The following is a 112,986-nucleotide window of genomic DNA, read 5'->3' on the forward strand; positions in this document are numbered from 1 at the left end:
AGACCGCAGTAGTGCCGCGCTCGAAGGTGAATGCCGAGGAAGAAGCCAAGCCGATGTTCAAGTTCGGCCCTGGCACCACCCTCGACGAAATCGTGCGTGCAGTTAACCAGGTGGGCGCGGCGCCGTCCGACCTGATGGCCATCCTGGAAGCGCTGAAGCAGGCCGGTGCCCTGCAGGCCGACCTGATCGTGATTTAAGGGAAAGGCGATGAACTCGAAATTCTCCGCAGGCCTCGCTTCCGGCTCCAGGTTGGATAGCGGCGCCTATACCGACCTGAACCGGCTCAGCCAATTCAAGGCCGGCAAGGATCGCGACAGCGAGGGCAACATCCGCAAGGTGGCCCAGGAGTTCGAGTCGCTGTTCCTCAACGAAATGATGAAGTCCATGCGTCAGGCGGGTGAAGCCTTCGCCGAAGGCAACTACCTGAACAGCAACGAAACCAAGACTTACCAGGAAATGCACGACCAGCAGTTGGCCGTGACCTTGTCGAAGCAGGGCGGCGTCGGCCTGGCCGATGTGCTGACCCGACAGCTGTCCAAGACCAACAAGTCGACGGGGCCCAACCCCTTCGCGCAAGTGCAGTCCGGCGTCCAGGCCAACTGGCCTGCGCAGGGCAGCAAGCAGGTGGCGAAGGCGGAAGCCTCGGGCTTCGCCGAGCGCGACGATTCCAGGCTGCTCAATCAGCGTCGCCTGGCATTGCCCGGCAAGCTGAGCGATCGCCAGGCAGCGGGTATCGTGCCGTCGCCCGAGCAGCTTGCCGGTACTTCGCTGGCCGGCAGTGACTGGACCCCTGCCAAGACCTATGCCGCGCCCGAGCGCGAAGTAGTCGGCGCCGAAGAAGTTGAAAGCGCCAAAGGAACGGGCAAGCGCGTGTTCGCGTCGCGCAACGAGTTCATCGAAACCCTGCTGCCAATGGCCGAGAAGGCCGCCGAGCGAATCGGCGTCGACCCCCGTTACCTGGTAGCCCAGGCCGCCCTGGAAACCGGCTGGGGCAAGTCGATCATCCGCGAGGGCGATGGCACCAGCAGTCACAACCTGTTCGGCATCAAGGCGCACAAGAGCTGGGACGGCGATTCGGCGCGGGTGATGACCACCGAGTACAAGGGCGGCAAAGCGGTCAAGGAAGCGGCATCGTTCCGTTCCTACAACTCCTTCGAGCAGAGCTTCCACGACTACGTGAGCTTCCTGCAGAACAACGATCGCTACCAGGACGCGCTGGATTCCGCCGAGAAGCCGGAGCAGTTCGTCCGCGAACTGCAGAAGGCCGGCTACGCCACTGATCCGCAGTACGCCCGCAAGATTTCCCAGATTGCCCGCGGTATGCAGGTTTACCAGGCCGTTGCTGCAGTCGACAGCACGACCACCAGGATATGAGGCTTGAGTCATGGCTGACTTACTGAACATTGGCCTGTCGGGGCTTCGCGTGAGCCAGACGCAGCTCACCGTCACCGGCCACAACATCTCCAACGTCAACACCCCCGGATTCACCCGGCAGAGCGCGACCCAGTCGACGACCCTGCCGCAGTTCTCCGGCTCGGGTTACATCGGCAGCGGCGTCACCCTGACGGATATCCGTCGCAGCTATAGCGAGTTCCTCACTGCCCAGCTGCGCAACACCACGTCGCTGAGCAGCGATGTGGATGCCTACAAGAGCCAGATCGACCAGCTCGATTCGCTGTTGTCCGGCACCACCACCGGCATTACACCGTCGTTGAAGAGCTTCTTCGCGGCCATGCAGACCGCCGCCGAAGACCCCGCCAATATGCCGGCGCGGCAACTGGTGCTGTCCGAGGCCGAAGGGTTGGCTCGACGTTTCAATACCGTCTACGACCGGCTGAGCGCGCAGAACGACTCGCTGAACAAGCAGATGTCGTCGGTGGCGGACCAGGTGAACCGCCTGGCCGGCTCCATCGCCAGTCTCAACGATGCCATCGCGGTCGCGTCATCCAACGGCCAGGTACCCAATGACCTGCTGGACTCCCGTGAGGAGGCGATCCGTCAGCTTTCCACCTACGTGGGCGTCAGCGTGGTACCGCAGAGTGACGGCACCCAGAGCATTTTCGTCGGCACCGGACAGCCGCTGGTGGTGGGTAGCAGCGCCAACCGCCTGGAAGCGGTGCCCGGCAAGGGCGACCCCAGCCGTTTCGAGCTGGAGTTCGTCAGCGGCGATTCCCGTCAGGGCGTCACCACGCTGCTCAGCGGCGGCGAACTGGGTGGCCTGATCCGCTACCGCAACGAGACCCTGGACTCCAGCCTGAACACACTGGGGCGCCTGGCCATGTCGATCAGCGACCAGGTCAACACCCAGCTCGGCCAGGGCCTGGACCTGAAGGGGAAGGTGGGGGCTGCGCTGTTCGGCAACTACAACGACCCGGCCCTGGCGGCGCTGCGGGTCAAGGCCTTCGCCGGCAACAGTAATGCCCAGCCAGCCCTGAACATCACCAATACCAGCCTGCTCAGCACCAGCGACTACCAGATGGAGTACGACGCCACGGCGACGCCGCCCTATACGGTGCGCCGCCTGAGCGACAACCAGGAGATGGTGGTCAGTGACAGCACGCCGTCCGGCACGCTGACGATCAAAGACGCCGCAGGTCGCGACCAGGGCTTCCAGATCGCCCTGGGTGTGCCGACGCCCACCACCGGCGACAAGTTCCTGCTGCAGCCGACGCGCACCGCCGCCAAGGACATCAACACCGTGCTGGACCAGGCGGACCAGTTGGCATTCGCCGCACCGCTGCACTCCGAAGCGAACGTACAGAACAAGGGCACCGGCGCTATCGGCCAGCCCAGCATCACCAATACGCTCAACCCCATGAGCCAGGCGCACCTGGCAGCGATCTCGTCCATCACCATGAATTACACGGCGGGCACTCCGGGAAGCTTGAGTTTCTCTGGCCTGCCGACTGGCGTGACCATCACCCAGCCGCCGTCCGGAACCCTGAACGTGACGCCGGGGCAGACCAACCAACTGAGCTATACCGTTTCGGTCACCACCGGCACGCCGGCCACCACGCAGGAATACCAGATCACCCAGAGTTTCAGCGGACGTGCGGAAACCGGCGACACCTTCAGCCTCGCCATGAGCACCAATGGCGTCTCCGATAACCGTAACGCGCTCAAGCTGGTGGACCTGCAGAACAAGGCCGCAGTCGGTGTCGACGCCCTGGTTGGCGGCACCGGTTCCAGCTTCTCCGACAGCTATGGTGACCTGGTGGAGCGCGTAGGCACCCTGACCGCTCAGGCACGGGTGGACAGCGAAGCCAGTACGGCGATCCTCAAGCAGGCCACGGATAACCGTGACTCGCTCTCGGCGGTGAGCCTCGACGAAGAGGCAGCCAACCTGATCAAGTTCGAGCAGTACTACAACGCCTCGTCGCAAGTGATTCAAGTTGCCCGAAGCCTGTTCGATACCTTGATGAGCACCTTCCGCTAACGGAGCCTGCGATGCGCATTTCCACCATTCAGCAATACAACAATGGGGTGTCGGGCCTGCAGCGGAATTACGCGAACGTCACCCGTACCCAGGAACAGATCAGCACCGGCAACCGCATCCTCACGCCGGCGGACGATCCCGTGGCTTCGGTGCGCCTGCTGCAACTGGACCAGCAGCAGGGCGTTCTGGATCAATACGCTTCCAACCTGACGGCGGCCAAGAACAGCCTGACCCAGGAAGAGGTGACGCTGAACTCGGTCAATACCGTGCTCCAGCGCGTGCGCGACCTGGCGGGCGAGGCCGGCAACGGCGCCCTCAGCACCGAGGACCGCAAGGCTATCGCTGCCGAACTCAAGGAGCGCGAGGATGAGCTGTTTAGCCTGATGAACACCCGCAACGCGCGGGGTGAATACCTGTTCTCCGGCTTCCAGGGCAAGACCCAGCCCTTCGTACGCAATGCTGACGGCAGCTACAGCTACGAAGGCGACGAAGGCCAGCGCAAGCTGCAGGTGGCGAGCTCCTTGCAGATAGCCATCAGCGATAACGGAAAGCGCGTCTTCGAGAACGTAATCAACGCCGGGCGGTTGGACAGCGCCGTGACCAACAGCCCCGCAGGCTCCACGCTGAGCCCTTCGGCGCCGTTGGTGCAAGACGAGGTAGCCTTCTCCGGCAACCCGCCTTTCCCGGATACCGGCGTGCAGATCGTCTTCGGCAACCCCGACGCCAACAGCTACGAAATCTTCGCTGTGGGCACGACTACGCCAGTGCTTGGCAGCGGCGCCATCGACACGGATGACGCAACCGACGACCAGGTGGTGTTCCGTGGCGTCAGCATCAAGTTCGATGGCGTCCCCGTAGGGGGCGAGACCATCGAAGTGACCGCACAGCCGAACCAGCAGAAGCAGGGCATCCTCGACACCATCGCCAACCTGCGTATGGCGCTTGAGAACGCGCCCAATACGCCAGCCGGCAACAACCTCGTCCGCGATTCCGTCGCTGAGGCCCTGACCAACCTGGACAACGGCATCACCGTGGTCGACTCCGTGCGCGGCGACATCGGCGCACGCCTGAACGTGGTGGAATCCACCGTCACCGACAACGAAGACGTGACTTTGGTGAACCAGTCGATACAGGCCGACCTGCGAGAGCTGGACTACGCCGAGGCGCTGTCGCGGCTGTCCTTCCAGTCGATCATTCTCGAAGCCTCGCAGCAGAGCTACGTGAAGATCGCGGGACTCAGTCTGTTCAACAAGCTGGGCTGATTGGCGCGGGCCAGGAGCCTTGGGGAGAGGGAATGAATATTGGTGTGTTCGGAGCGGGATATGTAGGCCTGGTCCAGGCGGCGGTACTGGCCAACGTGGGCCATAATGTGCTTTGCATCGAAAACGATGCGGTCAAACGGGCGATGCTCGAGCGCGGCGAGTTGCCGATCTTTGAGCCGGGCCTAACGGGCATGGTGCTGACCAATGTCCAGGACGGTCGCCTGCGATTCTCCGGCTCCCTTGAGGAAGCGGTGCGCCATGCCCGGGTTCAGTTCATCGCCGTCGGCACACCCTCCGATGCCCATGGACATGCCGACCTCAGTCAGGTTTTCGAGGTGGCGAGCGGTATCGCCGGCGTCACCGGGACCGACCAGGTGGTGATCAACAAGTCCACTGTGCCGGTAGGGACGGCCGACGAACTCCAGGCCCTGATGGATCAGGTGCTCGCCGAGCGTGGCCGATCCGACCTGCGGCTCGACGTTGTATCCAACCCCGAGTTCCTCAAGCAGGGCGCCGCAGTAAGCGACTGCCAGCGACCCGACCGGATCATCATCGGTGCCCGCGAACCATCCAGCATCGAACTGCTCCAGGAGATCTACAGCCCGTTCAACCGCAATCGCGAAAAGATCATGGTCATGGATCGGCGCAGCGCCGAGCTGACCAAATATGCTGCCAACTGCTTCCTGGCCACCAAAATCTCCTTCATGAACGAGATGGCGGGGCTATCCGAACTTTTCGGTGCCGATATCGAAGCAGTACGTCGAGGCATCGGTGCCGATCCAAGAATCGGCTATGACTTCATCTACCCTGGCTGCGGCTATGGTGGTGCCTGCTTCCCGAAGGATGTCAGCGCGCTGAAGGCGTCCGCGACGCTGGCCGGTCACGAGCCGGCGATCCTGCAGGCGGTGGCGACCGTAAACGAGCGGCAGAAGCGCAAGATTGGCGAGAGCATCCACCGCTACTATGGCGGCGACCTGCGCGGTCGGGTCATTGCCCTGTGGGGGCTCGCCTTCAAGGCCAACACTGGGGACATGCGCGAAGCGCCCAGCCGAACGCTGCTGGAGCAGCTCTGGAAGGCGGGCGCGCGGGTTCGCGCCTACGATCCGGAGGCTATGCCGGAATGCCGTCGGCTCTATGGTGAGCGACGTGACCTCGAACTGGTGGACAGCAAGGAGGAGGCCCTGGAAGGGGCTGATGCGCTGGCCATCGTGACTGACTGGCAGAGCTTCAAGGCGCCGGATTTCGACCTGATCCGCGACACTCTCAAGGACGCTCTGATCTTCGATGGGCGCAACCTCTACGATCCCCGCGTGATGCAACGCTACGGCCTGCGTTACCACTCTATCGGCCGTCTCCCGGCCTGATTGCTCCCCGCTGGATACCCACCCGGTCGATTGCCGTCGACCGGGTATGGCCTGCTTATTGCAGCGCCAGGGCATCAAACAACAGCCTGCCGACTAATTGACGGGTCGGTGTAGCAGGGGAAGCAGCGATGAAAGCGGTGATTCTTGCCGGTGGCCTGGGCACTCGCATCAGTGAAGAGTCCCACCTGAAACCCAAACCGATGATCGAAATCGGTGGCAAGCCAATCCTCTGGCACATCATGAAGATCTACTCCCACCATGGCATCCAGGATTTCGTCATCTGCCTGGGCTACAAGGGCTATGCCATCAAGGATTTCTTCGCCAACTACTTCCTGCACACCTCCGACGTCACGTTCGACATGCGCAACAACCAGATGGAAGTTCACCAGAACTACAGCGAACCGTGGCGAGTGACGCTGGTGGATACGGGCGAAGACAGCATGACCGGCGGCCGCCTGCGCCGCGTGGGACGCTTCGTCGAAGGCGAGGAGGCATTCTGCTTTACCTACGGCGATGGTGTGGCCGACCTGGACATTGGCGCGCTGGTCGCCTTCCACCGCAGGCACGGCAAGCAAGCCACTGTTACCGCCGTTCAACCGCCGGGGCGCTATGGCGCGTTGGACCTGAATGGGAATCGCGTCAACGGATTCGTTGAAAAGCCGCGCGGTGACGGTGGCTGGATCAATGGCGGTTTCTTTGTCCTGTCCCCTGAGGTACTGCCATACATCGCTGAAGATTCGACAGCCTGGGAGGCTGAGCCGCTGGAGCGGCTGGCAGCCGAAGGCCAGTTGCAGGCCTATCAGCACCAGGGTTTCTGGCACGCGATGGACACGCTGCGAGACAAGAACCATCTGGAGCAGCTTTGGCAGACCGGGGAGGCGCCGTGGAAACTGTGGCACTGAACCCTGAGTTCTGGCGGGGCAGGCGCGTCCTGCTGACCGGTCATACCGGGTTCAAGGGGGGGTGGCTGGCTCTCTGGCTGAAGCAGTGGGGGGCCGAGGTAACCGGGTTCGCACTGCCGGCCGTAGCGGGCCACAGTCTCTTTGAACTGGCGCGGGTTGTGGAAGGGCTCGACAGCCGAATTGGCGATCTGCGTGACTTGCCGGCGCTGCAGCGGGTGGTCGAGGAGTGCAGGCCCGAGGTCGTGTTGCATCTCGCCGCACAACCTCTGGTGCGTGAAGGCTATCGGGACCCCCTCGGCACCTACGGCAGCAACGTCATGGGAACTCTGCACCTGCTGGAAGCGATCCGCCGTGTCGGAGGCGTGCGTGCGTGCGTGGTGGTGACCACCGACAAGGTCTACGCCAACAACGAATGGCCCTGGCCGTATCGCGAGAACGAGCCCCTGGGCGGCCATGATCCCTACAGCAGCAGCAAGGCGTGCTGCGAGCTGCTGGTGCAATCCTTCGCCGCATCATACTTCCCGTCGTCGCAATACGCCGTCCATGGGCTTGCGGTGGCCACCGCACGGGCCGGCAATGTGCTCGGCGGCGGTGATTTTGCGCCCGACCGGCTGGTGCCGGATGTCCTCGCTGCCTGGTCACGTGGCGAGCAGGTCACCCTGCGCTACCCGCAGGCAGTGCGCCCCTGGCAACACGCGCTCGAGCCCTTGGCCGGCTACCTGCAATTGGCACAGGGCCTCCATGAGCAGGGATTCGCGCTGTCGGGCGCCTGGAATTTCGGGCCCGGTGAGGGCGACTGCTGCACGGTGGGCGAGCTGGTCGAGCGGCTGGCAACGCTGTGGCCGGAGGCGCCTGGAGTGGTGGTCGAAGCGGCCCAGTTGCACGAAGCCGGATTGCTTCGGCTGGATAGCAGCCGAGCGCGACAGCAGCTTGGCTGGCGGCCCCGATGGTCGCTGCAGCAATGCCTGGAGCAGACCCTCGACTGGCATCGCCACTGGCGCGACCGTGCCGATATGCGCGCGGTGTGCCTCGCGCAATTGGACGACTATTGGAGGTGCGCGTGAGTGAGCTTCAGTTGTGCGCCTTGCCCCTCGACGGCCTGCAATTGCTCAGGCATCGCACCCACCAGGATGCGCGTGGCCGGTTTTCGCGTCTGTTTTGCGAGGGCAGCCTGGAGCTGGCTGCCCTCCCGTTCCATATCCGCCAGATCAACCTCTCCGTTACCCGGGAATCAGGGTCAGTACGCGGGTTGCATTTCCAATACCCGCCCCACGCGGAGCACAAGCTGATCACCTGCCTGCGTGGCCGCATCTGGGATGTGGCGGTGGATTTGCGGCGCGGCTCGCCGACCTTTCTGCGCTGGCATGCCGAGTGGCTGGAGGAAGGCGATGGCCAGAGCCTGCTGATTCCTCCGGGATTCGCCCATGGCTTCCAGGCGGCCAGCGATTGCGCCGAACTCCTGTACCTGCACAGTGCCGACTACAACCCTGCCCATGAGGGCGGCCTGTCGGTCAACGATCCGCGGCTGGCCATTGACTGGCCGATGCCGGTGCGTAACCTTTCTGCCCGCGACGCGGGCCATCCCTGGCTTGAGGACAGTTTCCAAGGAGTCGAGACATGAAGTGTCGTGGCTGTAGCGCCCCTGTGCACCTGCCGCTGATCGACCTTGGCACTGCGCCGCCATCGAACGCCTATCTGCGAAGCGAACAACTCGACCAGGCCGAACAGTGGGTGCCCCTGAGGGTCTGGGTCTGCGAGTCCTGCTGGCTGGTCCAGACCGAGGACTATCGCGCCGCTGACAGTCTCTTCGATGCCGACTACGCCTACTTCAGTTCCTTCAGCAGCAGTTGGCTCGAGCATGCCCGCCGCTATGTGCAGGAAATGATCGAACGCTTTTCCCTGGGCCGGGACAGCCGGGTGGTGGAAGTAGCTGCCAACGACGGCTACCTGCTCCAGTATGTGGCCGGGGCCGGTATTTCCTGCCTGGGTATCGAACCTACCACCAGTACGGCTCGGGCGGCCCGTGACAAGGGCCTGGACATCCGCGAGGTCTTCTTCGGCGAGGCGCAGGCGCAGGCCCTCGTGGCGGAGGGCTGGAGTGCTGACCTCATGGTGGCCAACAATGTCCTGGCTCATGTGCCGGACATCAACGACTTCCTCCGGGGCTTTGCCGTTCTGCTCAATGCTGACGGTGTGGCGACGTTCGAGTTTCCCCACCTGGCGAGCCTGTTGTCCGGATGCCAGTTCGACACGCTCTACCACGAACACTATTCCTACCTCTCGCTGACCGCAGTCGAGGCCATGTGCGAGCGCAACGGCCTAAAGGTTTTCGATGTGCAGCAGTTGCCCACCCACGGCGGCTCGCTGCGGCTCTTCGTCCAGCGTGCAAGCGGCGGCCGGGCTCGCACGGGCGCGGTCGAGGCGCTGCTGGCCTGCGAAAGCGAAGCGGGTGTGCGGAGCGCCGCTTACTACTCCGGCCTGGCGCCGGCCGCGCTTCGCATCAAGTACGAGCTGCTGCGCTTCCTGCTCGAGGCACGGGCGCAGGGTAAGCGGGTCGCAGCCTACGGTGCCGCGGCCAAGGGCAATACGCTGCTGAATTACGCCGGCGTGCGGGAAGACCTGCTGGAGTGGGTCGCCGACCTCAATCCTCACAAACAGGGCAAGTTTCTGCCGGGCAGTCGAATTCCGATTGTCTCGCCCGCCCGTATAGACGAAGAGCGTCCGGACTATCTGCTGGTGCTGCCGTGGAACCTGCTGACGGAAGTGCGGCAGCAATATGCCCGGATCGCGGAGTGGGGCGGGCGATTCGTTGTGGCCATACCGGAGTTGCAGGTGCTATGAGCAAGGTCCATTACACCAAGCCCAGTATTGGCGAGTTGGAGCTCGAGTACGTCACCGATGCCGTACGCAATGGCTGGGGTGAGCATTGCTACGACTACATCCATCGCTTCCAGGGCGAGTTCGCCCGTTACCTCGGCGTGTCCCATGCGGTTGCCACGTCCAGTTGCACCGGCGCCCTCCATCTGGGGCTGAGAGCGCTGGATATCGGTCCGGGAGACGAGGTGATCCTGGCCGACATCAACTGGATCGCGTCGGCTGCCCCGGTGTTCTACGTCGGAGCCCAACCGGTGCTGGTGGACGTGCTGGAGGACAGCTGGTGCCTGGACCCCGAGCAGGTTCGCCACGCCATCACACCGAGGACCCGCGCAATCATCGCGGTCCATTTGTACGGCAACCTGGCGGCGATGCGGGAACTGCAGGAAATAGCAGACGAGCACGGCCTGGCGCTGATCGAGGACGCCGCCGAGGCGCTCGGGTCTGAGATAGACGGCCGCAAGGCTGGCAGCCTGTCGACCTTCTCGGTGTTCTCTTTCCATGGCACCAAGGTCATGACCACCGGAGAGGGAGGCATGCTTGCCAGCAGCGATGCCGAACTGGTTCGCCGTGTAGAGCAGCTCAACAATCATGGCCGGGCTGCTGGCGACATGCGCCAGTTCTGGCCATCGGAGCTCGGGCATAAGTACAAGATGTCCAACCTGCAGGCTGCGCTCGGTTGCGCTCAACTCGAGCGGATCGACGACCTGGTAGCACGTAAGCGCGAGATCTTCGCGTACTACGCGCAGCGCCTGCTCGCGGCATTGCCAGGTGCACGGATGAATCCCGAACCGACAGGCTGCCTGAACAGCTACTGGATGCCGACGCTGGTGTTGCCGGTCGAGTTTTCCACGCGAAGAGCCGACGTACTCGAATCGCTGCGCCTGTCAGGCATCGATGCGCGAATTTTTTTCCAACCGCTGGGCGATACGCCGGTTTTCAACGGGGTTGCCTGTGGGCCGACCCCGATTGCTCATGATCTGGCACAGCGCGCCTTCAATCTGCCGAGCTACCACGATATGAGCCATTCGGATCAGGATCGGGTAGTGGATGCGATTCTCTTCGGCCTGGATAGGCGGGCCTCCGCCCCGGCGGGAGAACCGTCGTGAACAGCCCACTGCTAAGCCCTGCGCAGTGCGAAGCCTTCCAGCGGGACGGTCTGCTGATCGTGCCCGGTTTCTACGACCTGGAGCGGGACATCCTGCCGATCCAGCGCGGCATCTACGACATCATCGGCCTGGTTATCGACAAGTACCGCCTGCCGATTTCGCGTCTGCCTTTCAGCGCTGAAACCTTCGATAGCGGCTACCAGGCGCTGATCGCTGCCAATCGTGCCTATGGCGGCGAAGTCTATGACGCGGTCAAGCAGATCCCGGCGTTCGTACGCCTGGTGGCTCATCCGCTGCATGATTGTCTGTTCCGCGAGCTGCGGGGGGAGCAGGCGTTGCCAGGCGTCGCCGCCGGTGGCTACGGCATCCGTATCGACAATCCCGGCGAAGAGCGCTTCCGGGCCAACTGGCATCAGGAGTATCCCGCGCAACTGCGCAGCCTGGATGGCCTGGTGTACTGGAGTCCGCTGTTGGAGGTTAGCGAGGCGTTGGGCCCCGTTCAGTTCTGCCTCGCCTCGCACCGCGATGGTCTCGTTCCGGTCCACGCCAGCGGCTCGGGTGGCAAGACGCAGGCCTACGCGCTGACTCTTCAGGATGAGCAGGCGCGCATTGCGCGCTACGCACAGGTGGCGCCCCTGACCGAGCCGGGTGACCTGGTGATAGTGGACTTTCTCTTGCTGCACGCCTCCGGCTTCAACCGTGCGCAGCGTTCGCGCTGGTCGATGCAGCTCCGTTACTTCAATTTCAACGAACCCACTGGCCGCGCTCATGGCTGGAAGGGTTCCTTTGCGGCCGGCGTGGATTTTCGCAGTATCCACCCCGAGCTATGCGCTGATAGGGAGGCCGAATGACCCGGACCTTGTGTCAGGTATGCGCTGGCGCTGACCTGAAGATGCTCTACGAAATGCGCTCCGGACTGGCGCTGACCTCATTGGGCAAGATGTATCCGGCTGCCACCCGCGTATGGGCCTGCCAGGCTTGTGCTCACTTGCAGACCGACGAAATGGACCAGGTCGATCACTACTACGCCGAGCAATACAACATTCTTTCCGATAGCGAGGAAGAGGATCAGATCTACGAAGTGCGCGAGGGACGGCCGCTGTATCGCACAGAGCACCAGCTCGCGGTATTGCTGGAAAAGGTCCCGCTGAAGTCCGACGCGCGGCTGCTCGACTACGGCTGCGCCAAGAGTTCGAGCATGCAGGCGCTGCTCAAACGGCGTGCCGACCTGCAGGTGCACCTGTTCGATGTCAGCGACGCGTATCAGCGATTCTGGGCCCGATTTCTTCCGGAGCAGCGCTGGGCGACGTTCGAGCCGAAGGCGGAATGGAAGGACAGTTTCGACCTTGTGACCTCGTTCTTCGCCCTGGAGCACATCGTCCAGCCGCTTCAGGCCCTGCAGCGTATTCGCGCCCTGGTTCGGCCGGGTGGTTACTTCTACTGCGTAGTCCCCAATGTGGCGACCAACATCGCCGACTTCATCGTGGTCGACCATGTCAACCATTTCACTGAAAGCTCGCTGGCGTGCCTGCTGCAGCGTGCCGGCTTCGAGGTCGACTCCATCGATGCCGGCGTGCACCGTGGCGCATTCGTGGTGCTTGCACGCCGGCCTCTGGGCGCCCTGGCCGAACCGGTAGCGGATACGCTCGAAGTAGCGCGCCAGCTGGTGTCGCTGGAAAGTATGGCCGCGTTCTGGCAGGAGGCGGCCGACAAGGTCGTGTCCTACATGGACGATTTGCCGGAAGACGCCCGTTGTGCCGTGTACGGCGCTGGTTTCTACGGTTCCTTCATCACGGCCTGCCTCGGCGGGGCCGGACGCATCCGTTGCTTCGTCGACCAGAACCCCTTCCTACAGGGGCGACGGTTGTTCGACAGGCCAATCGTGGCCCCGGCGGAGCTGGACGAAGACGTCGACACCCTGCTGGTGGGCCTCAATCCGGCCCATGCCCGGCAGATCATTGCCGACATCCCTGCGTTGCAGGGACGGTCGTTGCGCCAGTTCTACCTCTGAGGTCCGGCCATGCTTGAAGGACAGACAATCGAGTTGCGGGCCTGGCGGGATGACGATCTGCCAACCCTGGTCGCACTGCGCAATGACTTGGCACTGCAGAACCTGCTGATGGCCCAGGCGCGCCCGAACTCGGTAGAGAAGGTGCGTCGCTGGCTGGTCGACAAAAGTGGCAGCGAAGATGTGCTGTTCTTCGTGATCGGCGACCGGGACAGCGGAAGTTGCCTGGGCTATCTGCAGCTGTACAACCAGCGCCCGCTCCACGGGACGGCCGAGCTTGGCATCTGCCTGGCCCCGGCTGCACAGCGGCGGGGTGTGGGGCGGGAAGCCCTGGCTCTGCTCGAGGACTACGCCCAGCGGGTGTTCGCTATCCGCAAGATCCTGCTCCATGTGCTGGCGGACAACCCGGCGGCCGGCTTTTACCCGCGCGTGGGCTACCGTGAGGTGGGTTGCCTGCAGGCCCATGCTCGCATCGATGGGAGTTACCGCGACGTGCTCGTCATGGAGAGGCTGCTCGTGCCATGAGAGTGGTCATCTCCCAGCCCATGTTTTTCCCCTGGCCCGGCTTCCTCGAGCAGGTAAGCCTGGCCGACGTTTTCGTGCGATACGACGACGTGCAGTTTTCCAAGGGCAGCTTCACCAACCGGGTGCAGGTCAAGACGGCCAGGGGCAGCCATTGGCTCAGCGTACCTCTCGCCGGTTTGTCGCTTGGCCAGACCATTTCCGAAGTGAGTCCGGATCACCGTATCGACTGGCGCTCACGGCACCGTGCCCTGATGGCTCAGGCTTATGCCGCCGCGCCGTTCCGTGACGATATGCTGGCGCTGCTCGATCAGGTCTATGCAGCTGACTGCGGCAACATCGCCGCGCTTGGCGACCTGTCGCTCAAGGTGCTCTGCGAGTACTTCGGCCTGGCATCCGCCACACGCTTCGTTTCGATCGACGAACTGGGTATTGGAGGGGCGGGTAGCCAACGGGTCCTGGAAATCGTCAAGGCGCTGGGCGGCAGCCACTACGTGACCGGCCTCGGTGCGCGGAATTACCTGGATCACCATGCATTCGAACGCGCCGGTATCCAGGTGGACTACATGAACTACAGCAAATCGCCGTATCCGCAACAGCACGGCGACTTCACCCCTTACGTATCTAGCCTCGACCTGGTCGCCAACTGCGGGCGGCAAGGCTCGGCGCTGATTCAACCCAATACATTGCCCTGGCGGGAGTTCGTGAAAGATGAATGAGATAGAGCGGTTCGCGGCCGAGGTCGAGACGAACATCGATAGCCTTCACGGAGACCAGGATGTGCAGGCACTGTCCCGCATCTGGCTGCGGGAGATCACCCGTCACAAGTACGCGTACAACTTCCGCTGGATGGGCCGGCCAATCATCCAGTTCCCGCAGGACATGATCGCGATGCAGGAGCTGATCTGGAACATCCAGCCCGACCTGATCATCGAGACCGGCGTGGCGCACGGCGGCTCGGCGCTTTACTACGCTTCGCTGCTGGAATTACTGGGCGGCGATGGCTATGTGCTGGGTGTGGACATCGATATTCGTACTCACAACCGTGTGGAAATCGAGCGCCATCCAATGAGCAAGCGCCTGCGCCTGATCCAGGGGTCATCCATCGCCCCGGAAACGGTGCAACAGGTTGCCGAGCACGTCCGTGGAAAGGAGCGAGTGCTGGTGGTACTGGATTCCAACCACACCCACGAGCACGTGCTAGCCGAGTTGCAGGCCTATTCGCCGTTCGTGACACGGGACAGCTACCTGGTGGTGTTCGACACGCTGCTGGAAGACATGCCCGATGACCTGCAGGCGGCCGATCGTCCCTGGGGGCGCGGCAACAATCCGAAAACGGCGGTGCACCAATTCCTGGGCGAGAACGATCGTTTCGAGATCGACCGGCGGATCGTCAGCAAATTGCTCATCACTGTCGCACCTGATGGATACCTGCGTTGCATCCGCTGAGGCGAACGCGCTCCGGCCGATGCCTGTCCTTGAGTGAAAACGCCTTTGAATTTCCTGGTTACGGGGAGCCCCATGCAAAAGCTGGAACATAAAGTCATCGTCACGGTTCCCGTCTACAACGAAGGACCCTATGTGCTGGAGACTCTGAAGTCTCTGGCCGCCCAGACCTATCCGGACTTCAGGGCGCTGGTGGCCGACAACGCTTCGACCGACGAAACCGAGCGAGTCTGCCGGGAGTTTTGCGAGACGGATCCGCGCTTCACCTATGTTCGCCACGAAAGCAATCTGGGGGCCACCGCCAACTTCCAGTATTGCTTCGAGAACACCTCTTCCGAGCTGTTCATGTGGCTCGGCGGGCACGACATGTTGCATCCCGAGTTCCTCCAGGAAGCCTGCGGGCGGATGGATGCCGATCGCAGCCTGAGCCTGGTGTACAGCCACACCCAGTGGATCGATGAGAACAACCGGGTACTGGCGCACACGAATGGCGGCAACTATGTGTTCGATGAGCCGCTTTTGCCCCATGAGCGCCACCAGCGACTGCTGAATTCGCTCGACCGGTGCGAGGCGATCAACCAGCTGCTGCGGCGAGAATTCGTCGACCTGCCGTTCAGGCCCATTGTCAGTGCGGACCTGGTGTTCCTCTGTCACCTGGCAGCCCATGGCCCCTTCGCTCGCATCGAGCGGCCGCTCTACATACGCCGGGAAATCAGCAAGCGCACCTCGACCATGATGGAGCGCATCACCGGCAAGCGCGTGGAACCGAAATACCAGGAGTTGGCAGCATTCTTCACCGAAAGCATCTGTTTGCATCGGGGCGTCCCGGCGGGCGACAAGCCAAAGCTGATCGCCGACACCCTGGCCTGGCTCAACAAGCGTTTCTCGATCTTCACGCCGCCCGAAGCCTCCGAACCGGTATTTGTGCCGGCGCCGACCGCTCAGACGCCGATACCTTTCTTCAGCGTCGTCATGCCGGTCTACAACCGCGAACGCTACGTGCGAGAGGCCATCGAGTCGGTGCTCGCCCAGGACGATGCCGACTTCGAACTGGTGGTGGTGGACGATGGGTCTACCGACCGTTCAGTGGCGATCATCCGCTCCATCCAGGACCCGCGCATCCGCCTGCTCCACAACGACCATGGTGGCGGCGCTTCGGCGCGTAACAAGGGCCTGTCCGCTGCGCGCGGGGAATTCGTGGTATGGATCGACAGTGACGACCGTCAAGCCAAGGGTGCTTTGGCGGCGCTGCGTCGGAGCATCGTCGAGAACCCCGGATCGGACGTGTTCTATGGCGACCTGGAGATATTCGACGATAACTTCCCCGGCCAGGTGCACCGCACTCGCTATGCCGACTACCAGGGCAAGTCGCTGTTGCCGATGCTGGTCCAGGCCAACTGCCTGCCCAACCCCGGCACCGCGGTGCGTCGTTCGCTGTACCAGCAGCATGGTGGCTACGACACGACATTCACTCGCTGCCACGATTACCAGATCTGGACCCGCCTGGCCGACACGGCTGATTTCAAGAAAGTCGATGAGATCCTCTGCCATTGGAGGCAGCACGGCGAAAGCCTCTCCAGTGCGAAGAGCCGAGCATTCGAAGGCAAGGTCGTGCTGGACGCCTTCGCCCGTTACCCCGTCGATCGGTTGTTCCCCGACCTCGCCGATGACCAGGCAGGGAAGGCGGCCGCTTGTTGGCGCGTGTCGGGCATTCTGCGTCAGCTCGGCGAACACGATTCTGCCCTGCGCATGGCCCACAAGGCACGAGCTCTTGGCCAGGACGACGCCGTGGCCCGGGCCGAGCTGGATAAGCTGGCCGGCACGCAATACGAGCCGCTGTTCTCCATCATCCTGACCACCTACAACCGCCCCGGTCTCCTGCGGGACGCCCTGGTCAGCCTGGGTGATCAGACCCTGCGCGACTTCGAAGTGATCCTGGTGAACGACCACGGCGATCCGGTCGAGCCATTGCTGGTGGAGTTCGACTTCCCCATCACCTACCTCTATCAGGGGCGCAACCAGGGGCTGTCCGCTGCCCGAAACGCCGGTCTGAAGCTGGCCCGTGGACGTTACGTCAGCTATCTGGATGACGACGACATCTACCTGCCCGAGCACCTAGCAGTGCTGGCGAGCGCTTTCGAGCAGCAGCCGCAGGCCGTGGTCTACACCGGCGTGGAATACATCAATGAGCAGCTGGAAGGCGGCGAGCGTATCGAGTTGAGCCGAACTGCGCCGTTCGCCCATGCGGCGTATGACAAGGAGCGCCTGTTCGTCCAGAACTACATCCCTGTGAATACCTGGGCGCACCCTCGCGACATGCTGGCCGAGGTCGGCGAGTTCGATACCGGCCTGACTGCGTTCGAGGACTGGGACATGCTGCTGCGGCTGGCTGCCCGGTATCCCCTGGTCCACGTACCCCAGGTGACCGCCGAGGTGCACTTGCGGGACGCCCCGAATACCGGTTCGGACCACATGCTCGGTCGCGAGCAGAAGAACTTCGGCGCCCTCTACCAGGAGATGTATCGCCGACATTCCGACCTGGGCAGCGACGCTGTGCGCCAGGCGCGCCAGGAAATGCTCAAGCGCTTCGGCATCCAGGACTCGGTCGGAGGGCGCGTGCGCAGCGCCAGTTTGCAGGAATGGCTGCACAAGCGTGCGCTCTCGCCGACCCAGCATCGCCTGGTGAACGAGCGCCTGCAACAGGAAGGTGGGCCGAGCGTCGGCGTCGTGATTCTGGACATGAAAGGGGATAGCGCCGCCGTGGCGCTGACGCTGGAGTCGCTGAGCCCATCCCGCAATGCCTACCACAACGTCCAGCCGCTGCTCCTCACGATTGGACAATCGGCCGTGGACGGCTTCCCCGGTCGGGTCATCGAGGCATCCCCGGATGCGTGGGTAGTGCCGCTCAACCAGGCGCTGCAGACAGCTGATTTTGACTGGGTCGTGCTGGTCAATGCCGGCGAGGAGCTCACACCCAACGGCCTGCTGATGGCTTGCCTGGAATTGCTCACGGCGCCTGACTGCAGGGCTGTGTATTGCGACCAGATGTACCGTCAGTCGAATGGTGATCTGGGCGCTGCATTCCGACCGGCGTTCAATCTCGACTATCTGCTCAGCTTCCCGGCCGGCATGGCCCATCACTGGCTGTTCCGCCGGGATGTGCTGCTTGAGGCTGGCGGGTTCGATGCGGGCCTTCCGCGTGCCGTGGAACTGGAAATGATCCTGCGATTGATCGGCTCTGGCGGGCTTGCCGGGCTCGGGCATATCGCCGAGCCGCTGTTGATCACCGATGCGCCGGCCGTGCTCGACGTCGAGGACGAGCGAGCGGCGATCCTGCGCCACCTGCAAGAGCGGGGTTACGAGCAACCCAGGATCGAATCGAGTCAGCCGGGCCATTACTGCGTCCACTACGGGCACTCGCAGCAGCCGATGGTTTCGTTGCTGGTCCTGGCCGGCAGCCATCTGGCGCGATTGCAGCGCTGTGTGGAGAGCCTGCTCGAAACGACACGCTATCCCCACTACGAACTGCTGCTGATCGAGAGCGATCCGTCGGCAGGTGAGGTCAGGGATTGGCTCACGGCTCTTGAGCAGATGGGCGAGGCTCGCCTGCGGACCGTGTGGCCCGCAGCGGCGCAGCTCGGCGTTGCAGCTGCGCTGAATCTGGCGGCTGGCCAGGCTAAGGGTGATTACCTGCTGATGCTCTCGCCGGATGCGGCAGTAATCGATGAGCAATGGCTGGACGAGTTGGTCAACCATGCTCAACGTCCGGAAGTCGGTGTTGTCGGGGGCAAGCTCCTGGCCGCGGATGGCACGATCCGCCATGCGGGCCTGATCCTCGGCCTGGAAGGGCCGGTTGGTCGCCCGTTCGTGGGGGAATCCCTGAATGCACCCGGCTACCTGCAGCGCCTGCAAGTCGACCAGGACTACAGCGCGGTGAGCCGCGAATGCCTGATGATCGGTCGTGAGCTCTACGACGCCCTGGGTGGCGTGGCAGACGATCTACCGGAGCGCTACGTTGACGCGGACATCTGTCTGCGCGCCCGGCAAGCCGGCTACCTGACTGTCTGGGCGGCCAACGCGAAATTGCTGTTCGAAGCGGACGAGGCCCCCATCGCTTCCCAGGACGAGCAGGATGCGCTCTATGCCAGGTGGCTGCCATTGCTGGCTCGCGACCCGGCGTATAACCCCAACCTTTCGCTGGCCATGCCCGGCGGCTTCAAGCTGGCCGACACCGCGTTGTCCTGGCGCCCGCTGTCGTCGTGGAAGCCTTTGCCGACGGTGTTGGCTCATCCGGCGGACCAGTTCGGCTGTGGTCACTATCGCGTGATGCAGCCGTTTGCCGCATTGCAGCAATCCGGGAAAGTGGATGGCGCGCTCTCGATGGGGCTCATGCATGTGACTGACCTGGAACGTTATGCTCCGGACAGCATCATCCTGCAGCGGCAGATCGGTGACGAACGACTGGAAGCAATGCGCCGGATGAAAGCGTTCTCCAGTGCCTTCAAGGTCTATGAGCTGGACGACTACCTGCTCAACCTGCCATTGAAAAGCGCACACCGGCAGCACATGCCCAAGGACATCCTCAAGTCCCTGAAACGAGGCCTCGGCTTCGTCGATCGCTTCGTGGTTTCCACCGAGTGCCTCGCCGAGGCCTTCGCAGGTATGCACGAAGACATCCGCGTAGTGCATAACCGTTTGCCCACCGGCTGGTGGCAGGGTCTGCAGGGGCAACGTCGCGCTTCTTCCAGGCCTCGCGTGGGCTGGGCGGGCGGCTCGAGTCACACGGGCGACCTGGAACTGATCGAGGACGTCGTCAAGGAACTGGCGAACGAAGTGGAATGGGTCTTCTTCGGCATGTGTCCGGAATCGATACGTCCCTACGTCCACGAGTTCCATCCGGGGGTGGCCATCGACCAGTATCCAGCGGCGCTTGCCCGCCTCAATCTTGACCTGGCGCTGGCTCCGGTAGAGCTGAACCTGTTCAACGAGTGCAAGAGCAACCTGCGTCTGCTGGAGTATGGCGCCTGTGGGTTCCCGGTGATTTGCAGCGATATCCGCTGCTACCAGGGCGACCTGCCGGTGACTCGGGTGAAGAACCGCTTCAAGGACTGGGTGGATGCGATCCGCATGCATCTTTCCGATCTCGACGCCACAGCCCGGATGGGTGACGAGCTGCAGGCACTGGTGCGCCGGGACTGGATGCTGGAGGGGGGCAATCTCGAACTCTGGCTCAAGGCGTGGACGCCGGACTGAGTCGAGAGCCGGCTGTGTTGGACTCGACAGGGCCCCGCATTGGCGGGGCCCTGTCATTTGGGGACGGGCATCGTCGCATCCTGACGTGTCGGTCGACATTCACGCCTCAAGTTTCCCCCGGCAGGGCCGACAAAGAGCACGGATGGTGGGATGTTGGTGCTGCAAGCCCCCGGGTCACAAAATTTTTTGAACGCCCCCCTAAAGCTTCCTCCGACACCGCCGATACGAAGTACGAATGCGAACTTTATGGGTGCCTGGGCGATGCCCGCCCAAGGTCGCAAGCTCAGGCAAACACGTAGTCCTCGGAGGACAACATCATGGCTTTGACCGTCAACACGAACATCGCTTCCCTCAACACCCAGCGCAACCTGAATACCTCCTCCCGTGCGCTGGATACTTCCCTGCAACGTCTGTCCACCGGTTCCCGTATCAACAGCGCCAAGGACGACGCCGCCGGTCTGCAGATCGCCAACCGTCTGAGCAGCCAGATCAACGGCCTGGGCGTTGCGGTGAAGAACTCCAACGACGGCATCTCCATGGCGCAGACCGCTGAAGGCGCCCTGCAGCAGTCCACCAGCATCCTGCAGCGTATGCGTGACCTGGCCCTGCAATCGTCCAACGGTTCGAACAGCACCGAGGAACGCAAGGCTCTGAACGACGAAGTGACCGAGCTGAAGAAAGAGCTGGATCGTATTTCCAACACCACCACCTTCGGTGGTCGCAAGCTCCTCGACGGCACCTTCGGCACCACCACCTTCCAGGTGGGCAGCGCCGCCAACGAAACCATCAGCGTCAAGATCGACGAGATGAGCACGGAGTCCCTGGAAGCTACCTTCAGTTCCGGTTCCGTCACTTCCGGCTCCGTTGCCACCGCTCCGGCCAGTGCTTCCGGCGCCATCGCCATCTCCGTCACCATGGCCGGCGGCCAGGCTCGTACCTTCAGCGCCACCTACGCCAGCGGTGCCACCGCTGCCGAGCAGGTGCAGGCCCTGGCTACCGTCATCAACGACGCCAACATCGGCGTAGGTGCCTTCGTCAACGACTCGGGCGACATCGACCTGGTTTCGTCGCTGACCTCCGGCTCCGCCGAAGGCAACATCCAGAACCTGACCTTCGCTTCGGGCGCCAGCGTCGCAGCTGCCGAAACCGCTGCCGGTGCCGGTACTAACCTGGCCATCTCCTCCGTGACCGATGACAACCAGGTGAAGGACATCGACCTGACCGAGGTGAAGTCTTCCCAGGAAGCCGTGATCATCATCGACCAGGCCATCCAGTCCATTGATGCCCAGCGCGCCAGCCTCGGTGCTGTGCAGAACCGCTTCGAGAACACCATCTCGAACCTGCAGAACATCGGCGAGAACGTGTCGGCCGCCCGCGGTCGTATCCAGGACACCGACTTCGCCGCAGAAACCGCTAACCTGACCAAGAACCAGATCCTGCAGCAAGCAGGTACCTCGATCCTGGCCCAGGCCAACCAGCTGCCGCAGGCGGTCCTCAGCCTCCTGGGCTAAGGCCCGGACGAGGCAAGGCGTTAAACGCGGGGGGAAGTGCTTAGCGCTTCCCCCCTTCTTGCCATTTCTGAGGTGAGCACAAAATGGATATCGGAATAGTCAACCTGACGAACAAGGGAGTGAGTACTGCTCCTGTCGGCAATGGCCAGGTCCGTGGTCCGGCAGAAAAGGAAGATCGCGAAAAGGCAGTCGGCCAGGTTCAGCAGCAGTCCGAAACCGAAGACCGCGAGCCAGTGCACGCGGCAGCCTCGAGCATCCAGGAGTTCGTCCAGAGCATTCGTCGCAATCTGAACTTCGATGTGGATGACAGCAGTGGCCGAGTAGTGGTCCAGGTGACCGATTCAGAATCGGGTGAAGTGATCCGTCAGATTCCATCGGAGGATGCGCTCAAGCTGGCTGAAAGCCTGTCGGAAATGCGCAGCCTGCTGTTCAAGGCCGAGGCCTGATACGTACCTGGGACATGCGTGCGAGATGGCACGTTTCTTGACTCCTTTCAGCTTCATTGATGAAGGCGTCAGACGATTGGCGAGGTAAAGGAAAATGGCGGGGATAACCGGAATCGGTACGAACATGGACATCGACGGCATCGTCAAGGCCTTGGTCGATGCCGAAAGAGCTCCCAAAGACTCCCAACTGAATCGCGTGGAGAAGAGCGCCACGTCGAAGTTCTCCGCAGTCGGCCAGCTCATGGGAGCCATCAGCGAGTTCCAGACTGCGCTGAAGGACCTCAACTCGAGCGACCTGTTCGCCAAGCGTTCGGCAAAGTCGAGCAATACCGATCTGGCCACTGTCTCCGCCACGAACAAGGCAAGCTCGGGTACTTATCAGGTAACGGTCGAAAAACTTGCCAGCGCGAGCAAGGTCGGCACTGCCACCTTCGCGAAGGACGCCACTGCGGCTGCAGCCGGAACGCTGACGGTCAAGCTGGGGCCGGACGATCGCGGAGTGGACGTGCAAGTCGCTGCTGGCGCTTCGCTGTCGGAAATCCGTGACAGCCTGAACAAGGCGCTCAAGGACAAAGGCGTCAGCGCCAACATCGTCAGCAACCCAGCCGATGGCAGCTCTCGCCTGGTGCTCAGCTCCAACACTACGGGTGCTGGCAAGGACATCTATGTCCAGGCGTCCGCAGGGCTGGAAGCCTTCCGCATCGGCAATTTCGCTGACAACAATCCGGCCTCCAACCCCAGTGGCGCCCTAACGGCAATGGATACCGCCAACGCCACTAGCAGCGGCTACATCAATCAGGCTCAGGACGCGGAATTCACTATCGACGGCCTGAGTTTGCGCAGCTCCAGCAATACCGTGTCCGGTGCCATTTCCGAAGTCACCCTCAACCTGGTGAACGCTGAGCCCGGAAAGAAATTCAAGGTGACGGTCGACCAGGACACATCCACCGTCAAAGGCAACATCAAGAAGTTCGTCGACGCCTACAACAAGTTGATAGGGGTGACCAAGAGCCTGACATCCGTGACCTCGGCCGGTGAAGGCAATACGCCAGTCACCGGTCCCCTGCTGGGGGACGCTTCGGTACGTTCGTTGTTGTCCTCCGTGCGTAATGAGCTGGTGAATCCGTCGGGTCAAAAGGGCGGTATATCCATCCTGTCAGACCTGGGTATCACCACTCAAAAAGATGGCACGCTGAAGATCCAGGACAGCAAGCTCGACAAGGTACTCAGCACGCAGTACGAGTCCGTCGCCGGCTTCTTTACCGGGGACAAGGGGCTGACGTCCCGTCTCAACGCCAAACTCGATCCCTATACCCAATCAGGGGGCATCCTGTCTGAGCGCCAGAACGGCCTGCAGGAAACCCTCAGTTCGGTCAAAGCGCAGCGCACCCAGTTGGATCTGCGCATGGCGAAAGTGCAGACGCGGCTGTATGCCCAGTACAACGCCATGGATTCCCTGGTAGCGAGTCTGAAGCAGACCAGCGACCGGTTGAGCCAGTCCCTTTCCAACCTCCCCGGTGTAGTCAAGAAGAGCTAAGTGATGGCCAATCCAATCGATACCTACAAGCAGGTCAAAACCAGCCAGGAAGTCTCCCCCTATCGCGCGGTGCAACTCCTGCTGGATGGCGCCCTGGAGCGACTTTCCCTCGCTCGTCATGGCCTTGAAACCGGCAACCCGGAAGTTCGCGGCATGGCGGTCGGATCCACTCTCAGCATCATCGGCGTGCTCCAGGCCAGCCTGGACAAGCAGCTCGGCGGTGAGATCGCCGAGAATCTCGACGCACTCTACGACTACATGACCCGCCGCCTGTCCAGGGTTGCCCTGGACAATTCGCCGCGTCCGATCGAAGAGGTCGAGGCGCTGTTGCTTGAGATCAAACAGGCCTGGGACTCCATCGGTCCGGAAGTGGATGCGCCGGTCGCCGCGGAAATTTCCTGATATCCGCAATACTGCGGGCTAAAGCTCTCGCGGGCGCTGCCGATACCTTGGGTATCCAAGCCCGACACACGAGCGAGAGCGAACATGAACGCGATGGCGGCCCTCAAGCAGTACCAATCCGTGAACACCCAGGCCCAGGCCGTGGATGCCAGCCCCCACCGGCTGATCCAGATGCTCATGGAAGGTGGCCTTACTCGCCTGGCCCAGGCTCGCGGCGCCATCGAGCGTGGTCAGCTCGCGCAAAAAGGCGAGCTGATCGGCAAAGCAATCGCTATCATTGGCGGTCTGCGTGATGGCCTGAACTTCGAGCAGGGCGGCGATATCGCAGCCAACCTCGATGCACTCTACGAGTACATGGTGTCCCGCCTGCTCGAAGCGAACCTGAAAAGCGACGCTGCGCTGGTGGACGAAGTGGCAGGGTTGCTGCGTAACGTGAAAACCGGATGGGATGGCATTGCCCAGTGATGCCGTCCGGGTTGGCAGGAGAATTCCAATGAATGCATCAGTCCAGCGTCTTGAAGCAACCGGCAGCGCCCTGCGCGATGCCTTGGCTCGCCAGGACTGGGCAGCCATCGGTGAGCTGGACCAGCTCTGCCGCCAGGCCGTCGATGACGCCATGGTCGATGCCGTGGACGATGTCGAGGTACTCGGCGCTCGCATGCAGGAGCTGCTGTCGCTCTACCGTGAACTGGTGGAGATCTGCCAGGCCGAACAGCAGCGCATTGCCTGCGAGCTGGTTCAGATCAATCAGGCTCAGCAGGGCGCCAAGGTCTACAAGTTGTTCGGCTGATGGCTGGACAGTTCCCATCTGCCATTAGTTCGATATTGCTCCGACAACCGCTTAGCCATTCCGTCGGCTCGACCAAAAAAAGCACGCCATAAAATTGACTCGGCAAGGGTTTTTCACTTTACTAGTGGCCAATTGCCGGTCAAACCCACCTTCGGGAAGCACCGTCTGTCCATGCGTCGCGGAGCGCGGCGTTCAGCCCTAAAAGCAAGAACTAGACAATGTGGCGTGAAACCAAGATTCTGCTGATCGACGACAATAGCGATCGCCGCCGCGACTTCGCGGTGATCCTGAATTTCCTCGGGGAAGAGTACCTGGACTGTGCCAGCCACGACTGGCGCGACGTGACGGGTTCCCTGAACTCCAGCCGTGACGTTCTTTGCGTCATGCTCGGCGAGGTGAGTGCCAAGGGTGGCGTGCTCGAGCTGATCAAGCAGTTGCTGGCTTGGGACGAGTTCCTGCCAGTGCTGCTGATCGGTGACCAGCCCCAGATGGATTGGCCGGAAGATTTGCGCCGTCGCCTGCTGACCAACCTGGAGATGCCGCCCAGCTACAACAAGCTGCTCGACTCCCTGCATCGCGCCCAGGTCTATCGCGAAATGTACGATCACGCCCGCGAGCGTGGCCGCCAGCGCGAACCCAACCTGTTCCGCAGCCTGGTAGGCACCAGCCGCGCCATTCAACAAGTCCGGCAGATGATGCAGCAGGTGGCCGATACCGACGCCAGCGTGCTGATTCTTGGTGAGTCCGGCACCGGCAAGGAAGTTGTGGCGCGTAACCTTCACTACCATTCCAAGCGTCGCGAAGCCCCGTTCGTACCGGTCAATTGCGGCGCCATTCCGGCAGAGCTGCTGGAAAGCGAACTCTTCGGTCATGAGAAGGGGGCCTTCACTGGCGCCATCACCAGCCGGGCAGGGCGCTTCGAGCTGGCCAACGGCGGCACCCTGTTCCTCGACGAGATCGGCGACATGCCGCTGCCGATGCAGGTCAAGCTGCTGCGGGTGCTGCAAGAACGTACCTTCGAGCGCGTGGGTAGCAACAAGACCCAGAATGTCGATGTGCGCATCATCGCTGCCACCCACAAGAACCTCGAGCAGATGATCGAGGCGGGCAGCTTCCGCGAAGATCTCTACTACCGTCTCAATGTCTTCCCCATCGAGATGGCGCCGCTGCGCGAGCGGGTGGAAGACATTCCGCTGCTGATCAACGAGCTCATCTCGCGTATGGAGCACGAGAAGCGCGGTTCGATTCGCTTCAATTCCGCCGCCATCATGTCCCTGTGCAACCACGACTGGCCGGGCAACGTCCGTGAACTGGCGAACCTGGTGGAGCGCATGGCGATCATGCATCCCTATGGCGTCATCGGCGTCAGCGAACTGCCGAAGAAATTCCGCCATGTGGATGACGAGGATGAGCAGCTCAAGGCCAGTTTGCGCGAGGAAATCGAAGAGCGTTCGGCCATCGGCGCCGGCCTACCCGGCGTTGCCTCGCCGGCGCTGCTGCCGCCCGAGGGGCTGGATCTCAAGGACTACCTCGGCAACCTCGAGCAAGGTCTGATCCAGCAGGCGCTGGACGACGCCTCCGGCGTAGTGGCCCGTGCCGCCGAGCGCCTGCGTATCCGCCGCACCACCCTGGTGGAGAAGATGCGAAAGTACGGCATGAGCCGTCGCGACGAGGAATTGGCGGAAGAATAATTCCGCTTTTTCCAAGTCCTTGTTTTTGAAGGACTAAATTTTAGGCACGAGTATTGCTATCTCTCCCTCGACCGACCGTCTGCTGACGGTCGATGGAGCGAGAGAAGAGCAATGAGCCAGGCAGTAACCCCCGCACAGAATCCGGAAAACGCCCCCGCTGAGCAGGCCAGCCGCGCCGGCCTTGAGCAGGCGTTCGCGCTGTTCAACCAGATGTCGGCTCAGCTCAGTGAGTCCTACAGCATGCTGGAGGCGCGAGTCACTGAACTGAAGGGGCAGTTGGCCCTGGTCAGTGCCCAGCGGATGCAGGAGCTGGCGGAGAAGGAACGCCTGGCCAACCGCCTGCAAAGCCTGCTCGACCTGCTACCGGGTGGCGTCATCGTGATCGATGGGCAGGGTGTGGTGCGGGAAGCCAACCCGGTGGCGCGCAACCTGCTTGGCCAGCCCCTGGTCGGCATGCTCTGGCGCGAAGTGATCGCTCGTAACTTTGCCCCGCGTGAAGACGACGGCCATGAAATCTCCCTCAAGGACGGCCGCCGCCTTTCCATTGCCACTCGCTCCCTGAATGCCGAACCCGGCCAGTTGGTCTTGCTCACAGACCTGACGGAAACCCGTCGCCTGCAGGATCAGCTGTCCCGTCATGAGCGTCTTTCCGCCCTGGGGCGCATGGTCGCCTCCCTGGCCCATCAGATTCGGACGCCGCTTTCTGCGGCCTTGCTCTATGCCAGCCACCTGACCCAGCAGGTCTTGCCGACGGATCAGCAGCAGCGGTTTGCCGGGCGCCTGAAAGAGCGCCTGCATGAGCTGGAGCACCAGGTCCGCGACATGCTTGTGTTTGCGCGCGGCGAACTGCCGCTGCCGGATCGCCTGGCACCATCTGCCGTGTTCTCCGCACTGCGCGCCTCGGCGGAGTCCCATGTGGAAGGCAAGGAAGTGCGCTGGCAGTGCGATCTGACCGGGGGAGAGGTGCTGTGCAATCGCGACACCCTGGTGGGCGCGATGCTCAATCTGATCGAGAACGCCAACCAGGCCGCAGGACGTGATCTGCGTCTCAAGGTCCACCTCTATAGGCGCGGCGGCGACTTGCGGCTGTCCATCAGTGACAACGGCCCGGGCATCGACGCCGCTACCCTGGCGCGCCTGGGCGAACCCTTTTTCACCACCAAGACCACCGGTACCGGCCTCGGGCTGGCTGTGGTCAAAGCGGTGGCGCGTGCCCATCAGGGCGAGCTGAAGTTGCGCTCGCGACCCGGTCGCGGTACCTGCGCCACCCTGGTCCTGCCGCTGATTCCCGCGGCGCAGTCGGTTACACAGGAGTAAGGACGATGACTGCCAAAATTCTGCTGGTCGAAGATGACCGCGCCCTGCGTGAAGCCCTGGCGGACACGCTGCTGATCGGTGGTTACGACTTCCGCGCCGTGGACTGTGCCGAAACCGCGCTGGTGGCACTGGGTGAAGAGTCCTTCGGCCTGATGGTGAGCGACGTCAACATGCCCGGCATGGACGGCCACCAGTTGCTCGCCGTCGTTCGCCAGCGTTTCCCGCAGCTTCCGGTATTGCTGATGACTGCATTCGGCGCGGTGGAGCGAGCGGTGGATGCCATGCGTCAGGGCGCCGCCGACTACCTGGTAAAACCGTTCGAACCCAACACCCTGCTGGACCTTGTGGCGCGCCATGCGCTGGGGCGTGTAACCCAGCTCACCAGCGATGGTCCGGTCGCCCTGGAGCCGGCCAGCCGTCAATTGCTGGAACTGGCCGCTCGTGTGGCGCGCAGTGACTCCACAGTGCTCATCTCGGGCGAGTCTGGCACTGGCAAGGAGGTGCTGGCGCAGTACATCCACCAGCAGTCGACCCGTGCCAACGGCCCCTTCATCGCCATCAACTGCGCGGCGATTCCGGACAACATGCTCGAAGCCACTCTGTTCGGTCACGAGAAGGGTGCCTTCACAGGCGCAATTGCCAGTGCTCCGGGCAAGTTCGAGATGGCCGATGGCGGCACCATCCTGCTCGACGAGATTTCCGAAATGCCATTGGGCCTGCAGGCCAAGTTGTTGCGGGTACTGCAAGAGCGCGAAGTGGAAAGGGTCGGCGCGCGCAGGCCGATCAGCCTGGATATCCGCGTGCTCGCCACCACTAACCGCGACCTCGCCGGGGAAGTGGCGGCGGGGCGTTTCCGTGAAGACCTCTATTACCGCCTTTCGGTTTTCCCGCTGGCTTGGCGCCCGCTGCGGGAACGTCCGGCGGATATCCTGCCGCTGGCCGAGCGCCTGCTTGCGAAACACGTCAAAAAAATGAATCACGCTGCCGTGCGCTTCTCCGTCGAAGCTCATGCGGCCCTGCTGGCCCATGGTTGGCCGGGCAACGTCCGCGAGTTGGACAACGCCGTGCAGCGCGCGCTGATCCTGCAGCAGGGCGGGCTCATCCAGCCCCACGACCTGTGCCTGACCGCGCCTATCGGCATGGCCATCATCCCGGCCATGCCGACAGTGACGTCGCTTCCGATTGCCGCCCCCGTGGTATCGCTACCGGTTGCCGCAATGCCTGCCGAGGCGCCAAGCGCGCTGGGCGATGACCTGCGCCGCCATGAGTTCCAGATGATCATCGACACTCTGCGTTCCGAGCGTGGCCGTCGTAAGGAAGCTGCGGAGCGTCTCGGCATCAGTCCGCGTACGCTGCGCTACAAGCTGGCCCAGATGCGCGACGCCGGAATGGATGTAGAGGCCTACCTTTACGCCAGCTGACGCCGGAGGCGGAAAGGCCAGTCCCGGCAAACCTTTCGTAGGAGCGAGCTCTGCTTGCGAACGGCCCGAGCGCGTTTTTTTCGCGAGCAGAGCTCGCTCCTACAAGTTCGCAACCTTCCCCGTAACACCCGTCCCTGAGCTTTTGGCACCCTTGTTGCAGATACCCCTTCATCGGATCGCGTAGCGTCAAAAAAGCGCGACAGTTGGAGGAATGAGATGAGCCAGGGTGTTGAGTTCAATCGCCTGATGTTGGAAATGCGCTCCATGCAGATGGACGCAATGGCCCGTGCCAAGCCTGCCCCTGTGGCAGCCCCCGAGGCCGGTGCGCCGAGCTTCGCCGACATGCTCGGCAAGGCGGTCGACAAGGTTTCGGAAACCCAGAAGGCTTCCACCGACATGGCCACCGCATTCGAGGTCGGTCAGAAGGGTGTCGATCTCACCGATGTCATGATCGCCTCGCAGAAAGCCAGCGTGTCCTTCGAGGCCATGACCCAGGTGCGGAACAAACTGGTCCAGGCCTACCAAGACATCATGCAGATGCCGGTTTGAGGACGGATTGAGAAATGGCTGAAGCCGCTGTTGCAAAGGTTCCTGCCAAGGCTGATGCGCCGGAAGCGCAGGGAGAGAAGAAGCCGCTGTTCGGCCTGTCCTTCCTGGAAAACCTCTCGCAGATGAGCATGCTGCGTCAGGTTGGCCTCCTGGTTGGCCTGGCCGCCAGTGTCGCCATCGGCTTTGCCGTGGTGCTCTGGTCGCAGCAGCCGGACTATCGCCCGCTGTACGGCAGTTTGTCCGGGATGGACGCAAACCAGGTGGTGGAAACCCTGGGGGCGGCCGACATCCCTTACAAGATCGAGCCCAACTCCGGCGCCCTGCTGGTCAAGTCAGACGACCTGGCCCGTGCCCGCATGAAGCTCGCCGCCGCTGGTGTTGCGCCGAGCGACAATACTGTCGGCTTCGAGATCCTCGACAAGGAACAGGGCCTCGGTACCAGCCAGTTCATGGAGGCCACCCGCTATCGCCGCGGTCTGGAAGGAGAGCTGGCACGCACCATTTCCAGCCTGAACAACGTCAAGGGCGCGCGTGTGCACCTGGCCATTCCGAAGAGCTCGGTGTTCGTCCGTGACGAGCGCAAGCCAACCGCTTCGGTTCTGGTCGAACTCTATCCGGGCCGCTCCCTTGAGCCGAGCCAGGTAATGGCGATCGTCAACCTGGTGGCGACCAGCGTGCCGGAACTGGAGAAGTCGCAGGTCACCGTCGTCGACCAGAAAGGCAACCTGCTGTCCGACCAGCAGGAACTGTCCGAGCTGACTATGGCCGGCAAGCAGTTCGACTACACCCGTCGTATGGAAACCCTGTACACCCAGCGCGTGCACAGCATCCTGCAGCCGGTGCTGGGCAATGGCCGCTACAAGGCGGAAGTATCCGCGGACGTGGATTTCAGCGCGGTCGAATCCACCTCCGAAATGTACAACCCGGATCAACCGGCCCTGCGCAGCGAGCAGAAGCTCGCCGAAGAGCGCCAGAACAACGGCGGTCCGCAAGGCGTGCCGGGTGCGCTGTCCAACCAGCCACCGGCGCCGGGCGCCGCACCCCAGCAAGCCACCGGGTCAGCAACGGCCGGCGTGCAGCCGGGACAGCCGCTGCTGGATGACAACGGCCAGCAGATCATCGACCCAGCCACTGGCAAGCCGATGCTCGCGCCGTACCCGACAGACAAGCGCGATCAGACCACCCGCAACTTCGAGCTGGACCGTTCCATCAGTTACACCAAGCAGCAGCAGGGCCGCCTGCGCCGGCTTTCCGTCGCGGTGGTGCTGGACGATCAGGTGAAGGTCGACCCACAGACTGGCGAAACCACGCGAGTGCCCTGGACCGCCGACGAGATTGCTCGCTTCACCCGGCTGGTGCAGGACTCGGTGGGCTACGACGCCAGCCGTGGCGATAGCGTCAGCGTGATCAACACCGCCTTCATGAACGACAGCGGCGAAGAAGTCATCGACATTCCCTTCTACACCCAGCCCTGGTTCTGGGATGTGGTGAAGCAAGTGCTGGGCGTGCTCTTCATCCTGGTGCTGGTATTCGGTGTGCTGCGCCCGGTGCTGAACAACATCAGTGGCACCGGCAAGTCCAGGGACCTGGACGGCGGTCGCGGCGATGCCGACCTGGGCGAGATGGGGCTATCGGGCGAGCTGTCGGATGACCGCGTCAGCCTGGGCGGCCCGCAAAGCATCCTCCTGCCCAGCCCGAGCGACGGGTATGATGCGCAGCTCAACGCCATCAAGAGCCTGGTGGCCGAAGATCCTGGCCGTGTGGCCCTGGTAGTCAAAGAGTGGATCAACGCCGATGAGTGATAACCGCGCTCCCGCCAAGCTGAACAAGGTCGACAAGGCCGCCATTCTGCTGCTGTCCCTGGGCGAGACCGACGCCGCCCAGGTGCTCCGTCACATGGGGCCGAAGGAAGTGCAGCGGGTCGGCGTCGCCATGGCACAGATGCGCAATATCCATCGCGAACAGGTGGAACAGGTGATGAGCGAGTTCGTCGAGATCGTCGGCGACCAGACCAGCCTGGGCGTCGGTGCCGATGGCTACATCCGCAAGATGCTCACCCAGGCCCTAGGTGAGGACAAGGCCAACAACCTGATCGACCGCATCTTGCTAGGCGGCAGCACCAGTGGCCTGGACAGCCTGAAGTGGATGGAGCCGCGTGCCGTGGCCGACGTGATCCGCTACGAGCACCCGCAGATCCAGGCCATCGTGGTCGCCTATCTCGACCCGGACCAGGCCGCCGAAGTGCTCAGCCACTTCGACCACAAGGTCCGCTTGGACATCGTCCTGCGCGTGTCGTCGCTCAATACCGTGCAACCGTCCGCGCTCAAGGAACTCAACCTGATCCTCGAGAAGCAGTTCGCCGGCAACGCCAGCACCACCCGCACCACCATGGGCGGCGTGAAGCGCGCGGCGGACATCATGAACTTCCTCGACAGCTCGGTCGAGGGCCAACTGATGGACTCCATCCGCGAAGTGGACGAGGACCTCTCTACGCAGATCGAAGATCTCATGTTCGTCTTCGATAACCTGGCCGACGTCGATGACCGCGGCATCCAGGCGCTGCTGCGCGAAGTGTCCTCCGACGTGCTGGTCCTGGCTCTCAAGGGCTCGGACGACGCGATCAAGGAGAAGGTCTTCAAGAACATGTCCAAGCGCGCGGCCGAGCTGCTGCGCGACGACCTGGAAGCCAAGGGCCCGGTGCGTGTCAGCGACGTCGAGTCGGCGCAGAAGGAAATCCTCACCATCGCCCGCCGTATGGCCGAAGCCGGGGAAATCGTCCTCGGCGGCAAGGGCGGCGAAGAAATGATCTGAGGCGGCGCCCATGGCCAACAAGGATTCGGCAAGCGAACTGATCCGCGCCAAGGACGTCAACGTCTTCGATCGCTGGTCGCTGCCCAGTTTCGATCCGGACGCCCCGCAACCCGCCGAGCCGGAAGAGCCGTTGGCTGCGGCGGCGCCTGAGCCGGAGCCTGAATCGCAGATCGAGGAAGTGCCGGTCGAGGACGTCAAGCCGCTGACGCTGGACGAGCTCGAGGCCATTCGCCAGGACGCCTACAACGAAGGCTTCGCCACCGGCGAGCGCGACGGTTTCCATGCCGGCCAGCTCAAGGCCCGTCAGGAAGCGGAGGCTGCCGTGAATGCCCGACTGGCCCAGCTCGACGCGCTGATGGGGCACTTGCTGGACCCCATCGCCGAGCAGGACCGGCAGATCGAGGAGTCCCTGGTGCACCTCACCAGTCTGATCACCCGCCAGGTGATTCAGCGCGAGCTGCGCATGGATTCCGGACAGATCCGCCATGTGCTGCGCGAGGCGCTGAAGCTGCTGCCGATGGGCGCCAGCAACGTGCGCATCCACATCAACCCGCAGGACTTCGAACAGGTGAAGGCCCTGCGCGAACGCCATGAAGAAAGCTGGCGCATCCTCGAAGACGAAGCGCTTGAGCCCGGCGGCTGCCGGGTCGAGACCGAACATTCGCGCATCGACGCCAGCATCGAGACGCGCCTGAACCTGGCCATGAAGCAGCTCTTCGAGCAACAACGCGAGCAGAAGGTCCATCCGCCATCGGCCGATCTGGTGGTCGACCTGGACTCTCCGGACAGCCTCGATCATGCGTATTGAGCGCGCCAGCTTCGCCAAGCGGCTGGCGGGTTACAACGATGTCATCGATCTGCCTTCGCAACCCATGGTGGAAGGCCGCCTACTGCGTATGGTGGGGCTCACCCTGGAGGCCGAGGGTTTACGCGCACCAGTGGGCAGTCGCTGCCTGGTAATCAACGACGACAGCTATCACCCGGTGCAGGTGGAAGCTGAAGTGATGGGCTTTGCCGGAAGCAAGATCTACCTGATGCCGGTGGGCAGCCTTTCCGGCATTGCCCCGGGCGCCCGCGTCGTACCACTGCCGGATACCGGCCGCCTGCCCATGGGAATGTCCATGCTTGGCCGCGTGCTCGATGGCGCCGGTCGCGCCCTGGATGGCAAGGGTGGCATGAAGGCTGAAGACTGGGTGCCGATGGACGGCCCCACCATCAACCCGCTCAAGCGCCACCCCATTAGCGAGCCGCTGGATGTGGGCATTCGTTCAATCAATTCGTTGCTTACCGTCGGCCGTGGCCAGCGGCTCGGCCTGTTCGCCGGTACCGGCGTGGGCAAGAGCGTGCTGCTCGGCATGATGACCCGCTTCACCGAGGCGGAAATCATCGTCGTCGGCCTGATCGGTGAACGGGGTCGCGAAGTGAAGGAGTTCATCGAGCACATCCTCGGTGAAGAAGGCCTCAAACGTTCCGTGGTCGTGGCGTCCCCGGCGGACGATGCGCCGCTGATGCGCCTGCGTGCCGCCATGTACTGCACCCGAATTGCCGAGTACTTCCGCGACAAAGGCAAGAACGTCCTGTTGCTGATGGACTCCCTGACCCGTTTTGCCCAGGCCCAGCGCGAAATCGCCCTGGCCATTGGCGAGCCGCCGGCCACCAAGGGCTATCCGCCATCAGTATTTGCCAAACTGCCGAAGCTGGTGGAGCGCGCCGGCAATGCCGAACAGGGTGGTGGATCGATCACGGCCTTCTACACCGTGCTCTCCGAAGGCGACGACCAGCAGGATCCGATTGCGGACTCCGCGCGCGGCGTACTCGACGGCCACTTCGTGCTATCCCGCCGCCTGGCCGAGGAGGGCCACTACCCGGCCATCGACATCGAGGCGTCCATCAGCCGGGTTATGCCCCAGGTGGTCAGCCCCGAACACATGAAGATGGCCCAGCGCTTCAAGCAGCTCTGGTCGCGCTACCAGCAGAGCCGTGACTTGATCAGCGTGGGCGCCTACGTCGCAGGCGGCGACCCTGATACCGACCTGGCCATCGCTCGCCAGCCGGCCATGAGTGCCTTTCTGCGCCAGGGCCTCGACGAGAGCGAGAGCCTTCCCCAGAGCGCCCAGCGTCTTGCGGCAGCCCTGGGTATCCAGGGCTGATAGCACATGTCACGCAATCGGGCGGCGCGCCTGGCGCCGGTGGTCGAAATGGCCGAGCGCGCCGAGCGTGAAGCCGCGCGCATGCTCGGTCGCTGTCAGGCGCAGGTCACTCAGGCGGAGATGAAACTGGGCGAGTTGGAGCGCTATCGCTCCGACTACCAGCAGCAATGGATCGAGGAAGGGCGGCGCGGTGTTTCCGGCCAATGGCTGATGAACTACCAGCGCTTCCTGTCGCAGCTCGAATCCGCCATCGGCCAGCAGTTGCAGAGCGTCAAATGGCACCGCGAGAACCTCGACAAGGCCCGCGCGGCCTGGCAACAGCGCTATGCGCGTCTCGAGGGGCTGCGCAAGCTGGTGCAGCGTTACCTCGACGAGGCCCGGGCAGCCGAGGACAAGCGCGAGCAGAAGCTGCTGGACGAACTGGTGCAACGCTTGCCCGCCAGAGGTGAGGAGTAGGGTGCGCCGTGCACACCAACCGTTCAGCGCGAAAGCGAATGCATTCTTCAACGTGTCATCTCAGAACCATAAATTCTCCCGGCTCGCCGCTTTCCAGTTGCCGTGCCTGATGGTGGGTGCTAAATCTTCACCACGCGCATTCCGAATTTGAACAAGGAGCTTTGCATGGCCATCACCTCGATGCCCTCAGACGATGGGCAGGAGCTGACCATCACTATCCAGGGACGTTTCGATTTCGGCGCCCACCAGGAATTCCGCGACGCCTACGAGCGCGTCAATTTCACCCCCAAGCGCTACGTCGTGGATCTCAAGGGCACCACCTACCTCGACAGCTCCGCACTTGGCATGCTGTTGCTGCTGCGTGACCACGCCGGTGGCGAGCGTGCCCAGATTCGCCTTGCCAATTGCAACCCCGACGTCCGCAAAATCCTCGCCATCTCCAACTTCGAACAACTGTTCCAGATCGCCTGAGGCCTGTTGCCATGCCGTCGCCGCTGACGATCCTGATTGCCGAGGACAACGCAGCGGATAGGCTGCTGCTGTCCACCATTGTCAACCGCCAGGGCCACCGGGCCCTGACGGCCGCCAATGGCCGCGAGGCCGTGGCGCTGTTCCAGCAAGAACAGCCGCAACTGGTGCTGATGGATGCCCTGATGCCCGTGATGGATGGCTTCGAAGCTGCCCGCCAGATCAAGCAGCTGGCCGGCGAAGCCCTGGTGCCGATCATCTTCCTCACCTCCCTCACCGAGAACGAGGCATTGGTGCGTTGCCTGGAGGCGGGCGGGGATGACTTCCTCGCCAAGCCCTACAACCGCGTCATCCTCGAAGCCAAAATCAAGGCGCTCGACCGTCTGCGCCGTCTGCAAGACACAGTGCTGCAGCAGCGTGACCTGATCGCCCGGCATAACGAACACCTAGTCACCGAACAGCGGGTGGCCAAGGCGGTGTTTGACAAGGTGGCGCACTCCGGCTGCCTGAGTGCCCCGAACATCCGCTATCTGCAATCGCCCTATGCGCTGTTCAATGGCGACCTGTTACTGGCCGCCTACAAGCCCTCGGGTGGCATGCATGTGCTGCTCGGCGACTTCACCGGCCATGGTCTGCCGGCAGCCATTGGTGCCATGCCGCTGGCCGAGGTGTTCTACGGCATGACCGCCAAGGGTTATGCCATGGCCGACATCCTGCGGGAGATGAACGCCAAGCTGAAACGCATCCTGCCGGTTGGCGTGTTCTGCTGTGCGACCTTCCTCAACCTGAGTTTCCAGCGGCGTTTGGTCGAGGTATGGAACGGCGGCCTTCCCGAAGGGTATCTGCGCCGCGCCGATAGCGGCGAACTGGTGCCGCTCGTGTCGCGCCACCTGCCGTTGGGCGTGCTTGACCAGGGCAGTTTCAATGCGCATTTCGAGTCTTATCCCATCGAAACGGGCGACCGCATCTTCCTGGTCTCGGACGGGGTGCTGGAAACCCGTAATGACAGCGACGAAACCTTTGGGGACCAGCGCTTGCGCGAAGTCTTCAATGCCAATGGCGACGGCAACCGGCTGTTCGACGAAATCCAGCTGGCCCTGAGCGCCTTCCGGGGCCATGCCCAGGACGACGTGAGCATGATCGAAGTGCGCATGCTCGATGACTCCACCGAGCGTGCCAAGCTGGCCTTCACCGACAGCGGCCAGGCCAGCCCGCTTGACTGGTCTGCCTCTTTCGAGTTTCGCGCCCAGACGCTTAAACGCTTCAACCCGCTGCCCTTCCTCCTGCAGTTGCTGCTGGAGGTCCAGGGGCTGCGCGACCAGGGGGGAGCGCTTTATACGGTGTTGGCTGAGCTTTACTCCAATGCATTGGAGCACGGCGTACTGGGGCTGGATTCTTCCCTCAAGCGCAACGCCGAAGGTTTCGCCCGCTATTATCGCGAGCGCAGCGAACGCCTTGCCGGGCTGGACGATGGCTACGTGCGCTTCAATCTGCAGCTGGTCCCGGAGGGCAGGGGAGGGCGCTTGCTGGTGCATGTGGAAGACAGCGGCAAAGGCTTCGACCTGGGGACTGTCCTGGCTCGTGAGCCAATGATGGACGGCCTCTGCGGCCGCGGCCTGACCCTGATCAGGCAGCTCGCCGCCTATTGTGAGCCCGCCGAGGATGGCAGGGGCATACGCGTCGAATTCCGCTGGCCCGTTAAGGCATAATTTTCTGACGTTCAGTAGAGGGAGCGACGGGTTTGTCCGATATCCATCTCGACCATTCAGTGCTGTCCGCCTTGCGGGACGTCATGGAGGACGAGTTTCCGGTGCTGCTGGATACCTTCCTGGCGGACTCGACGGAGCGCTTGCGACAGATCCGTCAGGCCAACGCCGCGTCCGATAGCCAGGCCCTGCGCCTGGCCGCCCACAGCTTCAAGGGTAGCTGCAGCAACATGGGGGCCCTTGAGCTGGCGAGCCTGTGCAAGCAACTGGAGGACATGGCCCGCCGTGACCAGCTGTCCGATGCGCCAGGCGTCATCCTGCTGATCGAGCAGGAATTCCTCATCGTCCGTGATCTCTTGCAGGACGCGCGAAGCGGGCTGGCGCACTGATCAACGCTTCCACTCGCTGTCGGACATGTTGGCCCGTCCCTTGCAATCAGACTGGCACGAACCAACCCGAGCGGAGAGTGCCCATGCCCGTTGCCCCCGATCTGCTTCTTCAGGCCAGGCCTGAAGTGAAGCCGAAAGCACCGGCCGCAAAAGCCCCGGAAAAACCGGCGGAAACCAACAAGGGCGAGGCTTCCAGCTTCGCCCAGATGTACGCGAAAGAACGCCAGGCAAAAGCTGTCGAACGGAGCGAGGCGGCTGCAAGGCAAGCCAAGACCAGGTCGGATGAGGCAGCTAGCCAGGAAAAGCCGGCGGCAGATCCTGCCACCAACCAGCCGGCGGTTGCCGAAAGCGGCAAGCCGTTGCCGGGCGAGGAAGACGGTGCAACCCAGGAGAAACCGGATGAGTCGGTGATGGACCCGCTGCTGCTCATGGCAATGACCGGCCAACCGCCTGCCGATGCCGCGTCGGTAGTGGCGGATAGTTCCGGCGAAACGCTACCGGCACTGCCCGTGACACCACAGGTGACCAGCAGTGCTCCGGCGACCCTGACCGAAGCCAGCCTCGATCCGGACCTGGACCAGCTCAATGGCTTGCCGGCCGTGAAAATGGCACTGGACCAGGGCGCTCAGGCCGCCCAGCAGGCGCAAAGCGCGACCACCCAGGCGGCGCAGACAGCGCCGACCGCAGATCAGGACTTCGCCGATGCCCTGGCGGCCTTCGCCGACAAGCCGCTGGAGACCGGTGAGGGCAAGCTGGACAAGGCCCTGTCATCCACCGAGCTGTCGGTGGAACTGACGGAAGGCCTTGGCGAAAACAAAGGTGAAGTGCGCAACGAGTTGCTGGCCAGTCGTCTCAATGCGCTGAGCCAGTCCATCAGCCAGCACACTGCCCAGGCCCAGCGCGCGCCGGCACTGGTGCCCGGACAGCCGGTTGCCATGCAGCAGGGCGGCTGGAGCGAGGCGGTCGTGGACCGCGTGATGTGGCTGTCCAGCCAGAACCTCAAGTCCGCTGAGATCCAGCTCGATCCACAGGAATTGGGGCGACTCGAGGTACGCGTGCATATGACCCAGGATCAGACCCAGGTAACCTTCGCCAGTCCCAACGCCAACGTTCGCGATGCCCTGGAAGGGCAGATGCATCGACTGCGCGATATGTTCGCCCAGCAGGGCATGAACCAGCCCGACGTGAACGTTTCCGACCAGTCGCTCAACCGTGGCTGGCAGGGGCAGGGTGGCGACGGCGAGCGGCGCTCCGGCGGTGGCCGTGCCGACTTTGGCGGTGGGGGCGATGAGGAAATCAGCGTGAGCCATAGCGAGATCCGCCCGGCCAGCGCGGGTGGTGGACGCGGATTGGTGGACTTCTACGCCTGACTTCGTGACAGCCGCCCCTGACACTGGTATATCCGCAGCCCTGAAGCATTTGCCTGAACCGCTGGTTGGCCGGCGAGCTGGCATAACACTTGCTCATTTCCCAGGAAAAGGCGGGTTTTCCCCGCCAGGCGACGGATTATTGGCATGGCGAAGAAAGAAGCGAAGGCCCCGGCAGAGGGCGCTGTGGCAGGCGGCAAGAGCAAGCTGAAGCTCATTATCCTGGGCGTCGTGGCGTTGTTGCTGGCGATCGGTCTGTCGGTCGGCGCCACCTGGTTCTTCCTCAGTCGCGGCGACAAGGCCGCTGAGCCGGCCAAGGAAGAAGCCGCGGCCGTAGCGCCGACCAAACAGCCCGCCATCTATCAAGAGCTGGCACCAGCCTTCGTAGTCAATTTCAGCCAGAACGGTCGCCAGCGCTACATGCAGGTCAGCGTCGCGTTGATGGCCCGTGACCAGGCCGAGATGGATGCACTCAAAGTGCACATGCCGGTTCTGCGCAACAAGCTGGTCATGCTGTTCTCCAGCCAGAGCTTCGACAACCTGGTCACTCCGGTGGGCAAGGAAATGCTGCGCCAGCAGGCCACCGCCACCGTGCAGGAGCTGGCCAAGCAGGAAACCGGGGCGATCACCGTCGAGCAAGTGCTCTTCACCAACTTCGTACTGCAGTAGGCAAGGTACAACCATGGCTGTTCAAGACCTGCTGTCCCAGGATGAGATCGACGCGCTACTGCACGGTGTCGATGACGGCCTGGTTGAAACCGAAACCGACGCGGACCCTGCCAGCGTCAAGAGTTATGACCTGACGAGCCAGGACCGCATCGTCCGGGGGCGCATGCCGACCCTGGAAATGATCAACGAGCGCTTCGCCCGTTATACCCGCATCAGCATGTTCAACCTGCTGCGTCGTTCCGCGGACGTGGCGGTGGGCGGTGTGCAGGTGATGAAGTTCGGCGAGTACGTGCACTCGCTCTATGTGCCCACCAGTCTCAACCTGGTGAAGATGAAGCCCCTGCGCGGCACCTCGCTGTTCATCCTCGATGCGAAGCTGGTGTTCAAGCTGGTGGACAACTTCTTCGGTGGCGACGGTCGTCACGCCAAGATCGAGGGGCGTGAGTTCACGCCCACCGAATTGCGCGTCGTGCGCATGGTGCTGGACCAGGCCTTCGTCGACCTGGCCGAGGCCTGGCACGCAGTGATGGATGTGAACTTCGAGTACATCAACTCGGAAGTGAACCCGGCCCTGGCCAACATCGTCAGCCCCAGCGAAGTGGTGGTTGTATCCACATTCCACATTGAGCTGGATGGTGGTGGCGGCGACCTGCACATCACCATGCCGTACTCGATGATCGAGCCCATCCGCGAGATGCTCGACGCCGGCTTCCAATCCGACGTCGATGACCAGGACGAGCGTTGGATCAAGGCGCTGCGTGAGGACATCCTCGACGTCAGCGTGCCGGTGGCCGCCACCGTAGTACGTCGCCAACTCAAATTGCGAGACATCCTGCACATGCAGCCCGGCGATGTGATCCCGGTGGAGCTGCCCGAGCACATGATCATGCGCGCCAATGGCGTGCCGGCCTTCAAGGCCAAGCTGGGATCGCACAAGGGCAATCTGTCCCTGCAGATCCTCGAACCGATCGAACGCCAGCGCTGATCGCGCGTTTCCCACGAATTCAGAGCCAGCCGAGGTCAAGCGATGGCAAACGACATGGACACTACCCCAGAAGAACAGGCCCTGGCCGATGAGTGGGCCGCGGCCCTGGCCGAAGCCGGTGATGCTTCCCAGGACGATATCGACGCGCTGATGAATCAGGGCAGCACAGCTCCCAGTTCGCCACGCGCGCCGATGGAGGAGTTCGGCAGCGTACCCAAGGCCAGCGGTCCGGTAAGCCTCGACGGCCCGAACCTTGACGTGATCCTGGATATCCCGGTGTCCATTTCCATGGAAGTGGGCAACACCGACATCACCATCCGTAACCTGCTGCAGCTCAACCAGGGCTCGGTGATCGAGCTTGACCGCCTGGCCGGCGAGCCGCTGGACGTGCTGGTCAATGGAACCCTGATCGCCCATGGCGAAGTGGTGGTGGTCAACGAGAAGTTCGGTATCCGGCTGACCGATGTGATCAGCCCGAGTGAACGCATCAAGAAGCTGCGCTGAAACCATGCACCGTTTTCTTCTTGCCGGGCTGTCGCTTCTGCCCATCAGCGGCATTGCCGCCGAAACCGCTGTGACCACTCCGGCATCCGCTACGGCGGCTACCCAGGCTGGAAGCGGTATGGCTGCGCAACTGGGGCAACTGGCCATCGGCCTGTTGCTGGTGGTCGGACTGATTTTCCTGCTTGCCTGGCTTCTGCGTCGGGTGCAGCAACTCGGGCCGCGTGGGGGCCAGGTGATCAAGCTGGTAGCCAGTCAGGCATTGGGTCCGCGTGATCGGCTGGTGCTGGTGCAGGTGGGGGGTGAGCAGATCCTGCTCGGCATCAGTGCTGGACGCATCACGCCGCTGCATGTACTGAAAGAGCCCGTGCAACAGGCTGACGCCGAGGCGGCTAGCCCGGAATTCGCTCAACGACTGATGGAACTGCTCGGCAAGGACAAGCATTGATGCCCCGCCTCCTCATTGCGCTGCTGCTGGTGCTGGCTGCGCCCCTGGCCCTTGGCGCCGACAATCCGCTGTCGGTGCCCGCCATTACCTTGTCCACCAATCCCGAAGGTCAGCAGGAATACTCGGTAAGCCTGCAGATCCTGCTGATCATGACGGCGCTGAGCTTCATTCCTGCGTTCGTCATGCTGATGACCAGCTTTACCCGAATCATCATCGTCTTCTCCATCCTGCGCCAGGCGCTTGGTCTGCAGCAGACGCCGTCGAACCAGATCCTCATCGGCCTGGCACTGTTCCTGACGATGTTCATCATGGCGCCGGTATTCGACCAGGTGAACCGCGAGGCGCTGCAGCCCTATCTCAATGAGCAGATGACGGCCCAGGACGCGATAGCGAAAGCTGAAGTGCCGATCAAGAACTTCATGCTGGCGCAGACTCGCGCCAGCGACCTCGACCTGTTCATGCGCCTGTCCAAGCGTACTGATATACCCAGCCCGGATGCTGCGCCGCTGACCATCCTGGTCCCGGCATTCGTCACCTCCGAGTTGAAGACAGCATTCCAGATCGGCTTCATGATCTTCATCCCCTTCCTGATCATCGACCTGGTGGTGGCCAGTGTGCTGATGGCAATGGGCATGATGATGCTCTCGCCCCTGATCATCTCCCTGCCGTTCAAGATCATGCTCTTCGTCCTGGTGGACGGCTGGGCGTTGATCATCGGCACCCTTGCCGGCAGTTTCGGCGGCGTCTAGGAGAGTTGCGATGACTCCGGAAGTTGCAATCGACCTGTTCCGTGATGCGCTCTGGCTGACCTGCATCATCGTCGGGATCCTGGTGGTGCCGAGCCTGGTGGTCGGCCTGATCGTGGCCATGTTCCAGGCCGCCACGCAGATCAACGAACAGACCCTGAGCTTCCTGCCGCGTCTGTTGGTGATGCTGCTCACCCTGATCTGGGTCGGCCCCTGGCTGACCCGCCAACTGATGGAGTACATCCAGACGCTCTATCAGAACATCCCGATGCTGATCGGCTGACCATGCTCGAACTCAGCGACGCGCAGATCGGCGGCTGGATCGGCAGCTTCCTGCTGCCGTTGTTCCGCATTGCCGCGCTGTTGATGACCATGCCGATCATCGGCACGCAGCTCGTGCCGACACGCGTTCGCCTGTACCTGGCGCTGGCGATTGCCGTGGTGCTGGTGCCCACGCTGCCCCCCATGCCGCAGGTCGACGCCATCAACCTCGGCAACATCCTGCTGGTGGGCGAGCAGATTCTGGTGGGCGCCTTACTCGGTTTCGTGCTGCAACTGTTCTTCCACGCCTTCGTGGTGGCGGGGCAGATCATCTCCATGCAGATGGGCCTGGGCTTCGCCTCCATGGTCGACCCCACCAACGGTGTTTCGGTGCCGGTGCTTGGCCAGTTCTACCTGATGCTGGTAACCCTGTTGTTCCTCTCCATGAACGGCCATCTTGTGGTCTTCGAGATACTCGCCGAGAGCTTCGTCACCCTGCCGGTAGGCGGCGGCTTGCTGACCAATCATCACTGGGAAGTGGCCGGCAAGCTCGGCTGGGTGATGGGGGCAGGGTTGCTGCTGTCGCTGCCAGCGATCACCGCGCTGCTGGTGGTCAACCTGGCCTTCGGCGTGATGACCCGCGCAGCACCCCAGCTGAACATCTTCTCCATCGGCTTCCCACTGACCCTGGCGCTGGGCCTTGTGATCGTCTGGATCGGCATGGCCGACATCCTCTCCCAGTACCAGGTACTGGCCAGTGACGCCCTGCAGCTCATGCGTGAGCTGGCGAGGGCGCGATGAACAACTCCTTACCCGTCCCGGCGGTTACCCGGGCCTACTGCTGAGGTGAGCCATGGCAGAAAGTGAGAGCGGGGCGGATAAGAGCGAGGAACCCACAGGGAAACGGCTGCGGGAGGCCCGCGAGAAGGGCCAGATCGCCCGTTCCCGGGAGCTGAATACCTTAGCCGTGACCCTGGCTGGCGCGGGTGGCCTCCTCGCAACCGGTGGTGGCATTGCCGACATGCTGATGAAGCTGATGCACAGCAACTTCGACTTGCCGCGCGAGGTTCTGATGGATGAGCGCAGCATGGGGTTGTTCCTGCTCACCTCGGGCAAGATGGCGCTGGACGCTTTGCTGCCGCTGTTGATAACCCTATTGGTGGTATCCATCGTCGGCCCGATTTCCCTGGGCGGCTGGCTGTTCTCGACCGAAGCGCTGATGCCCAAGTTCAGTCGCATGAACCCGCTTTCCGGGCTCAAGCGAATGTTCTCCCTGCATGCACTGGCGGAACTGCTCAAGGCGTTGGCCAAATTCGCACTCATCCTGCTGGTGGCGCTCGCGGTGCTCAATTCAGACCGTGACGATCTTCTCGCCATTGCCCATGAGCCCTTGGACATGGCCATCCTGCACAGCGTCCAGGTAGTGGGCTGGAGTGCTGTCTGGCTCGCCTGCGGCCTGATCCTGATTGCCGCCGTGGACGTGCCCTTCCAGCTTTGGGACAACAAGCAGAAGCTGATGATGACCAAGCAGGAAGTGCGCGACGAGTACAAGGACTCCGAGGGCAAGCCTGAGGTCAAGTCGCGTATCCGCCGACTTCAGCGGGAGATGGCCGAGCGGCGCATGATGGCCTCCGTGCCTCAGGCCGACGTCGTCATCACCAACCCGACTCACTTCGCCGTGGCGTTGAAGTACGACGCCGAAAAGGGCGGCGCGCCGCTGCTGCTGGCCAAGGGTAATGACTTCACCGCACTGAAGATCCGCGAGATTGCCCAGGAGAACCAGGTGACGGTGCTGGAGTCCCCGGCCCTGGCGCGGGCGGTGTATTACTCCACCGAACTGGACCAGGAAATCCCCGCCGGACTCTACCTTGCCGTTGCCCAGGTCCTGGCCTACGTCTATCAACTCAAGCAATTCCGTTCCGGCCGCGGCAAGCGCCCGGCGCCGCTGAACAACCTGCCGATCCCGCCGGATTTGCGGCGGGATGAGTGACGCCAGTCACCATCCTGTAGGGGCGAATTCATTCGCACCTACAGGCCATTCCCCGAATTAGTCCTTTTCATTCAGCCCCTTAACGAAGTTGGAAAGCTTCTTGCACAAAGGGGATTGCGACGCCACCTGGCGTCAAAAGATTGGATGTGCGAAGCGATGCTTCGCGAAAGGGGTAGGGGAGTAGCAGTGGATCGTACGCAACTGATCGGCAATGTCCGCAACAACCTGATCGGCATGGGTCGTGGCAACCTCGGGGTGCCCCTGCTGGTGCTGGTGATGCTGGGCATGATGACCCTGCCGGTGCCGCCGTTCCTGCTCGACGTGTTCTTCACCTTCAACATTGCCCTGTCGATCGTGGTGCTGCTGGTCAGCGTCTATGCCCTGCGTCCCCTGGATTTCGCGGTTTTCCCGACCATTCTGCTGGTCGCCACCCTGTTGCGCCTGGCGTTGAACGTCGCCTCCACCCGCGTGGTGCTGCTCCACGGCCAGGACGGTCATGACGCCGCGGGCAAGGTGATCCAGGCCTTCGGCGATGTCGTGGTGGGCGGCAATTACGTCGTCGGTGCCGTGGTCTTCGCGATCTTGATGATCATCAACTTCGTGGTGGTCACCAAGGGTGCCGGGCGCATCTCCGAGGTGAGTGCGCGTTTCACCCTGGACGCCATGCCCGGCAAGCAGATGGCCATCGACGCCGACCTCAACGCCGGCCTCATCGACCAGGCCGAGGCCAAGAAGCGCCGCTCCGAGGTTTCCCAGGAAGCCGACTTCTACGGTTCCATGGACGGCGCGAGCAAGTTCGTGCGCGGCGATGCCATCGCCGGCCTGCTGATTCTCTTCATCAACCTCATTGGCGGCATGGCCATCGGCATGCTGCAGCATGGCCTGAGCTTCAGTGACGCCGGCCGCATCTACTCGCTGCTGACCATCGGTGACGGTCTGGTGGCGCAGATTCCGTCGCTGCTGCTATCTACCGCTGCGGCCATCATGGTGACCCGAGTGTCTTCCTCCGAAGACATGGGTCAGCAGGTCAATCGCCAGATGTTCGCCTCGCCCAAGGCGCTGGCGGTGTCCGCCACCATCCTTATTGCCATGGGTCTGGTGCCGGGCATGCCGCACGTCTCCTTCATCGGTCTGGGTCTTGTGGCTGGCGGCGGTGCCTGGTGGATCTGGCATCGGCAGAAGCAGGTCAAGGATCAGGCTGTGAAGGAAGAACAACGTCAGCAGGAGCTGCTGCCGGCCCAGCGTGCCCAGGAAACCAAGGAACTGGGCTGGGACGATGTGATTCCGGTTGATCTCGTGGGGCTGGAGGTGGGCTACCGCCTGATTCCGCTGGTGGATCGCAACCAGGGCGGCCAGTTGTTGGCGAGGATCAAGGGTGTTCGCAAGAAGCTCTCTCAGGAAATGGGCTTCCTGATGCCCTCGGTGCATATCCGCGACAACCTCGACCTGCTGCCCAACGCCTATCGGCTGACGCTGATGGGGGTAAGCGTGGCTGAAGCGGAGGTCTATCCGGACCGCGAGTTGGCGATCAACCCCGGCCAGGTGTTCGGCACCCTCAATGGTGTCGCCGCCAAGGATCCGGCGTTCGGTCTGGAGGCCGTGTGGATTGACGCCAGCCAGCGCGACCAGGCGCAGTCGCTCGGCTACACCGTGGTCGATGCCAGCACCGTGGTCGCCACTCACCTGAACCAGGTGCTGCACAAACATGCCCATGAGCTGCTGGGTCACGAAGAAGTCCAGCAACTGATGCAGAACCTGTCCAAGAGTTCGCCGCGCCTGGCCGAAGAGCTGGTGCCGGGCATGGTGTCGCTTTCGACCCTGCTCAAGGTACTTCAGGCCCTGCTGCAGGAGCAGGTGCCGGTGCGTGACATCCGCACCATCGCCGAAGCCATCGCAAACATGGCGCCCAAGAGTCAAGATCCCGCCGCGCTGGTGGCTGCCGTCCGCGTCTCGTTGGCCCGCGCAATCGTGCAAAGCATTGTGGGACTAGAGCCGGAGCTGCCTGTGATCACTCTGGAACCCAGGTTGGAACAGATATTGCTGAATAGCCTGCAGAAGGCCGGACAGGGTTCGGAAGATGGCGTTCTCCTCGAACCCGGAATGGCCGAGAAGCTGCAACGTTCCCTGGTGGAAGCGGCGCAGCGCCAGGAGATGCTCGGCAAGCAGGCGATCCTGCTGGTGGCTGGGCCGATCCGGGCGATGATGTCGCGCTTCGCAAGGCTCGCCGTGCCAACCATGCACGTACTGGCCTACCAGGAAATACCGGACAACAAGCAGGTCACCATAGTTGCCACTGTGGGGCAGAACTAACCGAGGTCAACGGCCATGCAGGTCAAACGTTTCTTCGCCGCCGATATGCGTCAAGCCATGAAGCTGGTGCGTGATGAACTGGGCGCGGATGCCGCCATCATCGGTAACCGCCGTGTCGCCGGCGGTGTCGAGCTGACCGCGGCGCTGGACTACCCAATGCCGGCAGCAGCCCCGAGCAGGCCGAACCCGGCCCTCGAGGCGGAATTGCGCAAGACCCAGGCGCGCATCGCCGAAGCCCAGGCTGAGCTGACCACGCGTGCCCAGGCTGACGCCGGCAAGGACCGTCAATTGTTCGCCGGCGAGCCGCTGACCGCCATCGAATCCGAACTGCCGGAATCCGCCCTGGCCGCCGCCATGAGTCGTCCGCGCGCAGTCCCCCGCGCCGCGGAGCCCGTCAGCGCGCCCAAGCCCGCTGCCGTGGATCAGGCTGCCCTGGATGCCATGCGTTTCGAGCTGAGCGGCCTGCGCGAACTGATTGAAGTGCAACTCGGCTCCATCGCCTGGGGCCAGATGCAGAGCCGCCGCCCTCAGCAGGCCAGCCTCTGGCGCCGCCTGCAACGCATGGGGCTGCCGGCCGAACTGGCCCGGGCCCTGCTGGACAAGGTGGCCAAGGTCAGCGAGCCGCGTCAGGCTTGGCGCATGCTGCTGGCGCACCTGTCCCACGCCATTCGCACCCCGCAGACCGAACCGCTGGAAGAGGGCGGGGTGATCGCCCTGGTCGGTCCGGCCGGCATGGGCAAGACCACCACCCTGGCCAAGATGGCTGCTCGCTACGTGCTTAAGTACGGCGCGCAAAACGTCGCCCTGGTGAGCATGGACAGCTTCCGCATCGGTGCTCAGGAGCAGATCAAGACCCTGGGCCGAATCCTCAATGTGCCGGTGACCCTGGTCGATCCTGGCCAGTCCCTGACCCAGGCTGTGGCTCCCTTGGCCCGCAAGCGCGTGGTGCTGATCGATACCGCCGGTCTGCCGGTCAACGATCCGGCCCTGACCATGCAGCTCGAAGCACTGGCCAGCCGTGCGATAAACGCGAAGAATTACCTGGTGATGGCGGCCACCAGTCAGAGCCAGGTGCTCAAGGCTGCCTATCACAGCTACAAGCGTTGCGGCCTGGTCGGTTGCATCATTACCAAGGCGGACGAAGCGGCCAGCCTGGGCGAGGTTTTGGGGCTGGCTATCGGCCAGCATCTCCCGGTAGCCTATCTGGCCGACGGCCCGCGAATCCCGGATGATCTGCAGGTTCCCCGCAGCCACCAACTGGTGAGCCGTGCGGTCAGCCTCCAGGCTCCGGAGGACCCGAGTGAAGAAGCCATGGCTGACCTGTTCGCCGGGCTTTACCAGAATCCGGCGCGCCGCGCCGGTTGAAGAATTGTGAACCGCCTCCTCGGGGGGCGGTGCTGGACCGCCAACTGGCCCCTAAGGCAAGGTATTTGAAATGGGTAGTATGCATCCCGTACAGGTGATCGCGGTGACCGGCGGCAAGGGCGGCGTCGGCAAGACCAACGTGTCCGTGAACCTCTCGCTGGCCCTGGCTGATCTTGGCCGTCGCGTCATGTTGCTGGACGCCGACCTCGGCCTGGCCAACGTCGACGTCCTGCTCGGCCTCACCGCCAAGCGCACCCTGGCCGATGTGATCAATGGCGAATGCGACCTGCGCGACGTGCTGTTGCAGGGACCGGGGGGCATTCGTATCGTCCCGGCCGCCTCCGGCACCCAGAGCATGGTGCAGCTTTCGCCCATGCAGCACGCCGGCCTGATCCAGGCATTCAGTGAAATCAGCGACAACCTCGATGTGCTGGTGATCGACACCGCCGCCGGCATCGGCGATTCCGTGGTCAGCTTCGTCCGGGCAGCGCAGGAAGTGATAGTGGTCGTCTGCGACGAACCGACTTCCATCACCGACGCCTACGCGCTGATCAAGCTGCTCAACCGCGATTACGGCATGAACCGCTTCCGCGTGCTGGCCAACATGGCCCACAGCCCGCAGGAAGGGCGCAACCTGTTCGCCAAACTGACCAAGGTTACCGACCGTTTCCTCGACGTCGCCCTGCAGTACGTGGGTGCCGTGCCCTACGACGAGTCGGTGCGCAAGGCCGTGCAGAAGCAGCGCGCGGTCTATGAAGCCTTCCCGCGTTCGAAGTGCTCCCTGGCCTTCAAGGCCATCGCGCAGAAGGTCGACAGCTGGCCGCTACCGGCCAATCCGCGGGGCCACCTGGAGTTCTTCGTCGAGCGGCTGGTCCGGCAGCCGTCTGCGGAAACCCCTGTATGACACCCGCCACGGGGCTGCGTATGTACGGCAAGGCACAGGCAAGGGATTCGCAACATCAGTTGATCGAGCGCTATGCCCCCCTGGTCAAGCGCATCGCCTATCACCTGCTCGCGCGCCTGCCGGCCAGCGTTCAGGTGGAAGACTTGATGCAGTCCGGGATGATCGGGTTGCTCGAGGCCTCGAAGAAATACGACGGTAGCAAGGGCGCCAGCTTCGAAACCTACGCCGGCATCCGCATCCGCGGGGCCATGCTCGACGAAGTCCGCAAGGGCGACTGGGCGCCGCGCTCGGTGCATCGCAATACGCGCATGGTGAGTGATGCGATCCGCACCATCGAGGCCAGAACTGGCCGTGACGCTAAAGATCAGGAAGTTGCTGCCGAACTTGGATTGAGTCTCGAAGACTACTACGGCATCCTGAGCGACACCTTGGGCAGCCGCCTGTTCAGCTTCGACGACCTGTTGCAGGACGGCGAGCAGGGCGGCGTGCACGAGGACGCCGGTGTCACCCAATTCTCGCCTTCCCATGATCTGGAAGAAGATCGTTTCCAGGCCGCGCTGGCTGATGCCATCGCGAACCTGCCGGAGCGTGAGCGCCTGGTGCTGGCGCTGTATTACGACGAAGAACTGAACTTGAAGGAAATCGGTGAAGTGCTGGGGGTCAGCGAGTCGCGAGTCAGCCAGTTGCATAGCCAGTGCGCGGCACGTCTGCGCGCACGGCTGGGCGAATGGCGCGCGCGCTGAGCGGTACACCGCTTTCGGATTTGAATGGCGTCCCCGGCAAGAGGGGCGTTTGAGACTGTACGGAGGTCGACTTGGACAAGAACATGAAAATCCTCATCGTTGATGATTTCTCGACGATGAGACGCATCATCAAGAACCTCTTGCGCGACTTGGGATTCACCAATACCGCCGAAGCGGACGACGGCACCACCGCCCTGCCGATGCTGCACAGCGGAAACTTCGACTTCCTCGTGACCGACTGGAACATGCCTGGCATGACCGGTATCGATCTGCTGCGCGCGGTACGCGCCGATGAGCGCCTTAAGCACCTGCCGGTCCTGATGGTGACTGCCGAGGCCAAGCGCGACCAGATCATCGAAGCGGCTCAGGCCGGTGTGAACGGCTATGTGGTCAAGCCTTTCACTGCCCAGGTCCTGAAAGAAAAAATCGAGAAGATCTTCGAGCGGGTCAACGGCTGAATGTCAGCCGCGAGGGCACCATGGACCAGAAAGAACACCTGCTGGGAGACTTCGAGTCGACCCTGAAAGTCCGTGCGCGGGAATTGGTGGATAGCCTCGAGAAAGGCAACTTCACCGACGCCGTGCAACTCATCCACGAACTCAATCACGTCCGTGATCGCGGCCTCTACCAGGAAGTCGGCAAGCTCACTCGTGAGTTGCACAACGCCATCGTCAACTTCCAGATCGACCCGCATCTGCCCCATGCCCAGGAAATGTCGCAGATCGCCGATGCGACTGACCGTCTTTCCTATGTGGTGCAAATGACCGAGAAGGCCGCCAACCGCACCATGGATCTGGTGGAGGAAAGCGCGCCACTGCTCAACGGCCTGAGCGACGAAGCCCAGAAGCTGGGTGAGGAATGGAGCCGCTTCATGCGTCGGGAAATCGGTGCGGACGGATTCCGTGACCTGGCCCGCCGCATCGAGCAGTTCCTCGCCCGCAGCCAGCGCGATACCGATGCGCTGTCCGGCAAGCTCAACGACATTCTGCTCGCGCAGGACTACCAGGACCTCACCGGCCAGGTGATCAAGCGCGTGACCCAGCTGGTTACCGAAGTGGAGAGCAACCTGGTCAAGCTGGTGATGATGGCCAGCCAGGTAGATCGCTACGCCGGCATCGAGCACGACCACGACGCGCTGCGCGTTGAGCTGGAACAACAAAAAAATCCTTCCAGGGGTGAAGGTCCGCAGATCCATGCCGATATACGTGAGGACGTAGTGTCCGGACAGGACGACGTCGACGATCTGCTATCCAGCCTTGGGTTTTAGGGAGCACTCCACTTATGAGCTTCGACGCCGATGAAGAAATCCTCCAGGACTTCCTGGTAGAGGCCGGCGAGATTCTGGAGCAACTGTCCGAGCAGCTGGTCGAGCTGGAAAGCCGCCCGGACGACATGGACCTGCTCAACGCGATTTTCCGTGGTTTCCATACCGTGAAAGGCGGAGCTGGCTTCCTCCAGCTCAATGCGCTGGTGGAGTGCTGCCACATCGCCGAGAACGTTTTCGACATCCTGCGCAAGGGCGAGCGCCGCGTGGATGCCGAGCTGATGGACGTGGTGCTTCAGGCCCTGGACACGGTCAATGAAATGTTCCGCGAAGTACGTGAGCGCAGCGAACCGACGCCTGCGACTCGGGAACTGCTGGCTGCCTTGTCGCGTCTCGCTGAGCCGGCAGGCGCCGAGCCCGTGGTTGCTTCTTCGGTAGCTCCTGCTTCGGTGATCGTGGAGTCGGCTCCCGTCGAAGCGAAAGCCGATATCACCGACAGCGAGTTCGAGCAGTTGCTCGACGCGCTGGGCGATAACGCTGGTGGTGCCGCTGAGCCGGTTGCAGCCACTGCCGATGAAATCACTGACGACGAATTCGAAGCGCTGCTCGACCAGTTGCACGGCAAGGGCAAGTTCGTAGCTGCGGTTGAACCGGAAGCCGCCGTTGCGGCCAGCACCCCGGTGAGCGCCCTGGCGAGTGCTGGCGCGGGCGACGAAATTTCTGACGACGAGTTCGAGGACCTGCTGGACCAGCTGCATGGCAAGGGCAAGTTCAATGGCGCCGCTGAAGTCGCTGCCATCGCCCCGGCCGCTCCCGTCGTACCGGACGTACCAGCGAGCGGTGAAAACATCACCGATGACGAGTTCGAAGCGCTGCTCGATCAGTTGCACGGCAAGGGCAAGTTCAACGGTGCTACTGAAGAGCCGGCCGCGACCCCCGCTGTCAGCCGTCCTTCCCCCGTCGCTGCTCCAGCTCCAGTTGCCAGACCCGCTGCCAAGACCGAGCCGGCCTCGGCACCTCGTCAGTCCGCTGCACCTGCCGCCGCTGGTAATGGCGCTGCCGGTCCCGCAGTGGCCAGTGAGGCGGAAACCACCGTACGGGTGGATACCGCGCGCCTGGACGAGATCATGAACATGGTCGGCGAGCTGGTACTGGTGCGTAACCGTCTGGTACGCCTGGGCTCCAACAGCGGCGACGAGTCCATGGCCAAGGCCGTGTCCAACCTGGACGTGGTCACCGCCGACCTGCAGACCGCGGTGATGAAAACGCGGATGCAGCCGATCAAGAAAGTCTTCGGCCGTTTCCCGCGGCTGGTTCGTGACCTGGCGCGAAACCTGAAGAAGGAAATCAACCTCGAGCTGGTGGGCGAGGAAACCGACCTGGACAAGAACCTGGTCGAAGCCCTGGCCGATCCGCTGGTGCACCTGGTGCGCAACGCCGTCGACCACGGCATCGAATCGCCCGAAGAGCGCGAGGCCGCTGGCAAGCCGCGCACTGGCCGCGTTGTCCTCTCTGCCGAGCAGGAAGGCGACCACATCCTTCTGATGATCACCGACGACGGCAAGGGCATGGATGCGGCCGTACTTCGCGCCAAGGCCGTGGAGAAGGGGCTGCTGGACAAGGATGCCGCCGAACGCCTGACTGAGCTGGAGTGCTACAACCTGATCTTCGCCCCGGGCTTCTCAACCAAGACCGAGATTTCCGATGTGTCTGGCCGCGGCGTCGGCATGGACGTGGTGAAGACCAAGATTTCCCAGCTCAACGGCACGGTGAACGTGTTCTCTCAGAAGGGCTCGGGCTCGAAGATCGTCATCAAGGTCCCGCTGACCCTGGCGATCATGCCGACGCTGATGGTGATGCTGGGCAACCAGGCTTTCGCCTTCCCGCTGGTGAACGTCAACGAGATCTTCCACCTGGACCTGTCGCGCACCAACGTGGTGGACGGCCAGGAAGTCGTGATCGTCCGCGACAAGGCCCTGCCGCTCTTCTACCTCAAACGCTGGCTGGTGCGAGATGCCGCCGTTGAGGAGCAGGGGGAGGGCCACGTTGTGATCCTTTCCGTGGGCACCCAACGCATTGGCTTCGTGGTCGACCAACTGGTGGGTCAGGAAGAAGTGGTGATCAAGCCACTGGGCAAGATGCTCCAGGGAACGCCGGGCATGTCCGGCGCCACCATTACCGGCGACGGCCGTATCGCACTGATCCTCGACGTGCCGAGCATGCTCAAGCATTACGCACGCCGTGGTTGATCTGGGGTGGCCGGGAACGGCCGCCCGCTAGGAGCTTTTTTCTTATGGCAGTCAAGGTTCTGGTGGTGGATGACTCCGGGTTCTTCCGCCGCCGCGTCACGGAAATTCTTTCTTCCGACCCCAATATCCAGGTGGTGGGCACTGCCACCAATGGCCGCGAAGCCATTGACCAGGCACTGGCGCTCAAACCCGATGTCATCACCATGGATTACGAGATGCCGATGATGGACGGCATCACCGCAGTGCGGCACATCATGCAGCGCTGCCCGACGCCGGTCATGATGTTCTCCTCGCTGACCCACGAAGGCGCCCGCGTCACTCTCGATGCCCTGGATGCTGGCGCGGTGGATTTCCTGCCGAAGAATTTCGAGGACATCTCGCGCACCCCCGAGAAGGTCAAGCAACTGCTTTGCGAGAAAGTGCACAGCATCGCTCGCAGCAACCGCCGCTACAGCAGCTTCAGTGCCCCGGCGCAACCGGCTTATGCGGCCCCGGCAGCTGCCGCCAGCATCCCGGCGCGCCCGGCTCATGCCCCGGCGCAGCCCAGCCATGCTGCACCGGCAACGCCGGCAGCCTCCGCCGCCCCAAAGCGTAAGGCCTACCGGTTGGTGGCGATTGGCACCTCCACCGGCGGGCCGGTTGCCCTGCAACGTGTACTCACCCAGCTGCCGGCCAATTTTCCGGCCCCCCTGGTATTGGTCCAGCACATGCCGGCGGCCTTCACCAAGGCTTTTGCCGAACGTCTGGACAAGCTTTGCCGGATTACCGTCAAGGAAGCGGAGGATGGTGACGTCCTGCGTCCGGGCCTGGCCCTGCTCGCACCCGGTGGCAAGCAGATGATGGTCGACACGCGTGGCGTGGTGCGCATCCTCCCCGGCGACGAGCGCCTGAACTACAAGCCCTGCGTGGACATCACCTTTGGCTCGGCTGCCAAGGCCTACAATGACAAGGTCCTGGCGGTGGTGCTGACCGGCATGGGCGCCGATGGTCGCGAAGGTGCGCGCCTGCTCAAGCAGGGCGGCAGCCAGATATGGGCACAGGATGAAGCCAGCTGCGTGATCTACGGCATGCCCATGGCAGTGGTGAAGGCCAACCTGGCCGATGCGGTCTATGGCCTGGACGATATTGGCCGCCACCTGGTCGAGGCGTGCATGTAATGGAGAAACCCAGGTAATGGATGTACTGAGCCTCATCGGGGTAATCCTGGCCTTCGTCGCCATCATCGGCGGCAATTACCTCGAAGGCGGCCATGCCGCAGCCCTGCTCAACGGACCTGCGGCACTCATCGTTCTGGGTGGCACCCTGGGCGCGGCTTTCCTGCAGACGCCCATGAGCATCTTCAAGCGAGCGCTGGCCATCTTCCGCTGGATTCTCTTTCCACCCCAAGTGGACCTCGCCGGTGGCATCACTCGTGTGGTGAACTGGAGCATGACCGCGCGCAAGGAGGGCTTGCTGGGCCTGGAACCGGTCGCCGACAGCGAACCCGACCCATTCGCTCGCAAGGGCCTGCAACTGCTGGTGGATGGCGCAGAACCGGAATCCATCCGCAGCATCCTCGAGGTTGATCTCTTCACCCAGGAGGGGCGCGACCTGCAAGCTGCCAAGGTATTCGAGAGCATGGGCGGCTACGCACCCACCATCGGCATCATCGGTGCCGTCATGGGCCTGATCCACGTAATGGGCAACCTGGCAGACCCCAGCCAACTGGGGGGCGGTATAGCGGTGGCCTTCGTCGCTACCATCTACGGCGTCGGTTTCGCCAACCTGCTGCTTCTGCCCATCGGCAACAAGCTGAAGTCCATCGCCATTCGCCAGTCGCGTTACCGCGAAATGCTGCTGGAGGGCATCCTCTCCATCGCCGAAGGCGAGAACCCGCGATCGATCGAACTCAAGCTGCAAGGCTTCATGGATTGAGGAACGGGCCATGGCGCGCAGGCGGCATCAGGAAGAACATGAGAATCACGAACGCTGGCTGGTGTCCTACGCGGACTTCATCACTCTGCTGTTCGCCTTCTTCGTGGTGATGTACTCCATCTCCTCGATCAACGAGGGCAAGTACAAGATCCTTTCGGAAACCTTGGTCGGCGTGTTCAACCAGCCCGACCGCTCGATCAAGCCGATCCCGGTAGGCGAGGAAAAGCCGCGTACCACCGAGCCTGACCGCAGCATGGTGGAAGAGAGCGAGCGTAGCCAGAGCTCGATCGACGATCCGGGTGCCGATCCGCTGCAAGAGATCGCCCAGAGCGTACGCGATGCCTTCGGCGACTTGATCAAATCCGAGCAGTTGAATGTGCGCGGTAACGAACTCTGGGTGGAGATCGAGATGAACTCCAGTCTGCTGTTTCCCAGTGGTGACGCCGTTCCCAATGACGTGGCTTTCACCTTGATCGAGAAAGTCGCCAGGATTCTGGCGCCCTACGACAATCCTGTTCACGTCGAAGGTTTCACTGACAACCTGCCCATTGCCACCTCGCAGTTCCCCTCCAATTGGGAGCTTTCCACGGCGCGTGCCGCCAGCATCGTGCGCATGCTGGCCATGGACGGTTTGGCGCCCCGCCGCCTGGCAGCGGTGGGCTATGGTGAGTTCCAGCCGGTTGCGGATAACGCCACGGCCGAAGGGCGCGCGCGCAATCGGCGCGTGGTGCTGGTGATCTCCCGCAATCTCGATGTGCGCCGCAGTGTCAGCGGCGTCGGTAGCGCCAATGCCAAGCCGGATGCCGCGCTGCAGAGGGCTGGCACGCAACCTGCACCAGCAGCGCCAGCACAGGCCCCTGCAGCGGGTGCCGTCAATTCCCCGTCACCTGCCCCATAGGGCAGGTTGAAAGTCTCGGCGCATCAGCGCAGCCGGGAGGATGAAGAAGATGAGAGTCTGGGCAGTAGCCAACCAAAAAGGTGGAGTCGGCAAGACCACCACGTCCATCGCCCTGGCAGGTCTGCTGGCCGATGCCGGCAAGCGCGTCGTGGTGGTTGACCTCGACCCCCACGGGTCGATGACCAGCTATTTCGGGCATGATCCGGACACGCTGGAACACAGCTGCTTCGACCTGTTCCTCAACCAGGGCAGCGTGCCCGATGGTTTGCCGCGCGAGCTGCTGCTGCAGACCAGCAACGAGCGCATCTCGCTGCTACCGTCCAGTACCGCACTTGCGACCCTCGAGCGCCAATCGCCGGGGCAGAATGGCCTCGGTCTGGTGATCGCCAAGAGCCTGGCGCAGCTCTGGCAGCAGTTCGACCACGCCATCATCGACAGCCCGCCGCTGCTCGGGGTGCTGATGGTCAACGCCCTGGCGGCCAGCCAGCAGCTGGTGATTCCGGTGCAGACCGAATTCCTTGCAGTGAAGGGCCTGGAACGCATGGTCAGCACGCTGAGCATGATCAACCGCTCGCGCAAGCAGGCTCTGCCCTACACCATCGTGCCGACGCTGTTCGACCGTCGGACCCAGGCGTCGCTCAATACCCTCAAAGTGCTGCGCAACAACTACCCGGAGAATCTCTGGCAGGCCTACATTCCGGTGGATACCCGACTGCGCGATGCCAGTCGCGCCGGCGTCACGCCGTCGCAGTACGACTCCAACAGCCGCGGCGTGATTGCCTACCGCGCTTTGCTCAAGCACCTGCTCAGCCAGCAACTGGCCACCCAGGTGGCCTGAGATGCGCTGCAACGCCGACTGCTGGAGCTCAAGTGAAGTGTGCCGCCTGCCGATAGGCTCTACAGATCAATTCCGTGGGTTCCCAACATGAGTCGTCCTCTCGCCACAGCCACCCGCCCGCAACTGGCTCTGCAGTCCTACCTGGATGCGCTGTTGCAAGAGGCTTCAGTCGAGCTGGCGGAAAGCATCAGCCGGGAAGAGTTCGAAGCCGCGGTGCTGGAAGAACAGGTACGTGACGCACGCCTGACTCACGTGCTGGAGGCAGCGCCGGCGCCGCTGGCTACTCCGATCCCGGTTGCGCCGGAGTTGGAAGTAGAGCCGCTGCTGGTCCTGGAGCCCGAAGTGCTTGTGCCGGCTGAGGTTGTGACCGCGCCGGAACTCGCGCAGGCGCGCGTCGAGCCGCTGGTAGAGCTCGGCATGCCGGGCGCGCTCCATTCAGATGTTCCCGCGCTCGTTGCCGGTGGGCGGCCCGCGTGGGGTGAAGAACCTTTCGAGTGCCTGCTGTTCGATGTCGCCGGACTGACACTGGCCGTTCCGCTGGTGTCGCTTGGCTCCATCTACCCTCTGGCCGGTCAGGAGCTGACGCCCTTGTTCGGACAGCCGGACTGGTTCCTCGGCATACTGCCGTGCCAGGCGGGCAACCTCAAAGTGCTGGATACCGCGCGCTGGGTCATGCCCGAGCGCTACCGTGACGACTTCCGCGAGGGCCTGCAGTACGTGATTTCGGTGCAGGGTTACGAGTGGGGGCTGGCGGTTCATCAGGTCAGCCGTTCCATCCGCCTGGACCCGAACGAAATCAAATGGCGCAGCCAGCGTAGCCAAAGGCCCTGGTTGGCCGGTACCGTAATCGAACACATGTGTGCGCTGCTGGACGTCTCGGCCCTCGCCGAGCTGATCGCCAGCGGCGCCATCAAGCGCATGTCACTTAATTGAGGGGTGGCTCCGTGCCGTACGGAGCTCCATGAACACAACAGCGGGTTAACCCGCGTACGCCGCCCAGGGTGGCTCAAGAGAGGCTAGGGAACATGAAGAAATCGTCCGCTCAAGGTGCCGAAGATCCCATCCTGCAATGGGTGACTTTCCGCCTGGACAATGAAACCTACGGCATCAACGTAATGCAGGTGCAGGAAGTTCTGCGTTACACCGAAATCGCTCCGGTACCGGGGGCCCCGAGCTACGTGCTGGGCATCATCAACCTGCGTGGCAACGTGGTGACGGTGATCGACACCCGCCAGCGTTTCGGCCTTGGCCCGGCGCCGGTGACCGATAACACCCGCATCGTCATCATCGAGGCGGACAAGCAGGTGGTGGGCATCCTCGTCGACAGCGTGGCCGAGGTCGTCTACCTCCGCCAGTCGGAGATCGAGACCGCCCCCAACGTCGGTAACGACGAATCCGCCAAGTTCATCCAGGGCGTCTGCAACAAGAACGGCGAACTGCTGATCCTCGTCGAGTTGGACAAGATGATGAGCGAGGAAGAGTGGTCCGAGCTGGAGAGCATCTGAGTTGATCTGGATTGCACTGCTCGCGGTGGTTCTGGCCCTGGCGTGCGCTGGCCTGGGCGCGACTTGCTACTGGCTGGCCAAGCGCCTGCGCCAGGAAGTGGAGGCGCAGGCCAAGCGCGACGCAGTGCGCGACCAGAAGATCAAGGAGCTGGGGCGCCGTCTCGAAGCCTATTTCGACGGCAGCGTGCGTATGGGCGAAGACCTTCAGGAGCTGCGTCGCGTAGTGGCTCCGCTGCCGGACAAACTGAGCCGGATGGAGCAGCGCGACCCCACGAGCCTTTCCTTCTCCCAGGCGGCGCGTCTGGTAGGTCTCGGCGCCAGCGTCGATGACCTCACCCATTCCTGTGGGCTGACCAAGGCCGAAGCCGAACTGGTGAGCAGGCTCCATCAGGCAAAGTCGGAGCATGACTGATACCGGCAGCGAGGGTTGCGCTGGCCACCACTCATGCACGGGCAACCTCACTTTCCGTCAGCTGCTTTAGCGCGAGCTGTTCTTAGCGCTATCGCCGTCCGTTCCAATCGTTCCAATTCTTGGCTATGCGCTTGACCTAAGCTGAAATTCCGGGGCTTCTCTCCGGGGAGGTCCGGCGATGCGTCTGCTTCCAGTTCTGTTGTTATGCCTGATGTCCTGCCTGCAGGCCCAGGAAGCCCCCATGGAAGTAAAGGGCGCAATGACGGTCAACGTGTTGCAGGCACGTTACCTGTATGAGCGCGGCGCGATCTTCATCGATGTAAGGCCTACGCGCGAGTGGACCTGGGGCCATATTCATGGCGCCCTGCACCTTGACCTGCTCGATCGGTTCAGTGACCTGGCCCAGCCACAATGGCCGCGCCAGATACCCCTGGTGATCTATTGCGACAGCGAGGTCTGCCCCCACGGTGCTCAGGCGGTGAAGATGGCCGTCAGCTGGGGCTATCGGCAGGTGTTCTATTTCCGCGAAGGGTACTTTGCGTGGCAATTGCAGGACTTCCCCCAGGGTAAGGGACTGGCGGGGGAACGCCTGGTACTCAGTAACCCGGACCGTTGAGCAGTGGCAGGGCAGGGGTGACATCACGTTCGGCATCGGGGTCGAAGCCGTCCGGGCATTTGCCTTTCAGGTACCAGGCGAATGCAATGATCTCAGCGATGGTGCGGTAGAGCGGCTCGGGGATGGCATCGCCCAGTTCCAGACGTGCCAGCAGACGTACCAGGTCAGCGTTCTCGTAGATGGGCACTTCGTACTCGCGGGCGATGGCGAGGATGGCTTCCGCCAGTTCGTCGTCACCCTTGGCGGTCAGGTTGGGGGCGCTTGTACCGTCGTAGGAGAGGGCAATGGCCTGGCGCGGTCTCTTGCTCATGCGGTCTCATCCACCCAGCGTTGTTCGAGTGTGGTGCGGTGCCCGCGCGGTGGCTGGCCCTGGATGCAGGCCAGTTCGCCGACGGTAAGGCCCGCGGCCTGAAGGCGCTCACGCAGGTTCGGCAGTTCGCGATCTATCAATCCGGCGGTACCGGCGCGTTCCGCCCATAGCTGACTGGACAGGCTGCCCTGTGCCAGTTGCGCCTGGACCTGCAGTGGCCCTAGGGGCTCCAGATCGAAGGCCAGTTCGATACGCCAGAGACTTTCCTTGCGCTCGTTCTTTTCCTGCCGGCCTTCCTGCTCCTGTTGCAGCTTGATCTGCAGCGGGACGATGTCTTGCTGGTTGCGCATCGGCACTTCGAGCTGCCAGGTGGTCAGCAGGTTGCCTTCTGGCGTCACTTGGGTCTGGGCGAGGCTGGAGAGTTGATGCGTCTGCAGTCGGGAAACGGCAGCGGCGGCCAGTTTGAGCAGTGTTTCCAGGTCGCCTTCTTCTTCGGCGGCCTGCGCCAGGCGCGAGGGCAGGGGGAAACTCAGCGCCTGCTGGCGGGCATTGGCCTGGCCGAGGGCACCCAGAGCGTTGCGGATGAACGCCGGCAGTGCCTGGGCCATGGCATTGCTGGTGCCGATGGTCGGCAGGCTGGTGGCGGTAGGCAAAGACGGCAGCAACTGGGCGACCAGGCGCAGCAGGTTGGCCTTGAAGTCCTGGGCCAGGGAGCCGGACTGCCCGGCCAGGAGTCGTGACTCCAGTAGGGCACCGCTGTTCTCCAGGGCGGCTGCCAGGACCTTGGGGTCGCCAAGCTGGCGGATGTCGGGCAATGCGCCAAGCAGCTTGTCCATGGCCGCGCGCAGGTTTTCCGGCAGGCTCTCCCGGCCGGTGCTTTGCAGAGCGCCGAGCAAGGCGTCGAGGGAGCCCTGGCGGCTTTGCTGCCCGGCCAGTTGCTGGGTGAGTTCGAGTTGGTCCAATTGAGCGGCGAGGGGCAGGAACTGCAGCATCTGGCTACCTTGGACCTGGGCACTCAGCAGGCTGCCGATGGCCAGCGGGCGCGGGCTTTCGATGTTCAGTTGGCTACCGGCCAGCGGGGTGTTGAGCACGTTCACCAGTACCTTGTAGACCGCCGACTGGGCCTTGCCCTGGGTGGCCAGTTCGCTTGCCACGACCTTGCCCTGGACCAGGGTGCCCACCGGCAGCAGGTCGAGATCGAGGCTGCCGAGGGCACGTTCGCCGCCTTTTAGTGCCATGGCCAGGCGGGTATCCGACAGGGCAGTGATGTTGAGCAGGCTTCCCTGGGCCAAAGGGCGCGTGCTGCTGGCCTCAAGCGTGGTCTGAGTGCCATTGGCCAGGGTCAGCTTGAGCAGCAGTTGGAAGCTCTGAGCGGTTTCCTTCAGGGCGATGACTTCGGCGTCGGCGCTTTCACCGGCGGCCAGCAGTCCGTCCAGGGGCTGAAGCAGTTTGAGCGCCATGTCCGCCGCGTTTTGCACGGGGCGGGAAACGGGCTGGCTGGGTGGGAGAGGGCGCGCGCCGCTGATTTCGGTCATGAAGGGGTTACAACCTGTCGAAAAAGCTCGCTTCGGGGGGGGGATATGGCATGTATAATGCCGCCCCGTCCGGGCCGGCTGCGAGCCTTGGAGTTCTCCATTATAGCGGCCGGCACCTTCCTGACTTGAATACATCCCGGGTACTCATGCCGTGACCAGTCCCTATCTCGAGACCGTGGCCCTCGCCTGCGAGCGGGATTGGCGCCTGCTGTTCGAGCGGCTGGACTTGCAACTGTCCCGTGGCGAGATGCTCCAGGTCGCCGGCCCCAATGGCAGTGGCAAGACCAGCCTGCTGCGTCTCCTCTGCGGTCTGATGCAGCCCACTGCCGGTGAAGTTCGCCTGAACGGCAAGCCATTGGCCAGCCAGCGCAGCGAGCTGGCGCGCAACCTCCTGTGGATCGGTCATGCCGCCGGTATCAAGGGTTTGCTGACCCCGGAGGAAAACCTGCGCTGGCTCTGCGCCTTGCACCAGCCCGCCGAGCGCGACGCCATCTGGCGGGCACTGGAAGCGGTCGGCCTGCGTGGTTTTGAAGATGTACCCTGCCACACCCTGTCCGCCGGGCAGCAGCGCCGCGTCGCGCTGGCACGCCTGTACCTGGACGCGCCACCGCTGTGGATTCTCGATGAACCCTTCACCGCCCTCGACAAGCAGGGTGTTGCCCAGCTAGAGGCTCATCTGGCGAGCCATTGCGAGCAGGGCGGCCTGGTTGTCTTCACGACTCACCACACCATGGGCCAGGTACCCACCGGCTACCGTGAACTCGACCTGGGGCAGCGCCGCGCATGAGCAACGTCTTCACACTGCTGGTCGCCCGCGAAGCCCGCCTGCTGGTACGCCGTCCGGCGGAATTGGCCAACCCGCTGGTGTTCTTCGCCATAGTGGTCGCATTGTTTCCGCTGGCCGTCGGCCCCGAGACCCAATTGTTGCAAAGCCTTTCCCCCGGCCTGGTCTGGGTAGCGGCCCTGCTGGCCGTCCTGCTCTCGCTGGACGGGCTTTTCCGCAGTGACTTCGAAGACGGCTCCCTCGAACAGTGGGTCGTTTCGCCGCACCCCCTGCCGCTTCTGGTCCTGGCCAAGGTGCTGGCACACTGGCTCTTTTCCGGATTGGCCCTGGTGCTGCTGGCCCCGTTGCTGGCACTGATGCTTGGCCTGCCGGCACGATGCCTGCCCGTCCTGCTGATTTCGCTGTTGCTGGGTACCCCGGTCTTGAGCCTGCTGGGCGCCGTCGGCGCCGCGCTGACTGTCGGTCTCAAGCGTGGTGGCCTCTTGCTGGCGCTGCTGATCCTGCCGCTGTACATCCCGGTGCTGATTCTCGGCAGCGGGGCGTTGCAGGCGGCCTTGCAAGGATTGCCGACCGTCGGCCACCTGTTGTGGCTGGCGAGCCTCACCGCCCTGGCGGTGACCCTGACACCCTTTGCCATTGCCGCTGGCCTGACCATCAGCGTCGGCGAATAAGAAATAGAGTTGCCCTGATGAGAAAACTGCCGATGTCCGAACAGGCCGCAGCGCCGAGCAGGTGGCCCCGATGAACTGGACCTGGTTCCACAAGCTCGGGTCGCCGAAGTGGTTCTATGAGATCAGCGGTCGCTGGCTGCCCTGGCTCGCCTGGGGAGCGGTGATCCTGATTACCCTCGGCCTGGTCTGGGGGTTGGCTTTCGCGCCGCCGGACTACCAGCAGGGCAACAGCTTCCGAATCATCTACATCCATGTGCCGGCGGCCTTCCTCGCCCAGTCCTGCTACATCATGCTCGCCGTGTGCGGGGTAGTGGGTCTGGTCTGGAAGATGAAACTCGCCGATGTCGCCTTGCAGGCCGCCGCGCCTATCGGTGCCTGGATGACCTTCGTGGCTCTGGTTACCGGCGCCATCTGGGGCAAGCCGACCTGGGGCGCCTGGTGGGTGTGGGATGCCCGCCTCACGTCGATGCTCATCCTCCTTTTCCTGTACTTCGGTCTCATTGCCCTCGGGCAGGCGATCAGCAATCGTGACAGTGCTGCCAAGGCCTGTGCGGTGCTGGCGATCGTCGGCGTGATCAATATCCCGATCATCAAGTACTCGGTGGAGTGGTGGAACACCCTGCACCAGCCTGCCACCTTCAAAATCACTGAGAAGCCGGCCATGCCGGCGGAAATGTGGGTGCCGCTGCTGATCATGGTGCTCGGCTTCTACTGCTTCTTCGGCGCCGTGATGCTGATGCGCATGCGCCTGGAAGTGCTCAAGCGCGAGTCCCGCGCCAGCTGGGCCAAGGCCGAGATTCAGGCACAAGTGGGTAAGGTCTGATGAGTTTTTCTTCCTTCACCGAATTTCTCGCCATGGGTAACCATGGCCTGTATGTCTGGACCGCCTACGGCATCAGCTTGGTGGTACTGGCCATCAACGTCGCCATGCCGCTGATCGCGCGGCGCCGTTACCTGCAAGACGAGGCGCGTCGTTTGCGCCGGGAGGAGTCGAAGTGAATCCGGTTCGCAAGAAGCGCCTGTTCATCATCCTTGCCATCCTGGCGGGTGTGGGCATCGCCGTGGCGCTGGCGCTGTCCGCGCTGCAACAGAACATCAACCTGTTCTACACCCCCACTCAGATCGCCAATGGCGAGGCCCCGCAGGACACCCGTATTCGTGCTGGCGGCATGGTGGAAAAGGGCTCGGTGCAACGCAGCGGCGACTCCCTGGACGTGCAGTTCGTCGTGACCGATTTCGCGAAGAACGTGACCATCCGCTACCACGGCATTCTTCCCGACCTGTTCCGTGAAGGGCAGGGCATTGTCGCCCTTGGCAAGCTGAATGCCGATGGCGTGCTGGTGGCTGACGAAGTGCTGGCCAAGCACGATGAGAACTACATGCCGCCGGAAGTGACCAAGGCCCTCAAGGAAAGTGGCCAACTCCCGAAGAAGGAGGGGTGACCTGATGATTCCCGAACTCGGCCACCTGGCCCTGATTCTTGCCCTGTGCATGGCTGTGGTGCAGGCGACCTTGCCGCTGATCGGCGCCTGGCGTGGTGACCGCCAGTGGATGAGCCTGGCTCAGCCCGCTGCCTGGGGGCAGTTCACCTTCCTGGCCTTTGCCTTCGGCTGCCTGACCTACGCGTTCATGGTGGATGACTTCTCCGTCGCCTATGTCGCCAGCAACTCCAACAGTGCACTGCCCTGGTACTTCAAGTTCAGTGCCGTCTGGGGCGCCCACGAAGGCTCGTTGCTGCTGTGGGCCCTGATCCTCGGTGGCTGGACCTTCGCGGTTTCGATCTTCTCCCGGCAACTGCCGGAAGTGATGCTGGCTCGTGTGCTGGCGGTCATGGGGATGATCAGCATCGGCTTCCTGCTGTTCCTGATCGTCACTTCCAACCCGTTCAATCGCCTGCTGCCGAACATGCCGGCTGACGGCAACGACCTCAATCCGTTGCTGCAGGACTTCGGCCTGATCGTCCATCCGCCGATGCTGTACATGGGCTACGTGGGCTTCTCGGTGGCCTTCGCCTTCGCCATCGCCGCATTGCTCGGCGGACGGCTGGATGCCGCCTGGGCGCGCTGGTCGCGGCCATGGACCATCATCGCCTGGGCTTTCCTTGGCGTCGGCATCGTGCTCGGCTCCTGGTGGGCCTACTACGAGCTGGGCTGGGGCGGCTGGTGGTTCTGGGATCCGGTGGAAAACGCCTCCTTCATGCCATGGCTGGTGGGCACTGCGCTGATTCACTCCCTGGCAGTGACCGAGAAACGCGGCGTGTTCAAGAGTTGGACCGTGCTGCTGGCCATCGCGGCGTTCTCCCTCAGCCTGCTGGGCACCTTCCTGGTCCGTTCCGGCGTGCTGACCTCTGTACACGCCTTTGCCTCCGACCCGGAGCGCGGTGTGTTCATCCTGGCGTTCCTGCTGTTGGTAGTGGGCGGTTCGCTGGCGCTGTTCGCGGTGCGTGCTCCCGTTGTGAAGAGCCAGGTGGGCTTCGCTCTCTGGTCCCGCGAGACCCTGCTCCTGGTGAACAACCTGGTGCTGGTGGTGGCGGCGTCGATGATCCTGCTCGGCACCCTCTACCCGCTGGTACTGGATGCCTTGTCTGGCGCCAAGCTGTCGGTGGGCCCGCCGTACTTCAATGCCCTGTTCCTGCCGTTGATGGGCCTCGTCATGCTGGCCCTGGCGGTCGGCGTGCTGGTGCGCTGGAAGGATACGCCGGTGAAATGGCTGCTGGGCATGCTCGGTCCGGTGCTGATCGGCAGCCTGCTGTTGGGTGTGCTGGCCGCCTTCTTCTATGGCGACTTCCACTGGGCGGTGCTGGCTGTGGGCGCGTTGTCCGCCTGGGTCGTGCTGGCCGGTGTTCGCGATCTGCTCGACAAGACCCGTCACAAGGGCCTGCTCAAAGGCGCCGCTGGCCTGACCCGTAGCTACTGGGGCATGCAACTGGCCCACGCCGGTATCGCCGTCTGTGCCCTGGGCGTAGTGCTATCCAGCCAGTACAGCGCTGAGCGCGACCTGCGGCTGGCTCCGGGCGAGTCGGTGGAGTTGGGCGGCTATCGTTTCCTCTTCGAGGGCGCTGCGCATCATGAAGGCCCGAACTTCACCTCCGACAAGGGAACCGTGATCGTCTATGAGGGCGAGAACCAGGTGACGGTATTGCACCCGGAGAAGCGGCTCTACACCGTTCAGCAATCGGTGATGACCGAAGCCGGCATCGACGCTGGCTTCACCCGCGATCTCTACGTCGCGCTCGGCGAACCCCTGGACAATGGCGCCTGGGCTGTGCGCGTTCACGTCAAACCCTTCGTCCGCTGGATCTGGCTGGGCGGCTTGCTGATGGGCCTTGGCGGCCTGCTGGCGGCCTTCGACCGCCGCTACCGCGTGAAAGTGAAGACCCGCGTCCGTGAGGCGCTGGGGATGGCTGGAGCCCAAGCATGAAGCGTTTGATCCTCGTCCTGCCGCTGCTGGGCTTCCTTGCCATCGCGGTATTCCTTTATCGCGGGCTGTTCCTTGACCCGGCCGAGTTACCCTCGGCCCTGATCGGCAAACCGTTCCCGGCCTTCTCGCTGCCCAATGTCACCGGCGAGCGCACCCTCACCGAGGCCGATCTCAAAGGTAAGCCGGCGCTGGTCAACGTCTGGGGCACCTGGTGTGTCTCCTGCCGCGTCGAGCACCCGGTGCTGAACAAGCTGGCACAGATGGGCGTGACCATCTACGGCGTCAACTACAAGGATGACAACGCCGCCGCGCTGAAATGGCTAAAGGAATTCCACAACCCTTATCAGCTGGACATCCGCGACGAACAGGGCAGCCTCGGTCTGGACCTGGGCGTGTATGGCGCGCCGGAAACCTTCCTGATCGACAAGGACGGCATCATTCGCCACAAGTTCGTCGGCGTGATCGACGAAGTGGTCTGGCGCGAGCAACTGGCCCCTCTGTACCAGTCCCTGGCGGATGAGGGCGGCAAATGAAGCGTCTGATCGCTGCTGCCCTGCTGGGGCTGGCCCTTACCGGTGTCGCCAAGGCCGCCATCGATACCTACCAGTTCAAGGATGAGGCCGAGCGCGAGCGCTTCCGCGTCCTGACCGAAGAACTGCGTTGCCCGAAGTGCCAGAACCAGAATATCGCCGACTCCAACGCACCGATTGCCACCGACCTGCGCCGGGAAATCTTCCGCATGCTGGAGGAGGGCAAGAACAACGACGAGATCGTCGACTACCTGGTGGCGCGCTACGGCGACTTCGTGCGCTACAAGCCGCCGGTCAACGCACGCACCGTGTTGCTCTGGTATGGCCCCGCTGGGCTGCTGATAGGAGGGCTGGTGGTGCTGGGCATCATCGTCGTCCGCCGCCGCCGGGTAGAGAACAGCCCTGCGCAGGTGCTGCTTTCCGCCGATGAGCAGGCCCGCCTCGATGCCCTGCTGAACTCCGAGAACCAGGACAAGAAAGACTCATGATCGATTTCTGGCTCGCCGCCGGCCTGCTTCTGCTGGTCGCCCTGGCTTTCCTGCTGATCCCCGTGCTCCGCGGCCGCAAGGCCCAGACCGAGGAAGACCGCACCGCCCTCAACGTGGCCCTTTATCAGGAGCGCCTGGACGAACTGGACTCCCAGCACGCCGCCGGCACCCTGACGGCCGAGCAGTTCGAGGCTGGCCGCGCAGAAGCAGCCCGTGAGCTGTTGGCCGATACCGAAGGTGCCGACATCAACCGCATTTCCCGGTTGGGCAAGGCCCTGCCGCTGGTGGCCGCCATCCTTGCACCGGCACTCGGTTTTGGCCTGTACCTGCATTGGGGCGCCAGCAACAAGGTGGAGCTGGCCCGTGAACTGCGCGAGCAGCCGCGCAGCATCGAAGAAATGACTTCGCGCCTGGAGCGGGTGGTCGAGGCACAGCCGGAATCCGCTGAAGGCTGGTACTTCCTTGGTCGTACTTACATGGCCCAGGATCGGCCGGCGGACGCCGCGCGTGCCTACGAGCAGGCGGTCAAGCGCGGGGGCCGTGAGCCCGAGCTGCTTGGCCAGTGGGCACAGGCCCTGTACTTCGCCAGCCAGAAGAAGCTGACCCCCGAGGTCAAGGCTCTCACTGAAGAGGCCCTGAAGGCCGACCCCAATGAAATCACCAGTCTCGGACTGCTTGGTATTGCAGGCTTCGAGGAAGGCCGCTTCCAGGATGCGATCACCTACTGGGAGCGCCTGATCACCCAGCTTCCGGCTGACGACCCGTCCCGCGCTGCCCTGCAGGGCGGTATCGACAAGGCGCGCGAAAAGCTCAAGGAAAGCGGTGTGGCAGTAGAAGAGCCTGCCGCAGCCCCGGCTCCAACCGGTGCCCAGCTCAAGGTCCATGTCGATCTGGCGGCAGCACTGAAGGATAAGGTGCAGCCGGGCGACAGTGTGTTCATCTTCGCCCGCGCCACCTCCGGTCCGCCCATGCCACTGGCGGTCAAGCGCATGACTGTGGCCGACCTGCCGGTGGAAGTAAGCCTGAGCGACGCGGACGCGATGATGCCGCAGCTTAAGCTGTCCAACTTCCCACAGGTGCAACTGGTCGCCCGGATCTCCCGTAGTGGCAATGCGACCGCAGGTGAATGGATAGGAAGCAGTTCGCCGCTGTCTACTGGTACGTCGGATACCCAACGACTGACCATCGACAGCCCGGACAAGAAATGACCATCCAAACTGCACTTTCGGCAGCGCCGAGCACTCGCTTCGGCCTGCCCCTGATCTGTCTCCTGCTGACCCTGGCCGGCTGTGCTGGCCAGGGTCCGTACCATGAACCCGATGAGCCGGAGTGGGAGCCTTCCCGCACGCCGCCAGCGGTTCAGACTCCGCCGCCGCAGAATCGCCCCATTCCGCCGGTGCAGCCGCAGCCTCCCAAGCAGGCCCCGCGCATGAAGGCCCACCCGCGCTTCGCTCCGCCACCCGGTGGTAATTGCTATTGGGATACCGGCCTGGGCGTCTATGTGCTCGAAGGTGAGCGCAACGTCTTCTATCGCGAGCGCGTTTACTATCGCTGGGATAATGGCTGGAGCTACTCCAATAGCCCGCAGGGACCCTGGCAGCCCACCGACGCCAGCGGCGTTCCGGCAGGTCTAGGCCGGCATTTCCACTGATTCCGGCTTTGTGGAGCGAGCCCGCTGCCCGCTCCACGCCCCCTGGCCGCGCCGGGCCATAAGAGAAGATCTACACATCCTTGCCCCCGCCAGTTGCCCTCGACGAGCACCTTATGTAGTGTGCTGGCACTGCGCTATCTAGGAGGCCGAGGATGCCGCCCCGTCTTGCTTTTGCCGCCATTGCCCTGCTGTTGGCGCAACCCCTTACCGCCCAGGTCTACCAGTGGCGCGATGCCGATGGGAAGCTGCACTTCACCGACACTCCGCCGCCCCAGAGCCGCGCCGTACAGAGCGACAACCTCCAGGTGAACAGCATGGATGCGCTCCCGCCCAAGCAGCCGGAACCTGCTGTGGACGCCGCGGCGCAGTCACCATCGCTCACACCCGCCCAGCTCCAGCAAAAGGGCATGCAGCAGTGCTCTACGGCTATCGCGCGTATGCCCACCTTGATCAATGAGACGCAAAAGCTCGGTCGCGATGCAGTGCGCAAGCAGAAGATCACCCAGAACCAGCTGGACAAGGCCATGTTCAAGATGGACGACTTCTACAAGGGCTTGAAGCGCAACGAGCGTGAATGCGTGAGCGAGTACGTTGCCAGCGAGAAGAGCCGGGTTTCCATCGACTGCCTGGCCGATACGCAGGACGTGCTGACGTTCGGCCAGTGCATGCAGTTCGCCGAGTGGGCCGAGACTTTCAAGTAGAGCTCAGGGGTTTTCCGGGTCGTGTCCCAGGGCCTGGATGAACAGCGAGAACAACTCCGGTTGGGAAGAAATGTCCAGCTTGGCGTAGAGATGCCGACGATGCACTTTCACCGTTTCCGGTGAAATCGCCAGTCGCTCGGCCATGGCCTTGGACGAGTAACCCCGGAGGATCAGTCGGGCGATCTCCAGCTCCCGATCCGACAGCACACCGGCGCCGAACTGGCTCAGGGCGTCGCGCACCTGCGAGGCCACTTCATCCTGGCGTGTCAGCAACGGAACATGGGTGCGCTGCAGCCAGTGCTGTTTCATCAGTGGCAAGACCCATCCCGACAGCAACCCCAGCAATCCACACTCCTCGGCGCTGAAGCGGCGACGCATGCCCAGCGACAATGAGAGGCTGCTCTGGCTCTCCAGCTGGACGATGAATTGCACCTCGTCTTCCAGAACGTTGTCGTGGAAGTAGTTCAGGTAGTACTCGCTCTGGCGGAAATGGTCAGGTGCGATCTCTTCCAGCCGGTAGAAACCATTGGGTAGGCCTTCGCGGCAAGTCTGGTAGAACGGGTCGAGCAGGTACAAACCGTCCAGGTAGACAGGCATGGAGGCCGGCCCGGCCTGCGGTTCAGCGTCGTACTCCTCCTGGGGTTGAGGCGCCCCGTCGCTTGGGTAGAAGGTCGCCAGCGCATTGTCGAAGGGCAGCCACTGGTGCAGCAGCAGGATGAGCTGTTTCCAGAAGCGGTCGCCACCGAGCTGTCCGATTGTGCGGCCCAGGCCGGCGTGCAGGGCGGCTTCCCTGAACAGACTGTCCATCCGGTTCTCCGATCGATATGAGGGGAAGGGGTACCCAAGCTTGGCTGATCCGGGGCGGGCATCGTCAAGGGGCGTACTCCAATAGGGTGATTGGCGTTTCCGGGAGGTCTGCCGAGAATCTGCCCACAACGACAGCGTCCCCATCACGCGACGCACCTTACCAATTCCTACTGCCTCAACCACCAATAACAACCAGAGGATCAGGATATGCCCGCCCCCACCCCGGAGAACGGCGTGCTCAAGCCCAGGCTGAGCACCGCTGACGTAGTTGCCATCACTGTTTCCAGTGTCACCCCCGCGAGTTCAGTTTTCGTCATCGCGCCCTTCGCCATCCAGCAGGCTGGTAGCGGTGCCTTCCTTTCCTACGCGCTTGCCGGCGTGCTGGCGTTGATGTTCGCCTGGTCCTACGCGGAGCTGGGGCGTGCCCATAAGTCTGCCGGTGGCGAATACGTCTACGCCAAGCGCGTGTTCGGCGGCCTGCCCGGCTACGCGACCTTCCTCCTGGTGTTGGCGATGCTGCTGTTCATCCCGCCGGTGCTGGCCACCGGGGCTGCGACCTACCTCAATGTCGCGCTCGGCACGCAGCTCGACTCGCAAGTGGTCGCACTGGTGGTCGTGGCCGCCAGCTACCTGCTGGGTATCCTCAACATCAAGCTCAATGCCTGGGTCACTGGCGCCTGCCTGCTTCTGGAAGTGGCGGCCCTGCTGGTGATAGTCGCGCTCGGATTCGGTAATGCCTCGCAGCCGGCCAGCGTGCTATTGCATCCGCAGATCGTCGACAACGGCGTACTGGGCGTGGCACCCATGGCGCTGGTGCTGAGTGCAGTCGGCATGGCGCTGTTCTCCTACAACGGCTTCGGTGGGGCGGTGCTCATGGCCGAAGACATGAAATGTGGCGGTCGTGGGGTTCCCCGTGCTGTGCTCTGGTCGCTGCTGCTGGTGGTCGCCATCGAGCTGATCCCGCTCACCGCCATCCTCATCGGCGCACCGTCGCTCTCGGAAATGATCGCCAGCCCCGACCCCATCGGTTACCTGCTCACGAGCCATGGCAACGAGACGCTGTCGCGACTGGTCAGTGCCGGCATTTTCCTCTCCGTGTTCAACGCCATCATCGCCATCGTCATCCAGATCGGCCGAGTGATCTTCAGCAGCGGCCGCGACGAGCTGTGGATGCCTTCCCTCAATCGCGCTTTCACCCGCATCCATCCACGCTGGGAGTCGCCCTGGCTGGCCACGCTGTTCCTGGCCGTGCCGTCGGCGCTGCTCAGCTTCAGTTCCAACCTGGCGGAGATGACCTCCTTCACGGTGTTGCTGATCGTCCTGGTCTACCTGATCGTCGGCCTCTGTGCGCTCTTCAGTCGCGTATTGCGGCGTGATGTCGAGCACGGATACCGCATGCCGCTCTGGCCGCTGCCTGCGCTGCTGGCAGTCACCGGTGCGGGGTACTTGCTGCTCAAGCTGTCCCAGGAAGCATCCAGCCGGGATCTTTTGATCATCTTCGGGCTGCTGGCTGTATCGGCCATCCTCTATGGCACCTACGGCAAACTCAGCCCAGCTTTCCAGAAACTCTGATTCACAGGAGTCGCTATGCGCGCGCGTCAACTTGGTATCACCATCGGACTCGGTACGCCGGGTGAGTTCAACGCCATCACGGATGTGCCGGGTGTGCGGGTCGGCCACAGCACGATCTGCGAGGAGCGCGACGACAAGCCAGTGCGCACCGGTGTGACGGTGGTGCAGCCCCGTGACGGTTCGGCGCGCGAGCAGCCCTGCTTCGCCGGCTGCCATGTGCTCAACGGAAATGGGGATGCCACCGGACTGGAGTGGATTCGCGAGGCAGGCCTGTTGACCACGCCCATCGCCATTACCAATACCCACAGCGTCGGCGTGGTGCGCGATGCGCTCGTGGCTGCCGAGCGGGACGGGGCCAGGGATGCGGTGTACTGGTGCATGCCGGTGGTGATGGAAACCTACGATGGCCTGCTGAATGATATCTGGGGTCAGCATGTAGGGCCGGAACAGGTGACCGAGGCGCTGGTCGGGGCTCGCTCCGGTGCGGTGAGCGAAGGTCCGGTGGGCGGTGGTACCGGCATGATCTGCCACGAGTTCAAGGGCGGTATCGGAACCGCTTCCCGGCGTCTCGCCGCGGAGCAGGGGGGCTGGACCGTGGGCGCCCTGGTACAGGCGAACCATGGTGTGCGCCAGGAGCTGCGCGTGGATGGCTATCCGGTCGGCCGCGCGCTGCGGGAAATCGAGTCTCCCTTCGCCGAGCGTGATACCCCCGGTATGGGCTCCATTGTGGTCATTCTGGCAACCGATGCGCCGCTGCTGCCGCACCAATGCCAGCGCCTGGCCCAGCGTGCCTCCATCGGAATCGCCCGCACCGGTGGCGGTACCGAGGACTCCAGCGGCGACATCTTCCTCGCCTTCGCCACCGGCAACCGGGACATGCCTGCGGCGGACTACGCGCGCAAAGGCCTGCCGTTCAGCACGCCGCTCGCCATGGTCAACAACGATCACATCTCGCCATTGTTCGCGGCGGCTGCGGAGGCGGTGGAGGAGGCCATCATCAATGCGCTATTGGCCGGGCGCGAGATGGTCTGCGCGGACGGCCGGCGAGTTCCGGCGCTGGACGGGGAGACCCTGCTGGAGGCTCTGAAGGTACAGGGCTGGAGGGGGAAGCCTGCCCGCTGATGCGGGCAGGCCGGAGGTTTACTGACCGGTGTAGACCTGGTCGAAGATGCCGCCGTCGTTGAAGTGGGTCTTCTGCACGTCACGCCAGTTTCCGAAGGTCTTCTCCACGGAGAGGAATTCCACTTTCGGGAAACGGTCGGCGTACTTGGCGAGGATCTCCGGGTTGCGCGGGCGCAGGTAGTTGTTGGCGGCGATAGTCTGGCCTTCGTCGCTCCACAGGTACTTGAGATAGGCCTCGGCGGCAACGCGGGTACCTTTCTTGTCCACTACCTTGTCGACCACGGCCACCGGCGGCTCGGCCTCGGCGGAAACGCTGGGGTAGACCACTTCGAAACCACCACGGCCGAACTCGCGGGCGATCATCTCGGCTTCGTTTTCGAAGGTCACCAGCACGTCGCCGATCTGGTTCTGGATGAAAGTGGTGGTGGCGGCGCGGCCGCCGGTGTCCAGCACCGGCGCCTGCTTGAACAGCTTGCCGACGAACTCCTTAGCCTTGTTCTCGTCACCGCCGTTCTTGAGAACGTAGCCCCAGGCGGAAAGATAGGTGTAACGGCCGTTGCCGGAGGTCTTGGGGTTGGGGACCACGACCTGCACGCCATCCTTGAGCAGATCCGGCCAGTCCTTCAGGCCCTTGGGGTTGCCCTTGCGCACGATGAATACGGTGGCCGAAGTGAACGGCGCGCTGTTATTCGGCAGGCGGGCGGCCCAGTCCTGCGGCACCAGGCCGCCGTTGTCGGCCAAGGCGTTGATGTCGGTGGCCTGGTTCATGGTGATGACATCGGCGGGCAGGCCGTCGATCACCGCGCGGGCCTGTTTGCTGGAGCCGCCGTGGGACATCTGCAGGGTGATGTTCTCGCCTTTCTCCTCTTTCCAGTGCTTCTGGAAGGCGGCGTTGTAGTCCTTGTAGAAGTCGCGCATCACGTCGTAGGAAACGTTGAGCAGGGTCGGCGCGGCTTGGGCAGCGCTGGCCAGGGCGAGGCCGGCGGCAAGGAGGGAGGCGGAGAACAGTCGTTTCACAGGGCGTTCCTTCTAGGCAGTGTGAGCGGGCGACTATAGCTGATGGCCTTATGGGCTTTTAATACTAAAAGGTCATTTGGTTATTTCCATTCGCGCAGTCAGCTCTTGTCGGTTGTGGCTGAGCTGTGCGAGGCCCGACACGCGAAGCCGAGGCTTGCAATGTTGGGCTTCGCCGCGCTCTGCGCCAACCTGCGACAGCTCATCAAAACACTCGGCCGAGATTGAGGTAGAGCGCGCGTTCGGCTTCGTCATTCAGGCCGTAGCTGAAGTCCAGGGGCCCCAAGGGAGTGTCGAAGCTGATGAACACGCTGGCGGCGTTGATGTAGCCGCTGTCGAAGCTGTTGTCGTTGTTCCAGGCCCGGCCACGCTCCAGGCTACCGCCGACATACACCGGGAAGTCCAGCGGCAGGAAGGAGCGCTGGGTCAGGCGGCGGTAGTAGACCGCCCGCGCCAGACCGATGTTCTGTCCTGCGATGGAGTCCTGGCGAAATCCCGAGAGCTGGCGTGCACCGCCCAGAAGGAAGCTCGACGTGATCACTTCGGCATCATCCAGGGTACGACCGTAGCGGCCACCAAGGACGAAGGTGTCCGGACCTGCGCCCAGCGCCTTGTCGAGGCTCAGCTGCCACTGCCGATAGCGCTCGTCGGAACCCAGGCCGGGATCGAACTGGCGCAGGGTCAGGCTGATGTCCTCACCTTCGTGGGGGTAGTCCACATTGTCCAGGGTGTCGAAGGAGTACTTCAGCTCGTAGTAGCCCTCGGTGAACTCGAAGCTGGGCAGGTCGCGCTCGCCCACCCGCACATCCGCCTGGCCCCAGGCCTGGCCGACGCCGAAACGGATTTCACCGTTGTTGGCAATCTGCCGGCCCAGGTTGAGGCCGTAGCCGTAGCGCTCCAGGCGGTATTCGGCGATGGGGTCGTTGTCGAGGATGGCTTCGACGTTCTGTGCCTCGCCGAACAGATAGGGGGCGACGAAATAGCGCGAGCCGGCGTCCAGCGGTTGGTAGAACTCGCTATAGAGCTCCTGGTGGTCGCCCAGTTGCAGACGCGTCAGCCATTCGGCGCCCAGTTCGTTGATGCCGTTCTTGCGGTAGCTGGCACCCAGGTTGTAGGCGCTGTCGCCACGCATGTCGTCAGAAAGGTTCAGGCCCAGGCGCAGGTAGTCGGTCCCGGCGCGCTTGCCGCGTGCATTAATTACCAGGGCATTGCCGTCCTTGCGCTTGACCACCCGGTAATGCACCTGCTCGAAGTAGTCCAGGCCATACAGGGTACTCATGTCGCTCTGCAGACGGTCGAGATCCAGAGGTTGGCCCAGGGGCTGGCGAATGTAGCGACGGATGACCGCGTCCCCGATCTTCGAGTCGTTCTCGATGAGGATGCTGCGGATCACCGGCGTGCGCTCACTGGGCAGGCGCGCGCTGTCCAGTTCCTGGTCGCGACTGGCTGACAGGGGGCGCAGCTCGGTCAGCCGGGTGGCGAGTATCTGTGTGGCCCGGTAGCCAGCGTCGATCATCTCGTGGGATCGGCCGAAATCGGTGGCGCCGTAGCCGGCCAGCGGCGGCTGGATGAGAACGTCAGTGGGCTCGAGCGTGGCCAGCTGGGCTTCGGAGTTGGTGCGGGTCATCAGGGTGACCGACTGGTTGAGGACGTCCACCACCGTGGCCAGTTCCTTGCGTGAGCGCAGCGGCGTTCCGATGTCGACCACGATCACGCGGTCCACGCCCATCTCGCGCGCCACGTCCACCGGGATGTTATCCACCATGCCGCCGTCCACCAGCAGTCGCCCGTTCACTTCCACCGGGGCGAAAACTGCGGGTATCGACATGCTGGCGCGGATCGCCTGTGGCAGGTGGCCCTTGCGGAATACCACCTTCTCGCCGGTGGCAATGTCCGTGGCGACAGCGCGGAAGGGAATGGCCAACTGGTCGAAATCGCGAGTGTCGCTGGTGTGTACCAGCAAGCTCTCCAGCAGCAGGGCGAGGTTCTGGCCCTGGATCACACCCAGCGGCAGGCCGAGGCTGCCGTCGTCGCGGAAGCTCAGGCGTTGCTTGACCAGGAAATCACGGTCGTCCTGCTTGCGGCGGAAGGGGACTTCCTGGCGCGGCGGGTCGTCGGACAGCGCTTGCTGCCAGTCCATGTTGACGGCGATCTGCTCCAGCTCCTCCACCGGGTAGCCAGCAGCATATAGCCCGCCGATGACCGCCCCCATACTGGTGCCGGCGATGGCGTCGACCTTGATGCCCTGTTCCTCCAACGCCTTGAGTACGCCGATATGGGCAAGGCCGCGGGCGGCGCCGCCGGAGAGCACCAGACCGATGCGAGGTTCGGGCTGGGCGAGGCAAAGGAGGGGGAAAAACAGCAGGCAAAGCAGAAGGCGGCGCATAACGCATCCCTGGTCAGGCGAAGATCCGAAGCCGGCTATTATAGGGCGTCCAACCTGTCGCCGAGCCCAGCCATGTCCGCAAGCAAGCCCGAAATCGTCATCACCTACTGCACCCAGTGCCAATGGCTGTTGCGTGCCGCCTGGCTGGCCCAGGAACTGCTCAGCACCTTCGGCGACGACCTCGGCAGGGTGAGCCTGGAGCCTGGCACCGGCGGCGTGTTCCGTATTACCTGCGACGGCGTGCAGATCTGGGAGCGCAAGGTCGATGGCGGTTTCCCCGAGGCGAAGGTGCTCAAGCAGCGTGTGCGTGACCAGATCGACCCGGCGCGGGACCTCGGTCACAACGACCGTTCCTGATCCTTCCGCGTTTGCCTCAGATCAACGGGATGGCGCCTTTCGAGGCATAGCCTGACGGCATTTCCATCTTTGTGGAGGCAGTCCGTCATGAGCATCATCGTCACCGGTGCAGCCGGCTTCATCGGTAGCAACCTGGTTCAGGCACTCAACGGCCGCGGTGAGACCGACATCATCGCCGTCGACGATCTGACCGAGGGCGACAAGTTCCGCAACCTTGCCGATGGCGAGATCGCCGACTACCTGGACAAGCGGGACCTGCTCCCGCTTCTGCGCGAGGGGCGTCTGAGTCGGCCGAGCGCAGTGTTCCACCAGGGTGCCTGCTCCAGCACCATGGAAGGCGATGGACGCTTCATGATGGACAACAACTATCGCTACAGCTGCGAGCTGCTGGAGGCCTGCCTGGCCCAGGGCGTGCCCTTCATTTATGCGTCGTCGGCAGCTGTCTACGGTGGAAATCGAGTCTTCCGCGAGGAACGCGAGGCGGAACGGCCGCTGAACGTCTACGGCTATTCCAAGTTCCTCTTCGACCAGCGAGTGCGGCGCTTGCTACCAAAGGCACGCAGCCAGGTGGTTGGCCTGCGCTACTTCAACGTCTACGGCCCGCGCGAGTGCCACAAGGGGCGAATGGCATCGGTGGCCTTTCACTGCTTTCGACAGTACCGCGCGAGCGGCAAGGTCAGCCTGTTCGGTACTTACGAAGGCTATGGTGGCGGCGAGCACCTGCGGGACTTCGTTTCAGTGGAGGACGTGGCGCGGGTGAACCTGCACTTTCTCGACCAGCCACAGCGCTCCGGCATCTTCAATCTCGGCAGCGGACGGGCCCAGCCATTCAATGATGTGGCCTGGAGCATGGTCAACGCCTTGCGCGCCAATGAAGGCCTGCCGCCGCTCAGCCTGTCGGCGATGTGCGAGCAAGGCCTGCTGTCCTACAGCGAGTTTCCCGATGCCCTGCGCGGTAAGTACCAGTGTTTCACCCAGGCCGATATCAGCCGCTTGCGCCAAACCGGCTTCCGTCAGCCGATGCTGGACGTGCAGCAGGGCGTGGAACGCTATTGCCGCTGGTTGCTGGAACAGGAATCGGGCGGCGGGCTGCCGGAAGTGGGGCAGGCTGCCTGAACGTGTTTCGCGGAACCGGGCGGGTGTTGCCATTCCCCAGACGGCAGGCTGCGGGTAGCGCTCGCCCGCCCAGTTCCGCGATCCTCAGGCTGTAGCGGGCTTTGCCTCGACAGCCGCACCTTTGCGCGCCGACAGGGCGATGGCGAAGATGATCAGCGCGCCGCCGGCCAGCATGCGCAGACCGGGCTGCTCGTCGAACAACCACCAGGCGAAGGCGATGCCGTAGACCGGCTCCAGGGCGAAGATGACCGCCGTGGTACGCGCCTTCAGCACCTTGAGGCTGGCGACGAACAGGCTATGGGCGAGGCCGGTGCAGAACACCCCGAGCAGGGCGATCCAGAACCAGTCCATTGGCTGCACCGCATGTAGCAGTGGCCAACTGAAGGGCGCCAGGCACAACACAATGGTCAGGTTCTGGCAGAGCGCCGCCTTCACCGGGTCCAGGCCTTTCACGCTGACGCGATTGAGCAGTGACAGCAGCGAGAACAGCAGGCCCGAAAGAATCGCCGACAACAGACCCAGGGTGGCCGCGCTGCCCCAGTCGAAGCTGGGCGTTACCAGCACCAGGCCCAGGCTTACCAGGGCGACTATCAGAAATTCCTGGACGCGAATGCGCTCGCGGAACAGCAACCCTTCCAGCAGCAGGGTGAAGGCCGGGAAGCTGGCGAAGCCAAGGGTAGCGATGGCCACTCCGGCCACCTGCACCGCGTGGAAGAAGGTGATCCAGTGAGCGCCCAGCAGCAGGCCGCCGAGCGCCAGCATGGCCAGTTGGCGCAGGCTTGGATTCGGGCTCTTGCCACGCGTGATGAGCTGGGCGAAGAGCGCCAGGGCGATCACAGCGAACAGCCCGCGACCGAAGGTGATGATCATCGGCGCGGTATTGGCGAGCTTGCCAAAGATGCCCGAAAGCCCGAACAGCAAGGCGCCCAGGTGAATGGCCAGCAACGCGTTACGCTCCTTCATGCCAGGCGTGCCCCGTTGGGCAGCGGCTTGTCGAAGCTGGCCAACACCACCTTGTTCTCGTCGTCATGCACACCCGTGACGAGAATCTCCGAACGGATGCCGGCGATGCGCTTGGGCGCGAAGTTGCAGACGCAGAGCACTTGGCGGCCGACCAGCTCTTCAGACTGGTAATGGGCGGTGATCTGGGCGCTGGAGGTTTTCACGCCGAGTTCGCCCAGGTCCACTTCCAGCACGTAGGCCGGTTTGATCGCCTTGGTGTTGAGGGCGGCGGACAATACAGTGCCGACGCGCAACTCGACGCGCTCGAAGTCGGCCCATTCAATGGTGGACATAGGGTTCTCCCTGTTGGCAGTCGCACCAGTCTAGTGACGACGAACGGCCTTGTCTGTCGTCAGGCTCGCGGGCTTTGTCGCGTTACTCGCGACCACTGCGCAAGGCACGAGGGGTGAGACCGAATTCGCGGGAGAGGGCCGCGGTGAAGGCGCTCTGGGAACTGTAACCGACTCGTGCAGCGATCTCGCCCACGGCCAGACGGCTTTCCAGCAGCAGTTGGCGGCCGAGATGAAGACGCCGGGCGCGCACGTAGTCCATGGGCGTTTGCCCGGTTTCGCTGAGAAAACGGGTGTGGAAGCGTGCCACCGAAAGGCCGCAGAGGCGCGCCAGATCGGCGACCTGCAAGGGGTGGGCGGCATGCTGGTCGATATGGGCGTCGAGTGCGACCAGGGGTAGGACACTGCTGTCCTCCACTTGCATGCCGGGAGCGGCGAGGCTGGCCAGCAGCAATCCGGCGGATTGGCCAGAAATCACTTCATCGGCCAGGGGGCAGGCGGCGATCCAGCTGACCAGCTGACTTTGGGCCGGGTTCAGGTTCAGCGCACCTGGGCGCTCCAGCAAGCGTCGGCCGGCATCGAAATGACGGCCCAGGGTGTGCCGCAGCCAGTCGTCGTCGGGCACATCTACAACCAGGCAGAGGCTGCCACCCGGGCTGCCGCAGGCGTGCCTGGCTTCGGGCGGTACCACCGCCAGGGTCTGGCGCTCGACCCTTGCGCCGAGACCATCCACTTCGAAGTCCAGACTGCCCGTCAGGCCAAATACCAGTTGGGCGTAGTCATGGCTGTGGACCAGCAGGTCGTGGTTGTACTGGCGCAGGGACAGGATCGAATGCATGGCGCTTACCTCGGGCAGGCGGCCATTCTACTCCCTGTTGCGCGGCGCCTGTCACAGGCCTGCAACCTAGCGTTCATTCCCGGTTCACCGCGAAAGCTCACCATCGGCGAAACCCCGCCGGAGGTCGCCCATGAGCAGCGTCGAACGCCTGGAACCCGTCAACAAGACCAAGCCGCGCAAGCAACGCGTGCGTACCCTGTGGATCTCCGATGTCCACCTGGGCACCCGCGACTGCCAGGCCGAGCACCTGGCGCGCTTCCTCAAGCAGTACCACGCCGACCGAATCTATCTGGTCGGTGACATCATCGATGGCTGGAAGCTCAGGGGCGGCATTTACTGGCCACAGGCGCACACCAACGTGATCCGCCGCCTGCTGACCATGAGCAAGCGTGGCACGGAGGTGATCTACGTCACCGGCAACCACGACGAATTCCTGCGGCGCTACTCGGCACTGATGCTGGGCAACATCCAGCTGGTGGACGAGGCGGTACACGAGACCGCCGATGGCCGCCGCATGCTGGTGATCCACGGCGACCAGTTCGACGTGATCACTCGCTACCACAAGTGGCTGGCATTTCTCGGTGATTCCGCCTATGAGTTCACCCTTACCCTGAACCGTTGGCTCAACCACTGGCGCGAGCGTTGGGGATACGGCTACTGGTCGCTGTCGGCCTACCTCAAGCACAAGGTGAAGAGCGCGGTGAACTTCATCAGCGACTTCGAGGAGGCCATCGCCCACGAATGCGTCAAGCGTGGCCTGGATGGCGTGGTCTGCGGCCACATCCACCACGCGGAAATCCGCAAGGTGGGTGGGGTGGAGTACCTGAACTGCGGCGATTGGGTGGAGTCCTGCACGGCACTGATCGAGCACTGGGACGGCAGCATCGAACTCTACCGACTGGCTGACGCCCAGGCGCGGGAGCTGGAAGAGCGCGCCGTGGGGCTGGTCGAGCCGGCGGCATGAGGATACTGATCGTCAGCGATGCCTGGTTGCCCCAAGTGAATGGCGTGGTCACCAGCCTGCAGGCGCTGGTGGGAGAACTGGAAGGCCTTGGGCACCAAGTGCTGTTGCTGTCTCCCCAGGGGTTTCGTTGCCGGCCCTGTCCGAGCTATCCGGAAATCCCTCTGGCCTGGGACCTTTGGCGGGTGGGGCCGATGATCGAGGCGTTCCAGCCCGACTGTGTGCACCTGGCCACCGAAGGGCCTCTCGGCTGGGCCGCAAGGCACTGGCTGGTCAAGCGCGGATTGGCCTTTTCCAGCGCTATCCACACGCGTTTCCCTGAATACGTTCATGGCCGCTGGCCCTGGCTGCCCCTCTCCTGGGGCTATGCCTTCCTGCGCCAGTTCCACCGTCCCAGCCAGGCGGTACTGGTGACTACCGAGCGCATGCGCGAGACGTTCGCCGAACATGGCCTGGTCTGGCTCAACTTGTGGCGCAAGGGCGTGGACACGGCGCTGTTTCGCCCCGTGGCGTTGCCCCAGCCGGAGATGCCGGTGTTCCTCTACGTTGGCCGACTGGCCACGGAGAAGAACGTCGAGGCATTCCTCGGACTGGATTTGCCTGGCGAGAAATGGGTGGTAGGAGACGGCCCGTTGCGGCGCGAGCTTGAATCGCGCTATCCCGCTGCGCGCTTCTTTGGTTTCCGCCAGGGCGAGGAGTTGGCGCGCTTTTATGCCCAGGCCAGCGTCCTGGTGTTTCCCTCGCTGACCGATACCTATGGCCTGGTGATGCTCGAAGCCCTGGCCTGCGGCACGCCGGTGGCGGCCTTTCCGGTGGCCGGTCCGCTGGATGTGCTGGAGTCCGGCACGACCGGTTGCATGGACGAAGACTTGCAAACGGCCTGCCTGGCAGCGCTGGAGCTGGATCGCGAACTATGCGCTGAGAGGTCGGGACGGCTTTCCTGGCGGGCGTCGGCCCTGGAATTCCTGGCGCGGCAACCATTACTGGATGGCGAATCTTTCCTGGACGCGGCTCCCGAACTGTAGGGGCGAATTCATTCGCCAAGGGCAGCGCAGCTGCTCCCTTTCAAACTCTATGGGCAGACCTTCGGCCTGCTTGGCGAATGAGTTCGCCCCAACAAGTTGGTGATTGATCAGGGAATGATCTTGTCGCGCAACTTCTCAGCGGCCAGTTGCAGGGCCTGGATGACCTTGGCCTTGTCGTAGTTCTGGATGCTGTTGGTATCCAGGTACATGGAGAAGCCGGGCAGTTCGTGCTCGACGTAGCTGGAGGCAGCGCCCAGGTCGCGACGGAAATCCACCACCTGGTAGATCTGCACTGGACGGGTGAAGCCCTTGACGTTTATCTGGCCCTTGTCGCGGCACATGATCACGTCTTTCACCAGCGAGTAGGTTTCGTGGGAAATAAGGATCTCGCCAGCTTCCGACGCGGTTTCCAGGCGGCTGGCCAGGTTCACTTCGCGACCGATGATGGTGTAGTCCATGCGCGTGTCCGCGCCGAAGTTGCCCACGGTGCAGTAGCCGGTGTTGATGCCCATGCGGATTTCCAGCGGCTTGGTGATGCCCTGGGCGCGCCACTGCTGGCGTAGAACCTTCATGTGCTTGCGCATTGCCACCGCCATGGAGACGGCTGCCACGGCATCCTTCTTGGCGCCTTGGGTGGAGGGGTCGCCGAAGAACACCATGACGCTGTCGCCGACGAATTTGTCGATGGTGCCGCCGTACTTGAGGGCGATCTTCGACATGTCGTTGAGGTAGTTGTTGAGCAGGTCCGTCAGGGCTTCGGCTTCGAGTTCCTCGGAGAGCTCGGTGAAGCCCTTGATGTCGGAGAAAAACACGCTGAGCTTTTTGCGCTGAGTCTCCAGGCGCACGCTCTTCTTGCCGCTGAAGATCATTTCCCAAACCTGGGGCGACAAGTATTTGGCGAGGTTGCGGGCCAGTCGCGCCGCCTTTTCCTGCTCGCGCTTGATCTCACTGCGTGCCTGGGCCAGGCGCAGGCCCTGCTGGTGCACGAAATAGGCCGTGATGCAGATGTAAAGAGTGGTGAAAAACACGCTGACCACGGACACCAGGGCTGGGGTGCCGCCCTTGATGGCCGGCTGCAGCGCCAGGCCGACGAGGGTCATGCTGATCAGTGAACCGCCCAGCACGAGGGCCATCTGGCGCAGCCCGCCGAGGATCATGGCGCTGAAGCAGAGGGTCAGCACGACCATCAGCGTAGGCACGACGGAAAAACCGAGCAGGGCGACGGCGGCGCCAGCGTGGAAGGTGTCGATGCCGAGGAGGATGCGGTCCGTGCGCTTGCCTGGGAAGCGCAGGCTCAGATGGTGGGCCAGGTGTGGATAGAGCAGGGCGTAGGGCACCATCCAGAGGATGTCGAAGCCGAAATGCTGGACTGAGGTGCCGGCAGCGATGCTGGCGGCGATGGCCATATAGGCCAGCACACGCGAGTAGTACTCACGCAGGACGGGCGTCGCTGTGGAAGGATCGAGCATGGCAGGCTTCATGGCTTGGGTCTGTCCCTGGTGCTTTCTTGACGCGGGTTTGCAGCGTTAGCGAAATGCTGCAAGTCCTGGGCCATGGCTTTGGCTGGTGCGGGATCATAACCAAGCGAGGGACTGGCGGCCAAGCTGGCGCCAGTCCCTCCGAGTTTCCGGGCTCAGAAACGGATGCGCCCGGTCAGCGCGTCCTTCAGCATCACCCAGTCGCCCATGAAGCTGTAAAGCGGATACTTGAACGTGGCCGGCTTGTTCTTCTCGAAGACGAAGTGGCCAACCCAGGCAAAGCCGTAGCCGGCGAAGGGAATGGCCAGCAGCCAGATCCACTGCTGGGTAGCCAGTGCATAGCCGAGGATGCTGAGCACCAGCAGGCTGCCGACGTAGTGGAGACGGCGGCAGGTGTCGTTACTGTGTTCCTGCAGGTAGTAGGGGTAGAACTCGGCGAAGCTTTGGAAGCGATGGACGGACTCGGCGGGCATGGTGGCTGCTCCAGGTTCTTGTTGTCTGGAGCAGTGTAGGACGGCTGTCTCCGGGGGCCAGTGACAATGGGCGCCACTTTAGTATCCTTGCCGGCACGCCGCCCTGCTGGCGGCTGCCTTGAACTTCAGAACAAGAAGGCGCCATGAGCGAACGCACGACTTCTTCGAGCTGGGCCCTGGGGATAGTCCAGGCCCTGGAAATGGGCGGTGTGGACTGCCGCAACCTGTTTCCCGAACTCGGTCTCGACTACCAGGCCTTGAATGATCCTGACGCCCGTTTCCCCCAGGACGGCATGACACGCCTCTGGTTGCGCGCGGTCGAGCTGTCCGGTAATCCGGCCATCGGCCTGAACATGGCCAAGGTCGTACGGCCGGCATCCTTCCACGTGGTCGGCTATGCGCTGATGTCCAGCCGTACTCTCAAGGAGGGGTTCGCGCGGCTGGTGCGCTACCAGCGAATCATCGCCGAGGGCGCCGACCTCAGCTTCGGCGGCACGCCGGAAGGCTACGAGCTGCGGCTGTCGATCCATGGCGATCGGCTGCCGCCGGCGCGGCAGAGCGCCGAGGCGTCCATGGCTTATTGCCTGGCATTCTGCCGGTGGATGACCGGGCGACCGATCAACCCGCTGGAGATTCGTTTCCAGGGGCCGGCGCCCACGGACCTCGAACCCTATCGCCAGGTGTTTCAGGCCCCGTTGCGTTTCAATGCCGAGCACTGCGCCTTGCTGTTCAGTCGCGCTGACATGGATACGCCATTGCCCACCGCGAACGAATCTCTGGCCCAGCTACACGATCGCTTCGCCGGTGACTACCTGGCGCGCTTCTCCGGTACCCGCGTCACCCACCAGGTGCGGCAGGTGCTTTGCCGCCTGTTGCCCCAGGGCGAGCCCAAGCGCGAGGTGGTTGCGAGCCTGATGCACTTTTCGCAACGCACCCTGCAACGGCGCTTGCAGGAAGAGGGTGTGAGCTTCCAGCAACTGCTGGACGACACGCGCCGCGAGCTGGCCGAGCAGTACCTGGCACAGGCAAACCTGACCTTGCTGGAGATTGCCTACCTGTTGGGTTTCGCTGATCCGAGCAACTTCTTCCGTGCCTTCCGCCGCTGGTTCGACAGCACACCGGGAGAATACCGAGCGCGCCTGGAAGAGGTCTGATCCGCGCCCGCCGTGGGGAATTAGCGGCCCCGTGGGTTGGTCCGAGTCTATGAGGCCCAACGCAGTCAGTTACAGGCGCCGAAGCGTTGCCTTTCGCTGCGCTCTAGCGGAACGCCGCCCGCACCAACCTACGAAAGCCTGTGGGAGCGAATTCATTCGCGATTGAAATCGCTCCCACAGTTAAACCGCTAGCGCACTGAGCCTCAGTGCCTCCAGAAATAAGGCGTGAGCAGGACCAGGACGGTGAGGATCTCCAGGCGGCCCATCAGCATGCCGAGGGTCAGCAGCCACTTGGCGCCGTCCGGCAGGCTGGAAAAGTTGCCCGCCGGGCCAATGATCTCGCCCAGCCCGGGGCCTACGCCGGAAACCGTCGCCGCAGCGCCGGTGAGTGCGGTGATCCAGTCCAGCCCCATCAGCGAAAGGCCCAGGGCGATGGCGCAAATGATTAGAGTGAAGAAGAACGAGAAGGTCAGGATCGAGCGGACGATATCTTCGTCCAGCCGGTGGCCGTTGTAGCTCTGCTTGATCACCGCGCGCGGATGCACCAGTTGCGTCAGGTTGGCTTTCAGCAGGATGTAGGCGACCTGGAATCGGAAGATCTTGATGCCGCCGGCGGTCGAGCCGGAGCAGCCGCCGACGAAGCCCAGGTAGAAGAACAACATCAGTGAGAAGTTGCCCCAGAGGCTGTAGTCGCCCAGGGCGAAACCGGTAGTGGTGAGGATGGATGTGGTGTTCACCGCCACGTGGCGCAGCGCATCCAGCCAGTGAAGTTCGGTGGTCAGCCAGTACCAGGTGCCTAGCACCAGCCATGTCGCAAGCAGCAGGGCGATGAAGCCGCGTACCTGTTCATCCTTGATCAGGGCCTTGCGATTTCCCCGCAGGACCGACACGTAGAGCATGAAGGGCAGGCTGCCGAGGATCATCACGACCACCGCTACCCAGTGCACCGCCGGCGCGTCCCACTTGGCCAGGGACTGATCGGACGTGGAGAATCCGCCGGTGGCGATAGCCGACATGGCGTGGTTGACCGCATCGAACAGGCTCATACCGGCGGCCCAGAAGGCCAGGGAGCCAATCAATGTGAAGCCCACGTAAATGGCGACGATGTATTTGGCCACCATGTGGGAGCGCGGCATGACCTTGTCCGAGCGGTCGGACGATTCGGTCTGGAACAGGCGCATGCCACCAATGCGCAGCAGTGGCAGGATCGCTACCGCCATGCCGATGAAGCCAATGCCCCCGAGCCAGTGCAGCAGCGAGCGCCAGATGAGGATGCCTGGCGACATGTTGTCCAGGCCACTCAGTACCGTGGCGCCAGTGGCGGTGATGCCGGACATGCTCTCGAACCAGGCGTCGGTGTAGCTGATGCGCTGGGTGAACAGGAAGGGCAGGGCCGCGAAAACGCAAACGACGATCCAACTCGACACTGTCAGGAGGTACATGTCGCGAGGGCGCAGGTGGACGTGTTCGGGGCGCCCGGGAATGATCAGCGCCAGTCCCGCGATGAAGGTGATCAAGCTCGACCAGACAAAGGAATTGATGTCGCCTGTGCGGTCGTAGGTCACCAGTGTCAGCACGGGAATGGCCATGCTGACCGCCAGGGTGATCAGGAAGATACCGTTGAGAAAGCCGATGATGCGAAGTGTCGGCAGGGCCATGGGGTCCGCTTCAGACAAGGGGCGAAAGGCGCAATTCTAACCCTGCGCCGCATCCTGTAAAACCGGGCATGACGGTTTCAGTGCCGCCAGAACTTCGGTGTGAACAGCACCAGTACCGTGAGAATCTCGAGACGGCCGAGCAGCATGCCGATGGTCAGCAGCCATTTGGCCGAATCCGGCAGGGTGGAGAAGTTGCCCACCGGTCCAATGATGGGCCCCAGGCCCGGTCCGACGTTGCACACCGCCGTGGCGGCTCCGGTAAGGGCGGTGACCCAGTCCAGGCCCAGCAGGCAGAGGCCGAGAGCGATTACGGCAATGGTGGTGGTGAAGAAGAACGAGAAGGTGATCAGCGAACGGACGATGTCGTCGTCGAGGTTATGGCCGTTGTACTGCTGCTTGATCACCGCGCGCGGGTGCACCAGTTGTTGCAGGTTGGCCATCAGCAATTGCCAGGCCACCTGGAAGCGGAAGATCTTCAGTCCACCGGCGGTTGAGCCCGAACAGCCGCCGACGAAGGTCAGGTAGAAGAACAGCAGCACCGAGAAACTGCCCCAGAGGGTGTAGTCGCCAAGCACCACCCCCGTCGTCGTGACGACCGAGGTAACGTTCAGTGCAACGATCCTTACGGCGTCGAGCCAGGCGTTGTCGGAGTTGGCCCAAAGCCACGTACCGACAAATAGCCAGGTGACCACCAGGAAACCGACGAAGCCGTGGACCTGGTGATCGCGCAGCAAGGCGGTACGGTTGCCGCGCAGCGTGGCGACGAGCAACGTGAAGGGCAGGCTGCCAAGTATCATCACCACCACTGCCACCCAGTGCACAGCGGGTTGCCTCCAGTTGGCCAGCGAGGCGTCGGAGGTGGAGAAGCCGCCGGTGGAAATCAGCGACATCGAGTGGTTGACGGCCTCGAATGGCGTCATGCCGGCGAGCCAGAATGCGACGGTGCCGAGGATGGTCAGCCCGGTGTAGATCAGCACGATGTACTTGGCCACCATGTGTGAGCGTGGCATGACTTTCTCGCCCCAGTCGGATGACTCGGTCTGGAACAGGCGCATGCCGCCGACCCGCAGCAGCGGCAGAATCGCCACCGCCATGCCGATGAAGCCGATACCGCCAAGCCAATGCAGCATGGAGCGCCAGATCAGCAGACCAGGCGAAGCATGGTCCAGGCCGGTGAGCACTGTGGAACCGGTTGTTGTGATGCCGGACATGGTCTCAAAGAACGAGTCCGTGTAGCTGATGTGCTGGATCAGCACCATGGGCAGTGCCGCGAAGCAGCAGACGATGACCCAGCTCGCCGTGGTCAGCATGTACATGTCGCGCGGCCGCAGGTTGATGTGTTCCGGGCGTCCGGGACCGACCAGTGCCAGGCCGACGACGAAGGTGATCAGGCTCGACCAGAGGAAGGCGAAGATGTCGTCGGTGCGCTCGAAGAGCAGGAGAGTGAGCATGGGAATGACCATGCTCACTGCCAGCGTGATGAGAAACAGGCCGATGATGAAGCCGATAGTGCGCAGTGTCGGCAGGGACATGGAGCTCTCTGGACGGTGTTCGGACGCGGCATTCTATCCGGCCTTTGCCCCCCCTGAAACGCCCAGATCAAAGCCGCTTCAGGGAGCTGGTGCAGAACTGGATAGTTGCCCTTGCGCGGTTCCAGGTACGTAGTGTTCGATGGACTGTTGCCATCGCTGGAAGTCAGACTGATTACCGCAGATCCGGGACTGAGTCGCGTTATCGGCTAGAATGCCGGCTCCCTGATTTATGGAGGTGGCCGATGGAGGCTCTCGACGCTCTGCTTAACCGCGTATCCCTGGCTCGCCTGCAGGCACCCGCCCCGGACGCCGCCCAGCGCGAGGTGCTGTTCCGCGCGGCCTTGCGTGCACCAGACCATGGCTATCTGCGTCCCTGGCGCTTCCTGACCATCGAAGGCGAAGGTCGCGAGAAGCTCGGTGAGCTGTTCGTGTCCGCTGTGCTCGCCAAGGATGCCCAGGCGTCGGAAGCCGCTACTACCAAGGCGCGCAATATGCCGCTGCGGGCACCCCTGATGGTCGTGGTGATCGCTACCTTGCAGGCCGGCCACAAGGTGCCGGAAGTCGAGCAATTGCTGTCGGCCGGTTGCGCCGCTCACGGCATGCTGCTGGCCGCTCATGCGCTTGGACTGGGGGCCATCTGGCGTACCGGCGAGATGGCGTATGACCGCACCGTCGCCACCGGCCTCGGGCTGGCCGAGAACGAGCGGGTGGTGGGTTTCCTCTACCTGGGCAGTGTCGAGGGTGAGCGCCGTGCAGCGCCGGAACTGGCTTCGGCAGACTTCGTTCAGGCCTGGGGCTGATCAGGCCTTCAATACAGTGGGTAACTCCAGGGTGGCGATGAAGCCGCCCTCGGGGTGATTGCCCAAGGACAGGCTGCCGCCGTGGCGCTCCACTGCCCGACGGGCGATGGCCAGTCCCAAGCCATGGCCAGCTCCGGTCTGATTGGGGGCGCGGAAGAAGGGTTCGCCCAGCAATGCCAGGTGTTCGTTGGCGGCACCTGGGCCGTGGTCGCGGACCTGGATCACCAGGCTTCCTTCCTGTTCCTTGACCGTTACTTCCACCGGCTGCCCTAGGGGATTGAAGCGCAGGGCGTTGCGCAGCAGGTTGTCCAGCGCGCGTTCCAGCATGTCGGGCCAGCCCTCGACTTTTGGGTCGCCGGTGCAATCGATGCGGACTTGCTGGTCCGGCGCCAGCAGTCGGGCGTCGTCCTTCAGCTTTTCCAGCAGTGGCCGCATTGTGATCGGACGGTGAGCGCCAGGTTCCGCATCGAGCCGGGCCAGGGCGAGGATTTCGCTGATCAGGGCTTCGAGGCGGTCGCATTCCTGGCCCAGGCGTGGCCACAGGGCGTCCCGTTGATGGGGCTCGGCGCGCTCGGCCAGCGCCAGGGCGATGCGCAGACGCGCGAGTGGCGAGCGCAGTTCGTGGGACACGTCGCGCAGGAGTTGGCGCTGGCTGCCAATCAAGCCTTGCAGGCGTTGCCCCATGCGGTTGAAGTCGCCGGCCAGAACGCCTAGCTCATCCCGTCGACGTGCCAGGCGCGCCAGGCTGTCTTGCTGGTAAGCCGTCTGGCCGAGGTCGTGTACGGCGCGGCGAAGGCGGTCCAGCGGCCGGGTGATGGACAGGGTGAGGGCCAGGCTGAACAGCGTCAGTACTACCAGGGCGATGCCCAGCGCGCTAAAGGGCCACAGCAGGCTGCCGCGGTGCCAGGCATCCAGTTCGCGGTAGGGAATGCGGTAGATGAGCAGATAGGACTCGCCGCTGGCTGGGCTGGTGTATTCCTCGGTCAGGCGACGCCAGGGCAGTCGGCGCGAGTTCTGCTGGCGGGCCTCGAAGGCCGCAGCACGCGGAGGGAACGTACCTTCTACTACCGGTTGGCCGGTGTCGTTGAGTATCTGAATGTCGATCCGTGCGCGATGACGGAAGTGCTCCAGGTATCGCTGCGTGTCGTGCGGGCCTTGCCCTTCATAGCGCTGCACGAGGCGCTCGGCCAGCCCCTGGAGGGTGGGGTGGTGACTGAGGATCCAGGCATCCTGGTTGAGGGCGCGGCCCAGCAGGATGGACAGGCCGGCTACCAGGGCCAGCGCCAGCCAGAGGGTGGCCAGGATTCTCCAGAAGAGTGAACGCACGGGGTTGCTCCTGAACGGCAAAACCCATCAGGCCGGCTGGCCTGATGGGTGTGTGGTCGGTGCCTGCGGCGGATGCCGCAAGGCGATTACTGGGCCTTCTTGTCCTTCTCGGCCTTCCAGGCTTCGAACTCGGCGCGTTCAGCGCGACGTTCTTCCATTTTCTTCTGGATGTCGTCGAAGGTCTTCTGCTGATCGGGCTTGAGCTGAGCGCGGATGGCTTCGCGGTTCTTGGTCTCGGCGGCCTTCAGTTCGTCCTGCATGGCCTTCTTCTCGGCAGCCGGCAGCTTGTCCAGGTAGCGCTGAGTGATGTCGTGACGGGATTTCATCTGGTCGCGCATCAGCTTGCCGATCTCATGGCGCTGTTCCTGGGTCAGGTTCAGTTCCTTGAACATGTGGCCACCGAAACCGCGCTCGTGGCGCGGGCCGCCTTCCGGCATGGCCATGGCCAGGGTCGGCAGGGTAGCGGCGAGCAACAGGGCGGTAAGGGTCTTGCGCATGGTGGTTCTCCTAGTCTCGATTCCGGCCGGTTGCCGGATGTGCCCAGTCTAGGGATGGCAAGGTCAAGGGCGGTCAGTCGTGGGTAAAGGCTGGGTAAAGACGCAGAGCCTGATGACGATCTGCTGCGCGAGATCGTAAACAGACTCTCAGGCGCTGTAGTAGTAGCCGCGACTGCGCAGCGCGAGGATGCGAGGGCGCCCGTCAGCATGGGGGCCGAGCTTCTTGCGCAGGTTGCTGACATGCATGTCCAGGCTACGGTCGTAGAGGGTCAGCTTGCGGCCGAGCGCCAGCTGCGCCAGTTGCTGCTTGTCCAGTGGTTCGCCGGGTTGACGCAGCAGGGCTTCGAGTAGGCGGCCTTCGGAGAGCGTCAGGGTCACCTCGTGATTGCCAATGGTGACGACGCCCCGCGCCGGGCTGTAGCAGAGGTCGCCCAGCTCCAGTTGGCTGGATGGTTGCGGCGGCTGGCTGCGGCGAAGCACGGCGCGCAGGCGGGCGGTGAGCTCGCGGGGGTCGCAAGGCTTGGCCAGATAGTCGTCGGCGCCCAGCTCCAGGCCGAGGATGCGGTCCAATGGTTCGCCCCGGGCGGAGAGCATGAGGACGGGTAACTCCGGATGATCGCTGCGCAACTGCTTGAGCAGTTCCAGGCCGCTACCGTCCGGCAGCATCACATCCAGCACCACTGCGGATGGCGCGTGCTCCGCCAAGGCGGTACGTGCCGAGTGGCCGTCATGGCAGGCGCGGACGACGAAGCCTTCTTGGCTGAGCCAACTGATCAGGAGCTCGCAGAGTTCCTGATCGTCATCGATAAGCAGCAGTTCACTCATGGTGCGGTCAGTTGATCCATTGGCGGCGCTGGCGACGCCCGCCGCGGGCGATCAGGCCGGTAAACAGGGAGAGCAGAGCAACGCCGCCGCCCACCGCGAACCAGGTCTGTTGCTCGCTCAGCAGGCGCGGCGCTTGCGAGGCCTGTGCTTCCTTGAGTTGCAGCTTGAGGCGCTGGTTTTCCTGACGCAACCGGGTGAGCTGGGCGTTCTCGCGCTCATTGCCGACAGCTTCGACCTGGGTGGTCAGTTCGTTGCGCAGACGCTCGCTTTCAGCCAGTTGCCGCTGCAACTGGTCGACCTGGGCGAGCAGGGCGTCGTTGGCGGCAATGGGCTCTCGGGCAGCTTCCGTCATCACCGGAGTGCTTTCCGTCTCCGGTGTTGCAGGTTGGAGTTCTTCAGCCTGGGCCAGGCTGCAGAGCAGCGCGGCGGTTAACAGCAGGGGCAATTGACCGACGTGCATGGGAACTCCTTTTTCCTGGCAGGGGCTGACTGATAGAAGGTGCTGGCTTAGGGGAATACCTGCTTGAACGGCTTGACCACAACGTCGGCATAGACGCCGGCGGCGCGATACGGGTCGGCGTCGGCCCAGGCCTTGGCCGCCTCGAGGGAGTCGAACTCGGCGACGATCAGGCTGCCGGTAAAACCTGCACTGCCCGGATCATTGCTGTCGACCGCAGGGTGCGGACCGGCCACCACGATGCGGCCTTCGGCCTTCAGCTGCTCCAGGCGTGCGAGGTGCGCGGGGCGGGCAGCGAGACGATTTTCCAGGGAATTGGCAACGTCGGTGGCGATGATGGCGTAGAGCATGACAGTCCTTATTGTTGAGGCTTTTCGGTTTCGCCGTCATGGATATGACGGGCCAGGTAGACGCCTTGGCCAACCAGGAAGAGCACGGTCATGCCGAGGCTGCCGAAGACTTTGAAGTCGACCCAGAACTCGTGGAAGGTGAAAGCCACGAAAAGGTTGGCGAAGCCGCAGACCAGGAAGAATGAGATCCAGGCCAGGTTCAGGCGCACCCAGATGACCTGCGGCAGGCTCAGGGCGTGGCCCATCACGCGCTGGATCAGGGGTTTGTCACCGATGAAGTGGCTGCCGGCGAAGGCCAGGGCGAAAAGCCAGTTCACGACCGGCGCTTTCCATTTGAGGAAAGTCTCGCTGTGGAAGGCCAGGGTCATGCCGCCGAAGACCAGGCAGGCGACCAGAGTCAGCCACTGGCCTTTTTCCAGGCGGCGCTGGTGAAGGAAGATGGCGCCATAGACGATCACCGAGCTGATTATCAGAACGGCTGTGGCACTGAAAATACCGCCTAGCATATAGGTGTGCCCTGCCAGTTCGACGGCACGCGGTTCCAGTTTGTAGACGATGAAGAAGAGGACAAGCGGGATGAAGTCGATGAATTGTTTCACGGCAGCAGCCAGAAGCGGGATGTGGCGGCATAATAACAAACCATTCCCCTAGCGAAAGCAGACCCCATGCAGATCGACCTGCATTGCCACAGTACGGCCTCCGACGGTGCCCTGGCCCCCGCGGCCCTGGTCGCCCGCGCCCATGAGCGGGGGGTTCGCCTGTTGGCGCTGACCGATCATGACACCCTGGAGGGATTGGACGAAGCCCGCGAAGCGGCCGTGGCGCTGGACATGCAGCTGATCAACGGTATCGAACTGTCCTGCACCTGGGGGGGCGCCACCATCCATGTTCTGGGATACGCCTTTGCCGCTGATGCACCTTCTCTACTGGAGGCTATTGCCAGCCTGCATCACGGGCGTTGGGCTCGGGCAGAAGAAATTTCCCGACGCCTCGCCGCCAAAGGCATGCCGGGAGCGTTGGAAGGTGCGCGCGCGGTGCAGCAGGAGCTAGGCGACAGCGGCAATGCACCGGCGCGCCCGCACTTCGCTGAGTTCCTCGTTCGAGCGGGCCATGTGCGCGACCGCGCCGAGGCATTCCGCAAATGGCTGGGAGCCGGCAAGCTGGGCGATGTGAAACAGCACTGGCCGACCCTCGCCGAAGCGGTGGGCACCTTGAGTGCCGCCGGCGCCTGGATCAGCCTGGCGCACCCCTGGCAGTACAACTTCACCGGCGCGAAACGACGCAAGCTGGTGGCGGACTTCATTCAGGCCGGCGGTCACGCACTGGAAGTCGTGAATGGCCTGCAGCCGGCGGACCAGGTGGGAAGCCTGGCCGTGCTCGCGCGCGAATTCGGCATGTTGGTCAGTGCCGGTAGTGACTTCCATGCACCCTGCGATTGGTCGGAGCTGGGCATGTACCGACCCTTGCCGGATGATCTGCCGCCGATCTGGGGGCGCTTCCGCCATGCACACAGCCCTACTGCTGCCCTCTGAACAGGGAGACGTTGTGAGTCAATTTTTCCAGGTACACGCGGAGAATCCACAGCCGCGCCTGATCCGGCAGGCCGTGGAAATCATCAAGGCGGGCGGGGTGATCGTCTATCCCACCGATTCCTCTTACGCCCTGGGGTGCCTGATTGGTGACAAGGGCGCAGTGGAGCGCATTCGCCGACTGCGCCGACTGGACGAGAAGCACAACTTCACCTTGCTCTGCCGCGATCTCTCCGAGATCGGTGTGTTCGCCAAGGTGGATACCACAGCGTTCCGTCTCATCAAGGCACATACGCCGGGGCCCTACACCTTCATCCTCAATGCCACCCGTGAAGTGCCGCGCATGTTGATGCATCCGAAGCGGCGCACGATTGGCCTGCGGGTGCCGGACCACCCCATCACGCTGGCGTTGCTGGAACAGCTGGGTGCGCCGCTGATGAGCACTACCCTGATCCTGCCGGGGGAAGATTTGCCGATGAGTGATCCCTACGAGATGCGGCAGATCCTCGAGCACCAGGTGGACCTGATCATCGATGGCGGCCACGGTGGCATGGCCGCCTCCACTGTCATCAACCTGTCGGAAGGCAAGCCAGACGTGGTACGAGTGGGCTGCGGTGACCCGCAGCCCTTCCTCGATGAGGAGTGACGGCGTCGCTCAAAGCAGGATCGCCACCAGGATGATCACCAGCAGGATGATGATGAAGTCGGTAGTGCTGATGTTCCCGCCTGTGGGCACTGAGTCCATCTTCTGCGCCAATTGGGCCGCCTCCGCGCTGGTCAGGGCCTGCGCCCTGGCACGGGCCGTAGCGGCATCCACGCCCATTGCGCGCATTTGGTCCTGAACTTCGGATTTGCTCAGAAAAGCATCGATTCTTGCGTGATCGGTGGATTGCGGCTGGGCGGAGACTGCTTCGTCCGTGCCGATCATGCCCGCCTGTGCCGTAGTTACGGGCACGACGGCGAGGCAGAGGGACACCAGGAAGGCACTGAACATCAGGGTAAAGAGTTTCATCGGAACCTCCATGAGCCTTTGGCTCCAGACCTGACCAGGGGTGCTGCGTCACACTTTTTAAGTCTGGCACATGGTGCTAACTTGCCCGTTTTCCCGCCCACCGGTCCTTGTCGATGGGCCTCACCCCCCGGAAGTAGCGCCGCAGCGAGAGCAATAGATGCACGAAACACCGCCATCCGAGTCGCCAGATCCCCAGGCGGGTGCTCAACAGGAGCTGCCCTTTGCCCTGGTGTACGGCCAGGCGGTGACCGAGCTGCCGCAGGACCTCTATATTCCGCCGGATGCCCTGGAGGTTTTCCTCGAGGCTTTCGAAGGTCCCCTTGACCTGCTGCTGTATCTGATACGCAAGCAGAACATCGACATCCTCGACATCCCGGTGGCAGCCATCACCCACCAGTACATGGCCTATGTCGAGCTGATGAAGTCGGTGCGCCTGGAGCTGGCCGCCGAATATCTGGTGATGGCCGCCATGCTGGCCGAGATCAAGTCACGCATGCTGCTGCCGCGCTCGAACGAAGCGGAGGAAGAGGAAGACGATCCGCGTGCCGAACTGATTCGCCGTCTCCAGGAATATGAACGCTTCAAGGCCGCGGCCGAAGGCATCGACCAGTTGCCGCGGGTAGGGCGTGACGTCACCGTGCCGCGGATCGATGCTCCAGAGGCGCGGGCGCGCAAGCTGTTGCCGGACGTCGCACTGGAAGAGCTGCTGCTGTCCATGGCCGAAGTGCTGCGCCGCGCCGACATGTTCGAAAGTCACCAGGTAACCCGCGAGGCATTGTCCACTCGCGAGCGTATGAGCGAAGTGCTGGAAAAGCTCAAGGGTGGCGCCTTCGTACCCTTCGTCATGCTGTTCACTGCGGAGGAGGGCCGCCTCGGAGTCGTGGTCACCTTCATGGCCGTGCTGGAACTGATCAAGGAACAGTTGGTGGAACTCGTGCAAAATGAGCCCTTTGCCCCCATCCACGTGCGCGCCAGGGCCGAGTAGATGAATCTCAACGACCCCAACGACCTCGCCTCGCTGCTGGAAGCCTTTCTCCTGGCGTCCGGCAAGCCCTTGTCGCTGGAGCGCCTGGCCGAACTTTTTGAAGAGGCCGAACGGCCCGAGTTGTCGGTGATTCGTTCCGCCCTGGCGATTCTGGCCAAGAGCTGCGAGGGGCGTGCGTTCGAACTGCGCGAAGTGGCCTCCGGCTATCGCCTGCAGGTGCGCGAGCGATTTTCGCCCTGGGTCGGCCGACTTTGGGAGGAGCGCCCGCAGCGCTACTCCCGCGCCATGCTGGAAACCCTGGCTTTGGTGGCCTACCGGCAACCCATCACTCGGGGCGAGATCGAGGACATCCGGGGCGTCGCGGTCAACAGTCAGATCGTCAAGACGCTGCTGGAGCGCGAGTGGATCCGCGTAGTCGGTTATCGCGACGTACCCGGAAAACCGGCGATGTTCGCTACAACCCGCGCTTTCCTCGACCACTTCAACCTCAAAAGCCTCGAAGAACTTCCACCGCTGGCTGCCCTGCGCGAGTTGGAGCCCGAGCCGGTGCTGGCTCTGGAGGACGGTGAGGCGCCGGTGCCCGATGGTCTGCAGGCCCGCGCTGATGCCGAGCAGCCGACCGAGCCGCGTGAAGAAACCAGTTTCCGTTCCCTGCTGGCCGAGCTGGACATCATGGAAGAGGGCCTGAAGACCGACTTCGACGACCTGTTGCGCACCGAGGCTGATGAAGCGGACACCGTTGCCGCTGAAGAGGACGGAGAGTCGCTGCCGGACGAAACCCTGCATTGACACCACCGGTCAGCGGAAGGGCTGACGTCGGGACTTTGCTCAACTAGCCTGAGTGCCACCGGCCGCGTATGATGCGCGGCCGTTTTACTGATACACCGGGAGGTGCCCAGATGAGTGAAGTCGAATTCAGCCCCGCAGGGGAAAAACTGCAGAAGGTCCTGGCCCGTATGGGGTTGGCCTCGCGCCGCGATATCGAAGCGTGGATCACTGAAGGCCGGGTAAAGGTCAACGGCGAGGCCGCTACCCTTGGCCAGCGCGTCGATACCCATGACGCCATCAGCGTCGATGGTCGCCTGCTCAAGCGCGAAGAAGAGGTCGAGAGCGTCCGCCGCGTCCTGATCTACAACAAGCCCGAAGGCGAAGTCTGCACCCGTGACGATCCGGAAGGCCGTCCCACGGTGTTCGAGCGCCTGCCGCGCCTCAAGGCCGGTCGCTGGATCAACATCGGTCGCCTGGACATCAATACCACCGGCCTGCTGCTGTTCACCACCGACGGCGAGCTGGCCAACCGCCTGATGCACCCCTCCTACGAGATGGACCGCGAGTATGCGGTGCGTGTGCGTGGCGAAGTCACTGAGGAAATGCTGGAGAACCTCAAGAAGGGCGTAATGCTCGACGACGGCCCAGCCAAGTTCACCGACATCAAGGAAGCCCCAGGCGGCGAAGGACTTAATCACTGGTACCACTGCGTGGTGATGGAAGGTCGTAACCGCGAAGTGCGCCGTCTCTGGGAATCCCAGGGGCTGGTGGTCAGCCGCCTGAAGCGAGTGCGTTTCGGTCCCGTGTTCATCACTTCCGACCTGACCATGGGGCGCTGGCGCGAAATGAGCCAGAACGAAGTGGATATCCTCAGCACCGAAGTCGGGCTCAAGCCGGTGGCCCTCCCATCCATGAAAGGCAAGTTCCGCGAAAAGCTGGATCGCCTGCAGCGCAAGTCCGCCAAGCCTGTTGGTGCTCGCGCGCCGCGTCGTGATGACAACGAACGCCCGGCCCGTGGTCCTCGCCGTGAGGGTGATGAGCGTCCGGCTCGTGGCCCGCGCAGCGAGGGTGATGAGCGTCCGGCTCGTGGTCCGCGCCGTGAAGGCGATGAGCGTCCGGCTCGTGGCCCGCGCAGCGAGGGTGGTGAGCGTCCGGCTCGCGGTCCGCGCCGTGAGGGCGATGAGCGTCCGGCTCGTGGCCCGCGCAGCGAAGGTGGTGAGCGTCCCGCCCGCGGTCCTCGCCGTGAAGGCGATGAGCGTCCCGCTCGTGGTCCGCGTAGCGAAGGTGGCGAGCGTCCCGCCCGTGGTCCGCGTCGCGACGGTGATGAACGCCCGGCTCGTGCTCCCCGTGGCACGCCGGTGGCCGACCGTCCGCGTGACGTGAACAAGAAGCGCCCGGCCAAGCCCCAGGGTGAGCGTCCGGCCGTTGAGCTGGCCGACCGTCCGGCCCGTAAGCCCCAGCGTCCGCAGCATAAGCGCAGTGGGCCCGCTGGCGGTGACGGCCAGCGTCCGGGTTTCGGTCGTAAGCGTTGATTGACGGTGTAATGAAGAAGGGGCTCGATTGAGCCCCTTCTTTTTGTCTGTCTATTGTGCGGCGAGCACGTCGATCAGCCAGCCATGGACAGCCGATTGCGGCCTTCACGCTTGGCCACATAGAGGGCGTTGTCCGCACGACGCAGCAGGCTTTCCACCGATTCCGCAGGCAGTAGGGTGGCGCAGCCCAGGCTGATGGATAGGTCCAGCGGGTGACCTTGAGCCAGGCATTGTAGTTCGAGGATGCCCATTCGCAGGCGTTCGCCCACTATCGCGGCTGCGTCGCGGCAGGTGCCGGAGAGCAGCACGAGGAATTCCTCGCCGCCAAAGCGGAACACCATGTCGACGTTGCGCAGGCGCGATTTGAGCGTGTTGGCCACCGCTTTCAATACTTCGTCGCCGGTGCCATGACCGAACTCGTCGTTGATGCGCTTGAAGTGATCGATGTCCAGCATCAGCACTGACAGCGGCTGCAGGTTGCGACGGGCCAGGTCCACTTCGCGTTGCAGCGTCTGCTCCATGGCAATGCGATTGCCGGTGTCGGTCAGCGGATCGCGCAGGGCACTCTGGACCGCCGCACGGTAGAGCAGGGCATTACGCAGCGGGAAGAGCAGGGTGGATAGCAGGGACTCGAGCTGGTTGAGTTCGTGTTCGTCGAAGCGCTGATTGCGGCGGAAGATAAGTTCCCCCAGGTACTCACCTTCGTGAGTCAGGCGATAGCCCGCGGAGTGGCTGGAACGGTTGCCGTATTCCAGGCGCAGATCGCTGCTCTGGTGCTGATAGCCCAGGGCGTCGAGAGAGACCAGGCGCTGCACTTCGGCGAAGAACAGGCTGACGATGCGTTCCACCTCCAGGCTGGTCTGCAACTGCAGGTTCAGCTGGCGACGTAGTTCGGCCAGGCTGATTGGACGCAGCTTGGGTTGGCGCTTGCTGGAGAAGCCGAGGCGCTGCAGCTTGGCGGCGTCGAAATCGATGGTGTTGGACTGGGAGGGAGGAACCATTGAGTTGAACCTCTGACGCTATGTGCGACGACACCAGGGGTAGAGCTATTTTCGTGCCAGGAGTTTCTGGCTATTAAAAATTGCTTTAATTTCAGGTGTTTAGCTGTTATCTGCCATGTCGTGCGGCAAGCCATTGCCGGCCTGGTGGCGAAATCATGGCAATGTGATGCCGGTCACAGGGAAGCGCCGCCGGAAAACTGGCGGAGGCTGCGGCGATCGGATGACCGCCGCGGAGGGAGGTCATTGCGCGTCGAAAGCCTGGCCGTTAACACCAGCGCTGTCTGGCCCCATGAGATAGAGGTAGACAGGCATGATTTCGGCGGGTTCCGGATTGTTGTCAGGATTTTCACCGGGATAGGCCTGGGCGCGCATATCGGTGCGGGTAGCACCGGGATTGACGCTGTTGGAGCGCACGCTGGCAATGCCGTCAACTTCGTCAGCCAGGACCTGCATCAGTCCCTCGGTGGCGAACTTGGAGACCGCGTAGGCGCCCCAGTAAGCGCGTCCCTTGCGGCCGACGCTGCTGGAGGTGAAGACCACCGAGGCGTCTTTGGACAGTTTCAGCAGCGGCAGCAGTGTGCTGGTCAGCATGAACATGGCGTTGACGTTGACCTGCATGACGCGCATGAAGTTGTCGCCCGAGAGCTGCTCGATGGGCGTGCGCGGACCAAGGATCGAGGCGTTGTGCAGAATGCCGTCGATATGGCCGAATTCCGTTTCCAGGGTTGCCGCCAGTTCGTCGTACTGGTGCGGCTGGGCGGTTTCCAGGTTGAAGGGAATCACGGCGGCTTGCGGGTGGCCGGCGGCCTCGATCTCGTCATACACCGCGTTCAGGCTGGCTTCGGTCTTGCCCAGCAGAAGCACGGTGGCACCGTGGGCAGCGAAGGTCTTGGCGGCGGCGGCGCCGATGCCGCGACCGGCACCGGTGATCAGGATGACCCGGTCCTTGAGCAGATCGGGGCGGGCGGAATACTGGAACATTTGAATCTCCTACGGGGCGCTCCGGGTTTCAGCAGCTGCACAGCGCGCGGTCGAGCACTGCGCGCAGTTCGAGCGGATGGTGGACTACAACGTCGGCGCCCCAGTGCGCGGGGTTGTCGCTGGGGTGGATGTAGCCGTAGCTGACCGCAGCGGTGCGGGTGCCGGCGGCGCGGCCGGATTCGATATCGCGCAGGTCGTCACCAACGAAGAGTACTGCAGCCGGGTCCAGGTTCAGCTTGCTGCAGGCGAGCAGCAGCATTTCCGGGTCCGGCTTGCTGTTCTTTACGTGGTCGGGGCAGATCAGCACGGCGGATCGTCCGGCCAGGCCGAGCTGCTCCATGATGGGTTCGGCAAATCGCACCGGCTTGTTGGTCACCACGCCCCAGATCAGTTTGGCCTGTTCGATATCCGCCAGAAGCTCGTCGATGCCGTCGAACGGACGGGTGAGCACGGCGCAATGCTTCTGGTAGCGCTCCAGGAATTCCAGGCGCAGGGGTTCGAACTCCGGGGATTCCGGGTCCATCTCGAAGGCGCAGGCGACCATGGCGCGGGCGCCGCCGGAAACCACGTCGCGGATCGCCTTCTCGTCCCGGGCTGGTAGGCCGCGTTCAGCGAGCATGGACTGGCAGATAGCAATGAAGTCCGGCGCCGAGTCGAGCAGGGTGCCGTCCATATCGAAAAGTACCGCTTGAAGACGCATGCCGGTCATTCCTCGCGCAGGGTCTGGATCATGTAATTGACGTCGACGTCTGCTTCCAGCTTGTAGTGCTTGGTAAGCGGGTTGTAGGTCAGGCCGATGATGTCCTTCACCGAGAGGCCGGCGGCGCGGCTCCAGGCGCCGAGTTCTGACGGGCGGATGAACTTCTTGAAGTCGTGGGTGCCGCGCGGCAGAAGGCGCATGACGTACTCGGCGCCGACGATGGCGAAGAGGTAGGCCTTGGGATTGCGGTTGATGGTGGAGAAGAATACCTGTCCGCCCGGCTTGACCAGGGTGTAGCAGGCGCGAATCACCGAGGCCGGGTCCGGCACATGCTCGAGCATTTCCATGCAGGTGACCACGTCGAACTGGCCAGGCATCTCGGCAGCCAGTGCTTCGGCGGTGATGCGGCGGTACTCCACCGGTACGCCGGATTCCAGCTGGTGCAACTGGGCGACCGCCAAAGGCGCTTCGCCCATGTCGATGCCCGTCACGGTGGCGCCACGCTGGGCCATGGATTCGCTGAGGATGCCGCCGCCGCAGCCGACGTCCAGCACTTTCTTGCCGGCCAGCTTGACGCGCTCGTCAATCCAGTTGACTCGCAAGGGATTGATGTCGTGCAGGGGTTTGAACTCGCTCTCGCGGTCCCACCAGCGGTGGGCGAGGGCCTCGAACTTGGCGATTTCGACGTGATCGACGTTGGTCATGGAATGTCCTCGAAACAGAATTCAGCGGCCGGCGATGCGTTCGCCCCAGGCGCGGGCAGTGGCGCCCAGGCGCTCTTCGTCCAGGCGCGTCAGGCGGCCGTCGTCCAGCAGTTGCCTGCCGTCGACCCAGAGGTGCCGCACCGAATCGCGCCCGGTGGCATAGATGAGTTGGGAAACCGGATCGTAGACCGGTTGCTGGGCTAGCCCGGAAAGGTCGAAGGCTACCAGGTCGGCGGCCTTGCCCAGTTCCAGGGAGCCGGTGTCCTGCTCAATTCCCAGGGCCCGCGCACCGTTAAGGGTGGCCATGCGCAGCGCGCGATGGGCATCCAGGGCGCTGGCCGAGCCAGCTACCGCCTTGGCCAGCAGGGCGGCTGTGCGGGTTTCGCCGAGCAGGTCCAGGTCATTGTTGCTGGCCGCGCCATCGGTACCGACGGCGACGTTCACGCCGGCTTGCCACAGACGCTCTACCGGGCAGAAGCCGCTGGCCAGCTTGAGATTGGATTCGGGGCAGTGAATCACGTTGCTGTTGCTTTCCACCAGCATGGCCAGGTCGGAATCGTCCACCTGGGTCATGTGCACGGCCTGGAAGCGCGGGCCCAGCAGGCCGAGGCGCGCCAGGCGGGCCATGGGGCGTTCGCCGCGTTGTTCCAGGCTTTGCTTGACCTCGAAGGCGGTTTCCTGAACGTGCATATGAATGCCGGCGTCCAGTTCCTCTGCCAGTACGCGAATGCTCTCCAGTTTGTCATCGCTGACGCTATAGGGTGCGTGAGGGCCGAAGGCGACCTTGATGCGAGGGTGGTGCTTGAGATCGCTGAACAGCTCGACGCCACGGCGAATGGCCTCGGCGGAGTCGGCGGCGCCGGGAATCGGGAAATCCAGCACCGGAATGGCCAGTTGCGCCCTGATGCCTGTCGTGTGGATGACGGCGCTGGCCTGGGCCGGGAAGAAATACATGTCCGAGAAGCAGCTGATGCCGCCCTTGATCTGTTCGGCCACGGCCAGTTCCGTGCCGTCGCGGACAAAAGTCTCATCGACCCACTTGGCCTCAGCAGGCCAGATGTGTTCCTGTAGCCAGGTCATCAACGGCAGATCGTCGGCCAGTCCACGGAACAGGGTCATCGCAGCGTGGCCGTGGGCGTTGATCAGGCCGGGAGCCAGCAACATGCCCGGCAGTTCACGGCGCTCGCGCGCCTCAACGCGCAGTGCCACGTCCCGGGGGGCGAGCAGGGCGATGCGACCGTCGCGGATGCCTAGCGCGTGATCCCGCAGCACCACGCCGGCGGGTTCTACCGGGACTATCCAGGATGGGAGCAGGAGCAGGTCGAGCGGGGCATTGGAGCTGGGCATGGCGGCGCATCCTGGGCGCAAATCGAAGTGGCGGCAGTATACCCGAGCCAGAAGACCTCCGGCTCGCTATAATCTGCGGTTTTTCCGCGAGTTACGGGGTGGCGAGGTGGTCGATGCGTGAGCAACTGTTAGCAGCCGAGAAGGTCAAGGCGATCGACTGGCGTGACGGCGTACTTCATCTGCTCGACCAGCGCGTGCTGCCTGCCGAGGAAGTCTGGCTGTCCTACGATTCCGCCGAAGGCGTCGCACAGGCCATTCGCCAGATGGTGGTGCGCGGTGCGCCGGCCATCGGTATCAGTGCCGCCTATGGCGTGGTGCTGGGCGCCCGGGCGCGTATCGCCGCCGGTGGCGATTGGCGCGCGGCGCTGGAAGCGGACTTCAAGGTGCTGTCCGAATCGCGGCCGACGGCGGTCAACCTGTTCTGGGCACTGAACCGCATGCGCGAGCGTCTGGAGCGCGTGCGTGAGGGCGAAACCCCGCTGCAGGCGCTGGAAGCCGAGGCCATTTCCATCCATCTGAGCGATCGCGAAGCCAACCTGACCATGGCGCAGCTGGGCATGGAGCTGATTCGCAAGCACCAGGGCAGTCCGCAGGCGCTGTTGACCCACTGCAATACTGGCGCCTTGGCCACCGGAGGTTTCGGCACCGCCCTCGGGGTGATTCGGGCGGCCCATCTGGATGGTCTGGTGGAGCGGGTCTATGCCGACGAAACCCGTCCCTGGCTGCAAGGCGCACGCCTGACGGCCTGGGAGCTGGCCAACGAAGGTGTGCCCGTGAGCCTCAATGCCGACGCCGCTGCAGCTCACCTGATGAAAACCGCCGGGATCACCTGGGTGATCGTCGGTGCCGACCGCATTACCGCCAATGGCGATGTGGCCAACAAGATCGGTACCTACCAGTTGGCGGTCAACGCCATGCACCACGGTGTGCGCTTCATGGTGGTCGCGCCTAGCTCCACGATCGACATGTCCCTCGAAAGCGGGGATGACATCCCGATCGAAGAGCGCGATGGCTCTGAACTGCTGGACCTGGGTGGTCGTCGCGTCGCAGCGGAAGTTCATGCGGTCAATCCGGTATTCGATGTGACTCCGGCGGACTTGATCGATGCCATTGTGACCGAGAAGGGAGTGGTCGAGCGTCCCGACGCCGCCAAGATGGCTCAGCTCATGTGTCGCAAGCGCCTTCATTGAGCCATCAGGGCGGCTATTTCACCCTGCCGGCAGGCCGCCCGGCGGGGTAGGTGCGAGACGGTGACTGTGGTAAGCTCCCGCAGTTATTGCCGCCCCTCTGTTGAGGCGGCCCAATTGCACAGATCCTTGGCTTAACTCGTTGATTTGTCGTGAGTCGCTGCAGCATCTGGCCGCAGTGACGAGCTTCGCGCCGCTCAGGACGAGAGGGGCGGAGTTTCATCAGAAAAAGGAACCAGGCTTCTCATGGGCGAACTGGCCAAAGAAATCCTCCCGGTCAATATCGAAGACGAGCTGAAACAGTCCTACCTCGACTACGCGATGAGCGTGATCGTCGGGCGCGCCTTGCCGGATGCGCGCGACGGCCTGAAGCCAGTGCACCGTCGCGTTCTCTACGCGATGAGCGAACTGGGCAACGACTGGAACAAGCCCTACAAGAAGTCCGCCCGTGTGGTGGGTGACGTGATCGGTAAGTACCACCCGCATGGTGATACCGCGGTCTACGACACCATCGTACGTATGGCTCAGCCCTTCTCGCTGCGCTACATGCTGGTGGACGGCCAGGGCAACTTCGGTTCGGTGGACGGCGACAACGCCGCGGCCATGCGATACACCGAAGTGCGTATGTCCAAGCTGGCACACGAGCTGCTGGCCGACCTGGACAAGGAAACCGTGGACTGGGTGCCCAACTACGACGGCACCGAACAGATTCCCGCGGTCATGCCGACCAAGATCCCCAACCTGCTGGTCAACGGTTCCAGCGGCATTGCCGTTGGCATGGCCACCAACATCCCGCCGCACAACCTGAGTGAAGTCATTGACGGCTGCCTGGCGCTGATGGACAACGCCGACCTCACGGTCGACGAGCTGATGCAGTACATCCCGGGTCCTGACTTCCCGACAGCAGGCATCATCAACGGTCGCGCCGGCATCATCGAGGCATACCGTACCGGCCGTGGCCGCATCTATATCCGCGCCCGCGCCGAAATCGAAGACATGGAAAAGGGCGGTGGTCGCCAGCAGATCATCGTCACCGAGCTGCCCTACCAGCTGAACAAGGCGCGTCTGATCGAGAAGATCGCCGAGCTGGTGAAAGAGAAGAAGATCGAAGGCATCACCGAGCTGCGTGACGAGTCCGACAAGGACGGCATGCGCGTAGTGATCGAGCTGCGCCGTGGCGAAGTGGGCGAGGTGGTGCTGAACAACCTCTACTCCCAGACCCAGATGCAGAGCGTCTTCGGTATCAACGTCGTGGCCCTGGTCGATGGCCAGCCGCGCACGCTGAACCTGAAGGACATGCTCGAAGTGTTCATCCGTCACCGCCGAGAAGTGGTGACTCGCCGTACCGTCTACGAGCTGCGCAAGGCCCGTGAACGCGGGCACATCCTCGAAGGTCAGGCCGTAGCCCTGTCCAACATCGACCCGGTGATCGAACTGATCAAGTCTTCGCCGACTCCGGCCGAAGCGAAGGAGCGCCTGATCGCCACTGCCTGGGAATCCAGTGCCGTGGAGGCCATGGTCGAACGTGCGGGTGCCGACTCCTGCCGTCCGGAAGACCTGGACCCGCAATACGGCCTGCGCGAAGGCAAGTACTACCTGTCGCCAGAGCAGGCCCAGGCCATCCTGGAACTGCGCCTGCACCGCCTGACCGGCCTGGAGCACGAGAAGCTGCTGGCCGAGTACCAGGAAATCCTCACCCTGATCGGTGAGCTGATCCGCATCCTCACCAACCCCGAGCGCCTGATGGAAGTCATCCGCGAGGAGCTGGAAAAGGTGAAGGCCGAGTTCGGCGACGCCCGCCGCACCGAGATCGTCGCGTCCCAGGTGGACCTGACCATCGCCGACCTGATCACCGAGGAAGAGCGCGTGGTCACCATCTCCCACGGCGGCTACGCCAAGTCCCAGCCGCTGGCTGCCTACCAGGCCCAGCGCCGTGGCGGCAAGGGCAAGTCGGCCACTGGCGTGAAGGACGAGGACTACATCGAGCACTTGCTGGTCGCCAACAGTCACGCCACGCTCCTGCTGTTCTCCAGCAAGGGCAAGGTCTACTGGCTGCGCACCTTCGAAATTCCGGAAGCCTCGCGTACCGCGCGTGGCCGTCCGTTGGTCAACCTGCTGCCGCTGGACGAGGGCGAACGCATCACCGCCATGCTCCAGATCGACCTGGAAGCACTGCAGCAGAGCGCAGGTGCCGACGAGGACCTGGAAGAAAACGAAGGCGTGGTGATCGAAGGCGAAGTAATCGAAGCCGAAACCGGCGACGATGAAGGCGCCGACCTCGACGACGAACAGGACGAGCCCACTGGCGCCTACATCTTCATGGCTACCGCCTTCGGTACCGTGAAGAAGACCCCGCTGGTGCAGTTCAGCAAACCGCGTTCGAACGGTTTGATCGCCCTGAAGCTGGAAGAAGGTGACACCCTGATCGCTGCGTCCATCACCGACGGCGCCAAGGAAGTCATGCTCTTCTCCGACGGTGGCAAGGTCATCCGCTTCAAGGAAAAACACGTCCGCACCATGGGCCGAACCGCCCGCGGCGTTCGCGGCATGCGCCTGCCGGAAGGCCAGAGCCTGATTTCCATGCTGATCCCGGAACAGGGCGCGCAGATCCTTTCCGCCTCCGAGCGCGGTTACGGTAAGCGCACTCCGCTGGAAGACTACCCGCGTCGCGGTCGCGGCGGCCAAGGCGTGATCGCCATGGTCACCAACGAGCGTAACGGCAAGCTGGTCGGCGCCGTGCAGGTGCAGGACGGCGAGGAGATCATGCTGATTTCCGACCAGGGCACCCTGGTACGTACCCGTGTCGACGAAGTCTCCAGCTCCAGCCGTAATACCCAGGGCGTGACCCTGATCAAGCTGGCCAAGGACGAAACCCTGGTCGGTCTGGAGCGGGTCCAGGAGCCCTCTGGTGGCGACGAGGACGACGAGCTGGAAGAGGGTATCGATGCGAACGTGGAGACCGTGGACGACGTCCAGGGTGATGACGTTCAGCAGGATGAAGCCCAACCGGCTGGCGACGAGTAATAGTTGTAGAAACGGGCAGGCCGTCGCCGGCCTGTCCATTCGGTAGGTAACAATTGGCGGGGGCATTGGTGCCCCCGCGCTACCCAGTGAGAATGGATGTGAGCAAGCGAGCCTTTAACTTCTGCGCCGGCCCGGCCGCGCTTCCGGAAGCTGTTCTGCAACGCGCCCAGGCGGAACTCCTCGATTGGCAGGGTAAAGGCCTGTCCGTCATGGAAATGAGCCACCGCAGCGACGAATACGTTGCCATTGCCGAAAAGGCCGAGCAGGACCTGCGCGACCTCCTGTCCATTCCCTCCAACTACAAGGTGCTGTTCCTCCAGGGCGGCGCCAGCCAGCAGTTCGCGGAGATCCCGCTGAACCTGCTACCGGAAGACGGCGTGGCCGACTACGTCGACACCGGTATCTGGTCGAAGAAGAGCATCGAGGAAGCCAGCCGCTTCGGTCGCGTCAACGTCGCAGCAAGCGCCAAGGGCTACGACTACTTCGCGATCCCCGGCCAGAACGAGTGGCAGCTGTCGAAGGATGCCGCCTACCTGCACTACGCCTCCAACGAAACCATCGGCGGCCTGCAGTTCGACTGGATTCCGGAAGTAGGTGACGTCCCCCTCGTGGTGGACATGTCCTCGGACATCCTCTCCCGCCCGATCGACATCTCCCGCTTCGGCATGATCTACGCCGGCGCGCAGAAGAACATCGGCCCGAGTGGCCTGGTAGTGGTCATCGTTCGCGAAGATCTGCTCGGCCGTGCCCGCGCCAACTGCCCGACCATGCTCAATTACAAGGTCGCTGCCGATAACGGCTCCATGTACAACACCCCGGCCACCTTCTCCTGGTACCTCTCGGGCCTCGTCTTCGAGTGGCTGAAAGAGCAGGGCGGTGTCGAGGCCATGGAGCAACGCAACAAGGCGAAGAAGGAACTGCTCTACGGCTACATCGACAAGAGCGCTTTCTACACCAACCCGATTGCCATCAACGCCCGCTCCTGGATGAACGTTCCGTTCCGCCTGGCGGATGAGCGCCTGGACAAGGACTTCCTCGCCGGCGCCGATGCCCGTGGCCTGCTCAACCTCAAGGGCCACCGCTCGGTAGGCGGCATGCGTGCTTCCATTTACAACGCCGTTGGCCTCGATGCAGTCGAAGCCCTGGTGGCCTACATGGCGGAGTTCGAGAAGGAGCGCGGCTGATGTCCGAGCAAGAACTCAAGGCGCTGCGCCTGCGCATCGACAGCCTCGACGAGAAGATCCTCGATCTGATCAGCGAGCGTGCTCGCTGCGCCCAGGACGTAGCGCGCGTGAAGATGGCCGCCCTGCCGGAAGGCGAGAAGCCGGTCTTCTATCGCCCGGAGCGCGAGGCCTGGGTCCTCAAGCACATCATGGATCGCAACCAGGGCCCGCTGGACAACGAAGAGATGGCGCGGCTGTTCCGCGAAATCATGTCTTCCTGCCTGGCCCTGGAGCAGCCGCTCAAGGTTGCCTACCTCGGTCCGGAAGGCACCTTCACCCAGGCTGCGGCGCTCAAGCACTTCGGCCACGCGGTGATCAGCTCGCCGATGGCCGCCATCGACGAAGTATTCCGCGAAGTGGCCGCGGGTGCGGTCAACTTTGGCGTGGTACCGGTGGAAAACTCCACAGAAGGTGCTGTGAACCACACCCTGGACAGCTTCCTCGAGCACGACATGGTGATCTGCGGTGAGGTGGAGCTGCGTATCCACCACCACCTGCTGGTGGGCGAGAACACCAAGACCGACAACATCACCCGCATCTACTCCCATGCCCAGTCCCTGGCCCAGTGCCGCAAGTGGCTGGACGCTCACTACCCGAATGTCGAGCGCGTGGCGGTGTCCAGCAACGCCGACGCCGCCAAGCGGGTGAAGAGCGAATGGAACTCCGCCGCCATCGCCGGTGACATGGCCGCCAGCCTCTATGGCCTGACCAAGCTCTGCGAGAAGATCGAGGACCGCCCGGACAACTCCACGCGTTTCCTCATCATCGGCAGCCAGGAAGTGCCGCCTACCGGCGACGACAAGACTTCGATCATCGTCTCCATGCGCAACAAGCCGGGCGCCCTGCACGAGCTCCTGGTTCCGTTCCACAATAACGGCATCGACCTGACCCGCATCGAGACCCGCCCGTCCCGCAGCGGCAAGTGGACCTACGTGTTCTTCATCGACTTCGTAGGCCACCATCGCGACCCGCTGATCAAGGATGTGCTGGAGAAGATCAACCAGGAAGCCGTTGCCCTGAAGGTGCTGGGTTCCTACCCCAAAGCGGTGCTTTGAATTCGCGACGGGCCGTTGCGCTCCAGCCTGGGTTGGGGCGCGCTACGGCGGCCCCGAGCCCGTAGTTGAGGCTGAATCCATGAGCTGTGACTTCCTCGCCCTTGCCCAAGCGGGCGTGCAGAAACTTTCGCCCTACGTACCCGGCAAACCAGTGGATGAACTGGCCCGCGAGCTGGACCTGGACCCGGCCGGCATCGTCAAGCTGGCCAGTAACGAAAACCCGCTCGGCCCGAGCCCCAAGGCCCTCGAAGCCATCCGCAGCGAACTGGCCGAGCTGACCCGCTACCCGGACGGCAATGGTTTCGAGCTCAAGCGCCGCCTGGCCGAGCGCTGCGGCGTGACCCCGGCGCAGGTCACCCTGGGCAACGGTTCCAACGACATTCTCGACCTGGTCGCCCGTGCCTACCTGGCACCGGGCCTGAATGCCGTGTTCAGCGAGCACGCCTTCGCCGTATACCCCATCGCCACCCAGGCCGTAGGAGCTGCCGGCAAGGTAGTTCCGGCCGAGGACTACGGCCATGACCTCCCAGCCATGCTGGCAGCCATCGACGCCAATACCCGCGTCGTGTTCATCGCCAACCCGAACAACCCCACCGGCACCTGGTTCGGTCCGGCGGCACTGGAAGATTTCCTCGCCAAGGTCCCGGAGAACGTACTGGTCGTGCTGGACGAGGCCTACATCGAGTACGCCGAAGGCGAAGAGCTGCCCGATGGCCTGAACTACCTGGCCCGTTATCCGAACCTGCTGGTATCGCGTACCTTCTCCAAGGCCTACGGCCTGGCGGCGCTGCGCGTGGGCTACGGACTCTCCAGCGCCCAGGTGGCCGACGTGCTCAATCGCGTACGTCAGCCCTTCAACGTCAACAGCCTTGCCCTGGCCGCTGCCTGCGCCGCGCTGGGTGACGCCGAATACCTGGCCGAGAGTCGCCGCATCAACGATGCCGGCATGCTCCAGCTGGAAGAGGGCTTCCGTGCGCTGGGCCTGACCTGGATTCCCTCCAAGGGCAACTTCATCGCCGTAGATTTCGGTCGCGACGCCGCTCCAATCAACCAGGGCATGTTGAGTGAAGGTGTGATCCTGCGCCCAGTGGCCGGTTACGGCATGCCCACTTTCCTGCGCGTCTCCATCGGCCTGCCGGCCGAGAACGCCCGTTGCCTGGAAGCACTGGCCAAGGTGCTCGGCCGTGGCTGATGTCATGACCGCGCAACAAGGCACCCCTATCTTCGGGCGCCTGGTGGTGATCGGCCTTGGCCTGATCGGTGGCTCCTTCTCCAAGGGGTTGCGCGAGAAGAACCTGTTCACCGAAGTGGTAGGGGTGGACAAGGACCACGAGTCCTGCCGCATCGCCGTCGAGACCGGCGTGGTCGACCGCTGCGAGAGTGACCTCGCTGTGGCCTGCCGCGGTGCCGATGTGATCCAGCTGGCCGTACCCATCCTCGCCATGGAAAAGCTCCTCGCCGAACTGGCCCAACTGGACCTGGGCAGCGCCATCCTGACCGACGTCGGCAGCGCCAAGGGCAATGTGGTGCGCGCGGCGCGCCGGGTCTTCGGTGGCATGCCGGCTCGCTTCGTGCCCGGTCACCCCATTGCCGGCTCGGAGAAGAGCGGGGTAGAGGCTGCCAATGCCAGCCTGTTCCGCCGCCACAAGGTCATCCTCACGCCGGTGGAAAACACCGATCCGTTGGCCCTGAAGTGCATCGACCAGCTCTGGCGGGCCCTGGGGGCGGACGTCGAACACATGGAGGTCGAGCATCACGATGAGGTGCTCGCCGCGACCAGCCACCTGCCGCACTTGCTGGCATTCGGTCTGGTCGACTCGCTGGCCAAGCGCAGCGAGAATCTGGAAATCTTCCGTTATGCCGCCGGTGGCTTCCGTGATTTCACGCGAATCGCCGGCAGCGACCCGGTGATGTGGCACGACATATTCCTCGCCAACCGCGACGCCGTGCTGCGCATCCTGGACGCATTTCGCGATGACCTCGACGCCTTGCGCGGCGCGGTTGACGCAGGGGACGGGCATGAATTGCTGGGCGTGTTCACCCGCGCCCGCTTCGCCCGCGAGCATTTCAGTAAAATTCTGGCCCGCAGGGCCTATGTGGACGCCATGCACAATAACGATCTGATTTACCTGGCGCAGCCGGGTGGCAAACTCGCCGGCCGTGTTCGCGTTCCGGGCGACAAGTCCATTTCCCACCGTTCCATCATGCTCGGCTCCCTTGCCATCGGGACCACCGAGGTCGAAGGCTTCCTTGAGGGCGAAGACGCCCTGGCGACCCTGCAGGCCTTCCGCGATATGGGTGTGGTCATCGAAGGGCCGCACCACGGCCGCGTGACCATCCACGGTGTCGGCCTGCACGGCCTGAAGCCTCCGCCCGGCCCGCTGTACCTCGGCAACTCCGGTACTTCCATGCGCCTGCTCAGCGGCCTGCTGGCGGCCCAGCCGTTCGACACCACCCTGACCGGCGACGCCTCGCTGTCCAAGCGTCCGATGAACCGCGTGGCCAAGCCGCTGCGCGAAATGGGCGCGGTCATCGAGACTGGCGCTGAAGGCCGTCCGCCGTTGACCATTCGCGGTGGCCAGCGACTGTCCGGCATGAACTATGAAATGCCCATGGCCAGCGCCCAGGTCAAGTCCTGCCTACTGCTCGCCGGCCTCTACGCCGCCGGTGAAACCGCCGTCACCGAACCCGCCCCCACCCGCGACCATACCGAGCGCATGCTGCAAGGCTTTGGTTACCCGGTGAAGGTGGACGGCAACACCGCAACCGTCGAGAGCGGCCACAAGCTCAGCGCGTCCCGTATCGAAGTGCCTGCCGACATCTCTTCCGCCGCCTTCTTCCTGGTGGCTGCGAGCATCGCCGAAGGCTCCGAACTGGTGCTGGAGCACGTTGGCATCAACCCGACCCGTACCGGCGTTATCGACATCCTCAAGCTGATGGGCGGCGACATCACCCTGGAGAACCAGCGTGAAGTGGGCGGCGAGCCTGTTGCTGACATCCGCG

General features: G+C 63.3%; 112 protein-coding genes (2 of these 112 only partly in view). 88 read left to right on the top strand and 24 right to left on the bottom strand.

Annotated elements, in window-relative coordinates; translation table 11 throughout:
- The 58 genes from D6Z43_RS01280 to D6Z43_RS01565 all read left to right on the top strand — a co-directional run.
- Positions 1–197, top strand: the 3' portion of a protein-coding gene (locus D6Z43_RS01280) for a flagellar basal body P-ring protein FlgI (RefSeq protein WP_120649915.1). The gene continues 904 nt to the left of window position 1, outside the view; 197 of the gene's 1,101 nt are visible here — the last part of the coding sequence; the start codon falls outside the window, past its left edge; it ends in the stop codon at positions 195–197.
- Positions 198–207: 10 nt separating this feature from the next.
- Complete coding sequence (gene flgJ, locus D6Z43_RS01285; RefSeq protein ID WP_120649916.1) at positions 208–1,374, top strand: flagellar assembly peptidoglycan hydrolase FlgJ; 1,167 nt, start codon at positions 208–210, stop codon at positions 1,372–1,374.
- 10 nt (positions 1,375–1,384) lie between these two features.
- Positions 1,385–3,436 carry a flagellar hook-associated protein FlgK gene (gene flgK / locus D6Z43_RS01290; protein ID WP_120649917.1) on the top strand — a complete coding sequence of 684 codons (2,052 nt, stop codon included), beginning with the start codon at positions 1,385–1,387 and terminating at the stop codon, positions 3,434–3,436.
- Positions 3,437–3,447: 11 nt separating this feature from the next.
- Positions 3,448–4,698 carry a flagellar hook-associated protein FlgL gene (flgL, locus tag D6Z43_RS01295; RefSeq protein ID WP_120649918.1) on the top strand — a complete coding sequence of 417 codons (1,251 nt, stop codon included), beginning with the start codon at positions 3,448–3,450 and terminating at the stop codon, positions 4,696–4,698.
- Between the two features lie 32 nt (positions 4,699–4,730).
- Positions 4,731–6,062, top strand: coding sequence for a UDP-glucose/GDP-mannose dehydrogenase family protein (locus D6Z43_RS01300; protein ID WP_120649919.1), 1,332 nt, complete (start codon positions 4,731–4,733; stop codon positions 6,060–6,062).
- A gap of 128 nt (positions 6,063–6,190) precedes the next feature.
- Positions 6,191–6,964, top strand: coding sequence for a glucose-1-phosphate cytidylyltransferase (rfbF, locus tag D6Z43_RS01305; protein WP_120649920.1), 774 nt, complete (start codon positions 6,191–6,193; stop codon positions 6,962–6,964).
- Positions 6,955–8,028: a CDP-glucose 4,6-dehydratase gene (rfbG, locus tag D6Z43_RS01310; protein WP_371924439.1), complete on the top strand. Its 1,074-nt coding sequence runs from the start codon at positions 6,955–6,957 to the stop codon at positions 8,026–8,028. The genes rfbF and rfbG overlap by 10 nt, the downstream gene beginning before the upstream one ends.
- Positions 8,025–8,585, top strand: a complete 561-nt coding sequence (locus tag D6Z43_RS01315; RefSeq protein WP_120649922.1) for a dTDP-4-dehydrorhamnose 3,5-epimerase family protein — start codon at positions 8,025–8,027, stop codon at positions 8,583–8,585. The genes rfbG and D6Z43_RS01315 overlap by 4 nt, the downstream gene beginning before the upstream one ends.
- Positions 8,582–9,805, top strand: coding sequence for a class I SAM-dependent methyltransferase (locus D6Z43_RS01320; RefSeq protein WP_120649923.1), 1,224 nt, complete (start codon positions 8,582–8,584; stop codon positions 9,803–9,805). The genes D6Z43_RS01315 and D6Z43_RS01320 overlap by 4 nt, the downstream gene beginning before the upstream one ends.
- Complete coding sequence (locus D6Z43_RS01325) at positions 9,802–10,947, top strand: DegT/DnrJ/EryC1/StrS aminotransferase family protein (RefSeq protein WP_120649924.1); 1,146 nt, start codon at positions 9,802–9,804, stop codon at positions 10,945–10,947. Before D6Z43_RS01320 ends, D6Z43_RS01325 begins: the two co-directional genes overlap by 4 nt.
- On the top strand, positions 10,944–11,798 hold the full coding sequence (locus tag D6Z43_RS01330) for a phytanoyl-CoA dioxygenase family protein (RefSeq protein WP_256660932.1): 855 nt from the start codon (positions 10,944–10,946) through the stop codon (positions 11,796–11,798). The genes D6Z43_RS01325 and D6Z43_RS01330 overlap by 4 nt, the downstream gene beginning before the upstream one ends.
- Entirely contained in the window at positions 11,795–12,958 is a 1,164-nt protein-coding gene (locus D6Z43_RS01335; RefSeq protein ID WP_120649925.1) for a class I SAM-dependent methyltransferase, read from the top strand. Before D6Z43_RS01330 ends, D6Z43_RS01335 begins: the two co-directional genes overlap by 4 nt.
- A 9-nt stretch (positions 12,959–12,967) precedes the next feature.
- The gene (locus D6Z43_RS01340; protein ID WP_120649926.1) at positions 12,968–13,480 is read left to right on the top strand and encodes a GNAT family N-acetyltransferase; all 513 of its coding nucleotides are present in this window, start codon (positions 12,968–12,970) and stop codon (positions 13,478–13,480) included.
- Positions 13,477–14,196 (top strand): WbqC family protein, encoded by a 720-nt coding sequence (locus D6Z43_RS01345; RefSeq protein WP_120649927.1) that lies wholly within the window; start codon positions 13,477–13,479, stop codon positions 14,194–14,196. The genes D6Z43_RS01340 and D6Z43_RS01345 overlap by 4 nt, the downstream gene beginning before the upstream one ends.
- A complete protein-coding gene (locus D6Z43_RS01350) occupies positions 14,189–14,926 on the top strand; it encodes a cephalosporin hydroxylase family protein (protein ID WP_120649928.1) in 738 nt (245 codons plus the stop codon). The genes D6Z43_RS01345 and D6Z43_RS01350 overlap by 8 nt, the downstream gene beginning before the upstream one ends.
- Before the next feature lie 72 nt (positions 14,927–14,998).
- Positions 14,999–20,176 carry a glycosyltransferase gene (locus D6Z43_RS01355; RefSeq protein WP_120649929.1) on the top strand — a complete coding sequence of 1,726 codons (5,178 nt, stop codon included), beginning with the start codon at positions 14,999–15,001 and terminating at the stop codon, positions 20,174–20,176.
- Between the two features lie 317 nt (positions 20,177–20,493).
- Positions 20,494–21,687, top strand: coding sequence for a flagellin (locus tag D6Z43_RS01360; RefSeq protein WP_120649930.1), 1,194 nt, complete (start codon positions 20,494–20,496; stop codon positions 21,685–21,687).
- An 83-nt stretch (positions 21,688–21,770) separates the two neighbouring features.
- A complete protein-coding gene (locus tag D6Z43_RS01365) occupies positions 21,771–22,133 on the top strand; it encodes a flagellar protein FlaG (protein ID WP_120649931.1) in 363 nt (120 codons plus the stop codon).
- Positions 22,134–22,227: 94 nt separating this feature from the next.
- Complete coding sequence (fliD, locus tag D6Z43_RS01370; RefSeq protein WP_120649932.1) at positions 22,228–23,670, top strand: flagellar filament capping protein FliD; 1,443 nt, start codon at positions 22,228–22,230, stop codon at positions 23,668–23,670.
- Between the two features lie 3 nt (positions 23,671–23,673).
- Positions 23,674–24,072 carry a flagellar export chaperone FliS gene (fliS, locus tag D6Z43_RS01375; RefSeq protein ID WP_120649933.1) on the top strand — a complete coding sequence of 133 codons (399 nt, stop codon included), beginning with the start codon at positions 23,674–23,676 and terminating at the stop codon, positions 24,070–24,072.
- Between the two features lie 84 nt (positions 24,073–24,156).
- Positions 24,157–24,537: a flagellar export chaperone FliS gene (fliS, locus tag D6Z43_RS01380; RefSeq protein ID WP_028626539.1), complete on the top strand. Its 381-nt coding sequence runs from the start codon at positions 24,157–24,159 to the stop codon at positions 24,535–24,537.
- Between the two features lie 28 nt (positions 24,538–24,565).
- A complete protein-coding gene (locus tag D6Z43_RS01385) occupies positions 24,566–24,862 on the top strand; it encodes a flagellar protein FliT (protein WP_120649934.1) in 297 nt (98 codons plus the stop codon).
- A gap of 218 nt (positions 24,863–25,080) precedes the next feature.
- Positions 25,081–26,553 (top strand): sigma-54 dependent transcriptional regulator, encoded by a 1,473-nt coding sequence (locus tag D6Z43_RS01390; protein WP_120649935.1) that lies wholly within the window; start codon positions 25,081–25,083, stop codon positions 26,551–26,553.
- 111 nt (positions 26,554–26,664) lie between these two features.
- Positions 26,665–27,870, top strand: coding sequence for a PAS domain-containing sensor histidine kinase (locus D6Z43_RS01395; protein WP_120649936.1), 1,206 nt, complete (start codon positions 26,665–26,667; stop codon positions 27,868–27,870).
- Between the two features lie 5 nt (positions 27,871–27,875).
- A complete protein-coding gene (locus tag D6Z43_RS01400) occupies positions 27,876–29,291 on the top strand; it encodes a sigma-54 dependent transcriptional regulator (RefSeq protein WP_120649937.1) in 1,416 nt (471 codons plus the stop codon).
- Positions 29,292–29,507: 216 nt separating this feature from the next.
- Positions 29,508–29,840 (top strand): flagellar hook-basal body complex protein FliE, encoded by a 333-nt coding sequence (gene fliE, locus D6Z43_RS01405; RefSeq protein ID WP_120649938.1) that lies wholly within the window; start codon positions 29,508–29,510, stop codon positions 29,838–29,840.
- Between the two features lie 14 nt (positions 29,841–29,854).
- Entirely contained in the window at positions 29,855–31,642 is a 1,788-nt protein-coding gene (gene fliF / locus D6Z43_RS01410) for a flagellar basal-body MS-ring/collar protein FliF (RefSeq protein WP_120649939.1), read from the top strand.
- Complete coding sequence (fliG, locus tag D6Z43_RS01415) at positions 31,635–32,651, top strand: flagellar motor switch protein FliG (protein WP_120649940.1); 1,017 nt, start codon at positions 31,635–31,637, stop codon at positions 32,649–32,651. Before fliF ends, fliG begins: the two co-directional genes overlap by 8 nt.
- A gap of 10 nt (positions 32,652–32,661) precedes the next feature.
- Entirely contained in the window at positions 32,662–33,459 is a 798-nt protein-coding gene (gene fliH, locus D6Z43_RS01420) for a flagellar assembly protein FliH (protein WP_120649941.1), read from the top strand.
- Complete coding sequence (fliI, locus tag D6Z43_RS01425) at positions 33,449–34,801, top strand: flagellar protein export ATPase FliI (protein ID WP_120649942.1); 1,353 nt, start codon at positions 33,449–33,451, stop codon at positions 34,799–34,801. Before fliH ends, fliI begins: the two co-directional genes overlap by 11 nt.
- Positions 34,802–34,807: 6 nt before the next feature.
- The gene (gene fliJ, locus D6Z43_RS01430) at positions 34,808–35,257 is read left to right on the top strand and encodes a flagellar export protein FliJ (RefSeq protein WP_120649943.1); all 450 of its coding nucleotides are present in this window, start codon (positions 34,808–34,810) and stop codon (positions 35,255–35,257) included.
- A 165-nt stretch (positions 35,258–35,422) separates the two neighbouring features.
- The gene (locus D6Z43_RS01435) at positions 35,423–35,728 is read left to right on the top strand and encodes an STAS domain-containing protein (protein WP_028626550.1); all 306 of its coding nucleotides are present in this window, start codon (positions 35,423–35,425) and stop codon (positions 35,726–35,728) included.
- A gap of 11 nt (positions 35,729–35,739) precedes the next feature.
- Positions 35,740–37,434: a fused response regulator/phosphatase gene (locus D6Z43_RS01440; protein ID WP_120649944.1), complete on the top strand. Its 1,695-nt coding sequence runs from the start codon at positions 35,740–35,742 to the stop codon at positions 37,432–37,434.
- 32 nt (positions 37,435–37,466) lie between these two features.
- Positions 37,467–37,820 (top strand): Hpt domain-containing protein, encoded by a 354-nt coding sequence (locus tag D6Z43_RS01445; protein ID WP_120649945.1) that lies wholly within the window; start codon positions 37,467–37,469, stop codon positions 37,818–37,820.
- Between the two features lie 83 nt (positions 37,821–37,903).
- Positions 37,904–39,190, top strand: a complete 1,287-nt coding sequence (locus tag D6Z43_RS01450) for a flagellar hook-length control protein FliK (RefSeq protein ID WP_120649946.1) — start codon at positions 37,904–37,906, stop codon at positions 39,188–39,190.
- A gap of 144 nt (positions 39,191–39,334) precedes the next feature.
- A complete protein-coding gene (gene fliL / locus D6Z43_RS01455; RefSeq protein ID WP_120649947.1) occupies positions 39,335–39,856 on the top strand; it encodes a flagellar basal body-associated protein FliL in 522 nt (173 codons plus the stop codon).
- A 13-nt stretch (positions 39,857–39,869) separates the two neighbouring features.
- Positions 39,870–40,841, top strand: a complete 972-nt coding sequence (gene fliM, locus D6Z43_RS01460) for a flagellar motor switch protein FliM (RefSeq protein ID WP_120649948.1) — start codon at positions 39,870–39,872, stop codon at positions 40,839–40,841.
- A gap of 42 nt (positions 40,842–40,883) precedes the next feature.
- The gene (gene fliN / locus D6Z43_RS01465) at positions 40,884–41,345 is read left to right on the top strand and encodes a flagellar motor switch protein FliN (RefSeq protein WP_120649949.1); all 462 of its coding nucleotides are present in this window, start codon (positions 40,884–40,886) and stop codon (positions 41,343–41,345) included.
- 4 nt (positions 41,346–41,349) lie between these two features.
- Positions 41,350–41,790 carry a flagellar biosynthetic protein FliO gene (fliO, locus tag D6Z43_RS01470; protein WP_120649950.1) on the top strand — a complete coding sequence of 147 codons (441 nt, stop codon included), beginning with the start codon at positions 41,350–41,352 and terminating at the stop codon, positions 41,788–41,790.
- A complete protein-coding gene (gene fliP / locus D6Z43_RS01475; protein WP_077521919.1) occupies positions 41,790–42,539 on the top strand; it encodes a flagellar type III secretion system pore protein FliP in 750 nt (249 codons plus the stop codon). The genes fliO and fliP overlap by 1 nt, the downstream gene beginning before the upstream one ends.
- 10 nt (positions 42,540–42,549) lie before the next feature.
- Complete coding sequence (fliQ, locus tag D6Z43_RS01480; RefSeq protein ID WP_120649951.1) at positions 42,550–42,819, top strand: flagellar biosynthesis protein FliQ; 270 nt, start codon at positions 42,550–42,552, stop codon at positions 42,817–42,819.
- Between the two features lie 2 nt (positions 42,820–42,821).
- Positions 42,822–43,598, top strand: coding sequence for a flagellar biosynthetic protein FliR (fliR, locus tag D6Z43_RS01485; protein ID WP_120649952.1), 777 nt, complete (start codon positions 42,822–42,824; stop codon positions 43,596–43,598).
- 52 nt (positions 43,599–43,650) lie between these two features.
- Positions 43,651–44,787, top strand: a complete 1,137-nt coding sequence (flhB, locus tag D6Z43_RS01490) for a flagellar biosynthesis protein FlhB (protein WP_120649953.1) — start codon at positions 43,651–43,653, stop codon at positions 44,785–44,787.
- 186 nt (positions 44,788–44,973) lie between these two features.
- Positions 44,974–47,097: a flagellar biosynthesis protein FlhA gene (gene flhA, locus D6Z43_RS01495; RefSeq protein ID WP_120649954.1), complete on the top strand. Its 2,124-nt coding sequence runs from the start codon at positions 44,974–44,976 to the stop codon at positions 47,095–47,097.
- Positions 47,098–47,112: 15 nt separating this feature from the next.
- The gene (gene flhF, locus D6Z43_RS01500) at positions 47,113–48,462 is read left to right on the top strand and encodes a flagellar biosynthesis protein FlhF (RefSeq protein WP_120649955.1); all 1,350 of its coding nucleotides are present in this window, start codon (positions 47,113–47,115) and stop codon (positions 48,460–48,462) included.
- A gap of 70 nt (positions 48,463–48,532) precedes the next feature.
- Positions 48,533–49,366 (top strand): flagellar synthesis regulator FleN, encoded by an 834-nt coding sequence (fleN, locus tag D6Z43_RS01505; RefSeq protein ID WP_120649956.1) that lies wholly within the window; start codon positions 48,533–48,535, stop codon positions 49,364–49,366.
- Complete coding sequence (gene fliA / locus D6Z43_RS01510) at positions 49,363–50,109, top strand: RNA polymerase sigma factor FliA (protein WP_028626565.1); 747 nt, start codon at positions 49,363–49,365, stop codon at positions 50,107–50,109. Before fleN ends, fliA begins: the two co-directional genes overlap by 4 nt.
- 83 nt (positions 50,110–50,192) lie before the next feature.
- Positions 50,193–50,567: a chemotaxis response regulator CheY gene (locus D6Z43_RS01515; protein ID WP_003083073.1), complete on the top strand. Its 375-nt coding sequence runs from the start codon at positions 50,193–50,195 to the stop codon at positions 50,565–50,567.
- A 20-nt stretch (positions 50,568–50,587) separates the two neighbouring features.
- On the top strand, positions 50,588–51,376 hold the full coding sequence (locus D6Z43_RS01520) for a protein phosphatase CheZ (RefSeq protein WP_120649957.1): 789 nt from the start codon (positions 50,588–50,590) through the stop codon (positions 51,374–51,376).
- A 14-nt stretch (positions 51,377–51,390) separates the two neighbouring features.
- Positions 51,391–53,622 (top strand): chemotaxis protein CheA, encoded by a 2,232-nt coding sequence (locus D6Z43_RS01525; protein ID WP_120649958.1) that lies wholly within the window; start codon positions 51,391–51,393, stop codon positions 53,620–53,622.
- 44 nt (positions 53,623–53,666) lie between these two features.
- Positions 53,667–54,779, top strand: coding sequence for a chemotaxis response regulator protein-glutamate methylesterase (locus D6Z43_RS01530; protein ID WP_120649959.1), 1,113 nt, complete (start codon positions 53,667–53,669; stop codon positions 54,777–54,779).
- Positions 54,780–54,795: 16 nt separating this feature from the next.
- Positions 54,796–55,536 (top strand): flagellar motor protein, encoded by a 741-nt coding sequence (locus D6Z43_RS01535; RefSeq protein WP_120649960.1) that lies wholly within the window; start codon positions 54,796–54,798, stop codon positions 55,534–55,536.
- Between the two features lie 10 nt (positions 55,537–55,546).
- Complete coding sequence (motD, locus tag D6Z43_RS01540; RefSeq protein ID WP_120649961.1) at positions 55,547–56,434, top strand: flagellar motor protein MotD; 888 nt, start codon at positions 55,547–55,549, stop codon at positions 56,432–56,434.
- Positions 56,435–56,483: 49 nt separating this feature from the next.
- Positions 56,484–57,272, top strand: a complete 789-nt coding sequence (locus D6Z43_RS01545; RefSeq protein ID WP_120649962.1) for a ParA family protein — start codon at positions 56,484–56,486, stop codon at positions 57,270–57,272.
- Between the two features lie 87 nt (positions 57,273–57,359).
- Complete coding sequence (locus D6Z43_RS01550; RefSeq protein ID WP_120649963.1) at positions 57,360–58,205, top strand: CheW domain-containing protein; 846 nt, start codon at positions 57,360–57,362, stop codon at positions 58,203–58,205.
- A 92-nt stretch (positions 58,206–58,297) separates the two neighbouring features.
- Entirely contained in the window at positions 58,298–58,777 is a 480-nt protein-coding gene (locus D6Z43_RS01555; protein WP_016493839.1) for a chemotaxis protein CheW, read from the top strand.
- Position 58,778: 1 nt separating this feature from the next.
- A complete protein-coding gene (locus D6Z43_RS01560; RefSeq protein ID WP_120649964.1) occupies positions 58,779–59,189 on the top strand; it encodes a DUF2802 domain-containing protein in 411 nt (136 codons plus the stop codon).
- 178 nt (positions 59,190–59,367) lie between these two features.
- Positions 59,368–59,805, top strand: coding sequence for a rhodanese-like domain-containing protein (locus D6Z43_RS01565; RefSeq protein WP_120649965.1), 438 nt, complete (start codon positions 59,368–59,370; stop codon positions 59,803–59,805).
- On the opposite strand, the gene D6Z43_RS01570 is transcribed toward D6Z43_RS01565, so the two are convergent.
- Positions 59,786–60,115: an EscU/YscU/HrcU family type III secretion system export apparatus switch protein gene (locus D6Z43_RS01570; protein WP_120649966.1), complete on the bottom strand. Its 330-nt coding sequence runs from the start codon at positions 60,113–60,115 to the stop codon at positions 59,786–59,788. The two genes, D6Z43_RS01565 and D6Z43_RS01570, sit on opposite strands and share 20 nt — an antisense overlap.
- A complete protein-coding gene (locus tag D6Z43_RS01575; protein WP_120649967.1) occupies positions 60,112–61,650 on the bottom strand; it encodes a flagellar hook-length control protein FliK in 1,539 nt (512 codons plus the stop codon). The genes D6Z43_RS01570 and D6Z43_RS01575 overlap by 4 nt, the downstream gene beginning before the upstream one ends.
- A gap of 133 nt (positions 61,651–61,783) precedes the next feature.
- Here D6Z43_RS01575 and ccmA point away from each other — a divergent pair, with 133 nt between their 5' ends.
- The 11 genes from ccmA to D6Z43_RS01630 all read left to right on the top strand — a co-directional run bounded on the left by ccmA (position 61,784) and on the right by D6Z43_RS01630 (position 69,895).
- Positions 61,784–62,437: a cytochrome c biogenesis heme-transporting ATPase CcmA gene (gene ccmA, locus D6Z43_RS01580; protein ID WP_174235597.1), complete on the top strand. Its 654-nt coding sequence runs from the start codon at positions 61,784–61,786 to the stop codon at positions 62,435–62,437.
- Positions 62,434–63,105 (top strand): heme exporter protein CcmB, encoded by a 672-nt coding sequence (ccmB, locus tag D6Z43_RS01585; protein WP_120649969.1) that lies wholly within the window; start codon positions 62,434–62,436, stop codon positions 63,103–63,105. Before ccmA ends, ccmB begins: the two co-directional genes overlap by 4 nt.
- 70 nt (positions 63,106–63,175) lie before the next feature.
- Positions 63,176–63,928 (top strand): heme ABC transporter permease, encoded by a 753-nt coding sequence (locus D6Z43_RS01590; RefSeq protein ID WP_120649970.1) that lies wholly within the window; start codon positions 63,176–63,178, stop codon positions 63,926–63,928.
- A complete protein-coding gene (gene ccmD / locus D6Z43_RS01595) occupies positions 63,928–64,104 on the top strand; it encodes a heme exporter protein CcmD (RefSeq protein ID WP_120649971.1) in 177 nt (58 codons plus the stop codon). The genes D6Z43_RS01590 and ccmD overlap by 1 nt, the downstream gene beginning before the upstream one ends.
- Complete coding sequence (gene ccmE / locus D6Z43_RS01600; protein ID WP_120649972.1) at positions 64,101–64,547, top strand: cytochrome c maturation protein CcmE; 447 nt, start codon at positions 64,101–64,103, stop codon at positions 64,545–64,547. Before ccmD ends, ccmE begins: the two co-directional genes overlap by 4 nt.
- 4 nt (positions 64,548–64,551) lie before the next feature.
- On the top strand, positions 64,552–66,525 hold the full coding sequence (locus tag D6Z43_RS01605; protein WP_120649973.1) for a heme lyase CcmF/NrfE family subunit: 1,974 nt from the start codon (positions 64,552–64,554) through the stop codon (positions 66,523–66,525).
- A complete protein-coding gene (locus tag D6Z43_RS01610) occupies positions 66,522–67,058 on the top strand; it encodes a DsbE family thiol:disulfide interchange protein (protein WP_120649974.1) in 537 nt (178 codons plus the stop codon). The genes D6Z43_RS01605 and D6Z43_RS01610 overlap by 4 nt, the downstream gene beginning before the upstream one ends.
- The gene (locus D6Z43_RS01615) at positions 67,055–67,543 is read left to right on the top strand and encodes a cytochrome c-type biogenesis protein (protein ID WP_120649975.1); all 489 of its coding nucleotides are present in this window, start codon (positions 67,055–67,057) and stop codon (positions 67,541–67,543) included. The genes D6Z43_RS01610 and D6Z43_RS01615 overlap by 4 nt, the downstream gene beginning before the upstream one ends.
- A complete protein-coding gene (ccmI, locus tag D6Z43_RS01620) occupies positions 67,540–68,751 on the top strand; it encodes a c-type cytochrome biogenesis protein CcmI (protein WP_120649976.1) in 1,212 nt (403 codons plus the stop codon). Before D6Z43_RS01615 ends, ccmI begins: the two co-directional genes overlap by 4 nt.
- Positions 68,748–69,194, top strand: a complete 447-nt coding sequence (locus D6Z43_RS01625; protein ID WP_120649977.1) for a hypothetical protein — start codon at positions 68,748–68,750, stop codon at positions 69,192–69,194. The genes ccmI and D6Z43_RS01625 overlap by 4 nt, the downstream gene beginning before the upstream one ends.
- A 152-nt stretch (positions 69,195–69,346) precedes the next feature.
- On the top strand, positions 69,347–69,895 hold the full coding sequence (locus tag D6Z43_RS01630) for a DUF4124 domain-containing protein (protein WP_120649978.1): 549 nt from the start codon (positions 69,347–69,349) through the stop codon (positions 69,893–69,895).
- Positions 69,896–69,898: 3 nt separating this feature from the next.
- Here the strand turns inward: D6Z43_RS01630 and D6Z43_RS01635 are convergent, their stop codons facing one another.
- Complete coding sequence (locus D6Z43_RS01635; protein ID WP_120649979.1) at positions 69,899–70,702, bottom strand: helix-turn-helix transcriptional regulator; 804 nt, start codon at positions 70,700–70,702, stop codon at positions 69,899–69,901.
- Positions 70,703–70,909: 207 nt separating this feature from the next.
- On the opposite strand from D6Z43_RS01635, the gene D6Z43_RS01640 reads away from it, so the two are divergent.
- Together D6Z43_RS01640 and D6Z43_RS01645 are read left to right on the top strand one after the other, a co-directional pair.
- Complete coding sequence (locus D6Z43_RS01640) at positions 70,910–72,274, top strand: APC family permease (protein ID WP_120649980.1); 1,365 nt, start codon at positions 70,910–70,912, stop codon at positions 72,272–72,274.
- Positions 72,275–72,289: 15 nt separating this feature from the next.
- The gene (locus D6Z43_RS01645; RefSeq protein ID WP_120649981.1) at positions 72,290–73,396 is read left to right on the top strand and encodes a P1 family peptidase; all 1,107 of its coding nucleotides are present in this window, start codon (positions 72,290–72,292) and stop codon (positions 73,394–73,396) included.
- Between the two features lie 18 nt (positions 73,397–73,414).
- Here D6Z43_RS01645 and D6Z43_RS01650 read toward each other — a convergent pair whose 3' ends face one another.
- Positions 73,415–74,413, bottom strand: a complete 999-nt coding sequence (locus D6Z43_RS01650) for a sulfate ABC transporter substrate-binding protein (RefSeq protein ID WP_120649982.1) — start codon at positions 74,411–74,413, stop codon at positions 73,415–73,417.
- Positions 74,414–74,615: 202 nt separating this feature from the next.
- Complete coding sequence (locus D6Z43_RS01655; protein ID WP_120649983.1) at positions 74,616–76,796, bottom strand: patatin-like phospholipase family protein; 2,181 nt, start codon at positions 76,794–76,796, stop codon at positions 74,616–74,618.
- A 72-nt stretch (positions 76,797–76,868) separates the two neighbouring features.
- Here D6Z43_RS01655 and D6Z43_RS01660 point away from each other — a divergent pair, with 72 nt between their 5' ends.
- Both D6Z43_RS01660 and rfaD read left to right on the top strand, forming a co-directional pair.
- Positions 76,869–77,153, top strand: a complete 285-nt coding sequence (locus D6Z43_RS01660) for a SelT/SelW/SelH family protein (protein WP_120649984.1) — start codon at positions 76,869–76,871, stop codon at positions 77,151–77,153.
- Positions 77,154–77,240: 87 nt separating this feature from the next.
- Positions 77,241–78,269, top strand: coding sequence for an ADP-glyceromanno-heptose 6-epimerase (gene rfaD, locus D6Z43_RS01665; RefSeq protein ID WP_120649985.1), 1,029 nt, complete (start codon positions 77,241–77,243; stop codon positions 78,267–78,269).
- 84 nt (positions 78,270–78,353) lie between these two features.
- Here rfaD and D6Z43_RS01670 read toward each other — a convergent pair whose 3' ends face one another.
- From D6Z43_RS01670 to D6Z43_RS01680, 3 genes are all read right to left on the bottom strand, one after another.
- The gene (locus D6Z43_RS01670; RefSeq protein ID WP_120649986.1) at positions 78,354–79,232 is read right to left on the bottom strand and encodes a DMT family transporter; all 879 of its coding nucleotides are present in this window, start codon (positions 79,230–79,232) and stop codon (positions 78,354–78,356) included.
- The gene (locus tag D6Z43_RS01675) at positions 79,229–79,564 is read right to left on the bottom strand and encodes a tRNA-binding protein (protein ID WP_120649987.1); all 336 of its coding nucleotides are present in this window, start codon (positions 79,562–79,564) and stop codon (positions 79,229–79,231) included. Before D6Z43_RS01675 ends, D6Z43_RS01670 begins: the two co-directional genes overlap by 4 nt.
- An 82-nt stretch (positions 79,565–79,646) precedes the next feature.
- Positions 79,647–80,399: an AraC family transcriptional regulator gene (locus D6Z43_RS01680; RefSeq protein WP_120649988.1), complete on the bottom strand. Its 753-nt coding sequence runs from the start codon at positions 80,397–80,399 to the stop codon at positions 79,647–79,649.
- Positions 80,400–80,529: 130 nt separating this feature from the next.
- Here D6Z43_RS01680 and D6Z43_RS01685 point away from each other — a divergent pair, with 130 nt between their 5' ends.
- Both D6Z43_RS01685 and D6Z43_RS01690 read left to right on the top strand, forming a co-directional pair.
- Positions 80,530–81,363, top strand: coding sequence for a UDP-2,3-diacylglucosamine diphosphatase (locus D6Z43_RS01685; RefSeq protein WP_120649989.1), 834 nt, complete (start codon positions 80,530–80,532; stop codon positions 81,361–81,363).
- Positions 81,360–82,385, top strand: coding sequence for a glycosyltransferase family 1 protein (locus D6Z43_RS01690; protein WP_120649990.1), 1,026 nt, complete (start codon positions 81,360–81,362; stop codon positions 82,383–82,385). The genes D6Z43_RS01685 and D6Z43_RS01690 overlap by 4 nt, the downstream gene beginning before the upstream one ends.
- Before the next feature lie 107 nt (positions 82,386–82,492).
- On the opposite strand, the gene D6Z43_RS01695 is transcribed toward D6Z43_RS01690, so the two are convergent.
- Both D6Z43_RS01695 and D6Z43_RS01700 read right to left on the bottom strand, forming a co-directional pair.
- A complete protein-coding gene (locus D6Z43_RS01695) occupies positions 82,493–83,866 on the bottom strand; it encodes an adenylate/guanylate cyclase domain-containing protein (protein WP_120649991.1) in 1,374 nt (457 codons plus the stop codon).
- A gap of 152 nt (positions 83,867–84,018) precedes the next feature.
- On the bottom strand, positions 84,019–84,336 hold the full coding sequence (locus D6Z43_RS01700; protein ID WP_120649992.1) for an Mpo1-like protein: 318 nt from the start codon (positions 84,334–84,336) through the stop codon (positions 84,019–84,021).
- 143 nt (positions 84,337–84,479) lie between these two features.
- Between D6Z43_RS01700 and D6Z43_RS01705 the strand changes: the two genes are divergently transcribed.
- The gene (locus D6Z43_RS01705; protein ID WP_120649993.1) at positions 84,480–85,490 is read left to right on the top strand and encodes an AraC family transcriptional regulator; all 1,011 of its coding nucleotides are present in this window, start codon (positions 84,480–84,482) and stop codon (positions 85,488–85,490) included.
- A 203-nt stretch (positions 85,491–85,693) separates the two neighbouring features.
- Here D6Z43_RS01705 and D6Z43_RS01710 read toward each other — a convergent pair whose 3' ends face one another.
- Both D6Z43_RS01710 and D6Z43_RS01715 read right to left on the bottom strand, forming a co-directional pair.
- Positions 85,694–87,148, bottom strand: coding sequence for a TrkH family potassium uptake protein (locus D6Z43_RS01710; RefSeq protein ID WP_120649994.1), 1,455 nt, complete (start codon positions 87,146–87,148; stop codon positions 85,694–85,696).
- A 77-nt stretch (positions 87,149–87,225) separates the two neighbouring features.
- On the bottom strand, positions 87,226–88,680 hold the full coding sequence (locus D6Z43_RS01715; RefSeq protein WP_120649995.1) for a TrkH family potassium uptake protein: 1,455 nt from the start codon (positions 88,678–88,680) through the stop codon (positions 87,226–87,228).
- A gap of 242 nt (positions 88,681–88,922) precedes the next feature.
- Here D6Z43_RS01715 and D6Z43_RS01720 point away from each other — a divergent pair, with 242 nt between their 5' ends.
- Positions 88,923–89,480 carry a nitroreductase family protein gene (locus tag D6Z43_RS01720; protein ID WP_120649996.1) on the top strand — a complete coding sequence of 186 codons (558 nt, stop codon included), beginning with the start codon at positions 88,923–88,925 and terminating at the stop codon, positions 89,478–89,480.
- Here D6Z43_RS01720 and D6Z43_RS01725 read toward each other — a convergent pair whose 3' ends face one another.
- From D6Z43_RS01725 to D6Z43_RS01750, 6 genes are all read right to left on the bottom strand, one after another.
- On the bottom strand, positions 89,481–90,806 hold the full coding sequence (locus D6Z43_RS01725; protein ID WP_120649997.1) for a HAMP domain-containing sensor histidine kinase: 1,326 nt from the start codon (positions 90,804–90,806) through the stop codon (positions 89,481–89,483).
- A gap of 86 nt (positions 90,807–90,892) precedes the next feature.
- Positions 90,893–91,303 carry an LTXXQ domain protein gene (locus D6Z43_RS01730; RefSeq protein ID WP_120649998.1) on the bottom strand — a complete coding sequence of 137 codons (411 nt, stop codon included), beginning with the start codon at positions 91,301–91,303 and terminating at the stop codon, positions 90,893–90,895.
- A gap of 147 nt (positions 91,304–91,450) precedes the next feature.
- Complete coding sequence (locus D6Z43_RS01735; protein WP_120649999.1) at positions 91,451–92,128, bottom strand: response regulator transcription factor; 678 nt, start codon at positions 92,126–92,128, stop codon at positions 91,451–91,453.
- A 7-nt stretch (positions 92,129–92,135) separates the two neighbouring features.
- Entirely contained in the window at positions 92,136–92,588 is a 453-nt protein-coding gene (locus tag D6Z43_RS01740) for a hypothetical protein (protein WP_120650000.1), read from the bottom strand.
- Between the two features lie 47 nt (positions 92,589–92,635).
- Positions 92,636–92,935, bottom strand: coding sequence for a YciI family protein (locus D6Z43_RS01745; RefSeq protein WP_120650001.1), 300 nt, complete (start codon positions 92,933–92,935; stop codon positions 92,636–92,638).
- Positions 92,936–92,943: 8 nt separating this feature from the next.
- Positions 92,944–93,534: a septation protein A gene (locus D6Z43_RS01750; RefSeq protein WP_218569231.1), complete on the bottom strand. Its 591-nt coding sequence runs from the start codon at positions 93,532–93,534 to the stop codon at positions 92,944–92,946.
- A gap of 66 nt (positions 93,535–93,600) precedes the next feature.
- Here D6Z43_RS01750 and D6Z43_RS01755 point away from each other — a divergent pair, with 66 nt between their 5' ends.
- Both D6Z43_RS01755 and D6Z43_RS01760 read left to right on the top strand, forming a co-directional pair.
- Positions 93,601–94,467, top strand: coding sequence for a PHP domain-containing protein (locus tag D6Z43_RS01755; RefSeq protein WP_120650003.1), 867 nt, complete (start codon positions 93,601–93,603; stop codon positions 94,465–94,467).
- Between the two features lie 13 nt (positions 94,468–94,480).
- The gene (locus D6Z43_RS01760; protein ID WP_120650004.1) at positions 94,481–95,110 is read left to right on the top strand and encodes an L-threonylcarbamoyladenylate synthase; all 630 of its coding nucleotides are present in this window, start codon (positions 94,481–94,483) and stop codon (positions 95,108–95,110) included.
- A gap of 9 nt (positions 95,111–95,119) precedes the next feature.
- Here the strand turns inward: D6Z43_RS01760 and D6Z43_RS01765 are convergent, their stop codons facing one another.
- Positions 95,120–95,476 (bottom strand): PA2779 family protein, encoded by a 357-nt coding sequence (locus D6Z43_RS01765; protein WP_120650005.1) that lies wholly within the window; start codon positions 95,474–95,476, stop codon positions 95,120–95,122.
- Between the two features lie 286 nt (positions 95,477–95,762).
- On the opposite strand from D6Z43_RS01765, the gene D6Z43_RS01770 reads away from it, so the two are divergent.
- From D6Z43_RS01770 to rluB, 3 genes are all read left to right on the top strand, one after another.
- On the top strand, positions 95,763–96,461 hold the full coding sequence (locus D6Z43_RS01770) for a ScpA family protein (RefSeq protein ID WP_162945884.1): 699 nt from the start codon (positions 95,763–95,765) through the stop codon (positions 96,459–96,461).
- Positions 96,462–97,250: an SMC-Scp complex subunit ScpB gene (gene scpB / locus D6Z43_RS01775; RefSeq protein WP_120650007.1), complete on the top strand. Its 789-nt coding sequence runs from the start codon at positions 96,462–96,464 to the stop codon at positions 97,248–97,250.
- 110 nt (positions 97,251–97,360) lie between these two features.
- Positions 97,361–98,761 (top strand): 23S rRNA pseudouridine(2605) synthase RluB, encoded by a 1,401-nt coding sequence (gene rluB / locus D6Z43_RS01780; RefSeq protein ID WP_120650008.1) that lies wholly within the window; start codon positions 97,361–97,363, stop codon positions 98,759–98,761.
- A gap of 74 nt (positions 98,762–98,835) precedes the next feature.
- Here the strand turns inward: rluB and D6Z43_RS01785 are convergent, their stop codons facing one another.
- The 5 genes from D6Z43_RS01785 to D6Z43_RS01805 form a co-directional block, all read right to left on the bottom strand.
- A complete protein-coding gene (locus D6Z43_RS01785; RefSeq protein WP_120650009.1) occupies positions 98,836–99,762 on the bottom strand; it encodes a GGDEF domain-containing protein in 927 nt (308 codons plus the stop codon).
- A gap of 240 nt (positions 99,763–100,002) precedes the next feature.
- Positions 100,003–100,743 carry a YciK family oxidoreductase gene (locus tag D6Z43_RS01790; RefSeq protein WP_120650010.1) on the bottom strand — a complete coding sequence of 247 codons (741 nt, stop codon included), beginning with the start codon at positions 100,741–100,743 and terminating at the stop codon, positions 100,003–100,005.
- A gap of 28 nt (positions 100,744–100,771) precedes the next feature.
- Positions 100,772–101,452: an N-acetylmuramic acid 6-phosphate phosphatase MupP gene (mupP, locus tag D6Z43_RS01795; RefSeq protein ID WP_174235565.1), complete on the bottom strand. Its 681-nt coding sequence runs from the start codon at positions 101,450–101,452 to the stop codon at positions 100,772–100,774.
- Complete coding sequence (gene ubiG / locus D6Z43_RS01800) at positions 101,449–102,147, bottom strand: bifunctional 2-polyprenyl-6-hydroxyphenol methylase/3-demethylubiquinol 3-O-methyltransferase UbiG (protein ID WP_120650012.1); 699 nt, start codon at positions 102,145–102,147, stop codon at positions 101,449–101,451. The genes mupP and ubiG overlap by 4 nt, the downstream gene beginning before the upstream one ends.
- 21 nt (positions 102,148–102,168) lie before the next feature.
- Positions 102,169–103,494, bottom strand: a complete 1,326-nt coding sequence (locus D6Z43_RS01805; protein ID WP_120650013.1) for a TRZ/ATZ family hydrolase — start codon at positions 103,492–103,494, stop codon at positions 102,169–102,171.
- A gap of 113 nt (positions 103,495–103,607) precedes the next feature.
- Here D6Z43_RS01805 and mtnA point away from each other — a divergent pair, with 113 nt between their 5' ends.
- From mtnA to D6Z43_RS01835, 6 genes are all read left to right on the top strand, one after another.
- Positions 103,608–104,684 (top strand): S-methyl-5-thioribose-1-phosphate isomerase, encoded by a 1,077-nt coding sequence (mtnA, locus tag D6Z43_RS01810; protein ID WP_120650014.1) that lies wholly within the window; start codon positions 103,608–103,610, stop codon positions 104,682–104,684.
- Positions 104,685–104,927: 243 nt separating this feature from the next.
- Entirely contained in the window at positions 104,928–107,705 is a 2,778-nt protein-coding gene (gyrA, locus tag D6Z43_RS01815) for a DNA gyrase subunit A (protein ID WP_120650015.1), read from the top strand.
- A gap of 98 nt (positions 107,706–107,803) precedes the next feature.
- Positions 107,804–108,889: a 3-phosphoserine/phosphohydroxythreonine transaminase gene (gene serC, locus D6Z43_RS01820; protein ID WP_120655160.1), complete on the top strand. Its 1,086-nt coding sequence runs from the start codon at positions 107,804–107,806 to the stop codon at positions 108,887–108,889.
- Positions 108,889–109,983 carry a prephenate dehydratase gene (pheA, locus tag D6Z43_RS01825; protein ID WP_120650016.1) on the top strand — a complete coding sequence of 365 codons (1,095 nt, stop codon included), beginning with the start codon at positions 108,889–108,891 and terminating at the stop codon, positions 109,981–109,983. The genes serC and pheA overlap by 1 nt, the downstream gene beginning before the upstream one ends.
- Before the next feature lie 79 nt (positions 109,984–110,062).
- A complete protein-coding gene (hisC, locus tag D6Z43_RS01830; RefSeq protein WP_120650017.1) occupies positions 110,063–111,175 on the top strand; it encodes a histidinol-phosphate transaminase in 1,113 nt (370 codons plus the stop codon).
- Positions 111,176–111,179: 4 nt separating this feature from the next.
- On the top strand, positions 111,180–112,986 hold the 5' portion of the coding sequence (locus D6Z43_RS01835) for a bifunctional prephenate dehydrogenase/3-phosphoshikimate 1-carboxyvinyltransferase (RefSeq protein ID WP_120650018.1). Its footprint extends 425 nt past the window's final position; 1,807 of the gene's 2,232 nt are visible here — the first part of the coding sequence; the start codon lies at positions 111,180–111,182; its stop codon lies off the right edge, out of view.

Source organism: Pseudomonas sp. DY-1 (genome assembly GCF_003626975.1).
GTDB lineage: Bacteria > Pseudomonadota > Gammaproteobacteria > Pseudomonadales > Pseudomonadaceae > Metapseudomonas.

Coding starts and splice junctions, on each gene's coding strand:
- D6Z43_RS01710 (WP_120649994.1), bottom strand. CDS start 87,148: ATGGCCCTGCCGACACTTCGCATCATCGGCTTTCTCAACGGTATCTTC.
- D6Z43_RS01325 (WP_120649924.1), top strand. CDS start 9,802: ATGAGCAAGGTCCATTACACCAAGCCCAGTATTGGCGAGTTGGAGCTC.
- D6Z43_RS01590 (WP_120649970.1), top strand. CDS start 63,176: ATGAACTGGACCTGGTTCCACAAGCTCGGGTCGCCGAAGTGGTTCTAT.
- D6Z43_RS01300 (WP_120649919.1), top strand. CDS start 4,731: ATGAATATTGGTGTGTTCGGAGCGGGATATGTAGGCCTGGTCCAGGCG.
- D6Z43_RS01745 (WP_120650001.1), bottom strand. CDS start 92,935: ATGCTCTACGCCATCATCGCCACCGACGTTGCCAATTCCCTGGAAAAT.
- rluB (WP_120650008.1), top strand. CDS start 97,361: ATGAGTGAAGTCGAATTCAGCCCCGCAGGGGAAAAACTGCAGAAGGTC.
- D6Z43_RS01670 (WP_120649986.1), bottom strand. CDS start 79,232: ATGAAGGAGCGTAACGCGTTGCTGGCCATTCACCTGGGCGCCTTGCTG.
- D6Z43_RS01530 (WP_120649959.1), top strand. CDS start 53,667: ATGGCAGTCAAGGTTCTGGTGGTGGATGACTCCGGGTTCTTCCGCCGC.
- D6Z43_RS01720 (WP_120649996.1), top strand. CDS start 88,923: ATGGAGGCTCTCGACGCTCTGCTTAACCGCGTATCCCTGGCTCGCCTG.
- flhB (WP_120649953.1), top strand. CDS start 43,651: ATGGCAGAAAGTGAGAGCGGGGCGGATAAGAGCGAGGAACCCACAGGG.
- D6Z43_RS01615 (WP_120649975.1), top strand. CDS start 67,055: ATGAAGCGTCTGATCGCTGCTGCCCTGCTGGGGCTGGCCCTTACCGGT.
- D6Z43_RS01555 (WP_016493839.1), top strand. CDS start 58,298: ATGAAGAAATCGTCCGCTCAAGGTGCCGAAGATCCCATCCTGCAATGG.
- D6Z43_RS01340 (WP_120649926.1), top strand. CDS start 12,968: ATGCTTGAAGGACAGACAATCGAGTTGCGGGCCTGGCGGGATGACGAT.
- D6Z43_RS01625 (WP_120649977.1), top strand. CDS start 68,748: ATGACCATCCAAACTGCACTTTCGGCAGCGCCGAGCACTCGCTTCGGC.
- fliF (WP_120649939.1), top strand. CDS start 29,855: ATGGCTGAAGCCGCTGTTGCAAAGGTTCCTGCCAAGGCTGATGCGCCG.
- D6Z43_RS01705 (WP_120649993.1), top strand. CDS start 84,480: ATGAGCGAACGCACGACTTCTTCGAGCTGGGCCCTGGGGATAGTCCAG.
- D6Z43_RS01525 (WP_120649958.1), top strand. CDS start 51,391: ATGAGCTTCGACGCCGATGAAGAAATCCTCCAGGACTTCCTGGTAGAG.
- D6Z43_RS01320 (WP_120649923.1), top strand. CDS start 8,582: ATGAAGTGTCGTGGCTGTAGCGCCCCTGTGCACCTGCCGCTGATCGAC.
- fliN (WP_120649949.1), top strand. CDS start 40,884: ATGGCAAACGACATGGACACTACCCCAGAAGAACAGGCCCTGGCCGAT.
- fliH (WP_120649941.1), top strand. CDS start 32,662: ATGGCCAACAAGGATTCGGCAAGCGAACTGATCCGCGCCAAGGACGTC.
- D6Z43_RS01735 (WP_120649999.1), bottom strand. CDS start 92,128: ATGAGTGAACTGCTGCTTATCGATGACGATCAGGAACTCTGCGAGCTC.
- fliP (WP_077521919.1), top strand. CDS start 41,790: ATGCCCCGCCTCCTCATTGCGCTGCTGCTGGTGCTGGCTGCGCCCCTG.
- motD (WP_120649961.1), top strand. CDS start 55,547: ATGGCGCGCAGGCGGCATCAGGAAGAACATGAGAATCACGAACGCTGG.
- fliE (WP_120649938.1), top strand. CDS start 29,508: ATGAGCCAGGGTGTTGAGTTCAATCGCCTGATGTTGGAAATGCGCTCC.
- fliI (WP_120649942.1), top strand. CDS start 33,449: ATGCGTATTGAGCGCGCCAGCTTCGCCAAGCGGCTGGCGGGTTACAAC.
- fliM (WP_120649948.1), top strand. CDS start 39,870: ATGGCTGTTCAAGACCTGCTGTCCCAGGATGAGATCGACGCGCTACTG.
- D6Z43_RS01515 (WP_003083073.1), top strand. CDS start 50,193: ATGAAAATCCTCATCGTTGATGATTTCTCGACGATGAGACGCATCATC.
- D6Z43_RS01640 (WP_120649980.1), top strand. CDS start 70,910: ATGCCCGCCCCCACCCCGGAGAACGGCGTGCTCAAGCCCAGGCTGAGC.
- flhF (WP_120649955.1), top strand. CDS start 47,113: ATGCAGGTCAAACGTTTCTTCGCCGCCGATATGCGTCAAGCCATGAAG.
- fliR (WP_120649952.1), top strand. CDS start 42,822: ATGCTCGAACTCAGCGACGCGCAGATCGGCGGCTGGATCGGCAGCTTC.
- fleN (WP_120649956.1), top strand. CDS start 48,533: ATGGGTAGTATGCATCCCGTACAGGTGATCGCGGTGACCGGCGGCAAG.
- D6Z43_RS01350 (WP_120649928.1), top strand. CDS start 14,189: ATGAATGAGATAGAGCGGTTCGCGGCCGAGGTCGAGACGAACATCGAT.
- D6Z43_RS01765 (WP_120650005.1), bottom strand. CDS start 95,476: ATGAAACTCTTTACCCTGATGTTCAGTGCCTTCCTGGTGTCCCTCTGC.
- D6Z43_RS01520 (WP_120649957.1), top strand. CDS start 50,588: ATGGACCAGAAAGAACACCTGCTGGGAGACTTCGAGTCGACCCTGAAA.
- D6Z43_RS01400 (WP_120649937.1), top strand. CDS start 27,876: ATGACTGCCAAAATTCTGCTGGTCGAAGATGACCGCGCCCTGCGTGAA.
- D6Z43_RS01755 (WP_120650003.1), top strand. CDS start 93,601: ATGCAGATCGACCTGCATTGCCACAGTACGGCCTCCGACGGTGCCCTG.
- pheA (WP_120650016.1), top strand. CDS start 108,889: ATGTCCGAGCAAGAACTCAAGGCGCTGCGCCTGCGCATCGACAGCCTC.
- D6Z43_RS01575 (WP_120649967.1), bottom strand. CDS start 61,650: ATGACCGAAATCAGCGGCGCGCGCCCTCTCCCACCCAGCCAGCCCGTT.
- mupP (WP_174235565.1), bottom strand. CDS start 101,452: ATGACCGGCATGCGTCTTCAAGCGGTACTTTTCGATATGGACGGCACC.
- D6Z43_RS01570 (WP_120649966.1), bottom strand. CDS start 60,115: ATGAGCAAGAGACCGCGCCAGGCCATTGCCCTCTCCTACGACGGTACA.
- D6Z43_RS01450 (WP_120649946.1), top strand. CDS start 37,904: ATGCCCGTTGCCCCCGATCTGCTTCTTCAGGCCAGGCCTGAAGTGAAG.
- gyrA (WP_120650015.1), top strand. CDS start 104,928: ATGGGCGAACTGGCCAAAGAAATCCTCCCGGTCAATATCGAAGACGAG.
- D6Z43_RS01730 (WP_120649998.1), bottom strand. CDS start 91,303: ATGCGCAAGACCCTTACCGCCCTGTTGCTCGCCGCTACCCTGCCGACC.
- D6Z43_RS01605 (WP_120649973.1), top strand. CDS start 64,552: ATGATTCCCGAACTCGGCCACCTGGCCCTGATTCTTGCCCTGTGCATG.
- D6Z43_RS01610 (WP_120649974.1), top strand. CDS start 66,522: ATGAAGCGTTTGATCCTCGTCCTGCCGCTGCTGGGCTTCCTTGCCATC.
- D6Z43_RS01635 (WP_120649979.1), bottom strand. CDS start 70,702: ATGGACAGTCTGTTCAGGGAAGCCGCCCTGCACGCCGGCCTGGGCCGC.
- D6Z43_RS01690 (WP_120649990.1), top strand. CDS start 81,360: ATGAGGATACTGATCGTCAGCGATGCCTGGTTGCCCCAAGTGAATGGC.
- D6Z43_RS01630 (WP_120649978.1), top strand. CDS start 69,347: ATGCCGCCCCGTCTTGCTTTTGCCGCCATTGCCCTGCTGTTGGCGCAA.
- D6Z43_RS01740 (WP_120650000.1), bottom strand. CDS start 92,588: ATGCACGTCGGTCAATTGCCCCTGCTGTTAACCGCCGCGCTGCTCTGC.
- D6Z43_RS01355 (WP_120649929.1), top strand. CDS start 14,999: ATGCAAAAGCTGGAACATAAAGTCATCGTCACGGTTCCCGTCTACAAC.
- D6Z43_RS01675 (WP_120649987.1), bottom strand. CDS start 79,564: ATGTCCACCATTGAATGGGCCGACTTCGAGCGCGTCGAGTTGCGCGTC.
- D6Z43_RS01535 (WP_120649960.1), top strand. CDS start 54,796: ATGGATGTACTGAGCCTCATCGGGGTAATCCTGGCCTTCGTCGCCATC.
- D6Z43_RS01695 (WP_120649991.1), bottom strand. CDS start 83,866: ATGAAGCCTGCCATGCTCGATCCTTCCACAGCGACGCCCGTCCTGCGT.
- D6Z43_RS01660 (WP_120649984.1), top strand. CDS start 76,869: ATGTCCGCAAGCAAGCCCGAAATCGTCATCACCTACTGCACCCAGTGC.
- fliS (WP_028626539.1), top strand. CDS start 24,157: ATGAACGCGATGGCGGCCCTCAAGCAGTACCAATCCGTGAACACCCAG.
- D6Z43_RS01360 (WP_120649930.1), top strand. CDS start 20,494: ATGGCTTTGACCGTCAACACGAACATCGCTTCCCTCAACACCCAGCGC.
- D6Z43_RS01565 (WP_120649965.1), top strand. CDS start 59,368: ATGCGTCTGCTTCCAGTTCTGTTGTTATGCCTGATGTCCTGCCTGCAG.
- D6Z43_RS01700 (WP_120649992.1), bottom strand. CDS start 84,336: ATGCCCGCCGAGTCCGTCCATCGCTTCCAAAGCTTCGCCGAGTTCTAC.
- D6Z43_RS01390 (WP_120649935.1), top strand. CDS start 25,081: ATGTGGCGTGAAACCAAGATTCTGCTGATCGACGACAATAGCGATCGC.
- fliL (WP_120649947.1), top strand. CDS start 39,335: ATGGCGAAGAAAGAAGCGAAGGCCCCGGCAGAGGGCGCTGTGGCAGGC.
- D6Z43_RS01790 (WP_120650010.1), bottom strand. CDS start 100,743: ATGTTCCAGTATTCCGCCCGCCCCGATCTGCTCAAGGACCGGGTCATC.
- fliD (WP_120649932.1), top strand. CDS start 22,228: ATGGCGGGGATAACCGGAATCGGTACGAACATGGACATCGACGGCATC.
- fliS (WP_120649933.1), top strand. CDS start 23,674: ATGGCCAATCCAATCGATACCTACAAGCAGGTCAAAACCAGCCAGGAA.
- scpB (WP_120650007.1), top strand. CDS start 96,462: ATGAATCTCAACGACCCCAACGACCTCGCCTCGCTGCTGGAAGCCTTT.
- rfbF (WP_120649920.1), top strand. CDS start 6,191: ATGAAAGCGGTGATTCTTGCCGGTGGCCTGGGCACTCGCATCAGTGAA.
- D6Z43_RS01645 (WP_120649981.1), top strand. CDS start 72,290: ATGCGCGCGCGTCAACTTGGTATCACCATCGGACTCGGTACGCCGGGT.
- D6Z43_RS01335 (WP_120649925.1), top strand. CDS start 11,795: ATGACCCGGACCTTGTGTCAGGTATGCGCTGGCGCTGACCTGAAGATG.
- D6Z43_RS01715 (WP_120649995.1), bottom strand. CDS start 88,680: ATGTCCCTGCCGACACTGCGCACTATCGGCTTCATCATCGGCCTGTTT.
- flgJ (WP_120649916.1), top strand. CDS start 208: ATGAACTCGAAATTCTCCGCAGGCCTCGCTTCCGGCTCCAGGTTGGAT.
- D6Z43_RS01805 (WP_120650013.1), bottom strand. CDS start 103,494: ATGCCCAGCTCCAATGCCCCGCTCGACCTGCTCCTGCTCCCATCCTGG.
- ccmB (WP_120649969.1), top strand. CDS start 62,434: ATGAGCAACGTCTTCACACTGCTGGTCGCCCGCGAAGCCCGCCTGCTG.
- D6Z43_RS01680 (WP_120649988.1), bottom strand. CDS start 80,399: ATGCATTCGATCCTGTCCCTGCGCCAGTACAACCACGACCTGCTGGTC.
- fliJ (WP_120649943.1), top strand. CDS start 34,808: ATGTCACGCAATCGGGCGGCGCGCCTGGCGCCGGTGGTCGAAATGGCC.
- D6Z43_RS01395 (WP_120649936.1), top strand. CDS start 26,665: ATGAGCCAGGCAGTAACCCCCGCACAGAATCCGGAAAACGCCCCCGCT.
- ccmD (WP_120649971.1), top strand. CDS start 63,928: ATGAGTTTTTCTTCCTTCACCGAATTTCTCGCCATGGGTAACCATGGC.
- mtnA (WP_120650014.1), top strand. CDS start 103,608: ATGCGTGAGCAACTGTTAGCAGCCGAGAAGGTCAAGGCGATCGACTGG.
- D6Z43_RS01385 (WP_120649934.1), top strand. CDS start 24,566: ATGAATGCATCAGTCCAGCGTCTTGAAGCAACCGGCAGCGCCCTGCGC.
- flgL (WP_120649918.1), top strand. CDS start 3,448: ATGCGCATTTCCACCATTCAGCAATACAACAATGGGGTGTCGGGCCTG.
- fliO (WP_120649950.1), top strand. CDS start 41,350: ATGCACCGTTTTCTTCTTGCCGGGCTGTCGCTTCTGCCCATCAGCGGC.
- ccmI (WP_120649976.1), top strand. CDS start 67,540: ATGATCGATTTCTGGCTCGCCGCCGGCCTGCTTCTGCTGGTCGCCCTG.
- fliQ (WP_120649951.1), top strand. CDS start 42,550: ATGACTCCGGAAGTTGCAATCGACCTGTTCCGTGATGCGCTCTGGCTG.
- hisC (WP_120650017.1), top strand. CDS start 110,063: ATGAGCTGTGACTTCCTCGCCCTTGCCCAAGCGGGCGTGCAGAAACTT.
- flgK (WP_120649917.1), top strand. CDS start 1,385: ATGGCTGACTTACTGAACATTGGCCTGTCGGGGCTTCGCGTGAGCCAG.
- fliG (WP_120649940.1), top strand. CDS start 31,635: ATGAGTGATAACCGCGCTCCCGCCAAGCTGAACAAGGTCGACAAGGCC.
- D6Z43_RS01435 (WP_028626550.1), top strand. CDS start 35,423: ATGGCCATCACCTCGATGCCCTCAGACGATGGGCAGGAGCTGACCATC.
- D6Z43_RS01440 (WP_120649944.1), top strand. CDS start 35,740: ATGCCGTCGCCGCTGACGATCCTGATTGCCGAGGACAACGCAGCGGAT.
- D6Z43_RS01655 (WP_120649983.1), bottom strand. CDS start 76,796: ATGCGCCGCCTTCTGCTTTGCCTGCTGTTTTTCCCCCTCCTTTGCCTC.
- D6Z43_RS01345 (WP_120649927.1), top strand. CDS start 13,477: ATGAGAGTGGTCATCTCCCAGCCCATGTTTTTCCCCTGGCCCGGCTTC.
- fliA (WP_028626565.1), top strand. CDS start 49,363: ATGACACCCGCCACGGGGCTGCGTATGTACGGCAAGGCACAGGCAAGG.
- ubiG (WP_120650012.1), bottom strand. CDS start 102,147: ATGACCAACGTCGATCACGTCGAAATCGCCAAGTTCGAGGCCCTCGCC.
- D6Z43_RS01545 (WP_120649962.1), top strand. CDS start 56,484: ATGAGAGTCTGGGCAGTAGCCAACCAAAAAGGTGGAGTCGGCAAGACC.
- D6Z43_RS01550 (WP_120649963.1), top strand. CDS start 57,360: ATGAGTCGTCCTCTCGCCACAGCCACCCGCCCGCAACTGGCTCTGCAG.
- D6Z43_RS01785 (WP_120650009.1), bottom strand. CDS start 99,762: ATGGTTCCTCCCTCCCAGTCCAACACCATCGATTTCGACGCCGCCAAG.
- rfaD (WP_120649985.1), top strand. CDS start 77,241: ATGAGCATCATCGTCACCGGTGCAGCCGGCTTCATCGGTAGCAACCTG.
- D6Z43_RS01685 (WP_120649989.1), top strand. CDS start 80,530: ATGAGCAGCGTCGAACGCCTGGAACCCGTCAACAAGACCAAGCCGCGC.
- D6Z43_RS01365 (WP_120649931.1), top strand. CDS start 21,771: ATGGATATCGGAATAGTCAACCTGACGAACAAGGGAGTGAGTACTGCT.